The following is a 115,343-nucleotide window of genomic DNA, read 5'->3' as shown; positions in this document are numbered from 1 at the left end:
GCCACATTACGTTACCCTGCGCGGCAAAGGCCGCGAGGTCGAGATTGGCAGTTTTTTAAGTGAAGACGAGCGGATCGAGCTGTTTGACGAATTGAACCGCTCGTTGTTGCGCGCTTAGCTTAGACGGTCTTTGACCTTGGGGCCGACAGCGCCGAAATCCATCTGGCCGGTGTATTTACCCTTAAGCAAACCAATCACCTTGCCCATGTCGCGGATCGATGTTGCACCGACTTCTGCAATGGCATCATCCACAGCCTTGGCGCTTTCTTCCTCGGTCAACTGACGGGGCAGGAATTCCTCGATGATCAGGATTTCTTCGCGCTCGCGGTCGGCAAGGTCCAGACGACCGCCTTCTTCGTAGGCACGCACCGATTCCATCCGCTGCTTGGCCATCTTGCCCAAGATCGCCAGAACCTCTGGGTCGCCAACACCGTCATCCCCACCATCTGCACGCGCAGCGATGTCTTTGTCCTTGATGGCAGCGTTGATCAAACGCAACGTAGACAGCCGGTCGGCGGCCTTGTCTTTCATCGCCTGTTTCATCGCGTCTGTGATGCGTGTGCGCAGTTCCATTGCTATCGTCCTTCGACCAATGCGGTGTAAGCTGCCGAACATAGACAATTCCCCCAAAACAGGCAATGGTTCATACCTTAGGTAAGTACCTGTTTATAAATGATATATCATTTTTCACATGGTATTGACCCGGCCCGCCCCCGGCTTTAGATTGCACCCGTTTATCCCCACCTATCTGCCCTTGGAGGCCCCTCCCATGACTGCGCCCGCATCCACACGCCCGACCGCCTGCCTAGCACTTGCGGACGGATCGATTTTTTACGGCATGGGATTTGGGGCAACAGGGCAAACCGTCGCCGAGCTGTGTTTCAACACCGCGATGACCGGCTATCAGGAAATCATGACCGATCCGTCCTATGCGGGCCAGATCGTCACCTTTACCTTTCCCCATATCGGCAACACCGGCACCACGCCCGAAGACGACGAAACGGGCGATCCTGTTGCCGCGGGCATGGTTGTCAAATGGATGCCCACCGACCCCAGCAGCTGGCGTTCGGTTCAACCGCTGTCGGAATGGCTGGCAGCACGCGGTCGCATCGCGATCGGCGGCATTGATACCCGCCGCCTGACCCGCGCCATCCGTCAGCAAGGGGCACCCCACGCGGCCCTCGCCCATGATCCCGCTGGCAATTTCGACATCGAAGCATTGGTTGCAGCAGCCCGCGGGTTTGCCGGCCTGACAGGTGCCGATCTGGCCAAGGACGTGACCTGCGCGCAATCGTACCGCTGGAACGAGATGCGGTGGGCCTGGCCCGAGGGCTATGCCCCGCAGACCGATGCAAAATACAAAGTCGTCGCCGTTGACTATGGTGCCAAACGCAACATTCTGCGCTGCCTTGCCTCGGCGGGTTGCGATGTGACGGTGCTGCCAGCATCCGCCACATTCGAAGACGTCATGTCGCATAACCCTGATGGGGTTTTCCTGTCGAATGGCCCCGGCGATCCGGCAGCGACAGGCGTTTACGCCGTCCCCATGATCAAAGAGATCATCGCCAAAACCGATCTGCCTGTGTTCGGGATTTGCCTTGGTCATCAGATGCTTGCCCTCGCCCTTGGCGGTGAAACTATCAAGATGAGCCACGGCCATCACGGTGCCAACCACCCCGTCAAAGACATGGAAACCGGCAAGGTCGAGATTACATCGATGAACCACGGCTTTGCGGTTGATGCGCAATCCCTGCCCAACGGTGTCGTTGAAACGCATCAGTCGCTGTTTGACGGATCGAACTGTGGTATCCGCATGCAAGGCCGCCCGGTCTGGTCCGTTCAGCACCACCCCGAGGCAAGCCCCGGCCCGCAAGACAGCTTTTACCTGTTTGAACGTTTTGCTGCTGCGATGGCCGAACGCGAGCTTCAGTCCGCCTAGTTTATCGGCTGTTAAGACCTGATTAAGCCAACCCGCTGCATCCTGTCCCCTTGTATCTAAGGGGATTCGCGGGTTGAGCGATCTACGTCTGCAATTCACCACGCCCGAACCGGCGGCACCTGCCCAAGCGCACCTGCCGCTGGGCCGGATACTTGTGAATTCAGGCGCGATTGATCAGGCAGACCTTGTGCGCGCGCTGCAAGATCAGGAACGACTTAACGTGCCGTTGGGTGAGTGCCTGATCGCCAGCGGCGCTGTCTCGTCTGCGCAACTGTGCGCCGCGCTGGCGGCACAGTATAATCTGCAACATATCGATCTTGCGGTTGATCCGCCGAAAGCTGCCATGGCGCAGCATCTTGATGCGCTGGATTGTCTGAAATACGGCATCGTTCCGTGGCGGTCTTTGGGCGACACGATCATGGTTGCCATCAGCACCCCCGATCAATTTAATCAGATCGCCCTTCAAGTTGCCCGGTCTGGTGTTAGCTTGCTGCCGGTAGTCGCCGATAAGAAACAAATTTCTGAAAGCATAACAGCGCTTTACGGTGCCGAGCTTGCCCAGCGTGCTGCCATTCGCGTGCCGCCCATTGAAAGCTGTCGCACCTGGCGTGCAGATGCCAAAAGCCGGCGCGCGTGGTCCATGGGCATCTTGGCGTTGATGGCAATCGTGTTGGTGCTGGAGCCCGCATGGGGTTTCACCATTATCCTTTTGTGGGCGCTGTGCAGCAGTGTCATGATCGTATCGCTGCGCACGGTCGCCCTTTTCACGCATGTTTTTCTGCGCAAGGTGCCGCCCAGCCCCCCGCCACAGCAAGAGCCGGAGCACCCGTTCCAACCCCATGTTTCCGTACTGGTGCCCCTCTTTCGCGAAAAGGAAATCGCCGGGGCCTTGATCGCGCGGCTGGCGAAACTGACCTATCCGAAATCGCTGCTTCAGATCGTGCTGGTGCTTGAGGAAGGCGACGATATGACCCGCGATACCATTGCGCGCACCAAGTTGCCTGCGTGGTTTGACGTGATCGAAGTGCCGCAAGCGAATAGTTTGCGCACGAAACCCCGTGCGATGAACTATGCTTTGGACTTTTGCAAAGGCAGTATTATCGGCGTTTGGGATGCCGAGGACGCACCCGAAGTAGATCAAATTGATCGCGTTATTCGGCATTTCGCCAATGCGCCCAAAAATGTCGTCTGCGTTCAGGGGATGCTGGACTATTATAACGCGCGCACCAACTGGATTTCGCGCTGCTTCACCATCGAATATGCCGCATGGTGGCGGGTTGTTTTGCCGGGCATTGCACGGCTTGGGTTCATCGTGCCTTTGGGCGGAACAACTCTATTTTTCCGCCGCACCGCTCTTGAGGAATTGCGCGGCTGGGACGCTCACAACGTGACCGAAGATGCCGATTTGGGCGTCAGGCTCGCGCGGCACGGCTATAAAACCGACCTTTTGCCCACAGTCACGTATGAAGAGGCGAATTTTCGCGCCTGGCCATGGGTCAAACAACGTTCCCGCTGGCTCAAGGGTTTTTTGACGACATGGTGCGTGCACATGCGACAACCGCTCAAGTTGATAAAACAAGTGGGTTTTTTGCGTTTTCTCGGGCTTCAAATCCTGTTTCTGGCAACCGTCAGCCAATTCCTCTGTGCGCCACTGCTCTGGACGCTTTGCATAACATTGGTTGGCCTGTCCCATCCGGTCGAAACAGTGCTTGGCATCCAAATGCTTAAGGGATTGTTCTTCTACTTTATTTTTGCCGAATTAGTGAACATTTCCATCGCGCTTCGGGCGGTTCGCGGCAAGGAACACAGACATCTGATACCTTGGGCGTTCAGCTTGCCGTTTTATTTTATCCTGGGCACATTCGCGGCGTATAAGGCCCTATATGAATTCATCTTTCACCCGTTTTACTGGGACAAGACCGAACATGGCGTCCCGCATAAAACGGACGAGAAAACCGACAACCCTACGCCCGTCCCCACCGGCTAACCTTCTTCTTCGCGCCGCGCGGCCTCTTGCTTGAGACGGGTGGTGAACGCCACCGAGATATGCAAACGCAGCGCTTCGTCAGCGCCATCTTCATCGCGTTGCTCAATCATGCGCACGATCTTGTCATGCTCTGCTTGCGCGATATGACCGCGCCCCTCGACCGCAAGGGATGATGTCGCCATCAATGCCATCGACCGATGCACCAGATCCAGCTGCTGCACCAAATATCTGTTGTGCGACGCCAGATGAATTTGTTTGTGAAACCGCCGGTTTGCCCGCGCCAAAGCAACGGGATCATCGCGCAGGTCATTATCAGCTTCGACCATATCGCGCAGCACACGCACCTCTTCCACGGTGGCATGACGCGCAGCAAGCCGCGCGGCCAGCCCCTCCAGCTCTCCGCGCACGACATACAGTTCTGCCGTCTGGTTGTGATCCAACGACGCCACGATCAGGCTGCGGCCATCCCGCGCCAGCAAAGATTGCGTCTCAAGCCGTTGTAATGCCTCGCGAACAGGGGTGCGCGAGACGCCAAACCGTTCCGCAAGCTCGCTTTCTACCAAACGATCGCCCGGCCGGTAGGTACCCAAATCGATCGCCTCCAGGATCATGGCATAGGCATCTGTCGGTCCGGGTCTGGGCGCAGTCATTGGGTCACTTTCATTTAGGTTGCGGGCACTCTATCCCCCGCGTCCATTTGCGCAAGCCCGTGATCTTGCGCATGCCTGCGGCGAAGCGTAGCTAGGGCGTATGCCAAAGCACGCTTTTTCTCACGTGGATACTTGGGTCTTTGACCTTGATAACACGCTTTACCCGCCCTCGGCGCGTCTGTTCGACCAGATCGAGCAGCGGATGACCAGTTGGGTGATGAACGCCCTTGATGTGGATCACGCCCGGGCCAATTACCTGCGCAAACATTACTGGCACAGCTACGGCACGACGCTGGCCGGGTTGATGCGCGAACATTCGGTGGATCCGGGCCCCTATCTGCACGACGTGCACGATATTTCCTTTGATGCGCTGACACCTGACCCCATGTTGGCTGATCGCATCCGCGCCCTGCCCGGTCGGCGCATTATCTACACCAATGGCACCGCCCCCTATGCGGAACGTGTGGTGTCTGCGCGCGGGTTAGACGGCCTGTTTGATGCAATCTATGGTGTTGAACACGCACAGTTTTTGCCCAAACCCGAACGCGCGGCATTCGAACATGTTTTCACCACCGACAAACTGGACACCACCAAAGCCGTGATGTTCGAGGATGATCCCCGCAATCTGGCGGCACCACACGCCATGGGCATGGGCACGGTGCATGTCGCCCCCGAAGCGCAAGCGGGCGATCACATTCATTTCCACACCGATGATCTTAGCGCTTTTCTTGGGCGGATCACGGGCTAGCTTTCGGGGATGACCATGGATTGTGATATTCTGATTTCGGGCGGCGGCATTGCCGGTCTGACGGCGGCAGCGGCCTTTGGCAGCGCCGGTTTCAAGGTGATCTGCGTTGATCCCACCCCGCCGATCACCGATGGCGATGCCGATGGGGCCGATCTGCGGTCCACCGCGATGCTGCAACCGGCCCGTCGCGTGCTTGAGGCCGCTGGCATCTGGACCCATCTTGCGGACCACGCCGCCCCCTTGCAAATCATGCGCATCGTCGATGCGGGCGGGGCTGACCCCGAACCGCGCGTCACCCGCGAATTCAACGCAGCCGAGATTTCGGACCAGCCTTTCGGGTGGAATTTCCCCAACTGGCTGCTGCGCCGCGCCCTGTTGGAACGGCTGGCCGATCTGCCAAACGTCGATTTTCGCCCTGGCACCGGCACCACATCGCTGTTCACCCGCACAGCCGAGGCCCGCGTAGGCCTAAGTGACGGCAGCAGAATTACCACGCCTTTGGTGATCGCCGCAGATGGCCGCAACAGCCCCATGCGCGAGGCCGCAGGCATCGACATCACCACGTCAGGCTATGGCCAAAGTGCTGTGGTCTTCGCGGTCACGCACCCTGTCCCTCACGAAAATGTATCGACTGAAATTCACCGCACCGGCGGGCCGTTCACCTTGGTGCCCCTGCCCGACCGTGACGGGATGCCCTGTTCTGCCGTGGTCTGGATGGACAGCACCGCAGAATGCACACGGCGCATGGCGCTGGATGCGAAAACGTTTTCCGAGGAAGCCACCCTACGCAGCTGTCATTTGTTTGGCCCGCTGACACTGGCCACCGCGCGCAACGTCTGGCCGATCATCACCCAGCATGCCGCGCGTCTGTCCGGCGAACGCATCGCCCTGATCGCCGAGGCCGCCCATGTCATGCCCCCGATTGGCGCGCAGGGGCTGAACATGTCGCTACAAGACGTGGCCACGTTACTGGAATTGGCCCAAGCCAACCCCGCCGATCTGGGCAGTCAAAAGATGCTGGATGCCTATCAAAAAGCGCGGTTTGGCGACATCATGCTGCGGGTACGGGGCATTGATCTGCTCAACCGTGCCAGCCAGGCGACCACACCAATCGCCCGTGATGCCCGTGCAACCGGCCTGAACGCGCTATACGCGATGGCCCCGGTGCGCAGAATGTTGATGGAGATGGGGCTGGGCATGCGGCAAGGTTAAGACGCTGCCGCAATACCCTGATCTTACAATACTTTGTCAACCACACGCGCCAAACGCGCCAGCGTTGCGTCAACATCATACAGCTTGTCCAAGCCGAACAGCCCCAAGCGGAATGTCTGGAAATTATCCGGCTCGTCACACATCAACGGCACGCCTGCGGCGATCTGCATCCCTTCCGCCGCGAAAGCCTTGCCGTTTTGCACTGACGGATCCGTGGTATAGCTGACCACAACGCCCGGTGCGCCGAACCCTTCGGCCGCGACCGACACCACACCACGGTCGGCCAGCATCTTGCGAACCCCGTCGCCCAAGCGCCACTGCGCCTCTTTGAGCCGTGCAAACCCATAGGCTTGGGTTTCCTTCATGGTATCGCGGAAACCGCGCAGCGCATCGGTGGGCATTGTCGAATGATAGGCATGGCCGCCGTCTTCATAGGCTTTCATGATGCTGTGCCATTTGCCCAGATCGATGGAAAAGCTGTCCGATTTGGTCTCGGCCAGCCGCGCCACGGCATGGTCCGACATCATCACCAACCCGGCAGAGGGCGACGCGCTCCAACCCTTTTGCGGGGCAGAGATCAACACATCAACGCCAAGGGCCTTCATATCAACCCATGCGCAACCTGACGCGATACAATCAAGCACCATCAACGCGCCAACCTCGTGCGCCGCATCCGCCATCTGTTTGATATAGTTATCCGGCAGGATCACCCCGGCGCTCGTTTCCACATGCGGCGCGAACACCACCTGCGGCTTTTGGCTGCGGATCGTGTCGACCACTTCTTCGATTGGGCATGGGGCAAAGGGCGCGGGCGTGCTGTTGCCCTGCATCCGCGCCTTGAGAACAGTGGTGTTACCGGTCAGATCGCCATTCTCGATGATCTGGCTCCAGCGGTAGGAAAACCAGCCGTTGCGCACCACAACAACCTCGGCATCGCGGGCAAACTGGCGGGCCACTGCCTCCATCCCGAAAGTACCACCGCCGGGCACGATGGCGACGGCATCGGCGTTATACACCTCTTTCAACATGGCGCTGATATCGCGCATCACTGCTTGAAATGCCGCAGACATGTGGTTCAACGACCGGTCGGTGAACACGACCGAGAATTCTTCAAGCCCTTGCGGGTCAACAGTATTCAGCAAAGCTGGCATGGGAACATCCTCTATATTTGTCACCAAGATACAGCGCCGCCCGTCAAAGTTATAGACCCAAAGGCCCCGCAAGACGTTCTTCGCTCAGCAGCACATTGGCTTCCACCGCCCCGGCCCCCGGCAATGTCATAATACGCCGCCGCAAGACCCGTTCAAAATCGGCCAGATCCCGCGCCACGACCCGCAGACGGTAATCATATAGCCCCAAGACATGCTCGACCGTTTGCACTTCGGGGATCGCACTGACCGCACGCTCAAAGTCCTCAAGGCTGACGCGGCCCTTGGTGGCCAGCTTGACGCCCAGAAAAACCGTCACGCCAAAGCCCAATGCCTCGCGGTTCAGCCGTAACCGTTTGCCGCGCAAGACGCCCGCCTCCTCCAGCCGCCGGATACGCCGCCATGTGGCGGGTTGCGACAAACCCAGATGCCGCCCCAAAGCACCGGCACTTTGCGTGGCATCCCGCGCAAGCGACCGGATCAAACGATGGTCTATTTCGTCCAGCTGGATCATAGCGGCAACGCCTCGTCCGATTTGATCCGCGCCACATGCATCAATGCCTCGATGTCGGCGATATGCGGCAGGGTCAGGATTTTGCCTCGGTAAATCGCCTGATAATGGGCCATATCACGGGCAATGATCGACAACCGCACGTCAACGCGCCCCAGAAACGTCTGTATTTCGATCACTTCCTCCACCTTGCGCGCCGCGACCAGAAACGCATCAAACGCATTGCCTTGCGTCTTATCCAGCGTGATCCGCAACGACACTTCGACGGCATAGCCAAGGGCTGCCCAATCCACGATCATGCCAACACCCTCGACAATGCCCGCCTCTTGCATGCGCACAATGCGCCGCGCGACCTTGCCGGGACTTAGCCCAACCCGATCTGCCAGCTCGCCCGGGCTCAACCCCGCATCCGCCTGCCAATGACGCAAAATGCGCCGATCCTCATCATCAAGCATGATTTTTCCATATTTCCACAAAACTACGCATTACCATCTTCATTTTGCCAAATAAACTCATAATCCGACAATGGTGTCGCCCGATCCATCAGTTATAACACGTTCAGATTTCAACGAACCCGAAAGGACGCCCCAATGCGCGTTTATTACGACCGTGACTGCGACGTTAACCTGATCAAGGATAAAAAAGTCGCCATCCTCGGCTACGGCTCCCAAGGCCACGCCCACGCCCTGAACCTGCGTGATTCCGGTGCGAAAAACCTCGTCGTTGCTCTGCGCGAAGGCTCTGCATCGATCGCCAAAGCCGAAGGCGAAGGCCTGAAAACAATGGGCATCGCCGAAGCCGCCGCTTGGGCCGACGTCATCATGTTCACCATGCCCGACGAATTGCAGGCTGAAACCTACAAAAAATACGTCCACGACAACATCCGCGAAGGCTCCGCCATCGCATTCGCTCACGGCCTGAACGTGCACTTCGGCCTGATCGAACCCAAGCCCGGCGTTGACGTGATCATGATGGCCCCCAAAGGCCCAGGTCACACCGTACGCGGCGAATACTCCAAAGGTGGCGGCGTGCCGTGCCTTGTGGCCGTTGACAAAGACGCTTCCGGCAAAGCGCTGGAAATCGGCCTGTCCTATTGCTCCGCCATCGGTGGCGGTCGTTCCGGCATCATCGAAACCAACTTCCGCGAAGAATGCGAAACCGACCTGTTCGGCGAACAAGCAGTTCTGTGTGGCGGTATCGTTGAACTGATCCGCATGGGCTTTGAAACACTGGTCGAAGCCGGCTACGAGCCCGAAATGGCCTATTTCGAATGCCTGCACGAAACCAAACTGATCGTTGACCTGATCTATGAAGGCGGCATCGCCAACATGGATTACTCCATCTCGAACACAGCCGAATACGGCCAGTATGTTTCCGGCCCGCGCATCCTGCCCTACGCCGAAACCAAAGCCCGCATGAAGGACGTCCTCAGCGACATCCAGTCCGGCAAATTCGTGCGCGACTTCATGCTCGAGAACACAGTGGGCCAGCCCACCCTCAAAGCATCGCGTCGCTCCAACGACGAACACCAGATCGAAATCGTCGGCGGCAAGCTGCGCGATATGATGCCGTGGATCTCCGCAGGCAAAATGGTCGACAAAGCCAAGAACTAAGCACCGACAGGGCCGGAGGTTCAGACCTCCGGCCCTTTTTTTCCCCTTCGGCCCGCAGCGATAAAATCCAACGCCACATCCTGTTGCAGGCCCCAAGGGACTGCCATAGGCAAGGGCTTCGCTCTACAAAGGCCAGCCCATGCAAGATGCCCCCAAAATCACCGCCAGCAGCTGGCTGATGATCGCCCTTCTGGCCTTCATCTGGGGTGGCACTTTTCTGGTCACTGAAATCGCACTTACCGAAATGCCCCCGTTCTGGATCGCAGCCAGTCGCGTCAGCCTCGCAGCACTCGTGATGACCGCCATCTGGTCTCTGCGCGGTTTCCATCTCTTCGCCGCACCGCCAACCAAAACAGATCTCACCGCACTGTTTTTTGTCGGTGCCACCAGCTCTGCCGTCCCCTTCAGCCTGCTTGCTTGGGGGCAGCAATACGTGACATCCGGCTTTGCGGGCGTCTCGATGGCCGCCGTTGCCCTGATCATTTTGCCGCTGGCACATTTCTTTGTCCAAGGCGAACGGATGACACCGCGCAAAACACTCGGCTTTGTCATCGGGTTCATCGGTGTAACGATCCTCATCGGCTCCCAAGCGTTCGAGAGCACAGGCGCTGCCTTTGAAACCGCAGGCCGGCTCGCCTGTATCGGTGCCGCCAGTTGCTACGCGCTCAGTTCCATCGTCATGCGACGGCTACCCCAGATCGACGCCATCGGCCTCGCCACGATCCTGCTCATCATCGCCAGCGCCATGACCATCCCCGCTGCAGTCCTGATCGAAGGCATCCCCCCGCTCCCTTCCGCCAAAATCCTAGGCGTGCTGGCATTTCTCGGCCTCATCCCGACAGCCGCCGCAAATTTCCTGCGTGTATTGGTGGTGCGCAGCGCGGGGCCGGTGTTCATGTCCTTGGTCAACTACCAAGTCCCCGTCTGGTCTGTCTGCTTGGGGGCGCTGATCCTAGGCGAAGCTTTGCCCGCCTCGCTCATCGGGTCGCTCGCACTGATCCTAGCGGGTGTTGCCCTTAGCCAATATGGCGCGCTCCGGCGGTTATTTTTAAGGTAAAATATGGGGACTTTGCCCCCATACACCCACAGTATTTATGACGAAAATAAGGGGTTAATAGCGCCCAAGTTCCATTTTGGTGGTGGCAATAACCTTGCCCGCCGCGTTGACCGCTTTGACGTCGGCCTGATATTTATTGCCTTTGCCGCCGGAACATGGCGGCATATATCCTGCTGAGGCATAGTCACCTGTGCCGCGCGCCTTTTTGATCACGCGAATGCCGCCGGGCAATTTGGAGGACAGGCCGGGAACCGCAGGAAATGCCCCGCTGCTGCCTTTGACCGGATATCCAATGGTGCCGTGCCCACCTTTGGATGACAGTTTTGAATAACTTTTGTCGTTATATTCCACGACCAGCATGACAGTGCCATCGGGGATACCCGTGACTTGGAATGGTGGCGTTTTACCTTTGCCCCCGTCCAATGTGCATTGCTGCCCAGCGGGCACTTTTTTACCGTCCCATGGGGCGGTTACGTTGGCATTCATTCCCGCAAGCGCGGGCATGGCGGTGGCGAACAATAATGGAAGAACAAAAGCGAAGGGCTTCATCGGGCAATACCTCTTTAGGAAAATACCCCCTCAGTCTTCCTTATTTGTCGCCCCCGTTCAAGATGCGACAGCAGTTTCGACGGCAGCAACGATGCTGTCGACCGACGCGTTCAGGATGGATTCATCCTCGCTTTCGGCCATCACGCGCACCAAAGGCTCGGTGCCGGACTTACGGATCAGCAGCCGCCCGTTGCCGGCCAGATCGGCCTCTGCCTGCGCGATCGCTGCCTTGACCTGCGTGTCGTCCAATGGCGTCTGGCCTGCGGCAAAGCGCACGTTCTTCAGCAATTGTGGCACCGGATCAAAGTTGTGCAGCAACTCAGACGAAGGTTTGCCCGACCGGATCATTTCGGCAAGGAACTGCAAACCTGCCATAAGCCCGTCACCCGTGGTCGCATGGTCGGTCATGACGATATGACCCGACTGTTCTCCGCCCAAGTTGAACCCGCCTTCGCGCATCCGTTCCACAACATAGCGGTCACCGACCGCCGTGCGTTCCAATTGCACGCCCTGACCTTGCAAAAACCGCTCAAGCCCGAGGTTGCTCATGACCGTGGCCACCAGTGCATTGTTGGTTAACCGCTCTTCGGCAGCCCAACGCGACGCCATAAGCGCCATAAACTGATCACCATCGCCAACTTTGCCGGTTTCATCGATCAGGATAACCCGGTCCGCATCGCCATCCAGACAAATGCCGACATCGGCCTTGTGCTCAAGCACCGCCGCCGCTGCCCGTTCAGGGTGCGTCGATCCGCAGTTTTCGTTGATGTTGAACCCGTTCGGCTCAACACCAATACGCACCACTTCGGCACCCAGTTCCCACAGGGCTTCGGGGGCCACACGGTGCGCGGCACCATTAGCGCAGTCGATAACCACCTTTAGACCGTCCAGCCGCATGCTGCGCGGGAACGACGATTTCACCCGCTCGACATAGCGGAACCGCCCGTCATCAATCCGCTTCGCGCGGCCGATCTGGTCAGACGGGGTCAATTCCACGCCATTGGCGATCAGGCTCTCGATCTCGGCCTCGACGGTATCGCTTAGTTTAAACCCGTCGGGGCCGAAAAACTTGATCCCGTTATCCGTAGCCGGGTTGTGGCTGGCCGAAATCATCACGCCCAGATCCGCCCGCATCGACCGCGTTAACAGACCGACCGCCGGGGTTGGCACAGGGCCCAACAGCAAAACATTCATGCCCGAGGATGTCAGTCCCGCCGTCAGCGCGCTCTCGAACATATAGCCCGACAACCGGGTGTCTTTGCCGATCACCACCCGATGCGCCCCGCCACGGCTGCTGCTGAAGTACCGGCCCACAGCGGCCCCAATACGCAGCGCGACCTCGGCGGTCATAGGATATACATTGGCCTTGCCGCGAATACCGTCGGTTCCAAAAAGTTTCGTCATAAAATGCTCCCCGAATATGCGGCATGCCACAGCGAAACCGCCTGAAGGGTTTCAGCCACATCATGTACCCGCACCAATTGCACACCTTGCGCCAGACCTGCAAGGGCAACGCCAATAGACCCTGCGGCACGGTCTTTTGCCTGAGGCGCATTGCCCAGCGTGCCAATAAATTTTTTCCGCGACACCCCCAGCAAGATCGGCGTGCCAAGCGTGTGAAACAGGCTGATCCGCGCCAGCAACGCCAGATTGTGATCCAGATTTTTACCAAACCCGATCCCGGGATCGGCAAGGATCGCACTGCGCGCAATTCCGCTGACCTCAAGCTTGCTGATTTGGCGTTCAAGCGCATCATAGACGTCCAGCACAACGTTTGAATAGGTGGGGTTCAAATGCATCGTCTCGGGATCACCCTGCACATGCATCACACAGACGGGCAAATGATGCTTTTGGCAAAACGGCCCAAGCGCAGGATCAAAGGTGAAACCGGAGACATCATTAACCAGATTGGCCCCCATCGCCACGGCAGCTTCGGCTACTGCGGCTTTGCGCGTATCAATCGAAATCGGCTGGGTTAGCCCGGCCGCGCGCAGGGCGCTGATGGTGGGGGCGGTGCGGTTGATCTCGACCTCAATCGGAACAGTCTGCGCACCCGGGCGTGTGGATTCACCGCCAATGTCGATAATATCTGCGCCCGATTGCGCCATCGCCAGCCCTGCCGCCACGGCATCCGCGAGGCCCTCGTGCTGCCCCCCGTCCGAAAAGCTATCAGGCGTCGTGTTCAATATGCCCATGATGCGTGGCCGGTCCAAGGACATGCCTGCCATTGGGGGCCGTGGTGCCGTTAGCCGCTGCATCACATCTGCGGGCAGTTCATTTGCCGGGATCACCTGCGCAGGCGCATCGCGCGACATGACCTCGACATGGGTAAACCAGCCCCACCCACCAGCCAGTTGCACAGCCGTATCGGGCCGCACGGGGCCGATCTGGACAAGCGGTCTGTAATAGTCGGTCATGGCGCTAAATCTGATCCTGATCGATGGCCACCATGCGCAGGGGGACCGATGCCTGTTTGGGCAGATCCGTGCCAAACACCAGCATCTCGGTCGCGTCAAACGTTGCGGCAAACCACGCGGCCAAGGCAACCGCATCGCGGGGTTGCGCCGACGGCGTATCCACACTGTCCAAAACAATTTTCGACGGGGCCCAAACGCTTGTCTGGCCGTTCTTCATCGCCCAGTCCAATTCCGTCCGGGTCGACACCACAACGCAGCGGTTGTCCTTGGAGGCCAAGACCCATGCGTTCTGTTCAATCGCGAGCAAATCGATCCGCCGCTGCGCCATCTTATGCGCGACCTGCGGGGCCGGCGTATCAGACGCACCAACACACAAGATCAACGGACGGCCCAACTGTTCAAGCTGGTCCAGCCAGCCCGTAAGATGCGGCGACATGATCGCGGCATTGCACAGATACGCCAACTCGGGGTGCGGCACCTCGGCGGCCTGCGACCGCGTGTCGGGGGCGTCATCACGGGCGCGGACGATTTCAACGCCCAAGGCACCGGGCCCCCGGTCCAGCTTTTCGATGCGCACGAACACACGCATCGCCTGACGTTCCAGCAAAATCCGGTCGGCCACACGTTCGGCAAGGGTCTCAAGCAGGTTCAGCCGCTCGTCCGACAATTCATGGGCGATGGCCTCGGTCACGCGGTCATAGGACAGGATGCGATCAACGTCGTCATCCACAGGGCCGGTCAACGGCTGCACCTCGACAACGATGTTAAAGCATATGCGCTGTGTCACACCGCGTTCCGCCTGAAACGCGCCGATTTCAACCTCGACAATATGGTCGCGCAGTGAAATGCGGTCTAACGGCTCGGGCCCGGCAGTGGCGGCAGCGCGCTCGGACGGGTGCGCAAAGGCGAGCCTTGTTTCGGTGGTCATCATGCGGGCCTTTACGTTTCCACGGTCAAAACGATCCTAGACCGCTTGTCCGGATGTAACAAAGCCAGTTGCGGCTGGCCAGACATCAAAGGCGACGGCCGATGACGCTTAGTTAGACGCGGTCTGCACCCCATCGCGGTAAAACAGGTGAACGCCGATTTTCGCAGTGCGCGTAAAGACACGCGACCAACGCGGGCTTACGGCTGTGGTGTGGTAATATGTGGCCCCGTCCGTCAACGACGGCACTTTGCCATCCAACACGGCGCGCGCGATCTTGCTGACGCGGTCGTAGGCGCGCGGTTCTGCAATCACTTCGGCATAACCGTCACATGTGTAGGTGAACTGGCATTGGTATTTTTTGCCGGTGCCCTGATGGATCACATTGCACAATGATCCGGGGAAATCCTCTGACTTGACGCGGTTCAGGATCACTTCGGCGACCGCGAACTGGCCCTTGACGGTCTCGCCGCGCGCCTCAAAGTAAAGCGCCTCGGACAGGCATTTCCACTGTTCACCACCCGATGCTTTCGGCTGCTCTGCCAACCAGCCGCGGGTAAACTCGATATCATTTGCCGATCTGCTTTCCGCGATCATACGCTCCAGCCGGTCTGATCCGACGGCTTGCAGCCCTTTCAACTCGATCTCGGCCAATGTTTCGGCTTGTTGAGAATTGGCCAAAGCAGCCAAAGGGGTCAAAAAGGACAGCGCAGCAGCGGCGCAGACAGACAGGAATGTAGAACAACGCATCGAGCGCCTCGCAGGTAATTTCAGAGACGCCGATTAGACAATGATGCCCCTTACGTAAACCCTATGCACGGCAATTGCGCGGCTTACCGCCCAAAGATACCACATGTAGGCTAAAAATAATACAAAGCTACCCTATCTTGTGTTCAATTGCCAGTTGAGCTGCCGCAAGTCGAGCGACAGGAACCCGGAAAGGCGAGCAGGAAACGTAGTCGAATCCTGCTTCTCGGCAGAATGCAATCGATTCGGGGTTGCCGCCGTGCTCTCCGCAGATCGACAGGGTGATGCCCGGTTGAGCCGCCCGCCCGCGCGATGCCCCCAGCTGCAACAGCTCGCCCACGCCGTCTTGGTCCAGCATATGAAACGGGTCTTCGGGGAACACCCCTTGCTGCACATAGGCCGACATGAACCGCCCCGCGTCATCGCGGCTAAGGCCGTATGTCATTTGCGTCAGATCGTTTGTCCCAAAGCTGAGGAACGAACAATGTGGTGCGATTTCACCGGCCCGCAGGGCGGCGCGTGGCGTTTCAACCATGACCCCCAACCGATAGGTAAAACTGGCCCCGCGTTCGTTGCGCACATCAGTAGCGATCTTGTCGATGCTGGCCTTGACCAGTTCAACCTCGCGCTTGGCGGATACCAGCGGGATCATGATCTCGGGCACCACAGGGTCGCCATCACGGCTGGCCTCGATCGTGGCTTCAAAAATCGCACGCGCCTGCATTTCGTATATCTCGGGCACGGTCACCCCAAGACGCACGCCGCGCAAACCCAACATCGGGTTATATTCCGACATCGCCTCGATCCGGCGGATCACGTCAGACAAGGGCAAATCCAACGCTTCGGCCAGATCGCGTTGCCCTGACCGGTTGGCGGGCAGGAATTCGTGCAAGGGCGGATCGAACAACCGTATGCACACGGGCTGACCCTGCATAATGCGGAAAAGTTGAATAAAGTCATCTCGTTGCATCGGCAACAGACGTTCCAACACCGCGCGGCGTTCTTCGCTGCTATCGGCAAAGATCATCTCGCGCATCACGGTCAACCGGCTGGGATCAAAGAACATGTGTTCGGTCCGGCACAACCCGATGCCATGGGCGTTGAAATTGCGGGCCGTCTGCGCATCGGCAGGTGTGTCGGCGTTGGCACGAATGCCAATATCCGCCGCCTCTTCCGCCCAATCCATCAGCTTCTGGAACGTCGCATCCAGCAACGCCTCAAGCATTTGCGCGGCCCCCGCCAGAACTTCGCCCTTGGTCCCGTCAATCGTGATCTCGTCACCGGCTTTGAACACGCGGCCATCCGGCGCGATGATCTGCCCCTTGACCAGATCAAATGTCATCGACGACGCGCCCACAACACAAGGCAGGCCCATGCCCCTCCCGATCACGGCGGCGTGGCTGGTGATCCCGCCGCGTTCCGTCAGCACCGCTTGGGCTGCGTGCATGCCGCGAATATCCTCGGGCGATGTTTCGCGCCGTACCAAAATGCACTTTTCGCCGCGCGCCGCACTGGCCTGCGCATCATTTGCGTTAAACACGATCTTGCCCGTCGCGGCACCGGGGCTGGCAGCGATGCCGCGCCCGATCAGGTCACGCTTGGTGCGCGGATCGACCTGCCGGTGCAGCAATTCCGTCAACGTGCGCGGCTGCACCCTCATCAATGCCTCTTCGCGCGAAATAATGCCTTCCTCGGCCAACGCCACCGCGATCCTGACCGACGCCCGCGACGACCGCGACACGCGCACACCATCAAGGATAAACAGCTCTCCATCCGAGATCACAAATTCCAGCTGCATTTCGGCACGCAACCGCACCCGCATCAGTTCCGCATTTTGCTTAAGCGTTTCAAAGGCTTCCGGCGCATGTTCCTCAAGCGAAGGACCACGGGGATCGCGTGTCAGATACATCGCATCTGCATCGCTTTGCAGGGCGTCACGCCCCTGGGACTGGCTTAGGTAGCGGCCCGTGATCTGCGGCAATCCGGTTTCGCTGTCGACCAGTTGCAGCACGCCCGACCCACACAGACCGGTGCCAACACCAAAGGCCATTTCCTGTACGATCAGACCCAGACCCGCATCAGCAGGCGCGCCTTTTGCCTGCCGCAACAGACGTGCCGAGGTGCCCTCCCATGCGCGGGCCATTGAACTCAGCACCGCCGTTAACTGCGTTACGCGGTCTTGGGGGAATACTTCTTCGGTCTCCAGTTCATAGGCGCTCAGGGATTGTTCCAACGCGTCGCGCCCGTCACCGATAATGTCGTCGAACATATCGGGGTCAAGCCGCGCAATGTTGACCGCATAGGATTGCACGAACCGCGTATAGAGCGCCGAGGCAGGCCCCTCGCCCATACGGTCGCAATAATCTTTGAACCGCGCATCGTTCATGCCGATGTTCAAAACAGCCCCCGGCCCGCCCCAATCAGGGTCCTGGCTGGATGGCCGTACACAAAGCAGCGCACCACGGGGAAATTCATTGGCCACGGCCTGCAAGTCGGGCATCCGGCCATGTGCGATCTCGCGCACCACATTGAACGGCAACGTGACCGTGCGCGGCACCGGCAAATCCAGACGCACCAGACGTTGCAAACATTTTGCCCGACCGCCATGGGTTTCCGTGGCGATCGGGGCGGTCTGGGTTACCAGCGTTGTCATGGGCGTTTTCTGCACTGCGGCACCTTTAGGTTTCTGCGCAGCATAGGCTTTCGGCGTTGTCTGGCAAGACTTGATGCATCCTGCCAGACCAAAGAAGCTGCGTGTTAGCCGTCGATTTTGGTCAGGTCCGCGACCGAGCTACAGATGGTGCGGATGCGACTAAGCAGGTTCAACCGGTTGCGCCGCACGGTGCTGTTGTCGGAATTCACCTGAACCGCATCAAAGAACGCATCAATCGGCCCGCGCAAAGACGCCATCGCGGACATGGCATCGGTAAAGTCTTGCGCCGCCATCGCCGGATTGATCTTCGCCTCTGCCGCGTCAAGGGCAGCGAACAGAGCGCGTTCCTCGTCCGTTTCGGCAAATTTGATGTCTGCACCATAGGAGTATTCGACCCCATCCGCCTCTTCCGCCTGTGACAGAATGTTGTTGGCGCGCTTGAAGCCCTGGATCAGGTTTTCCCCGTCATCGGTTTTCAGCGTTTCGCTTAGCGCTTTGGCGCGTTTGACCAGCAGCGTCAGGTCGTCATTCCCCTCCATCGCAATACAGGCGTCGATGATATCATGACGGACGCCTTGGTCCTTGAGGTAGACCTTGAGGCGGTCGTGAAGGAAGGAAAGGAGATCGTCTTCTTCCAAAATTAGAGTTTCATCGGATATTGTTTCACCAGTCTTTGTATCCACCAACTTTCCCATACCGTCGTCGGTATTTACGAAACGAAAACCATCTAGATAGGCCTTGGCTTTTTCCCTGTGGTCATCAGATATCCTACGGCGAATATTTTGCTCTGTCTTGGGTGACAGATTTAAGGCCTTTATCGCCTTATCAAACACCTCATCAGAATCTGCAATCTTCATGCTTTGATCTCGTGTGAAATGCTCGTGAAACCCCGAGTTCAACCTACCCCAAAGTAGAAGCTTCAAATCATTCTCAACCAAAATCCGAATAACCCCCAACGCCGCACGACGCAGCGCGAACGGGTCTTTCGACCCTGTCGGCTTTTCATCAATCGCCCAGAACCCTGTCAGCTTGTCGATCTTCTCGGCCAAGGCCACCGCGACGGAAACCGGCGCGGTTGGCACGTCGTCGGATGGGCCAAGCGGCGCGTAGTGGTCTTGGGCGGCGGCGGCAATCGCTTCGGACTTCCCAGCTGCTTGGGCATAATAACTGCCCATAAGCCCTTGAAGTTCGGGGAATTCATAGACCATTTCAGACGACAGATCGGCCTTGGCAAACCGCGCGGCCTCGCGGGCTTCGTCGGCATCGGCACCGACCATCGGGGCCAACTCGCCCGCCAACGCTTCCATGCGCGAGATCAGTTCGGCCTGTGTGCCCAGCTTGTTGTGGAAGGTGACGTTGGACAGACGATCGACCCAAGTCTGCATGCCCGCGTCAGACTTCGCGATGCGCAGGTCGTTTTCCCAAAAGAATTTCGCATCGGACAGACGTGCGGAAAGTACCTTTTCATTGCCCGCCAGAATGGTCGCGCCATCGTCAGCGGTGGTGCGGTTGGCGACGGTGACAAACCGTTCAATGCGGCCCGTCTTGGGGTTGCGCACGGAAAAGAACTTTTGATGCTCTTTCATCGAGGTCTGCAAAACCTCGGGCGGCAGATCAAGGAAGGCATCCCCGATCCGGCCCATCAACACGACGGGCCATTCGACCAGCCCTGCGACCTCGGCCAGCAGACCTGCGTCCTCGACCACTTCGAAGCCATTTGCAAAGGCCATATTGGTCGCGTCATGCCAGATCGCATCGCGCCGCTCGGCCGGGTCCAGCACCACAAAGGCGCGTTTCAGCTTGGCGGCGTAGTCGTCGAAATTGCTGACCGTAATAGTGTCAGGCGCAAGGAAACGGTGGCCGCGCGTGGTGGCCCCTGCTTCGATCCCGTCAACGTTCATCGGCACAACCTGCGCGCCATCTTCGGCAGACAAGATGCACAGAATGGAATGCAGCGGGCGCACCCAGCGCAAGGAACCGGTGCCCCAGCGCATGGATTTCGGCCATGGGAAGTTGCGGATCGTGGTTTCAAGCACCTCGGCCACGATCTCGGCTGCGGGGCGGCCCGGTTTTTTGATCATCGCGAACAGGATGTTGCCCTTGGGCGTTTCGCGTTTTTCCAACTGGTCGCGGGTCAGACCGGCACCGCGCAAGAACCCTTCGATGGCTTTTTCGGGCGCGTCAGCCTTGGGGCCTTTGCGTTCTTCGGTGATGGACGGGCTGGCGTCCAGCATCCCCTCGATGGTCAGGGTCAGACGGCGCGGCGTCGAAAACGCAGCGGCTGAGGCATAGGTCAGCCCCGCCTCGACCAAGCCATTGGTCACCAGTTTTTTCAAATCATCAGCGGCCCGCGCCTGCATCCGGGCGGGAATTTCTTCTGAGAACAGCTCAATCAGCAGGTCGGGCATCGGTGGTACCTTTCGGTTGCCGCGTTATATAGCACGGCTAAGATTTTTTGCGCTTCGCGCGAGGATATTTAAGAGCCAGAGAAGGCCCCTTATTGGCTGGGCTTCTCGGGGCAGGTTTCGCCCACAACGGTGCCGTCATAAGATTTTTCGCCACAATCGTTCAGCTCGTGCCAGATATAGCCGTGCCCGTCAGATGTAATCGCCACGACCCGGTCCACGCCGAAATGAACGTTCTTTTGGCCTAGGAACGTCTGGGCCGTGCCAGCATCAAGTGCGGCACCAATCGCCTTGGCGTCGAAACAGTCAAACCAGCCGGGCGCATTGCGCGGCTCGATCTTGTCTGTGGCCACGTAGGTTTCTGACAGCGTCGCAAGGCCAAGCGTGGTGTCAAAACAGGCCCGGTACCGGATCGGAGAGCTGTCCGCGTCAATGGCACGGAAGTTTTCTGTCGCGATGGGTTCAGGCAAGCCTGTTGCGAGCGACACCAGTTCGACGCCGTTTGGCGGTGTTGGGGCCTCGTGATAGTAGCCGTAGATCTGGAGGTAGTAGAGTGTCATGCCCGCAATCGCAGCTGCGGCCAGGATAACGCCCCCGACGAATTTACCATTCATGCTGCGTCCTCGGTCCAGCCGCCAGCGCGGGTTTGAACAAAAGCATCAGCGCAAGCTTTGGCCAAGGTCCGGACGCGCCCGATATAGGCCTGACGTTCGGTGACCGAGATAACACCGCGTGCGTCGAGCAGGTTGAAGATGTGGCTGGCCTTGATGCATTGATCATAGGCGGGATGCGCCATGATGATGCGCTTGCCGGTTTTGGGGTCAAGGGCGTCTTGGGACAGGATCGCGTTACATTCGTTTTCTGCTTCGACAAAGTGATCCAGCAGCACTTCGGTATTGGCCACGTCAAAGTTCCAGCGCGCGAATTCTTCCTCGGTCTGTTTGAAGATGTCGCCATAGGTCAGCGGGATCGGTGCGTCGGGGCTGTTGAACGGCATGTCCATGACGTGATCGACGCCCAGAACATACATCGCCAGACGTTCCAACCCATAGGTCAATTCGCCCGACACCGGATGGCAATCATGGCCGCCGACCTGTTGGAAATAGGTGAATTGCGACACTTCCATGCCATCGCACCAGACTTCCCAGCCCAAGCCCCATGCGCCCAAGGTCGGGCTTTCCCAGTCGTCTTCGACAAAACGGATATCGTGCAGTGCCATATCGATGCCAATCGCCTGAAGCGACCCCAGATACAGCTCCTGAAGGTTGGGCGGGCTTGGTTTGATCAAGACCTGATACTGGTAATAGTGCTGCAAACGGTTCGGGTTTTCACCATAGCGCCCATCGGTCGGGCGGCGCGATGGCTGCACATAGGCGGCAGCCCACGGGTTGGTGCCCAAGGACCGCAATGTGGTGGCCGGATGGAATGTACCTGCGCCCACTTCCATGTCGTAGGGCTGCAAAATTGCACAGCCCTGCCGCGCCCAATAGGTTTGGAGGGCAAGGATGATTTCCTGAAAGGAACGGGGGCGCTGAACCGGATCGGACATGGGATAAAAGCCTTTACTGCTGCGCGCCTTTCCTACGGCGCGCTCGGCCAAGGGTCAATTGGCAGCTTTATGATGATTTCATACGTAACCACCATGGCATTCCACCCTCGTTCCTGTTTATCTGCTTTGAACTTAAACGCACGAGAGCAATTCCACCATGAAGCGATTGATCGCGGCCCTGTTTGCCACACTACTTCTGACACCTTATTCTTTGATGGCCCAATCCGCGAGCGATGTGGTTTGGCTTCAGGTCGAAGCGCAGCCCACTCTGGCGGGCGCAACCCAGCGGGCCCAAGCCTATAGTGCCACCATCGAGGATGTGAACGGGTTTTCGCTGGGCGGCGGCTGGTATGCGATTGTGGTAGGCCCCTATCGCCGCGATGATGCAGAACTGCTCCTGCGCGGTTACCGCCGCGAGGGTTTGGTGCCTGGTGACAGTTTCGTGCAGATCTCTAGCCGGTTTAAACAGCAATATTGGCCAGTCGGCGCGAATGTGCTGAACATCCCGCTGATTGCCCCGATCGAACCCGATGTGGCCGCTGAAGACCCAGCCAACCCCATTATTGAAACCACACTGCCCCCCGTTGACGCAGACACGCAGGCCGAGGCCGAGCCATCCGAGACCGCAACAACGGCAATCCTGCCTGAACCACCCATCGATGAAACGGTATCCGAAGCCCGCAGCAGCGAGCGTGCGCTAACCCGTGAAGAGCGGCAGCAGTTGCAAATCGCCCTGCAATGGGCGGGTTACTACGACAGCGCCATCGACGGCGCATTCGGGCGCGGCACACGGCAGTCGATGGCAGATTGGCAAGCCGCCAATAGATATGACGCCACAGGCGTGCTGACCACTTTGCAACGTGCAGCCCTGAACAAGCAATATAATGCGGTGCTTGAGGGGCTTGGCCTGCAACGGGTCCTCAACACGGACGCGGGCATTGAAATGCTCTTGCCCACCGAAGTTGTGGCTTTCGAAAAGCTGGAACCGCCGTTTGTGCAATACAATGCCACAGGCGATATCAATGCGCGCGTTTTGCTGATCAGCCAAGCGGGAGACCAAGACACGCTGCTTGGCCTATACGAGATCATGCAAACCCTTGAAATCGTCCCCCAGAACGGGCCGCGTGAACGCAAATCCAACAGCTTTGAGCTGATCGGGGAAAATGGCAGCTTTATCAGCCAGACCCAAGCATCGCTGGAAAATGGCGAAATCAAAGGCTTTACCCTTGTCTGGCCCGCCGGTGACGAAGACCGCCGCCGCCGTGTGATGTCAGAGCTGTCCCAAAGCTTTACCCGTATTCCCGGCGTGTTGGATGCAGCGGCCGGGGGCGGTGACGATCAGGCGATTGATCTGGTGTCAGGGCTTCAGGTGCGCCTGCCCAAGCTGTCAAGCTCGGGCTTTTTCATCGATGGTGCCGGGACGATCGCAACCACATCGCAAGCAGTGCAAAACTGCGGCCGTATGACGCTGGACGATGAATCGGAGCTGAGCGTGATTGCGGATGACCGCGCCAACGGCATTGCCCTGCTCAAGCCCAGTGACCGGTTGGCCCCGATGAACGTCGCGACCTTCAACACCATCCTGCCACCGCTGCAATCGGAAATCGCGGTTGCCGGTTTTCCGTATCAAGGCGTGCTGGGGGCTGCGACCGTGACATATGGCGCGTTGGCCGATGTGCGCGGATTACAGGGCGAGAACAATGTCGTCAGGCTTGAACTTGTCTCGCAACCCGGTGACGCGGGCGGACCTGTTTTTGACAGTAATGGTCAGGTCTTGGGTATGCTGCTGCCGCGCAACGATGGCGCGCAACAACTGCCCGAAGACGTGAACTTTGCCCTTGATGCCGCGCAGATCAGCGATGTGGCACAAATGGCGGGCATTGCCGTTCAAACAACCCAAGGGACAGGCCCCCTGCACCCCGAAGATTTGCGCGCCAAAGCCAAGGCCATGACCGTGTTGGTCAGCTGTTGGGAATAACACAAGCGACCGGGCGCGGAATTTTCAAAAATTCCGGCCCGTTTTTTTTTCGAAAAAAACGTCTTAGCCTGTGATGTCAGGTGTTAAGTAAATCAGCGTCGGGCGACCGGCGTTGAATGCCTGTTTCAGCACCTCGGGCAGCTCGCTCAGCGTTTTGGGGGCTGCGGACAAGGCACCAAACGCTTCGGCCAGTTTGCAAAAATCCGGATTATGCGCGACCACTGCATTGGGTGCGATCTGGGCGCGGACCATACTGTCTTCGATTTCACCCAGCTTGCCGTTGTCCCATAGGATGATGGGCAGTGACAGACCCAGTTCCACAGCAGCACCGAGTTCCTGCATGGTATAGTGAAAGCCGTAATCCCCGATGATCGCCAGCGTGGGCGCATCAGGCCGCCCGATCGCGCCACCGATGGCCGCAGGGGTCGCATAGCCCAATGTGCCAAACCCGTAAGGGTGATGCCAATGGCCGGGTGCGTCCATATCCCACACCTCTTTGGCGGCATAGGCGAATTGCGTCATGTCGGAATAGATCATGGCATCCTTGGGCACCGCCGCTTGCAGGGCGTCGATGACCGGAAGCAACCCGGGGCGCTCGGCTTCAATCTCTGACCGCCAGCGCGCGCGTGCAGCCACGACTTCTTGCGCGGTCCAGCCCGACTGGGGCCGGTCAATGTCCATCTCGCACAAGCGCGACACAAACGCTGCGGCATCGCCTTGGACCTGAACCTGCGCCTGTTGCGCGTCGGTCAGCACGGTTGGGTCCACATCGACCCGCACCAATGGCGCGGTGTGCCCCAGATGCGCACGCCAGATGTCCACCTCGGCCAGTTCGGTGCCGACGGCGATGACCAGATCGGCACTGGCGATCACATCGGCGCTGCCGGGCCGTGCCAAGGTTGATCCAAAGTGCAAGGGCGCATCGGGTGCGACCACCCCGCGACCGGCATAGGTGGTGAACGACGCAGCGCCTGTGCGGCGCATTAGGGTATTCACGTCACCTGCCCCCTTTGCCCCGCCACCGAAAACGAACAACGGGCGTTTGGATGCCATCAACAGATCACAGACCTTTTCTATATCCTGCGGCGTTGGCCCCAAGGGACGCGTTGTTTTATCCCCTGATGGGGCATGGCCTTGTGCTGCTGCCTCGAGCACCACAATCGGCACCTGAATATGCTTTGCGCCGGGGCGCTGCGTGGTAAATTCGCTCAGCGCGCGGTCGATCAATGTATAGGCGGCACCGGCTGTGCGCGCTTCCTCTGACCAGTCACAAACAGTGGCGGCGGCGGCTTGTTGGTCTTTCATCTGATGCAGTTGGCCTTTGCGGGCCGCGGTTTCATCCAGACAAGACGACAACACCAGCAAGGGCACAGAATCGCTGGTGGCCTGGCCCATGGGCGTCATGATATTGCACAGCCCCGGACCGGTGATCACATAGGCCACACCCGGTTTCCCCGTCGCCCGCGCATAGCCATCGGCCATAAAGCCGGCACCTTGCTCATGGCGGGCCAGCACATGGGTCAGGCCGGATTCTTCGATCCCGCGGTACATTTCCTGATTGTGCACGCCGGGGATGCCAAAAATCACCTCGACCCCGCGATCCTTTAGCATATGCGAGATTTGCGCGCCCAAGGGGCGGGTTTGCACGGTCTTTGTCTTGGCCATCAGGCTCTCCAGAATTTAAAGGTGAGGATGACATACACCGCCATCAGTTCGAGCCGCCCGAACAACATTGCAGCTGTCAGGATCCATTTTGCCGGATCATTTAGCGTGCTGAAATTGCCCGCAGGTCCGATGATATCGCCCAGACCCGGCCCGATATTTGCCAGCGCGGCCCCTGCCCCCGATACCGAGGTCACGAAATCCAGACCCGTCATGCTAAGGGCAACCGCAACAAGGCCCAGCGTCAGGGTGAAGAACATGAAAAACGACATGACGGATATCATGACATCGCCGCTGATCGGGCGGCCGTCATAGCGCGGGGTGAACACGCCGTGGGGCGACCTGATGCGCTGCAACTGCGCGCGGATCGACGCAAAAAGCAATTGATAGCGGAAAATCTTGATCGAACAGGCCGTTGATCCCGCGCAGCCGCCGATCAACCCGGTGAAAAAGAACAGCGCAATGGGAAACGATCCCCATTGCATATAATCCACCGACGCATAGCCCGTGCCCGATATGATCGAGGTGATGTTGAACAGTGACTCGCGCAGGGATTGTTCCCAATGCTGCGGGAACACCCCTTGGATCGAGATAAAGATCAAGATCACCAGCACGAATACCACCATGATAAACCCGCGCACCTGCGGGTCACGGTGCAGCGCCATGGGATGTCCGTTCAGCAGCTGCACATACCGCACAAAGGGCAGCGCCGCGAGGATCATAAAGAACGACGCCGCATATTCGGCCGTCCCCGAAAACGCCCCAAAAGACGCGTCATAATTCGAGAAGCCCCCCGTCGAAACCGTCGTGAGCGCATGCACAGTCGCATCGAACAAATTCATCCCAAGCGCCAGATAGGTCAGCGTGCAGGCAAAGGTCAGCCAGACATAGATAACCGAGATCTGGCTGGCGATCTGACCCGCACGCGGCAGGATTTTCCCAAAGGTATCAAATGCTTCGGATTTGAAGATCTGCATACCACCGACCCGCAATTCGGGCAGGAACACCATCGCGACCACGATGATACCGATTCCACCCAGCCATTGCAGGATACCGCGCCACAACAACAGCCCTTTGGGCAACCCATCCAGCCCGGTGAAAACGGTCGATCCCGTGGTGGTCAGACCCGACATCGCCTCGAACACTGCATCAACGAACCGTGCTTCTGTCGCGCCCAGCATAAAGGGCAATGCCCCAAACAACGGCAGCATCACCCAAACGCCCGTGGTCAGCAAAAATGTCTGTTGGATTGTCAGGCCTTCTTTGACGCCGTTGGCGCAGGCCAGGGCAATCATGCTGCCCCCCAAAAAGGTGATCAGCCCTGACTCGACAAAGACGGGCCAATGCCCGCGTCCTTCGGCGATATCGACAAGCATCGGCACAATCATCGCAATGCCCAGCACGGCAAGCAAAAGCCCGATCACATATCCAACTGGTCGCATATCTAACATAGGGGCAGCGTTGGCGTGGCAAAGCGGCGGTGTCAAGGATCAGGCGACCCGAAAACGAAAACGGCCCGCGCTGATGTCAGCGGGGCCGCATATTCTAACCGGGTGGACCTGCTTAGATGTAGTACAGGTCGCGGAATACGTGGTGAACGATATCGTCGCGTTTGATGCCCATTTTGGCCAGCTCTGCGTCGGATTTTGCGTTCAGCATTTCGACCTTGTTCAAGCGGCTCGAATTGCTGCTCGCGGCGATCATTGCATTGCCAATGGCGGCAAAGAATGCCCCGATTGCTGCAAATGGTGATTTCAAGGAGACGCCACCGGTGTTGGAAACTGTGCTGGTATAAGCCATGATAGACCTTTCTTTGCTAGGCGTTCCGCCTGTTACGCTCTGTTGACTTCAATATATAGCGCCCGAACAGGATGAGAACTGTCCATTCTGCATAGCAGCATCCCGATTACGCTGCATCGCAGCATAAACAGCGCCAAAAAATCACCAGACGTGTAAAAACACCGCATAAAATTCATGCAGTGTAAAAACTCGGGCTATTTTTGCAGTGTCAGATCAGCCGACGTGAAACAGCGTGGTGAACAGCTTGGGATCGATGCTTTGCGCGGCAAACGTGTCGCCTTGGGTCAAAATGCTGATCGCATCATGACTGTGCAGGCTTTCTTGGTGGCTTGCTACGACACGGAAATCACCGATGCGGGGGTCCGCTTGCAACTGCTCGCAGAACAGACGCGCGGCATCTTCGACAAAGATCGGGTTGGCGGCGTTCAGCTCGGCAAAGGCCTGTTCATCTTCGCGTTTGACCATCACTTGGGTCTCGGTCGGCACCGCACGGCGGGCCGCCTCGATCAGGTCTTCGAACCACAGGCAATCCTGATCGCAATTCACATCCACCGATATACGCGCCACGGAGCGTTGCGAATGCGGCGTGGCCAATTGCCCGCGTGTGGCGCGGGCATGTTCGGACAGTTCCAGCGAACAGGGGCAGGTCGACGAATAGACATAGTCCAGATGCATGATCTTTTTGCGCACGCCGGCGACTTCAACCAGCTCCAGCGCGATATCGTAATACTGGTAGCCCGACAGGCCAGACCGCAGGCTTTCGATCTTCATCGGAAAGGAAAACCGCATTTGAATGCGCGCATCCAAGCTTTCCAGATCGGTCTTATAGTCATCAAGCGCGGCTTCCATGACCTCAAAGCTGAACGTCCGGTCGCCATGCTTGTAAAAGCTGCGCATGATGCGGGACATGTTGATGCCCTTTTTATCCGCCTCAAGGCTGACCGACCCGGTCACCGAAGTTTCAAGCGTCAGATCGCCATCATCACGGGTGTGAAACCGCAGCGGCAAACGGAAATTCGATATCCCCACATGCTGGATCTGTTGCTTGGCCCCGCGGATCAGGCTGGACGGGCCGTTTTGCAGGTCAGGCAAAGTCGCCTTGTAGTTATCGCCCACGGCAAAATCATCGGGGTAGATTCGGTTGAATTCGGGGTAGTCTTCACCCTTGCTTAACAGCCGTGCCAAAGCTGGGTCCAATGCGTCGATATCCGACGGGCTGGCCTTGGACGCCCACGCGCGCAAGGTATCCAGCGCTGCGGTAGCGGCGTCACGGTCGGGTCTTGTGGAACCAGGTACGATAACATTCATTATAAAAGCCCCCCTTAGTAGCTGTACTGTACATAAGGCAATTTCCGCACAATTTCCATCAAACTACTGACAATAGTGGAAAACCGCCCCCGAATCTTAGGCGGACTGCTCTAGCGCCTGTTTGATATCCGCGATCAGATCGTCCACATCCTCAAGCCCTGCTGACATGCGCACCATCCCATCGGTGATGCCCAAGATGTCTTTTTGCTCCTGTGGCAACCGCTGATGCGTCGTTGTGGCCGGATGGGTGGCAATGGATTTCGCGTCGGCAAAGTTGTTGGAAATGGTCACCAACTGCAATGCGTTCAGGAACTTGAAACAAGCCTCTTTGCCGCCCTTCACCTCGATCGCGAAAACAGTGCCGCCTGACGGGGCCTGCGCCAGGGCCAGATCGTGCTGAGGGTGCGACGGGTGCGTGGGATAGCGCACCGCATGCAGGCGGGGATGGCCGTCCAGTGCGTGCGCCAATTTCAACGCGGCATCGGATTGCGCCCGCACGCGCAGATCAATGGTTTCAAGCGCTTTCAGGTGGGTCCATGCGGTGAACGGGTTCATCGCGCCGCCTGTGTGCTTCATATAGGCCTCGATCGGGCCGCGGATCAGTTCTTTGGTGCCGCAGATGGCACCGCCCAGCAGACGCCCCTGCCCGTCCACATGTTTCGTGGTCGAAATGATCGCGATGTCTGCGCCACATTCGCGAGCATAGGAATAGACCGGCGTGGCCATGGCATCATCGGCCAGCACCAACGCGCCAACGGAATGGGCCTTGGCCACCACGTGACGCATGTCCACGATTTCCAATGTCGGGTTCGATATGCTCTCGAAGAACACCAGCCGCGTGTCGGGACGGATTGCCGCATCCCATGCCGCATTATCAGTGCCGTCAACCAATGTGATCTCGACGCCAAAGCGCGCAAGGATGTCTTCGAGCACATAAAGGCATGACCCGAACAGCGCGCGTGCAGCAACCACATGATCGCCAGCTTTCAGCAACGCCGTCAGCGCCCCGCTTACCGCTGCCATACCCGATGTACAGGCAAAGCAGTCCTCGTATCCCAGCATGCCCGCGATACGGTCTTCGAACATGCGCACGGTAGGGTTGCCATAACGCGCATAGATGAATTCATCATCGCCCAGCGATTGGAAACGTCCCTCGGCCTGTTCGGCAGTCTCGTAGACGAACCCTTGGGTCATGAACATCGCCTCGGACAGCTCGTTATATTGGCTGCGGCGGGTGCCCATGTGAATGGCCTTGGTGCGTGGCTTCCAATCGTTGCTCATCTTTATCATCCTTCTGACCCGACGGTTCGGGCATAAAAAAACCCCAGACGCGGTCAAGCGAAAGGGGGCTTTCATCCTGACCTTTTAGCGGTATTTCAGCAGGTCGCCCTGCCCGTGGCCCGCAATCCGGTAACAAATCGCCACGCCACATCTGCTACGCCTGTGCGGCGCTTACGTCAACAGCCAGCAGTTGCGCGTACTGCGCTTTCCCTTGTGGTCGCCCAAGAAACGCGCAGTATGCGAACAACATGTGTTTCCAAAAGGTAGCTTTTTCATGACCGCCCCCATCGATCTGTATTACTGGCCCACGCCAAACGGCTGGAAAATTTCCATCGCGCTCGAGGAAATGGCCCTGCCCTATGAGACGCATCTGATCAACATCGGTGCAGGTGATCAGTTCGCCCCTGAATTTCTAAAGATTGCGCCCAACAACCGGATGCCCGCGATTGTTGATCCGGACGGGCCAGATGGTGCGCCGGTGTCGATTTTTGAATCCGGTGCGATCCTGCAATATCTTGCCCGCAAAACTGGCCAGTTCGGAGGAACGACTGACCGTGAAAAGATCGCCGTTGAGGAATGGCTGATGTGGCAGATGGGCGGGCTTGGTCCGATGGCGGGGCAAGCACATCACTTTTTGAAATACGCCCCTCACATGGATCCACCCAATGATCTGCCCTATGCCAAAGACCGCTATCGCAGTGAAACGGCGCGGCTATATGGTGTGCTGGACCGTCAACTGGCCAAATATGAATTCGTCGCAGGTGATTTCGTGTCGATTGCCGATTTCGCGGTATGGGGCTGGGCGTCGCTGTGGGAAGGCCAACAGCAAACGCTGGACGACAAACCCCACATGGCCCGCTGGCTGGATCTGATGGGCGCGCGCAAGGGCGTGCAAGCAGGCCGGGCACTTTATGCGGAAAAGCGTGGTGATTTTCGCGCCGACAAAGATGCGCAATCGACGTTGTTCAAAACCAAATAACACGGGTCGTGGCGCAGAGGTATCAGGTTTCGTCTTGGTCGATGCTATAGGTTTGAAACAACTTGCCCTGCGCCATGAAAAACGCAAACACCGCCGCCGTCAGGCCGAAGGTTTTGAAATAGACCCATGTTTCGGTACTGGCAAAACGCCAGATCAATTCATTCGCCAGCGCCAGCCCGAAAAAGCAGAACATCAACCGCTTGGTTAAAATCATCCACCCCGCGTCTTGCAGGGGCATCATTTCTTCCATCACGTATTTCAGATAGGACTGCCCACGCGCCAGACCGATGGCCAGCAAACCGCCAAACAGCAGGTAAATCGCGGTTGGCTTCATCTTAAAGAACCGCTCGTCATTCAGCCACACGGACAGCCCACCGAACAAGGTGACCAAAATCACCGTCGCCACCTGCATCCGACTTAACTTGCCGGTCAGCGCCCAAAGCGCGCCCGTAGCCAAGATCAACAGCGGGACAAAAGCTGCCGTAACAAGAATAAATCCGCTGTATTCCGTGCCCCAGACTGTGAACACATCATCCTTATAGCGCAGATAGGCGGCAAAAAAGATCAGCACCGGGCCGAACTCTAGGGCCGATTTCAGCAGCGGGTTGATCTGGCGTTGTTCGGTCATCTTATTCTCCAATTATCCGCCCATTTCGACGATCACAGCACCTGCCGCGATCAGCGCCATCAGCGCCACGCGGCGCGGGCCTACGGTTTCTTTCAGGACCAACCAGCCGATAACGGCCGCAAATACGGTCGAGGTCTCGCGCAGCACTGCGGCCTCGCCTACCTTGTCCAGCCTTGTGGCCAGCATGATCGACCCAAAGCTAAAGAACGCCACAAATCCGCCAGCCACCCCGCGTGTCATCAACGGGCCAAGGGCGGGCGGGTTGGGCATGGTCACATAGCGCCGCCATGCAATAACGGGCATCACCAGCCCGTCGATCATGAAAAACCACGCCAAAAAGGTGAACGGGCTTTGCGTTGCGCGAATGCCGTAGGCGTCAAAGGTGGTGTAAAGCGCCACAAACAGCCCCGTCATGACCGCCAGTGCAAGCGCCACATTCAATGTGTCCCGCTCGGATACCAGATAGACCATATTATACAGCGCCAGCCCAAAGATGCCCGCCATCAGCACCCCGACGCCCATCCACTGGATCAGGGTAAAGCTCTCGTTAAAGATCAGATAGGCACCGATCACCGTGAACAGCGGCCCGGTGCCGCGCACCACAGGATAGACGACCGTATAGGCCCCCTTGGTATAGGCCCAAGCCTGCAACACTTTGTAGACGACATGGATCGCGAACGCGCCTGCAAAGATCACCCACATATGCGGTTCGGGCCAAGGCACGACAAACAGTGCAAAGGGGGCCGCCATCACGCCATATGAAAAATCGATCGCTCCACGGGTCAGCCACGGATCATGCCGCCCCTTTTGCAACGCCCCGAACACCGCATGCAAAAATGCGGCCAGCAACGCCAGATATAGGGCCATCTGATGCCCCATAGCCGTGCCTTCGATCTGAGCAAGCCATTCGGTCACGGGCATATGCCCCGCTTTATCGTATTCACTGAGGGTCCAATCCCATCAAGGCATCCGCGAATTCCTGCGGATCAAATGGCTGTAAATCATCAATCTGTTCGCCCACGCCAATGGCATGGATCGGCAGGCCGAATTTATCGGCCAGCGCCACCAGAACACCGCCCTTGGCCGTGCCATCCAGCTTGGTCATCACAAGGCCGGATACATCCGAAATCTCTTGGAACACCTTGACCTGGTTTAGAGCGTTCTGGCCCGTCGTCGCGTCCAGCACCAACAGCGTGTTATGCGGGGCTGAGGGGTCTTTCTTGCGGATCACGCGCACTATCTTGGCCAGTTCTTCCATCAGATCGCCACGGTTTTGCAGCCGTCCTGCCGTGTCGATCAGCAACAAATCAGCGCCATCGCGTTCGGCCTGCCCCATCGCATCAAAGGCAAGGCTGGCCGGGTCCGACCCTTGCGCGGCGGTCAACACAGGCACGCCTGCGCGTTCGCCCCAGACCTGCAATTGTTCCACAGCAGCGGCGCGGAATGTATCGCCTGCCGCAATCACAACGTTCTTGCCTGCCGCCTTGAACTGGCTTGCCAGTTTGCCAATCGTCGTCGTCTTGCCAGACCCGTTCACACCCACAACCAACACCACCTGCGGTGTCTTGGCGTATAGCGGCAAGGGCTTGGCAATCGGGTCCATGATCCGTGCGACCTCGGCCGCCAACAGACGTTTGATTTCCTCGACCGACAAACGTTTGCCAAAGCGCCCTTCGGCCATGTTTGCCGTGACGCGCAGCGCGGTATCAACACCCATATCCGTCGAGATCAGCAGCTCTTCGAGTTGCTCCAGCATCTCGTCGTCCAACACCCGGCGCACCACAGGCGCGGCGGTGCTGCGCCCCATCAAGCGGCCCATCAAACCGGGCTTTGGGGCCTCGGGCTTGGCTGGTTCTGGCGTCGTGTCCAATTCCGACACTGCGGGCTGGATGGTTTCACGCATCGGGGCGGGCTCAGGCGCAGCTGGCACTTCGGCCGGTACATCAGCGGGCAGCGGCGCGGGCTCATCATCGACGGCTTCGGGTAATTCCTCGACCGCGATATCGGGCGTATCCATTACCTGATCTACGGGCAGTTCCTCGACCGTCTCGGGCGTGTCGACAGCGCCACCTTCCTCAACGATCGCCTCAAGACCTTCGTCGATTTTTGACGATGATTTGAACAGTTTGCTTTTCAGTTTCTTGAAAAAGGCCAAGCGTCGTCTCCGCAAAAAGTGTCAGGCGTTTGCTATGATCTATAGTCTCGTATGGCCAGAGGGAAGAGCACCCGCCCGAATTGGCCAATTCTACGTCACACCCCACCAAAGGGACACGTCCCGCGAGGGGGGATTTACGCGCTTAAAGAGGAAAATCGGGGCTTGCTATTTACGTGGTTTGAGCGGGAAAACATGTGCCGAAATAATCGCGGCCACCAGTTCATCTCCGCCAAAAGGTTTTTGCAACAAGGTGACCTCGGGATCCAATCGCCCGTTGTGAATGATCGAATTTTCGCTGAAGCCAGACATGAATATCACGGCCGCCTCCGGGAAAAGCGGGGTCAGGCGGTTCACCACCTCGTTGCCATTCATGCCGCGCGGCAAAATGACATCGCTCAGGATCACATCAACCTGAGAAATCGTTTCTGCCATTTTTAACGCTTTCGGCCCGTCCTCGGCATCACGCACAACGCAGCCCATGGAAACGAGCATGGTTTTGAACATGGCGCGCAAGTCCGTGTTGTCTTCGATCAACAACACCACCATCCCGGTGAAATCAGGGCGCTGCTTGCCGCGATTCCGGTTGACAGGCGGCACGTCTTCTTCGGTCGAACGCGGCAGATACAGCTTGACCGAGGTGCCGATCCCCAGCTCCGAATACACCTCGAGATGGCCATCCGATTGTTTCGCAAATCCAAAGGCCATAGGCAGCCCCAGACCGGTGCCCTTGCCGACGCCTTTGGTGGTAAAAAACGGCTCGATCGCATGTTGGATGGTCTCTTGGGACATGCCATAGCCGGTGTCGTTCACTGAAATGCGAACATATTCTCCGGGCGACACATCGACATGGCTGGCCGCATATTCCTCGCTTAATCTGCAATTGGAGATTTCAATCGTCAGCAATCCCCCGTCCGGCATCGCATCGCGGCTGTTGACCACCAAATTCAACAGTGTCGTCTTGAGCTTTTCCGGGTCAGCAAAGGTGCGCCACAGATCGTCATCTGCGACGATTTCCAGATCAATGGCTTCGCCCACCGACGTATCAAACAACGCACTGGAGTCCCGCATCAATTCAGCCGCATCAAAATGCGTTGGCGACAGCGGTTGCTTACGCGCAAAAGAAAGCAATTGCTGGGTCAAGGTCGCGCCACTGCCCACCGCTGACAGCGCCACCTCTAGAAATGCGCGTTCTTGCGGGCTTTCGAGTGACAAAAGCGTCAGTTCGATATTGCCTGAGATAATGGCCAGCAAGTTATTGAAATCATGCGCGACCCCGCCGGTAAGCATGCCAATCGCATCCAGCTTTTGCGCCTGCAACAACTGCTCTTCGACAATCTTTTGCTCGGTCACGTCCAAGATAATAATCTCAAGCGCGGAATGGCCCATCACCTTATCAATAAAGGGACGTATAATATGCCGGAAATACCTTATTTCATCGTTGTTCAACGTAAATTTAAGCACCCCTTCGGACATTTGCCCTTTGTGAAGACGCGCCCGAATGGAGTTCAGCCTATCGGGGTTTTCATCACGTAGAAATCTGCCCAAAAATTCACCCCGGACATCAACATCAAGAACCTCTTGGACCGACATATTAAAGGAGCTGGCAAAGGCTGGATCACAGTCCACAAACCGGTCTAGCGTGGAATCAAGCGTCGCATAGCCAAGCCGCGCAAAACGCGCCACATGGGTTAACTTGCTCATCGAAGCGTTAAGCACCGCCTGCGACGATAGAATTTGATCACGCATCCCGTGGATCGCATCCACAAGCCCCGTCAGTTCATCCCGCGGCCGCGGCGCGGGCCCGTCGTCCAGGTCGATATTAAGCGATCCCAGATCCCCAGAATGCTCTTTGAGCGTGTCGGAAATAGTTAACACCGGCTGCAAAAGCGTTCTGTCCAGCAATCGTAACGCCAGAAAAGCCGTGAAAAATACAAAGACGGCCGACGTCACAATGGTGGCGATGATCCGGACCAATATGAATTCCCAAATCCCGGATTTAGACGCCTCAAGGCGCAATGTACCGATTTCAACATCGCTTGATTGTCCGCCACCATACAGCGGCAGCTCAAGGGAATATCCTGTCACATAGTCGCCCGGCGTCCCCGCCGTCAGATCAATAAACTTGCCATCTGAAACTCTGGCACCTGTGACAGCCCCAATTTCCACATAGCTGTCCAGCAATTGCTGCGCGTCCTCAAGATCATACTGCCAGATGTGGTCTTGCATTGTCGCCAAGGTGGCATTGGCAAGGTTATCAACCCTTTCTTTCAACCGTGCCTCAGCGATGCTAAAATAAATCATCGATGGGATAAGACAGGCCGCGACAAGCAAGCCCAGCATCGGACCAGATATTGCTCTCCAGATTTCGCGGCGAATTCCAGTTGAAAAGCTGCGCAATCTCATTTTGCGCCCCATTTCATCATTGCCGGTGCCATAATATCTTCCAGCGTTCCGTCCGCTTTCATCGATCGGATCGCCGCAGCCAAATCGTCGGCCAGATCAGCATGTTCGGGACTGAGATGGATAAACAGTTCCGTAACAAAGGTATGATCCGAAAACTTGAGGCCGCTGACCTCCTGTCGCTGTGCCTGATATCTTGCCTGCAGAAAAAACATATAGGCCACATCAACGCGGTCTCGTACCAACATTTCCAATAGGTGGCTTGAACTTTCAGCCGCATAAAGGTCGGGCACGTCTTTCAACATATCCTTGACTTGCTTCCAGCCTTTTACATAGCCAACGCGGTATGGCTTCAGATATTCCTTATCCATCATTGTGATGTCTTCGCGTAAATATACGCCGCCAGATTTCCCCGCATGGATCACCTCGGGCACACGAACCAGCGCCGCCAGTGCAGTCCCTTGCAGATCTGGCGTGGCAAAATATCCGTCAAATTCTCCGGTAAGGCTTCCATATAATCCGCGTCCGGGTGACGTGGCCTGATAGGTCAGTTCAATATCGGCACGGGCGAACGCTTCTTGTACGATCCGGTCAAGATACCCGTCTTTTGCAACCGTGGTCAGCGGTGGGTATGGTGCGGCGGCAAGACCTAGCTGTCGGTCTGATGCCTGCGCGGGCGATGCCCCGAACCCGACCATACAACACAGCGCAAAAACGACGACGCGCATCCAGAATGCCCCCGCAGCAACGGGCCCTGCCCCTATGTCAGCGCGCAGGTTTAAAAAGGCCAAGCGCAAGGGGGTCACCATTATTACGCCATCTCCGCAAAGTAACTGTCGCCGAGGATGCGTCTTCAAGGCGAGTTTCCGCGTCAAACTGCCTCAAAGACGAGCAAAAAGCAACTTTCTGCTACTTAGAATTGTCACTCAACAATGAAGATACGGCTTATGTGCAACTGTCCAATCGATGGCACGCCGCAGGTGCGCCATCGCCATTCGCACAGCCCCCCGCAAATTGGCATCCCTGCGCTAACTGCCGCAGGGATGCTGGCGTATTGTGGGATCGCTACACCTCGTCGGGGAAATGCTTCATCACCAGCCGGATCGGGTTTGGCGCGGCCTGCCCCAACCCGCAGATCGACGCATCGACCATCGCTTGCGACAGTTCCTCAAGCAGCGGTTGATCCCAGCGATCCTCTTGCATCAGCTTGACCGCTTTTTCACAGCCAACGCGGCAGGGCGTACACTGGCCACAGCTTTCATCCTCAAAGAACCGCAACATATTCAGCGCCGCAGCTTTGGCGCTGTCATGTTCGGACAGCACAACAACCGCCGCCGAACCGATAAACGACCCGTGTTCTTGCAAGACATCAAAATCCATCGCGATATCGGCCATCGATGCGGGCAACAGACCCGATGACGGCCCGCCCGGTTGATACGCCTTGAACACGTGGCCAACGTCCATGCCGCCAGCAACCCGGATGATATCCGTGATGGTTGATCCGGCGGGCATGACATACATGCCCGGCTTGGCCACGCGCCCCGAAACCGAGAAACTGCGCAGCCCCTTGCGGCCATTCTTGACCGTACTGTTCATCACCTGCGGCCCCTCGCGGCAGACCCGCGTGACCCAGTGCAGTGTTTCCACGTTATGAACCAACGTCGGGCAGCCAAAGATGCCAACCTGCGCCACATAAGGCGGGCGATGGCGGGGCAAACCGCGCTTGCCTTCGATGCTTTCGATCATCGCGGATTCTTCGCCGCAGATATAGGCCCCGGCCCCGCGCCGCAGATCGATATAGCCCGGTTCAACCAGCCCTGCGTCTTCCAGTGCCGCAATTTCGATCCGCAAAAGCGCCAGCACCTGCGGATATTCATCCCGCATGTACAAAAATACTTTCTCAGCCTCGACCGCCCATGCGGCGATCAACAGCCCCTCAAGGAACTGATGTGGCACGCGTTCCAGATACCAGCGGTCCTTGAACGTGCCCGGCTCGCCCTCGTCGCCGTTCACGGCCATATAACGCGGGCCCGGATTTGCCCGCACAAAGCCCCATTTCTTGCCAGACGGGAAACCCGCCCCGCCCAGACCGCGCACCCCGGCCTCAAGCAGCTGATCCTGTACAGCTTCCCAATCTCCGGTGCTGCGCAGTGTCTTGAGGGTTTCATATCCGCCAGCCTGCGCATAATCGGAAAACACTTCGTAATCAGGCAGATGCACGTGGGTGTCACCCGCATCAATCACGGCTTCGACTTTTTCCAAGGTCGCGTTATCGACAAAGTTATGGCCGATCTCAAGGGCGGGCGCAGTATCGCAGCGCCCCATGCAAGGCGCACGCACGACACGCACCTCGGCCGCATCCAAGCCATTCTCAAGCGCCGACTTCAACGCTTGCGCGCCCGCCATTTCGCAGGCCAGTGAATCGCAAATACGGATGGTCAACGCAGGCGGCGGCGTCGCGCCTTCTTTCACCACATCGAAATGCGCGTAAAAGGTCGCGACCTCGTACACCTCGGCCATGCTCATGCGCATTTCTTCGGCCAGCGCACGCAGGTGGGCGGCAGACAGATGGCCGTATTCGTCTTGGATCAGGTGCAGATGTTCGATCAGCAAATCGGCGCGACGGGGTTTGTCGCCCAGCAATGCCCGCACTTCGTCCCATGCTGTATCGTCCAGCTGGCGGCCTTTGGTGTGGGTACGCCCCTTGCCTTTGCCGGATTTCCACACGCCTTTTTCGGGGCCTTTGCCTCCGGATTTTTTGTGTTCATCCAATGCCATATCGGCCCCCTCACATTGATGTTCCGGCCACGCTAGCAAACTTGCACCGCCCCTCATAATCAAAAAGCGACCCTTCCCTCGTACTTTGCGCGGTGGTTGTAATAGGTTGCACCCTTTTGTGCGCCGCATTTCGCCTATAAGAAACTTGTAACCCCCGAAGGGAGCCATGCCGATGATCTGGTACGCCATTGCCAGCCTCACCCCCGCCTTGCTTTTGGCGCTGGCCTGCCTTTTTGGCGGGGTCTGGCCGCTGACGGCTTTGCTGTCGATCACGCTGCTGGTGTTTACCCTGGACCGCATCACACGGCGCATTCCTGCACGTGATAAAACCGGGCGCGGCCTAAGCCTGACCTTGGCCGCCGCGCATTTTGTGCTGTTGCCCTTGGGCGTGTGGGCGCTGGCGGGCGATGATTTAGGTACCACGGATAAGGTGCTGATTTTCCTGGGCTTGGGGATGTTCTTTGGACAGGTATCAAACTCCAACGCGCATGAGCTGATCCACACAAGCAACCGCTGGACCCGGCGTATCGGCACGGCGATCTATTGCTCGCTGCTATACGGGCATCACGTCTCTGCGCATCTGCGGGTGCATCACATTCACGTCGCCACCGATGCCGACCCGAACTCGGCCCGTTTGGGCGAAGGGTTCTATGCCTTTGCCCTGCGCGCCCTGCGGGGTGAATTCATGACCGGCCTGCATGCCGAAACCAAGCATCGCGCGCGCGGCGCACCCCTTCCGATCTGGTCGCATCCCTATGTTGCGTATGTTGCAGGTGGCGCGCTAACGCTGGGCGTTGCCGCGATTATTGGTGGATGGGGCGGTGTGTTTCACCTGCTGGCCATCGCGCTCTATGCGCAGATGCAACTGCTGCTGTCCGACTATGTGCAGCATTACGGTCTGCGCCGAAAACCGCGCGCTGATGGCCGCATCGAACCCGTTGGCCCGCAACACAGCTGGAACGCGCCACAATGGTATTCATCGGCGATGATGCTGAACGCGCCGCGCCATTCAGACCACCACATGCGCCCCGCCCGCGCCTTTCCCGCGCTTGAGGTCGCCCCCGACACGATGCCCATTCTACCGCGATCCCTGCCGGTGATGGCCGCGCTGGCGCTGGTGCCCCCGATCTGGCGGCGCGTCATGGATCACCGCGTCGCCCGCTGGCAACAAACCGCGTAAACGCAGCGCAACACTGCTGGATCAGCCCCGTCGTTTCTGCCAAGCTTGTCCTATGAAACATGCCCTGACGTTCATTGCCTTGCTCATCACCACCCCGCTGGCGGCACAAACCGCTATGACGGCCCAGGAATTTGATGATTACACCCGTGGTAAAACATTGTTTTATAACAGCGAGGGTCAGGCCTATGGCGCGGAACGCTATCTTAGCAACCGCCGCGTTGAATGGTCGTTTCTGGATGGCGAATGCAAGCCTGGATCATGGTACGAGGACAATGGCCAGATTTGTTTTACCTACGACGATAACCCAGATCCGCAATGCTGGACCTTTGAGAAATCCAGCCAAGGCTTGATCGCACGGTTTGAAAATGACCCCGCCACGACCGAGCTATACGAGGCGGAAGACATCGACGAAAAGCTGCTGTGCCTCGGGCCAAAGATCGGCGTTTAAGACCAGCGTTTAAAACAGGTTACCTTGCTCGGGCGGCTTTTTCGCCGCCTTACGCGGCCCCGCCTTGCCGCCGATCTGCATGCGGCCATCAGCGAATTCGATCTCAAGCGATGTGGCGTCTTGGGCGGCCTTTTTAGTGGTGACCAAACCGCCATCGCCGCGCACCACGGCATAGCCGCGCGCAAGCGTCGATTTATAACTTAGCATTTCATGCAAGCGATCAAGCCCCGCAATCTGCTTGCGCCAGCCTTGGGTTTGACGTTGACCCGCATCTGAAAGACGCAGCGCAAGCGCTCGAAACGCATCGGTTTTGCGTTTGTGATCTTGCACCAGCGCCTCGGGCCGGAACCGCGATGACAGTGCTGCCAAGCGTCGCTGTTCGGATTGCAGGGCGCGGGTCAGCGTACCGGGGCGCAGCACGCCTGATATATCCGCCAGCCGCACCTTGCGTTTCTGCACGCCCGAGGTCAGCGCCGGCCCCAGCCGCCCGCCCAGAACGTCCAGCTTTTGCCGTGGCCCATCCAGCAGACTGTCGGCCCGCGGCAAGGCCCGCGCCATATCGCGCAAACGCTGATCGCGCCGCGCCAACCCTTGGCTTAGCGCCCGTGTCATCCGCGCCTCTTGCCCGTCCAGCCACGCAACCAGCTCGTGACGCACAGGCACTGCCAATTCGGCCGCAGCGGTGGGCGTCGGCGCGCGTTTGTCCGACACATAGTCGATCAAGGTCGTGTCCGTCTCGTGCCCCACGGCCGAGATCAGCGGAATGTCGGATGCGGCAGCGGCCCGCGCCACGATTTCCTCGTTAAAGCCCCAGAGGTCTTCGACCGACCCGCCGCCCCGTGCCACGATCAGCAGATCAGGCCGGGGAACTGCCCCGCCGGGCGTCAGTTTGTTAAATCCTTCGATGGCACGGGCAACTTCGGGTGCGCATTTCGCCCCCTGCACGGCCACCGGCCAAATCAGCACCTTGCGCGGGAACCGGTCCCGCAAGCGGTGCAAAATATCGCGGATGACAGCGCCAGATGGCGAGGTGACGACCCCGATCACATCCGGCAAATACGGCAGTGCGCGTTTGCGTTCGGGCGCGAACAATCCCTCGGCCTGCAACGCCGCCTTGCGTTTTTCCAGCAACGCCATCAGCGCGCCCATGCCCGCCGGTTTGATGTCTTCGATGACGATCTGGTATTTCGACTGCCCGCCAAAGGTGGTGATGCGACCCGTTGCAATCACCTCCATCCCCTCTTCGGGTTGGGTTTCCAGACGGGCGGACACGCCTTTCCAGATCACGCCGGAAATCACCGAACTGTCATCCTTGAGGTCCAGATAGATATGCCCCGACCGCGGACGGCTGACGCGGCCCACTTCGCCGCGAATCCGCACATGGGCAAATTCCCCCTCGATCACCCGCTTGATCGCGCCAGACAGCTCGGTCACGGTGAATTCGGGGCTGTTTTCGCCCTCGCGAGGGTCGTCGATCAGGTCCATGCGGGCGTCCTTCAGGTCTGCGCTCGTGTCCGGCTTGTGTATTTCACGGCCCCAGCTTAGAACGCGCAGCAACCAAGGCCAAGGGAGCGCATTCATGAATATCCTCATTTTGGGCAGCGGCGGGCGTGAACACAGCCTTGCCTGGGCCGTTTTACAAAACCCCAAATGCGACAAGCTGATCGTAGCGCCGGGCAATGCAGGCATCGCGGCCATTGCGGAATGCGCGTCCTTCGACATCAACAATGGCGCGGCTGTGGTCGGGTTTGCGGATGAAAACAGCATTGATTTCGTCATCATCGGGCCAGAGGCACCGCTGGCCGCTGGGGTCGCTGATGATCTGCGCAATGCGGGTTTTCTGGTGTTTGGTCCGTCCAAAGCCGCCGCAGCACTTGAGGCATCAAAGGCCTTCACCAAAGAAATCTGCGATGCAGCGAATGCACCCACAGCGGCCTATGGCCACTTTACCGATGCCGCATCTGCCCGCGCATATCTGGCCGACCACCCTGCCCCCATCGTGATCAAGGCAGACGGTCTGGCCGCTGGCAAAGGCGTAATCATCGCCGAAACCGATGCCGAAGCGCTGGCTGCCGTTGATACCATGTTCGACGGCACCTTTGGCGATGCCGGTGCCGAGGTCGTGATCGAAGAATTCATGGATGGCGAAGAAGCGTCGTTCTTTGTGCTATGTGACGGCGACACTGTCCTGCCCATCGGCACCGCCCAAGATCACAAGCGCGTGGGCGATGGCGACACCGGCCCCAACACCGGTGGCATGGGGGCCTATTCCCCCGCGCCGGTTCTGACCGACGCAATCGCCGAACGTGCCCTAGCCGAGATCATCCGCCCCACGATGGCCGAGATGTCAAAACGCGGTATGCCCTATCAGGGTGTGTTGTACGCAGGCCTGATGATCAAGGACGGCGCACCCCGGCTGGTGGAATATAACGCGCGCTTTGGCGACCCTGAATGCCAGGTGCTGATGATGCGACTGGGCGCGCAGGTGTTGGATTTGCTTCACGCTGCCGCTGAAATCCGCCTGTCCGAGATGAAAGTGAACTGGGCCGAAGATCACGCGGTCACGGTCGTGATGGCCGCGTTGGGTTATCCCGGCGACTATGACAAGGGCAGCGTGATCGGCGGGCTGGATGCATTGCCCGAAGACAGCCGCAACATGGTTTTTCATGCGGGCACCGCAGAAAAAGACGGGCAGATCGTTGCCGTGGGTGGACGCGTGTTGAATGTGACGGCGCGGGGCGACAGTCTGGCGGAGGCGCAGGCCCGGGCCTATGCCATGGTTGACGCGGTCGATTGGCCGGGTGGCTTTTACCGGCGTGATATTGGCTGGCGTGCGCTGACGTAATCAGGTGTCGGACCGGGGGCTAGCCCCCGGACCCCCAGGATTTTAGACCATTTGGAAGACAAGTCTGCGTCTAGCGCGGATGGATCCTACAGCTTTTGGCTTGTGCGATATTTTGTGCGGTAAACGGTTCTTTGAACGGCGCGACCTTGAGCGTTCCGTTTACAAGACTGACCGCCACCATTGTCGTATCGCCCGAGCTGCGCCACGGCATTTGCGCCAAGATCATCTGGGGGGCATTATCGCAGGTGCGGATACCCCCGGCGATGTCCGTGTCGCCAATGCGGTGATTGGTCAGGTTGGTGGTCGTGGCTACCGGAGACAGTTTCGCGCCATCAAATGCCAAGATCACCAGTTTCCCGGCAAGATGCGGCGTCACCACCATCGCGATTTCCAGCCGGCCGTCGCCGGTGAAATCAGCGGCCCCGACGGGGGCAAGCCAGCGGTTTTTGCGCCCGATGTGATCGGTCATGGCCAGACGGCCATTTGGGCCATAGACAGTCAGTCGCGCACCTGCCGTTAAGCTGCTTTCGACCACTATGATTTCAGGTGATCCGTCGCCATCAAGGTCGGCTAGCCTTGGGGCTGTGTCCTCGAACACCAGTGTTTCTGGCAGGATGAAACGCCGTTTGATGCCATCATCTAACGTGATTTCAAGCGTGCCCCATTCGATGGCGTCGCCTAGGATGCCATGATCGTAGCGCGTCGTGGGATCGGCGTAGTTTGCAGCAGTGATCGTTTGTGCCGCAGCCCATCCAGGTGCCAGCACCGTCAGCGCCACGCACAACAATTGCTGCGCGTGGCGCGTGAAACGTTTGGGCAGGTGCGCCAGCTGACGCCGCGCCCCCGCCACCATCAGATTTGCTTTTCTGGCATTTGGACGCGCAAACCATCTAGCGCGTCTGTCACTTTAATCTGGCAGGTCAGACGCGAGCGTTCTGGATCTGGCTCATAGGCGAAATCCAGCATGTCTTCTTCCATGTCGTCCTTGGCCGGTACTTTGTCGACCCATGCAGGGTCCACATAGACGTGACAGGTCGAGCAGGCACAGGCCCCGCCGCAATCTGCTTCGATACCGGGAATGTTGTTGTCGCGCGCACCTTCCATGACGGTCATGCCATTGGCCACATCCACCACATGCTCTGTGCCGTTGTGTTCTACGTAGGTGATTTTGGCCATCTTGACCCCCTGTGCAATAAATATCGCTCCATGTGTAGCCAGCCCTGCCCCCTTTCGCCAGCCCCTTTTGCGCGGCTTTTGTTGCGCATATTCGCCACGCAGACCGCGTTTGGGCATTGCGCTAGGCAGCGCCCGAAAAACGGGCTAGATTGCCGCAAAGCTCAAGACCAACAAAGGCGTGGCAGACAGGTGATTTCACGATCGTACGTGTTAATAGGATGCTTGATCGCACTGTGCAGTGTGGCGGTTTCTGGCTGCGATACCTCGCCCGCCGACATCGAGACACCAGAGCCGGGCGTGATCGAGGCAACCACCCAAGGCCCCGCGGGCGCGCATCCCGGGTCGTGCTGGGGGCGCACCGTGTCCCCCGCTGTGATTGAAACCGTGACCGAGCAGGTGCAGGTCCAGCCTGCGCAGATCAGTTCAACCGGAGAGGTTCAGGCCTTTCCCATCTATCGCACCGAAACCCGGCAGCAGATCGTCAAGCCCCGCATAGACAACTGGTTCGAGACCCCATGCGCTGTGCAAATGACCCCGCAATTCGTTGAGACCTTGCAGCGCGCGCTTGAGGCGCGTGGCATATATACCGGACCGATTTCGGGCAGCTACGATGCGCCCACCCGCGCAGCCATGCGCAACTACCAGATCAGTGCAGGCGGGCCAGACAGCCCTATTTTGGCTTTGACGACCGCCCGCCAATTGGGCTTGATCGCGGTAGATCGCGCCACACTGGAGTGATTGTTTTTTAGGTCGTGCCGTTCAGGCAGGTTAGCCGTGAAAGGCCGCGACGGTCTTCAATGTCGAAAAACCGTACAGTGCCTCGACCCCCTTTTCACGGCCATGGCCAGACAACCCCACACCGCCAAAGGGCAGTTCAACCCCGCCGCCAGCACCGTAGTTGTTCAGAAACACCTGTCCCGCACGCAACTGTTTGGCCAGCCGCATCTGGCGCGCACCGTTTTGCGACCAAACCGCAGCGACAAGGCCGAATTCAGTGCCGTTGGCGATGCGCAGGGCCTCTTCCTCGGTATCGAAGGGGATTATCACCTGAACGGGGCCGAATATTTCCTGCTGGGCCAGCACATGATCGGGTGCAACGCCCGCAAACAACGTGGGCGCGACATAGGCACCGCTTTCGGGGGCATCGGGCACGATCTGCCCACGGCCAACAACCTCGAGCGCGTCCCCTTGGGCCAGAAACCCACCCACGATGGATTTTTGGCGGGCAGAGATCAGCGGCCCGACGTCCAGATCGGCCAAGGCTGGCCCGACGCGCAGCGCGTTATACCGTTCACCCATCTGCGCCACGACGCGGTCATAGACACCACGTTGCACCAAAATCCGCGAAGCCGCTGAACAGGTCTGGCCGGCATTCTGGATGCCCGCGTTGACCAAAAACGGCAGCGCCGCATCAATGTCGGCATCGTCAAACACCAGTTGCGGCGACTTGCCCCCCAGTTCCAGCGTGACAGGCACCACGTTGCGGGCGGTGGTTTCCTGGATCAATTTGCCCACACCCACCGATCCGGTAAATGACACATGATGCACCCCCGGGTGGCGGGTAAGCGCGGCACCCGCCTCAGCCCCTAATCCCGGTACCACGTTCAGCGCACCGGCTGGCAATCCTGCCGCATGGGCGATCTGCGCAAAGGCAATCGCCGTCAGGCAGGCCTCCTCGGCGGGTTTCAGGACGGTGGCATTGCCCATCGCCAACGCGGCCCCGACCGAGCGCCCGATGATCTGCATCGGATAGTTCCAAGGGATGATATGCCCCGTCACCCCATGTGGTTCGCGCAAGGTATAGACGGTGTAGCCGTCCAGATAAGGGATCGTCTCGCCATGCAATTTATCGCAAGCGCCTGCGTAAAATTCCATATAGCGGGCCAGCGCCAAAACATCGGCCCGCGCCTGTTTCAGCGGCTTGCCCACATCCAACGCCTCAAGCTGGGTCAGCTCTTCGACGTGATCCAGAACGCCCTGCCCGATCCTGGCCAGAACCCGGCCCCGTTCGGCAGCCGTTGCGCGGCCCCAATCCCCGGCCAGCGCGGCCCCCGCTGCCTGAACGGCACGGTCGATATCGGCGTCAGATCCGCGCGCAATGTCGCACAGATGCGATGCATCCGACGGGTTAAGCAACGACACACGCCCGGCCTCTAGCGATGGCACCCATGCGCCCCCGATAAAACAAAGGGTCGGGTCCAGACCTAGGGGTGTGATGGGCATTGTGACTTCTCCGTATTCAGACATTCACGCGCACATCAGCACAGATCGGCAGGCTTCGCGAGGGGGGAATATGGCGCGCGGGCAAAATCACTCACGATGGCGTGAACCTTTTGCCCGGTTCGCGCGTTTGCTCGGTAATCCTCTATGCATTGGAAAACCTTGTGGAACACCTGCCCTCGATCCGGCGCTCTTTGCAAATGCTGGTCCTGATCTCGCTATTTGTGACGGCCTATTTTGCCAAAGACCTTATACTGCCGATTTTGCTGGGTTTTTTGCTGGCCCTGACCCTTAGCCCTGTATCCCGTGGGCTGTACCGCATTGGCGTGCCCCATGTGGTTTCGGCATTTGTGCTGGTGCTGGCAACTGCGTTGGTGATCATGTCGATCGTGGTTCTATCCGCCGGCACAGTCGCCTTGTGGAGCGACGAAATTCCGCAAATGGGCACCGAAATCAAACAAAAACTCAGCGGTGTGAGCGAAGCGGTCGAAAACATGCGGTCTGCCAGCGAAGAGGTGGAAAAGATCAGCAATGGCGGTGTTGAGGACCCCAAAGAGGTTGTTGTCCGCCAGCCCGGCCTGTTGGACACTGCCATGGATACCGTCAGTACCACGGGCGCATCGCTGGCGGTAATCTTGATCCTTGCGCTGTTCCTGCTGTCGTCGGGAGAGCTGTTTTACCTCAAGCTGGTTCAATCCATGCCCACGATGACGGGCAAAAAACGTGCCCTGCAAACGGTGTATGACGTGGAAAAACGGGTGTCGCGGTATCTGCTGACCATCGCGTCGATCAACGCTGGTCTTGGCATATGCGTGGGGCTGTATCTGACCGCTTTGGGCCTGCCTTCTGCTTATATCTGGGGGATTGCCGCGTTCATGTTGAACTTTTTGCCGTATATTGGCGGCTTTGGCGGTGTGTTACTGGTCGCAGGGTTTTCGATTGTCACCTTTGACAGCCTTGGCTACGCGCTGCTCGCCCCTTTGGGGTACCTCGTCTTGACCATGGTCGAGGGTCAGCTTGTCACCCCATGGCTGGTTGGCAGACGGCTTGAGATGAACACGGTCGCCGTATTTCTGACGGTCGTGTTCTGGGGCTGGCTATGGGGGATTGCAGGTGCCTTGGTTGCGGTGCCGTTTTTGGTGGTTTTCAAAGTCGTCTGCGAAAACTTTGAGCCCCTGCATACCATCGGGAATTTCCTGTCCGCAGAACAGGTCAAACCCGAGGATAGCAGGGAACAACAACGCGCCGGTTTAGCCAGCGAGTGACGGCAACCAAAGCACGATTGACGGGAACGCCACGAGCAAGGCAATCGTCACAGCGTCCGCAACAAAGAACGGCATGACGCCTTTGAACACGTCCTGAACGCTTAGATCAGGGCGTACGCCCGCCACCACAAAGCAGTTCAACCCGATGGGCGGGGTGATCAGACAGAACTCGGCCATTTTGACGACCAGAATGCCGAACCAGATCGCGCACATCGGGCCTGACATGCCAAACGCACTGTCCGCGGCCGATACGAATTCGCCCCCGTTCAACGCCATGACCGCAGGGTAAACCACCGGCAAGGTCAGCAGCAGCATGCCGATGGCATCCATGAACATCCCCAAAACGGCATAGGCCAACAAGATACAGACCAAGATCAGTATCGGTGACGCCTCAAGCGCGGAAATCCAATCGGAAAAAGCACCGGGAAGATCCGCAAACCCAAGGAAGCGCACATAGATCAGAACGCCCCAGATGATCGTGAAGATCATCACTGTCAGCTTGGCGGTTTCCAGCAGTGCGTCCTTGAGTTCGGACCAGCGCATGCCACGATAAAGCGCCATCAGGAACACGATGAACGCGCCCACTGCACCACCTTCGGTCGGGGTGCCCCACGCGTCGCCAAACGGGTTGTAGACGAAGAAGATAATGATGATGACCACGGCAAAGATCGGCAAGGCCGCAGGCAGGGATTCAAACCGTTGCCGCCATGTAAAGCCGCCTACGGGGGGGCCAACGTTCTTCCAGATGGTCGCAATACCAACGATCAGGATCGCATAGATAACAGCGGAAAACGCACCCGGAATAAAGCCCGCCAGCAACAGCTTGCCAACGTCCTGTTCAACGATAATCGCGTAGATCACCAAAATAGCCGAGGGCGGGATCAGTGACGCCAATGTACCGCCAGCCGCAACCACACCCGCTGCAAATTTCTTGTTATAGCCGATGGCCAACATCTCGGGGATTGCGATCCGTGCAAACACCGCAGCCGTCGCCACCGATGCCCCGGACACGGCGGCAAAACCGGCGGTCGCAAACACGGTTGAGACAGCCAAGCCGCCCGGCAACCATGCGATCCAGCGTTTAGCGGCCTCGAACAGGGCGCGGGTCAGACCCGCATAATAGGCCAGAAACCCGATCAGAATGAATGTCGGGATCAGGCTTAGGGTTTGGCTGGACACTTTGGAATGGGGCACCTGCCCCGCGGTTTTGATCGCGACGGTCAACGCCCAGTCTAATTCAGACCATTGCATGCCCTTTTTGGCCCAGAATATCCAAACGAGGCCGATCAGACCTGCCAATGCGGCGGCAAAGGCCACGCGCATGCCAAGAACGACCATCAACAGCATACCGCCCGAGACCCATAGGCCGATTTCAATAGAATCCATGATCAGTCCCGCCCATCCAAATGTTCAGCCTCGGCCATCGCCTGTTCGGCGGCCGATTGTACCAGCGGTACAGCAACGGGGTGTTCCAGCCCCAAAATAAACGCACGCCCGTAGCCCCAGATTTGCAGCAGCAATCGCAACGCAAGGACGCCGAACGCCAGCGGGACAATCAGCTTGGCAGGCCAGATCGGCAACCCGATATCAATCGAACTGTCCCGGCTCCAAAACGGTGCCGCGAAATCAAAGCTGCGCTGAAAATGCGCCCATGATCCCCAGATCAACGCCAGCATCAGGATAAAGATCAGCAGGACGGAAAACATTTCAGCGGCCCAAAGCGCGCGGCCCTTAAGCTGGCCAATCAGAATATCCATCCGCACATGGCCGCCGTTCCGCTGAGTGTACGAAATCCCCATGATCGCGATCAGCGGCATGACAAATTCGATCCAATCCACATAACCGGCCAATGGGGTTGCAAAAAACTTGCGCCCCCCCACAGACCAAACGGCCAGCACCATCAGCATGAAAACCGCGATGCCCGACGCAAGGGCAAAGGCAGTTTCAAGTCGCAAAAGACCTTTGTCGAGACGGCTTAGCAAGCTGCCATCTTCGAGCACGGCAGAGGATCCGGCCATGACGCTTTCCTTTCAAAAAGGGGAATAAAACGTAAAAAGGGGCCGCGCCCACGCGCAGCCCCCATGACACACCTTAGTTAGAGGCGCGTTCTTTTTCCAATGTGGTCATCACAAGATCATACAGTTCCTGACCCGGGATACCTTGGGCTTCCATATCCTTGATCCACTCTTCGCGGGCAGGATCGGCAGCCTTGGCTTTGAACTCGGCGATGACTTCGGGTGCGTACATCACCTTTTCAACGCCTTTTTCCTCAAGAACGGAATCCCAACGCGCCAGCAGCTCACCATAGTTGGCAAGATAGTGATCCAGCGCCTCGTCTACCGAGCTGTCGAGCGCGGTTTTTTCGGCATCAGACAGCGCATCATAGGCGTCGATGTTCACAACAACCGGGCAGTTCACGGTGCCTGGGTTCAGGTTCGCAGTCCACCAGTCAGCCTTGTTGATCGTGCCAAAGCTAAGGTGCGCGTGCGGGGCAAATGCGACCGTGTCGACAACACCCGATTCCATCGCATTATATGCCTCGGAGGACGTCACGGATGTTGGCACAGCACCAACGGCTTCGAACGCTTTGCCCAAACCGCCTGTTGCGCGGACCCGCATGCCGTCAAACTCGGCCAGCGTGTCGCGCGGCTCGCCTGTGCCCACAAGGTTATATTGCGGCATTGGCGATGTCATCAGCATGCGTGCGTTCCACTGCGCCATCTCTTTGGTCACGGCAGGGTGCGCATAAACAGCGCGGGATACCGCGACTTCTTCTTTCAGGTTGGTTACACCCAAAAATGGCAGCTCAAGCACGGTGATCGCGCGGTTTTTGTCGGCGTGGTAGCCGGCACAGAATTGGGCCATCTCGAAGGCACCGATGGAAATACCATCCAGGTTGTCGCGGTTTTTGGACAGGCCGCCATAGCTGACGTTGATGGTGAATTCGCCGCCGGTTTTCTCGGATACCAGCTCTGCGATTTTCTCAACATGCTCGGTAAAGGCACGGCGCTTGCCCCAAACGGAAGCGTTCCATTCGGTTGCGGCAGCTTGCGATGCAAATGCAAACGTCAGGGCGCAGACAGCTGCGCCGTTCAAAAGGTTATTCATGTGGTTTCTCCCTTGATGCGGACCTATGGGTTCCGCTTGTCGAAACATTAACTCCCCATGGCAAGTCTGCCAACCCCAGAACACCCTGTATCCCTTGTGGGTTTACACGGTTTACACAAATCCGATTTTCGCCGCTACTTGCGCGTGTAAAATGGCGGAGCATTGTTAACATGTAATCAGCGGCAAAATCGGAAGATTTTCGCACGCGACTGACAATAATTTACAAAACACCACCCCTATAGGGAAAAAACTTTACAGACAAACCCCGCCATTACAGATACTTATTCCCTTCTTTTCAGTTGCCGCTATGATCCGACACGGGAGGACCGGCCAACCAACAGGTTGATACGGTCATTTGAAGGTTAAGATCCTTGAGGGAGGAAACAATGTCCAACGCAGCCAAAACCTATCCGCCATCCACCGAAATGGCTGAGGGTGCCCATGTAAACGCGGCAAAATACGACGCGATGTACAAAGCCTCGATCGAGGATGCAGACGGGTTCTGGCGCGAGCAGGCACAGCGCGTTGACTGGATGACGCCCTTTACCACCGTCAAGGATGTGGATTTCACCTTTGGTCAGGTGAAAATCAACTGGTTCGCCGATGGAGAGCTGAACGTCAGTGCCAACTGCATTGACCGCCATCTTGAAACCCGCGGCGATCAAACCGCGATCATTTGGGAACCCGACAGCCCCGAAGAAGACGCGCAACACATCACCTATAAAGAATTGCACGCACAGACCTGCAAAATGGCCAATATCCTGCGCGATTTGGGCGTGGGTAAAGGCGACCGGGTTGTCATCTATCTGCCGATGATCCCCGAAGCGGCCTATGCCATGCTGGCCTGCGCACGGATCGGTGCCATTCATTCGATCGTGTTTGCAGGATTTTCGCCTGATGCTTTGGCATCGCGTGTGAACGGGTCCGAAGCCAAAGTCGTCATTACCGCCGATTACGCCCCACGCGGGGGCAAGGCCACGCCGCTGAAAACCAATGCTGATCAGGCGCTGCTGCATTGCAAGGACAGCGTCAAATGTCTGGTTGTGAAGCGCACAGGTGGTCAGACCACATGGACCGAAGGGCGCGATTTCGACTATAAAGCGCTCGCCAAAGACGCCGCCGACACCTGCGCCCCCGAGGCCATGAATGCCGAAGATCCGCTGTTCATCCTTTACACCTCAGGCTCGACCGGCCAGCCCAAAGGCGTGGTGCATTCCACAGGTGGCTATCTGGTTTATGCGGCACTGACCCACGAGGTCACATTCGATTACCACGATGGCGATGTCTATTGGTGCACCGCCGATGTGGGCTGGGTCACGGGCCACAGCTATATCGTCTATGGCCCGCTGGCCAACGGCGCGACCACACTGATGTTTGAGGGCGTGCCGACCTATCCAGACGCCAGCCGGTTCTGGCAAATCTGCGAAAAGCACAAGGTTAACCAGTTCTACACCGCCCCCACCGCGATCCGTGCCTTGATGGGCAAAGGCGCCGAATTTGTCGAAGGCTGCGACCTTAGCAGCCTGAAACTGCTGGGCACCGTGGGCGAGCCGATCAACCCCGAAGCGTGGAACTGGTACAATGATGTCGTGGGCAAAGGTAAATGCCCCATCGTTGACACCTGGTGGCAAACCGAAACCGGTGGCCACCTGATGACCCCCCTGCCCGGTGCCCATGCCACCAAACCCGGTGCCGCGATGAAGCCGTTCTTTGGCATCAAACCGGTCGTGCTGGAACCGACCACCGGCGAGATTGTCGAGGGTAACGGCGTCGAAGGTGTCCTGTGTATCGCGGACAGCTGGCCGGGCCAGATGCGCACCGTTTGGGGCGATCACGAGCGGTTCGAACAGACCTATTTCAGCGACTACAAGGGCTATTACTTTACCGGTGATGGCTGCCGCCGCGATGAAGATGGCGATTACTGGATCACTGGCCGCGTCGATGACGTGATCAACGTTTCCGGTCACCGCATGGGCACAGCCGAAGTCGAAAGCGCGCTGGTCGCCCACCCAAAAGTAGCCGAGGCGGCAGTGGTTGGGTACCCGCATGATATCAAAGGCCAAGGTATCTATTGCTATGTGTCATTGATGGCGGACGAAGAGCCTACGGAAGAGCTGCGCACCGAATTGCGCAACTGGGTACGCACCGAAATCGGCCCCATCGCGTCGCCAGACCTTATCCAGTGGGCACCCGGCTTGCCGAAAACACGGTCCGGCAAAATCATGCGCCGCATCCTGCGCAAGATCGCCGAAAACGACTTTGGCGCGCTTGGCGATATTTCGACGTTGGCAGAACCAGAGGTTGTCGATGAACTGATCGAAAACCGGATGAACCGCTAACGTCTGTTTCCGAACTGAGTTCAAAACATCCATCAAACGCAGGGGGCATCTTATCAGGTGCCCCTTTGCACATCTGCAATGATCAGGCGACGCAACTGCATTGGATCAGCCCTGTCGTTGATGCGCACAGTAGTCACCGATAAAGTGCGTGAATTTTATGGACCCCTTCATCATCTATGGGCTTAAAAACATAGCCGTTGATCGACGCCAACTGCTCGGCCTGTTCCATGTCACGCGGGTTGCTAGAGGACGTCAGCATCATCACAACCATGCTCGGTTGCTGGGTACCGGCCTCGATCAAGCTCTCAAGCTCTGCAATCGTCTCAAAACCGGTCTTGCGCGGCATATTGACGTCCATCAAGATCAGCAGAGGCTTGTCTGTAGTCGCGCTTTGGAAGTCGCCATTCTTAAGTTGCCGTAAGAAATCATCCCCGTTATCGGCTTCAAATATCTTGCCAAAACCGCCGGCCTTGGCCAGACGCCTGCGGACGATGTAGCGGTCCGTTACGTTATCATCGACAATGGCAACAGGAATTTCAGTCACACGCTGTCTCCATTATTGGAAGGGTAAAGGAAATCGTCGTGCCCTCCCCTTCGATGCTCGAAATACTTATCGTTCCGCCCAGCCGCTCGACCTGTTTTTGAACCAAGGACAGGCCCAACCCATCACCGCTGCGCTCATCCAGCCTTTTGAACATGTGAAACACCTTGGGCAAACTCTGCTCAGAAATGCCAATACCGTTGTCCGAAATAGAAATCTTGATACCGCAATCATGCGGTTCACTTTTCACACAAATCACATGTTTCGGTTTTGCCGCATCGACATAGCGCAGCGCATTGGACAGCATGTTTTCGACGATCACCTTTAGCGTTGGCAATTCAGTCACGAGGGGCGCTTGGTCGCTAAAATCAAGCGTAAGTTCTGCCGTGCTGTTGCCGCCTGTCAGATCGACCCAAATTTCCTGGATCGTGGTGCCAAGAGATATCTCGGTGGCTGGCATCCCATCCCGCCCTGCGCGCGCAATTTGCAACACGCCTTCGACCTTGCTGGCGCTGCGGCGGCTGATTTCAATGACCTTGCAAAGGTTCTCGCGCACGTCATCAATGCAGCCGTCGTCCAGATCCTCAATACACAGCGTCAAAAGCCCTGTGATAGATGACAATGGTGCCTTGAGATCGTGGCTCGCACTATACGCGAAATGGGACAGCTCGACGTTCAAGGCCGCCAGTTCCGCGCTTTTCTCGGCAACTTCCTCGGCTGCGGCGACACGTTCTGACAAATCCACGATGGTGCTCATGACCAAGGTGCCAGTAGGCGCTTCGACGGGGGTCAGCGAGATTTCAACGGGGAAGCGGGTACCGTCACTGCGCCGCGCGAATAGATCCCGGCCCAGCCCCATAAACCGCTCCGTACTGTTTTTCATAAAGCTTTCGATATAAACCGGATGGGCGCGCCGGAATTCTTCTGGGATCAGCATTTCGACGGCGTGGCCCAACAGATCGTTTTCTTCGTACCCGAACAGCATCGACGCGGCTTTGTTGACGAAAACGATCGTGCCACGCCCGTCAACCATCACCATGGCACAGGCGGCAGCATCCATTGCGCGGTGCATGCGTTCTTCGTGGATTTTGCGGTGCCGGATGTCGATTGCAGCAACCAGCGCCATGGTTTCGACCCCGTCAGTGACCGGTTCAAGCCCCAGTTCCAGCGGGATCACCTTTTTGGATTTGGTCACCCCGTACAGATCGCGCCCCGCGCCCATGCTGCGTTTAGTCGATGCGCGGCCATATGCATTTCGCAGTTCGGGATGGTGGGCACGGATAGATTCAGGCACCAACGCCTCTACGCTCAAATCCTGAATTTCATCGATCGTATATTCGAAAAGCTCCAAAAAATCGTCATTTGCCAACAGTAATCTGCCATCACTGGCAACCAAAAGCATGGGCACAGGGGAAATATCAAACGCCAGACGATACTTTTCTATAATCGACACATAATTCCCTTCATGCGCAAGATCGCCGTTCTACCGATCTTTCGCCATTCAGCTAAGCCCTAGCAGTTAATATTTCGTTGGCGGCAGCTGCCCCCAAACCGCCCCGACTTTGGTGCTTTGCCGTCTGGACAATCGCGCCCACCCATGGCACCGCTGCGTGATGACTGATCGCTTGCACCATTTTGACCCCGCCACGAACGATACGGCTGACCTGCGCCGCGCATTTGGACGGTTTGCGACAGGTGTGACGGTCGTGACGGTGCAAACCCCGCATGGCCCGCTGGGGATGACCGCAAATTCATTTTCGTCGGTGTCGCTGGATCCCCCGTTGGTGCTGTGGTCGCCCGGAAAATCGTCGAAACGCCATGACGCGTTTGCTGCGGCACCGCATTTCGCGGTCCATGTATTGGGCGCAGACCAGCAACCCTTGGCAGATCATTTCGCAGCAAATGGCGACGGATTTGACCTGTTTAACTGGTCAGCAGGACCAAATGGCGCGCCAACACTAGACGGATGTCTGACCACATTTCACTGCGATACATTTGCGGTACATCCCGCAGGGGATCATTCGGTGATCTTGGGGCAGGTCACGCATGGGGCCTATAATGTCGACCTGAACGCGCCCGCCCTGCTGTTCGAACAAAGCAGATTTGGCACGTTCAGCGCCGACAAACGCTTGGTTTAATAGTCTTTCTCAAAGAATATCCCGATACCGGTATTACCATCTGACCCGACCGTGCCTTTGGCCGTCAGGCTTTTGCTGATGTCGAGGTTGATCGAAATATCCGCGGTGCCATCCGATGCGGCTGTCACATCAGTATAGACATTGTCCGAGATATACTTGCCCGCGCGCACAGCCGTTGCGCCGTCGTCGGTGGTCGTCACGTCCAGATCATCCAGACCAAAACCGGCCCGCAAGTTTGAAATCACGCCCGCCCCGCCACGACCGGCTAGGGTCGCGACAGCATTGGCCAGTTGCAGCGCCTGAAACGCGGAAATCTCGGATATATTGCGCCCGAACAACAGCTGCGCCAATACCTCGTCTTGAGGGGATGCCGGGGTGGATTCAAACGATACCTCGGGCGATGTTGCGGGCCCTTCAATGATGATCCGCACCTCGCCGGCTTCAGTGCTTGTCGCGGTGGCAAAGCGCAAATAAGGCACCAGATCGCCCTGAAACTGCACCGCGCCCTCGGTCAGATCAAACCGCTTGCCCAAGATATCCAGCCGCCCACGGATCAGATCAAACCGGCCCGCCGAAATCATGCGGTTGGTGGTACCGGTCAGCAAAAGGCTTCCGCCCAGTTCAGCGTCCAAGCCACGTCCGCGTACGAAAATCCGGTTCGGCGCGTTGATCCGAACGTTCATGTCATAGCCCGGCCCACTGCCGGTTTCGGTCACATCGGTGCCCGCGTCACCACCGTTAAGACCCGCCTTATGTCTGGTTGCGATCACGTCAGCAGATGCGCCGATAAAGTCGATCTGCGGGATATCACCAATGCTGGTCAGCCCCGTCGAGGGGACCGTCACGCTGGTTTCTCCAACGTCGATCTGGCCTTCTATGCGCGCGCCGCCGGTCACGGGGCCCGCAAAACGCAACGCTCCGTTCAGCGACGTGCGATAAAGCGACGGATCAATCAGCACCAGATTGTTCAACGCAATCTGCAAGTCTGCCGTCATGGCCCCCGTCAAGATCACCGATCCGCCAACCTTGATCTGACCGCCATCGACGCTGTCAGCCGACAGGTCAAGCTGTGCCCGGTTGTTGCCGATGTCGATATTGGCAGCGATGTTTTGCAACGCGATCCGCAGATTGGGTGCAGACAGCGACGCGTTCGAGGTACGGATCGTGCCCGTCACCGACCCCAGTTGCGGTGGGCCGTTCACGCTAAGATCAAACGCCGCCTGCCCTTGCAAAATGCGGGGCGCGGTAAAGGGTGCGGACAGGCCCAACGGGGCATTCCCGTTGATATCAAGGCTCAAGGTGCCATCAGTTCCCACCAGTCCGGCGATTTTGGCCTGCGTTCCGGCAGGGCCATCGGCGTTGGTGTTCAACCGCCAGCCTGCGGCCTCTTGTCGGGCGGTGCCGGTGACATTCAGCGGCCCGTTCAACTGCGGCACCACAGCGGCCAAGTTGGGGATCGTGACATCATAGCTAAGCGCGGGGGCAGAACCCGTTACCACACCTTGCACCGATGCCCGTGCCGCATATGGCCCGGTTGCATTGGTATCAACGGCAATACCTTCGGGTGTTTGCCGGATCGATCCCGTGGCCGCCAGCGGGCCAGATACACCCGGCACCACAGGCTGCACATCGGGCAGCGACACATCAAAGGTCAGCGACATATCAGGGCCCGTTGCCAGCCCCTCAACCAAGGCCCGCGCCCCGTAAGGGCCAGTGGCAGAGGTATCGATAAAGAACCCTTTTTCGGTTTGGCGCAGCCTTCCCGTGGCTGTCAACGGGCCGTTGACCTGTGGCACGACGCGGTTCACCTCGGGCAGTGTCGCGTCAAATGATATGTCGATCGATGGCGTCAACGCGCCCTGTACAGCGACCTGCGCGGCATAGGGGCCGGACGCCTGTGCATCGATGGCAAAACCATCATCCGATTGCTTCAGATTGCCTGTCGCGGTCAGTGGCCCTGTGACCTGCGGCGCAAATGCCTCTACGCGCGGGATGTTTGCCTCGAAATCTATATCAAGCGGTGTCAGCAACCCCTTGACCGTGGCCGATACATCCTGCGGTGCGGCGGCATTGGCATCGACCTGCCAACCCGCAGGTGTCTGGCGCAATACACCATCTAGGGCGACCCGGCCCGCAACCGGCGCATCCGGCACGAAGTCTTTTATCTCAGGCACTTCGGCGGCAAAGTTAAGTGTCGCATTTGGCCCTGTCGCCAACCCCTTGGCCGTCAATGTCGTATTGTAGGGACCGTCGCCGCTGGCATCTACAGTCCAGCCACGGGTGTCCTGATCCGCGGTGGCGGTCAGCGTTACGGGGCCGGAATATTGCGGCGCAATCAACGCAATGTCGGTGAGCTTTGCCGTAAAGCGCGCCTGCGAATTATTGCTGCGCAGCTCTGCACCGCCCGTGGCCGTCAGTGCCGCGTTCTCAAGCGACAAATCCCGCACGAATGTGCCCGTCTCATCGCGCAAGGCCGCTACGTTCAGGGTCGTGTCACCGGCAAGCACTGCATCGGCCTGCGCAATTCCAACCTTCAGATCGCGCGTCAGGCCATTGATGTTTATATCAAACATACCATCCAGCGGCTTTATCTGACCGGTCAGATCGACATGGGCCGCGCCGCCCAGATCGCGCCCGGACAGGGCGGAAAAACGCGTGATGTCATCGGCTTCTAGCCGCATCTTAAGCTGCGTCAAAAACTTCTCGGCGGTGCCATATATCGTGGCGTCCCCCGACAGCCCGTAATCGGCACCCGACAGGTCAAGCCCGCTGATCTGCACCGGCTGACCTGTTGTATAGCCAATGTTGGCGCGGCCACTTAATGCTTGGCCCAATGCTTCTGAGATCGCAGCGTTGGTCAGGGTCAGCCCCTCGGTGGTAAAGGCCAGATCGCCGTTAAACGCGCCCACTGAACCGGATTTTTCCGCTAGCGTTCCGGTCAGATCCAACCGGCTGAGATCGATGGCCAGCGCGTCTGTTGCCAAACCATCCACGTCAATGGCCGCCGTAATCGCATCGCTGTCATCGGCATTATACTTAACGTCGATATCCATACGCCGGACATAGGTGCTGGCCCCTGCGACAGGTAGCAACACACGTTCATCTTCGGTCGATGCCACAGTCCCGGTGATATCAATCACGCTAGGCCATTTATCACTGTTCAAGGTGACCTTGCCCCGCAGCTGTGCCGCATGGGCGTTCAGGGTAAAATCGCTGACATCAACGCCGCCATCTGCCTGTATCAAGGCATCAAGGCTTAGCCCCACATCCGTGCCGAAAAACGTACGGTACTGCGAAAGGATCAACGCCGTGACATCCCCACGCAGATCGGCCTGAATGCGGCGATCGGGGTCGTCAGCGGCACCTTGTTCGGCCACGTTAACCCGGCCCGCCAGACGCTCTGCCCCATCGGTGGACAGATTGATATCGGCGTTGAAATCCGACAGCGGCCCCTGACCTGCGACAGTCAGTGCAACGGACGGCTCATCGGGAATGTTCAGCGCCCGCGACAGAATGCCCTTTTGCTCTTCCGACAGGTTAACCAGCAGATCCAGCAGCTTGTCACTGCGGTTCAGGTTTGCCGAAATCTTGAACGCGCCTTGTTTGCCGTCGGTGCGCGCGGCGTCGATATCAACGGTCGCCACATCATCGTTCAGTTTTGCCGTCGCCGTCAGTTTCAACTGCGCGGCTTCACCCAAAATAGGCGCACCAAGCAAAATTTCCTCGACCTCGAAATTCGCCACGTCAACGGCGACTGGCAGATCGGGAAGCGTTGGAAAGCTGAACGGCGTGGCCTCGGGGTCGGGCAGCGCGTCGTCTTGGGCGGCGGGCAAACGCGGCACCGACAGACGTTTGGCGGTCAAGGCCTGCACCTCAAGACGCCCGCGCAGCAACGCAGACCTGTTCCAATCCAGCTCGACACCCTCCAGCGTCAGCCACACCCCTTGATCGTCCGAGATTGTCATTTGATCGAATGACGCGCGCGAGCTAAGCGCGCCTGCAAAACCATCAATGCTGACCGTGCGACCCGCCCCGCTAAGCGCGTTCTGGATGGTACGGGTCAAAAAGCCTTTGTCGTCCTCTTGGGCAACAGCCCCCGAGGACAAAAGCATCATACATGTGACGACTAAGCTGCGCAGAAAGTGGATCAAAACGATTGTCCAATGCCAATATAAACCTGAAAGTTTTCGTCGGTTTCCGGCCCGGAGGTGGGCACGGCGAAATCGACGCGGATCGGCCCGATGCCTGTGGCATAGCGCAGACCAAGGCCCGCCCCCGAATGCCACCGGCCAGAGCCGTCAAAGAATTGTTCAGACCCGATATAGCCCGCATCGATAAAGGCGACGAGGCCGATTTTATCGCGCACGGCCACGCGTGCCTCGGCTGACAGGCCCGCGAAACTGCGCCCGCCAACGGTTTCGCCGCCCCCCAGATCAACGCCAAGCGTTTGATAAGGTTGCCCGCGAACGCTGCCGCCCCCGCCCGAGTAGAACAGGTAATCCGCCGGTGACTGCGACAGCGTTGGTCCGTAGACCGACCCAAGCTGCCCACGCAGGGCGAATGTCACGGGGCGTGTGGTGCCAAAGGTTTTATAGCCGCGCAGATCGACATAGCTGCGCACACCGTTGGCCGACCCGGATATCGCCAGAAAGGGGGTTACGCTGGCCTTGGCGTAAAAACCATCTTTGGCATCCAGCCGGTTGTCACGGTAATCATGTTCGGCGGTCAGCGGCAGGGTCAAAAGCGTATAGTTTTGGGTGCCGAACGCATCGCGGGTTTCTGCAGTGCGCAGACCCACACCCGAGGTATAAGTCCGCTCGGCGCTGGCGATCCGTTCGATCCCTGCTTCGATATCAAACTGGCGCGAAAAGTAGAATTCCTCGTCCAGTTGTTCGATTTCCGCGAATGCATAGAAATTCGTATCCGCGTTAAAGGTCGCGGGGCGCTCAAACCGTGTCGATAACCGGTAATCCGTGCCGCCGGAACTGCCGCCGATGCCAGATATTTCGCCTTCGACACGCAGGTTTTCTGCGCCGCCCAACAGGTTGCGGTGCATCCAATAGCTACTGACGCTCAGCCCCTCAAGCGAGGAAAGCTCGGCCCCGAAGCCGAAACGCCGTTGTGGAGCATCGGCGATTTGGGCGGTGATCGGCAAAATATCAGGCGCTGTGATTTGATCCGCCTCAATCATTGCGACCGAACTAAACGCACCGGTGCGGCGCAGACGAGTGGCAGCCAGATCAAGCTGTTCTTGGGAATAGACCTGGCCCGTGGGCAGCCCGGCGATCTTGTTGATGCGGTTACGACGCACGGCGCTTTCGCCCTTCACCGTAAGTTCGCCAAAGCGCAGGCGTGGGCCGGGGTCCAATCGCAACGCGGCGCTGATCGTGCTGTCAGGTACCCGCGCCGTTAGCTGTTGTTCTGTCAAAGCCGCTTTTGCATGGCCTTGGTCGCGCCAGCCTGTGATCGCTTTTGCCACCGTATCTTTCAGGATGCCAAGGCGGGCGGGCTGGCCCATGGCGAACCCTTCGGGCAGTTCGGTGCCCGGGGCAACGGGTGTGATTTCGGCCTTGGCAAAGCTGAACTTTTTGCCCGGTTGGATGTTGATCACAGCCGTGTTGATCTGTTTCGGCGGGGATACCGGCGCGATGGACGACACGTCGACGCCGTCAACGGTGATCTTGATCACAGGGGCGAAATAGCCCTGATCGTATAATACGGCCAGCAACCTCGCATAGTCGGCTTGCGCTGCGGCCAACAGTTCCTGGGTCGATGGGGTTGCGTCTTCTGCCGTTTGTTCACGCAGCAATGATCCGCCCAGCACCGCATCGTAAAGGTCAGACCCTGCTTCGATGCCGGTGACGTCCAGCGACGCAGCGTGCCCGACCGAACTGCCCCAGACAATTGCCGCGGCTGTGCTGGCAGCCCGCAGGCCCCGGAAAAAACTGTCTGTTGTCGAACGCGCCATGCGCCCTCCTCATTTGCGAAGACCGAAACCTGATCAGTAACACCTAGCCCGGTTCATCGGCGCGTCACCATCTCGCTCAATAATACTTGCTTCATAGCGGAAATGATCCCGTAGCAGCAAACACTCTGCTGGGCTAAATCACATTTGTGAACGGGCATTCGGATATATCTTCGCCGATGGGCAGAATCCCGCAGGGCAAGCGCCGGTTTCGACTGCTGTAGAATGCAAAACGCCCGCCAAGACGATGCTTGGCGGGCGTTCTTTACGTTAGTTTGGTTGGATCAGGCAGATTTAGCCAAATCACGCAGAACATAGTGCAAAACGCCACCGTGCTCGATGTATTCAATCTCGATCGCTGTATCGATGCGGCACTTGATCATGATCTCTTTGACCGAACCGTCAGCCATTGTGATCGTGCACGGCACTTCTTGCAGCGGCTTGATCGTATCCAGACCCGAGATCGACACGGTTTCGTCGCCGGTCAGGCCCAAGCTTTTGCGCGTGTCACCATTGGTGAACTCGAACGGGATAACGCCCATGCCAACAAGGTTGGAGCGGTGAATACGCTCAAAGCTCTCGGCGATGACAGCCTTGACGCCCAGCAGCGCTGTGCCTTTGGCGGCCCAGTCACGCGAAGACCCCGCACCGTATTGTTCACCACCAAAGATAACCAGCGGTGTGCCAGCATCCTGATAGGCCATCGCGGCATCAAAGATCGACGTCTGTTCGCCATCGGGGCCTTTGGTATAGCCGCCCTCGACGCCGTCCAGCATCTCGTTCTTGATGCGGATGTTGGCGAATGTGCCGCGCATCATGACTTCGTGGTTACCACGACGCGAACCGTAAGAGTTGAATTCGCGCACGGGTACCTGATGCTCTATCAGGTACTGACCGGCAGGCGTGTTTTCCTTGAAGGAACCCGCAGGGCTGATGTGGTCGGTTGTGATCATGTCACCCAAAACGGCCAGTACTTTAGCCCCTTCGATGTTGGTGATCACGCCCGGCTCTGCCGACATATTCTGGAAATATGGCGGGTTTTGCACATAGGTCGACGCGGGTGGCCAGTTGTAGGTCTTGGCGTCTGTTGTCTCGACGGCCTGCCACTTTTCGTCGCCCTTGAATACGTCGGCGTATTTTTCTTGGAAGGCTTCGCGCGTCACGGTCTTTTCAACCAATTCAGCTACTTCCTGTGTGGTTGGCCAGATGTCGCGCAGATAAACATCATTGCCTTCCTGATCCTGACCCAAAGGTGCATGCGCCAGATCGACGTTCATGTCACCCACCAGTGCATAGGCCACAACCAGTGGCGGTGACGCCAGATAGTTGGCGCGCACATCAGGCGAAATCCGGCCTTCAAAGTTGCGGTTACCAGACAGGACCGAGGTACCGATCAGGTCGTAGTCGTTGATTGCCTTGCTGATCGCAGGCTCTAGCGGGCCAGAGTTACCGATACAGGTCGTGCAACCGTAACCAACAAGGTTAAAGCCGATGGCGTCCAGATCTTCTTGCAGGTTTGCGGCCTCAAGATAGGCAGAAACAACTTGCGAACCGGGGGCCAGCGACGTCTTGACCCAAGGCTTGCGCGTCAAACCAAGCGCGCGCGCTTTGCGTGCAACCAGACCTGCACCGATCATCACATAGGGGTTCGATGTGTTGGTGCAAGATGTGATCGACGCGATCACGATGGACCCGTCATGCAACTGGTAATGACCATCGTCGGTCATCACATAGCCGCGCTTGTGGTTGCCTTCGTCGCCGGGAATATCCTGTGGCTCTGGCTGACCGCCCTCGCCTTCCCAACGTACTTCGGCTGCGTGTGACGCATCTTTGCCCTCGCGGACACCTTTGACATAGTCAGCAAATGCAGTGTGCGCAGAGGTCAGCGCGATGTAATCCTGCGGGCGCTTGGGGCCGGAAATCGCAGGTACGATTGTGCCCATATCAAGCGTCAGCGTGTCGGTGTAGATCGGCGCGTAATCCGCGTCGCGCCACATGCCGTTTTCCTTGGCATAGGCTTCGACCAGCGCAATGCGGTCTTCTTCGCGGCCCGTGGTGCGCAAGTAACGCAGGGTTTCGCCGTCAATCGGGAAGAAACCACAGGTCGCGCCATATTCAGGTGCCATGTTGGCGATGGTCGCGCGGTCTGCCAGTGGCAGGTGATCCAGACCTTCGCCGTAGAATTCGACGAATTTGGAAACAACGCCTTTTGCGCGCAGCATTTCGACGACTTTCAACACAAGGTCGGTACCGGTCGTGCCTTCCATCATGCGGCCTGTCAGCTCGAAACCCACAACTTCGGGGATCAGCATGGAAATCGGCTGACCCAGCATCGCGGCCTCGGCCTCGATCCCGCCAACGCCCCAACCCAGAACGGCCATGCCGTTAACCATGGTGGTGTGGCTGTCCGTACCGACAAGCGTATCAGGATAAGCAACTTCGACGCCGTTTTGGTCTTTGTCAGTCCAAACGGTTTGCGCCAGGTATTCAAGGTTCACCTGGTGACAGATGCCGGTGCCGGGGGGCACAACGCGGAAGTTGTTAAACGCCTTTTGGCCCCACTTGAGGAACGTGTAACGTTCGATGTTACGCTCGTATTCACGGTCAACGTTCATCTGGAACGCGCGCGGGTTGCCGAATTCGTCAATCATAACCGAGTGGTCGATGACCAGATCAACTGGGTTCAGCGGGTTAATCTTGTTAGCGTCGCCGCCCAATGCAACCAGACCGTCACGCATCGCGGCCAAGTCAACAACCGCCGGAACACCAGTGAAATCCTGCATCAAAACGCGGGCCGGACGATAGGCGATCTCGCGCGGATTCTGGCCGCCCTTGGCACCCCATTCAGCGAATGCTTTGATGTCGTCGACGGTGACAGTTTTGCCATCCTCGAAACGCAACATGTTTTCCAACACCACTTTCAGCGCGGCAGGCAATTTCGAGAAATCACCAAGCCCGGCTTCCTGCGCGGCAGGAATCGAATAATAGGCGATAGATTGGTCGCCTGACGTCAGCGTCTTGCGTGTCTTGGCGGTGTCCTGCCCAACAATAATGGTCATGGAAGCTCCCTTCGGTGGGTTGATAAAGATTGGTGGCTTGGCGTCTAAATGCAGTATTGCGCGGCGCGTTTCAACAGTTATCCATCAGGTAATTCGCTTTTGTATACCATTGTGTACCGATATTGACGCAAATTGGAGAAATCCAGACGTTACAGCGCTTCAACAAAGCTTGAGTGGTAATTAATCCAAGCCCGGTCTACAAAAAACCACCTTGTGAAAGTGGCCTGATCGATGAAATTCCTGTTTTCCTCCCTCCTCGTTTTGGGCGTAGCTTGCACGGCCCCTTTGCAGGCCCAAGACCGCCCCGTGGTGGTCGAGCTGTTTACCTCGCAAGGCTGTTCCTCCTGCCCGCCAGCAGATGAAATATTAGCCGAGCTTGCCCAGCGTAACGATGTGATCGCGCTAGCGCTTCATGTTGATTACTGGGACTACATCGGCTGGAAGGACCAATTTGGCGACCCAGATCATGCCACGCGCCAGCGGGCCTATGCAGTGGCTGGTGGCAGGAAATCGATTTATACGCCCGAAATGATTATCAATGGCATAACGGATATCGTCGGCGCGAAACCGATGGCCGTAGCCCAGGCGATCACCGACCATAAAAATGATCCGGCACTCGTTGATCTGACGCTAACGCGCAGCGGCGATATCTTGCAGATCAACGCCAAGAGGTTGCCGGGGGCCAAGGGGCCGTTCACCGTGAATTTGTTGCAATACGTCCCGTCGCGAAAGGCCAATATCAAACGCGGCGAAAATGCAGGCCATGCCTTTTCATACCATAATATCGTGCAAAATTGGTCGGTGCTGGGCGACTGGTCGGCCCAAGAACCACTGGCCCTCACGGCCCCGATCAAGGGGGACCTGCCTGCGGTTGTGATAATCCAGCAAAGCGGCGCAGGACCTATCGTCGCAGCCGCCCGCGTAAAATAATCTAGTCTTCGTTCGGCCGCCAACGCCGGTGCACCCAAAACCATTGTTCCGGATGCGCCTTTACCCGCGCCGCCAGACTGTCGTTTAGCGCCTGTGTCATGGTTGTTGCATCCGAATGCGGGATAGGTGCCTCAAGAACCGCATCAAAAGATACGCCATCTGCCTGCCTGATTCCATAAAACGGGATCAAAAGCGCGTCATACCGCAGGGCAAGTTCCGCCGCCGACAGCGCCGTGTTTGCGGGCTTGCCAAGGAAATCCAGCTTTGGCGCGCCAAAGACATGTTGATCGAACAGCAAAACCAGCTGGCCACCATCCTTGAGATGGCGCACGAAACCGGCCGTGCCGCGCCGCCCCTGAGGAAAGACCGGCCCGCCGAATGCTTCCATTGTTTTTACATAATGCGCGTTGAAATAGGGGTTTTTCATATCGCGGTACAAACCGCCAATGTCATAGCCCCGTGCGACCAGACAAGCGCGGGTCGCCTCGTAATTGCCGAAATGTCCCGTGACCAGAATAACCGCCTGCCCTTTTTTGGCAGCACTTTCCAAGGCATCAAAACCAGGCCCCTGGGGGGTGTTTAGCGCCATGCGCGCGGGAAAATCGTCGGTAGAGTAATTTTCGATAAAGGTCCGGCCAACGTTGTTCAGGCAGCCTGCAACAATTTCGTTCCGGCGTTCTTCAGGGAGTTCCGGCCAGATCATCGCCACGTTCTGCACTGCACGGCGGCGGTACCCGGCGGCGGGACCGATGATGTATTGTACAACCCACCCCACAAACCCAAGGCGCGCGCGAAAGGGGATCAGCAAGGCAAACTTGATAATCCCGACAATGAGCGCATTGGTCAGATAATGACCTGCGCGGCGCACCAATGGATCTTTGGGGGGAAGCTTGGGATCGGCCATATACCTCTGCCAGATGACTGCATCGCGTGGGGCTGTTTACAGCGGGCGGGCGCAAGCAACAAGCTTGATCAGGTGCCTTCCTCCTCCTCTTCTACGACCAGTTGCAGCTCGCCCTCCGCCTCCATCTCGCGGATGACTAATACAAAACCCGCCATCGCCTCCTCTGCGTCTGCAGGTTTTACAGTGCCGGCATCGGTAACGTCCTCGCGCAGCTGGTCCGCCATCCGGCCCGACATATTCTCAAGGATAAAGTCAAACACGTTTTGCATACCGGCGGCCTCTGCTCCGGCAAGAGCGATCACAAGCTGCGGCTGTTCGGCGCGGCGCAGAATAGCGGGAATGTCGCGGGGCATGATACGGCCGGGAATATTCGCGAAGGTAAAGATCGCCTTGCGCACAGCGGTCGCAAACCCCTCGTCCGTTTCTTGCAATCCGCTCAACATGTCATCGCGCGTCAGCGTCGTTGACGAGTTCAGGATCGCACCTACCCTTTCCACCGCCCCGGTCTCAAATGCCATCACCGGCACGAAATCAAGCTGGCTGGCCAGCGAAAGACCAATGCGTTCGACGGCAGCTGGGGTCACCGTACTGGTAAGGGAAACAGCATAGGTGATCTGGCGCGCTTTGGGTCCGGGCAGTAAACCCAGCAATTCAGCCGCCAATCCAACCTTTAACTTGGACAAGACGACGGCCGCGACTTCGATGCTTTCGTTTTCGATCATCGGCAAAAGCCTATCAGCCTCTAACCCGCGCAAACGATCCCAAGGGTCGCCCATCTCAAGCACGCCTGCCTCTTTGCGCAGGCGTTCGGCGGTTTGCTTGCTGATTTTACCATCAAGCGCCGAGATCGCACCCGCGATCCCACCCGGAAAAGAAAGCCCGATGCTATCCAGCTCTTGCGCGAATTCGTCGACAACCGCGGCAAGCGTGTGGCGATCAACCGTCCGCATTGCCCCCATTTGTTGGGTCAGACTGGCCTGAAGTTCCTCGGGCAATTCCTCAAGCGGGATATCGGCCCCTTCGTTCAGCAGCAACCGAACCACAATCGCAGCTTTTGCGCGCCGGGTAAGCCCGGGCGCAACCATCATCCCAGATGCAGCCATCTGAACAGGTTGAATTTGCCCTAACGTTGCGAGTTCATTCATAAAATTTCATCTCTGACTGTCACTATGCCTGTCAGCGTTGTGGCATTCAGAGATAAACAAAGAGCAAAGAAATCTCAGCTCAATAGTTAAAAGTCTGTCCAGTTGCGATGGCCGTGCGCAAGGACGTTTCCGCCCATGTTCCGGTGCCACCATACGACCGGATCGCACGCAACTGGGCCAATGCGTCCGCGATGTTTCCCTGCTCGACCATGCCCTGCCCCATGTAGGATCGCGCAAGTATATTGGCGGGATTAACCACTAACGCGCGGGTGTAGAATGACATGCCAGCGTCAGCATTGCCCATCTTGCGGTTGGTAAACCCCATATAGGTCAGGGTGCGATCGTCATCTTGCGGCATAGCGGCCAAGATCATCTGCGCGCCGACATAATCCCCCGCATAGGCCAGTTCGCGCACAGTTTGAAATAAATCCTCCGGAGTTAAACGGCTGTCCTGCGCCGGAACGCATTTCTTGGTCTTCTTGTCGTAAACCATACCCTGTTCACAGGTGACCGTGGGCTTGGGTGCCACCGGTTCGGGGCCGTTGGCAAAAAGACTGGCAGGGAAAACCACTGCAAGGGCCGATATCAAAAGGACACGCATAACACTCTCCGGATCAGATTAGCGTCTGATGTTAAGACCCGCGCAGACCAAGTAAAGCGGCGCAGGGTCAAGTTTGCGTGTTATTCAGGACGTCGCGGCGATCACGCAGGTCGCCGTTTGCGCGTCATAAACGCTGCCTTCGGCGCAAGACATCGCATGTTGTTGCGACCCGCACTCGGCAAAACCAACCGCAGGAATTGCCGCAAGGGCCAATGCAGAAAGTGCAATTCTAAGTTTCATCATACTACTCCTTTGAGATGCATCAAAATCGTACAACGACTTTGTGCATTCTCAAAGGAATATCGCAGATCACGGTAGCCGGTCCATTAACCGGCTAAAGTTTCAATCTTTAAAGACGCGGGCAAAGATCGTGTCGACGTGTTTGGTGTGGTAGCCAAGGTCGAACTTCTCTTCGATTTCCTCGACGCTCAGCGCCTTTAGAACTTCGGGGTCGGCAAGCAATTCGGTTTTGAAATCCTTGCCCTCTTCCCAGACCTTCATCGCATTGCGCTGCACCAGCTTATAGCTGTCTTCGCGGCTGACGCCTGCCTGTGTCAATGCCAGCAAAACCCGCTGAGACATCACCAAACCACTGAATTTATTCATGTTGGCCAACATGTTGTCAGGATAGATCAACATCTTGTCGATCACACCGGTCAAACGGTGAAGCGCGAAATCAAGGGTAATAGTCGTGTCAGGACCGATCGCACGCTCGACCGAGGAGTGCGAGATATCACGCTCGTGCCACAGGGTGACGTTTTCCATCGCAGGGATCACAGCCATACGGATAGTGCGCGCCAGACCGGTTAGGTTTTCGGTCAACACAGGGTTCTTTTTATGCGGCATCGCCGAGGAGCCCTTTTGACCCGCCGAGAAGAATTCAGCACCCTCAAGGACTTCAGTGCGCTGCATGTGGCGGACTTCGGTGGCGACGTTTTCGATGGAGCTGGCAACAACACCAAGGGCGGCAAAGAACGCCGCATGACGGTCGCGCGGGATCACTTGGGTGCTGATCGGCTCGGGTGTCAGGCCCAGCTGTTCGCAGACGTGCTCTTCTACGCGGGGATCGATGTTGGCGAATGTACCGACAGCGCCCGAAATCGCACCGGTGGCGATTTCTTCACGGGCGGTTTTCAGGCGAGTCAGGTTGCGGTCCATCTCGGCATAGAAACGCGCAAAGGTCAGACCCATTGTGGTCGGTTCAGCGTGGATGCCGTGGCTACGACCCACACGCAACGTGTCTTTATGTTCAATCGCGCGACGCTTGAGCGCGGCCAACAGCAGCCCCATATCCGCGATCAGGATGTCGGCAGCCCGGGTCAGCTGAACGTTAAAACAAGTGTCGAGCACATCCGAGGATGTCATGCCCTGATGCACAAAACGTGCCTCGTCGCTGCCAACATGTTCGGCCAGGTGGGTCAGGAACGCGATGACGTCATGCTTGGTGACCGCTTCGATTTCGTCGATACGGGCCACGTCGAATTCAACATCTTTGGCTTTCCAGACCGCATCGGCATTCGCCTGAGGGATCACGCCCAGCTTGGCCATCGCATCACAGGCATGTGCCTCGATCTCGAACCAGATGCGGAACTTGGTTTCGGGGGACCAGATTGCGACCATCTCGGGGCGGGAATAACGGGGAATCATGTGGTGATACCTTTATCTAGGGGCGTGAGGGTTCGGGCGCGGCATAGACCGCAAAGGGCTAAAGAACAAGGCTCAACAGGGGTTTGAGGGTAGCAGGTGCTGCGTGTGGCGCGAGGGCGGGATGCCTCCGGCGGGAGTTTATTGGGCAAAATGAAAGGGAACGCCGCGTTCCTTCATTTACGGGCTGGCAGTTTCGCAAGGGTCCGGTTTAGGTGTAGGGGATTGAAAACAGGTCATCTTTGAGGAGCGGCGCGCGCCATGTCTGATACGTCTCGATTGAACCAAGCCACCATTGCTGCACAGGCTGCCGGTGCCGTTGATCCACAAAGCGGCGGCGTTGTGCCCCCGTTGCAAATGGCCACCACTTATTTACGCGACGCGCAGTATCAGCCGTTGCGCCCCGATAATATCTACCTGCGCGATCAAAGTGACATCGTGCGCGTTGCCGAGACTGTTTTGGCGCAGCTTGAGGGGGCGGCGGAGACGTTGCTGTTTCCATCTGGCATGGCGGCGATTGCGGCGGCGTTTCGCACGGTGCCAAATGGTGGCTGCGTTTTGGTCCAATCCCAGATTTATTGGGGCACTACCAAGTGGCTGCGCGATTTCTGCACGCGGCGCGGGATTGAACTGCACGAGGTTGAGGCATCGGATGCAGCCGCGTTTGAAGCCGCCTGTGCCGTACATAAGCCGTCGCTGGTGTTGATCGAGACACCGTCGAATCCATGGCTGCGCATCACCGATCTAGAAGCCGCAGCCAAGGCTGTTCATGCCGTTGGCGGGCTGCTGATGGTCGACAGTACCGCCGCCACGCCTGTGCTGCAAAAGCCGCTGGCCGCGGGGGCCGACATTGTGATGCATTCTGCCACCAAGGGCATTAACGGCCATTCGGATGTTTTGGCGGGCGTGCTGGCGACCAACGACACAGAGGCGCAAATCTGGACCGACATCAAAGCCGACCGTCACGATGCTGGCGCGGTCATCGGGCCGTTCGAGGCCTGGTTGTTGGTGCGCGGTATGCGGACCCTGCCCTTGCGCATGCGTGAAATGTCGCGCAACGCCCAAGCGCTGGCGGAATTTCTGGACCAACATGATCAGGTCGAAGCCGTGCTGTATCCCGGCCTGCCCGCCCACCCCGGGCATGACATCGCCACACGCCAGATGAACGGTGGTTTTGGGCCGCTGCTGTCGTTCATCGTAAAAGGCGGGGCCGACGCCGCGTTGGCCGTCGCCGGAAAGCTGGCGCTGTTTCACCGTGCGACTTCGCTTGGTGGGGTAGAAAGCCTGGTCGAGCATCGCCACACGATCGAGCCGCATACAGGCATTCCCGAAGGCCTACTGCGTGTCTCGGTCGGGATCGAGGATGTGGAGGATTTGAAGGCGGATCTTATTCAGGCCTTGGCCGTCTAGGACGCGTAGTTAGGTGCAACCCGGTGAGAGCGCGGGGGTATTTGGTCAATCGCCAATACCCTCGCCGCGTGCATCACCGGACCATTGATTGCAAATTTCCGCCCGCTGCCTTTAAAGTGGCCGCGCAGGCAGAGGTCACCGCTTTTGCAGGCAGCTTTGCGCAGACAGAACCATAGGGCCAACAATGAACACGACGAGCGAAATGCCCAGTTTTCTGGGGCGGCGGCGACTTTTGGCGGGGTTCGGCGCAACAGCGGCCTTGGGGGCCTGCGCCGGCACAGCGCAACATAGCCCGACCAAGCGGCCCCCCGTTGACCACGATCCATTGGCGCGGTTTCGATTGTTCGCGGATGCCAGCCAGCAAAAATGGCGCGGCCATCTGGCAGCCCCCACGACAGGACGCAAGCTGCGCGTTTTGGCGCTGTCCAGCGGCGGCGAGGAAGGGGCATTCGGAGCCGGTGCGCTGGTCGGTTGGTCGGCCACTGGGACGCGGCCCGAATTTGATATCGTAACCGGTATTTCGATTGGTGCCCTTATCGCGCCCTTTGCGTTTATTGGCAGTGCGGTCGACGATAATCTGCAACGCATATTTACAGATTTCGGCACCGAGGACATCGTAAAGTTCAGCCCTTTTAACGGGCTTTTCCGTCAGGCGCTTTTTGACACGACGAAACTTGACCAGTTGATCACACGGTCCACCCCGTCCGAATTCATCGATCGCATTGCGGCGCGGCACGCAGCGGGCGCGCGGCTGTTCATTGTCACCTCGGAGCTGGAGACCGCGCGCGCGTCGGTTTGGGATATGGGCGAAATCGCACATGCGCGCGAATATGATCTGTTTCGCGCGATCATGCGGGCCTCGGCGGCGCTGCCGGGGTTGTTTTCGCCGGTCGATCTGAAATTCACGGCAAATGGTGTGACCTATAGCGAAACCCATGTGGATGGCGGCGTTCACATGCAGTTCCTTGCCATTCCCGCATTTGCCTTTACCGCGCGCCATCGTGAATTCCCCGATGGAGAGATCTATCTGCTGATTAACAACACACTTGATCCCGTCCCCGTCGCTGTTGCGCGCAATCCTCTGGCGATCTCGCAGCAGGCGCTAACGACATTTGCACGGGCCAGCGCCCTGTCATTGATGAACGCTACCAGCCTGTTTGCCCGCGCCAACGGGTTGGATTTGTACGTCACATCAATTGATCCGAAATCCGGGCTCGTCTTTGACCCTTCCGACCGGTTTTCGCTGCCTTACATGACAGAGCTCTTTGAATACGGGCTTGGGCGCGGGAAAAGTGGTACGCTTTGGTCGCCCGGGTGATCCCGCGCAGGGCAATTCCTGAATAAAACCAGATGCCCTACCCCAGCGCCGACACAACTGCCCTTAGGTAAAGTTACGGTGCGTCAATTGGAGATCGTAGCGCTTTAATCGGCGTTGCGGCTGTTGCCAGCCTTAAATCCCCCCTCCTAACCTGATGATGCCCGCATAACGGGCAATAACATCTGGGAGGAGTTATTATGAAACGATTGAAATCAAGCCTGTCGGTCGGGGCAATTGCGATTGCTGCGGCATTGGCCAGTGTCACGGGGTCTTGGGCCCAGGATTTGCCACGCGGCGACGCCAAGGAACTGGGGTTTGACCCCGCGCGGCTGGCACGGATGGACGCGACATTCGGGGCATTGATCAACAAAGGCATGACGCCCGGTGCCGTGATTATGGTGATCCGTGACGGTCAGGTCGCACATTTATCGGCTATGGGCAAACGCACCCCCGATGGTGAACCGATGACCGAAGACAGTATTTTTCGTATCTATTCGATGACCAAACCCATCACATCGGTCGCCGCGATGATGCTGGTCGAGGAAGGTCGGTTGATCCTGAACGCGCCGGTGGCGACCTATCTGCCCGCGTTTAAAAACATGACCGTGGTGACCGGCGAAAAAGACGCCGACGGCAACGCGGTGACGCGCCCCGCCAAGGGAGCGATGACGGTACAGGATTTGATGCGCCACACATCGGGCCTGACCTATGGTTTTTTCGGGGCCGGCCCCGCCCGCGAGGCATATAAAGCCGCCGAAGTTGCCAGCCCGGAAAACACCGGCATCGAGCAGGCGAACCTGCTGGCCAGCCTGCCCTTGGAACATGATCCCGGCACCGTTTGGGAATATTCCCGCGCCACGGATGTTTTGGGCGCGGTGGTCGAAGTGGTTTCAGGTCAAACCCTTGAGGCCTTTATGACAGACCGGATTTTCGATCCGTTGGGCATGACCGATACAGCGTTCTATGTGGATGACGCGGCTGACTTTGACCGCATCGCAGAGCCCTTTGCCGATCAGGGGATGCTGGGCGGGAGCCCCCTGTTCGATCCGCGTGTGCGCAAACCCAACCAATCGGGCGGCGGCGGGCTGATGTCCACCGCGCAGGACTATGCCAAGTTCGCGCAGATGATGCTGAACGGAGGCGAGCTTAACGGCACGCGGCTTTTATCGCCGAAAACGGTGCAGCTAATGACCTCGGACCATTTGAAAGGGATCAAACCGGGCAAATACTATCTGCCCGGTGCGGGATATGGGTTCGGCCTTGGCTATGCGGTACGTCTTGAGGATGGCAATGCACCGTCCTTTGGCACAGCGGGTGAATTCAACTGGGGCGGCGCGGCAGGCACGGGCTATTATACCGACCCAAAGGAAGACATGATCGCGCTTTTGATGATCCAGTCCCCTGCCAACCGCGGACCGCTCCGGTTGATTTTCCGCAACTTGCTTTATCCGACGATCGCAGACAGTCGCGCCGACGATTGAACCAAACAACGCAAATGCCCCGGTCCGCGATGATCGGGGCATTCCCCCACTGTGCCGCAATGCCGGATGCGTTGCGTCTATGGTGCAGATCAATCGCCCCCAAACCGTCATGAAACATTCACATTCAAACATCATAAATCGGTTGACTCGCCTCTCATATTTTAAATATTCATGAAATATGGAAACAGTACTCACCAACCGTCTCTCGACGCTTAGTCATCCGCAACGGATGGCGGTTTTTCGTTTGCTCATGCGGCGCTATCCCGACGCGCTGCCAGCAGGTGAAATCGCCCAAGCATTGACCCTTAAATCCAGCACGGCTTCCGTATATCTCGCCGCACTGACGCAAGCGGGCATGATTTCTCAGCGGCGCGATGGAACGCGGCTGCTGTATACCGTGAACCTTGATGCAACCCGCGATGTCGTCTCGGACCTGTTTCTTGATTGCTGCCGTGGTCGGGCCGATCTGTGCCCGCCCCAATTTTCTGACCTCCTCAGGAGCATCTCTCCCATGTCTGATCAAAAGTATAACGTCTTGTTCGTGTGCACCGGCAACTCTGCCCGGTCGATCTTTGCCGAGACCATTCTGCGCGACCTGGCCGGTGACAAATTCACCGCTTTTTCCGCAGGCACGACACACCGGTCCGAACTGAACCCGTTTGCGGTAGAAATGCTGGAATCCAAGGGGCATGATGTTTCGCTGCTTAGATCCAAGAACGTGAGCGAATTCCAAGGGGCGGATGCGCCGAAAATGGATTTCGTCTTTACCGTTTGTGACCGTGCGGCGAACGAGGAATGCCCGACATGGCCCGGCCAGCCCGTGTCAGGCCACTGGGGTTTGCCCGACCCGGTCAAAGCCCAAGGGACGGACGCCGAAAAGCGCCTTGCCTTTCACCAGACCTATGGCGCGCTGCGCAACCGGATCAGCGCGTTTACCTCGCTGTCGTTCGAAGCGTTGGACCGCGCGGCCTTGCAAACACATGTCGACGCGATCGGCAAACACACATCCACACAGGAATAAATCATGACAACTTATGCACTTAACGGCCTAGGCCGGATGGGTAAACTTGCCCTGCGCCCCCTGCTGGAACGCGGTGCCAAGATCGCTTTTATCAACGACGCGGTGGGCGACCCGGCCATGCACGCCCATCTGCTGGAATTTGATTCCGTCCACGGGCGCTGGCCCGCCAAGTTCGAGGCCGATGACACTTCGATCAGCATCGACGGCACGCGCATTCCCGTGACCAGCACCCGCAATCTGGAAGATCTGCCATTGAACGGCGTTGATGTGGTGATCGACTGCACCGGCGCGTTCAAGACCGAGGCCAAGCTGGCCCCGTACTTTGCCGCTGGCGTGAAAAAGGTCATCGTATCGGCCCCGGTCAAGGATGGCCCTACGGCCAATATCGTTTATGGCGTCAATGACGATATCTATGACGCAGACGCACATCACATCGTAACCGCAGCCAGCTGTACAACGAACTGTCTGGCCCCAGTGGTCAAGGTTCTGCTTGAGGGGATCGGCATCAAACACGGGTCGATCACGACCATCCATGATGTGACCAACACCCAGACAATCGTGGACCGGCCGGCCAAGGACATGCGCCGCGCGCGGTCGGCCTTGACCAATCTGATCCCCACCACGACCGGATCGGCGACGGCCATCACATTGATCTATCCTGAACTGACCGGAAAGCTGAACGGCCACGCTGTGCGCGTGCCGCTGTTGAACGCATCCATCACCGATTGCGTATTCGAGATGGCCCGCGAAACCACCGTCGAGGAGGTCAACGCCCTGTTCGAGGCCGCAGCCAGTGGCCCACTCAAAGGCATCTTGGGCTATGAAACACGGCCTTTGGTGTCGTCGGATTACACCAATGACACCCGTAGCAGCATCATCGATGCGCCATCAACCATGGTGGTGAACGGCACGCAGGTGAAAATCTATGCGTGGTATGACAATGAATATGGCTATGCTTACCGGCTGGTCGATGTGGCCTTGATGGTGGGTGACAAGCTGTGACACGTCCGGCGGGTTTTGCAGCCTATATGACGGTGACGGCGGCCTATTGGGCGTTCATGCTGACCGATGGTGCCCTGCGCATGTTGGTGTTGCTGCATTTTCACACGCTGGGCTTTTCGCCGGTGCAACTCGCCTATCTGTTTGTTCTCTACGAGATAGCAGGCGTGGTGACCAACCTGTCGGCGGGGTGGATTGCCGCGCGGTTCGGGCTGCCCTCGACGCTTTATGCGGGGCTTGCCTTGCAGGTCGTCGCATTGCTGGCACTGGCGCAGCTTGATCCTGCGTGGGGCATCACGGCCTCTGTGGTTTTTGTCATGCTGGTCCAAGGTTTGTCCGGCGTCGCAAAAGACCTGGCCAAGATGAGCTCCAAAAGTGCTGTGAAAATTCTGGCACCGACGGACGGTGGCGGATTGTTTCGCTGGGTGGCGCTGCTGACCGGATCAAAGAACGCCGTAAAGGGCTGCGGGTTTTTGTTGGGTGCGGCACTGTTGGCGGTCCTTGGGTTTGTGCCATCGGTCCTGACAATGGCCGCGATCCTGTTCATCATCCTGATCGGGGTGGTGATTGGCATGCCAACGGGCCTTCCCGTCGGGCGCAAAGACGCAAAATTCTCCGAGGTTTTCTCAAAGAACCGCAACATCAACTGGCTCAGCGCTGCACGGCTGTTTCTGTTCGGCGCACGCGATGTGTGGTTTGTGGTGGGCATCCCGATCTATTTCTACGCAGTGTTGTCTGACGGATCAGAGGCCGGAAACCGCGCCGCGTTCTTTATGATCGGATCGTTCATGGCGGTTTGGACCATCCTGTATGGCGTCGTGCAGGGCTGGGCCCCACGCATCCTTCGCGCCGCCTCCCGCAGTGATGCAGAAATTTTGACGCAGGCCAGAATATGGGTGGCTGTTTTGATGGTCGTCCCGGCCTTGCTCGCCACTGCGGTCTGGCTCGCACCTGCGCCGTCCACCCCGCTCACGGTGACGATCATCTTGGGGCTTTTGGTGTTTGGCGGGATATTCGCGGTCAATTCGGCGCTACATTCCTTTTTGATCCTCAGCTTTACGGATGCGAAACGGGTGACAATGGATGTCGGGTTTTACTATATGTCCAATGCGGCAGGCCGGTTGGTTGGTACCCTGCTTTCGGGGTTCACCTATCAGATAGGCGGGCTGCCCCTGTGCCTTGGCACGGCTGCCGGCATGATCTTTTTTAGCTGGCTCGCCACATCGCAGCTTAGCAACAAGACCGCGACAGCGGTTCCTTCATAACCCCGATACAAAAGAAAAAGCGAAGCCCACCGGCTCCGCTTTTCCCATTTAAGCTTCCAGAAAACTTAGCCGCTGATGCTCTTGGCCGAGGCCATACCGGGCGCTTTGGATACGCCGCCGATCTTTTCACGAACAGCTAATTCGATGCGGTCCCCGATCTCTTGATCCACATTGCGCCAGTATTCAAACGCGCGCAGCAGAACCTTTTCGCTGACCCCGTCGGCCAGATGGCCAGCGACGTTTCCGACAAAACGTGTCCGCGCGTCGTCGTCCATCACCTCGCGCACCAGAATACCCGCTTGGGTCCAGTCGTCGTCCTTGGGGCGCAAAGTGTACGCCTGACGCACCATGTCCCCGTCTGCGTGCCACAAGCCAGCCTCGCCGCCCGGCTCGGGTTGTGCAGCAGGGCCGCCATAGGAATTCGGCGCATAGACCGGATCGGACACAGGAACGGTCCGCCCTGCCCCGTCTTTGGAATAGCTGTGAACCGGCGATTTCGGCGTGTTCACCGGGATCTGTTTATAGTTCACACCCAAACGGGCGCGATGGGCATCCGCATAGGAAAATCCGCGCGCCAGCAGCATTTTGTCGGGCGATAGACCAACCCCCGGCACCATATTATTTGGCTCGAACGCCAGCTGTTCAATCTGCGTGTGGAAGTCAGTCGGGTTTTGGTTCAACGTCAGTGTACCGACCTCGATCAGCGGGTAATCATCATGCGGCCAAACCTTGGTCAGATCAAACGGGTTGATGTCATAGGTCTTGGCGTCTTCATACGGCATGATCTGCCATTTGAGCGTCCAGCTGGGATTATTCCCGTCGCTGATTGCATCGAAAAGATCGCGGCGGTGGTAATCACCATCCATACCCGCCAATTTGTCGGCCTCATCCTGACTTAGATACGCATTGCCGTCGCCTTGGTCTGTGTGAAAATGGAACTTCACCCAAAACTTTTCACCCTCGGCATTGATCAGCGAATAGGTGTGGCTGGAATAGCCGTTCATCTCGCGCCATGTTTTGGGAATACCACGATCCCCCATCAAATAGGTCACCTGATGGGCGCTTTCTGGGGACAAGGTCCAGAAATCCCACTGCATGTCATGGTCGCGCATGTTGTTATCCGCACGGCGCTTTTGGCTGCGGATAAAGTGCTGGAACTTCATCGGATCGCGAATAAAGAAGATCGGCGTGTTGTTCCCGACCATGTCGAAATTGCCGTCTTCGGTGTACATTTTTACGGAAAAACCACGGGGGTCACGCCATGTGTCGGGGCTGCCGCGTTCACCCGCAACGGTCGAAAAACGCATTGCCACGTCACATTTTGCGCCGGGCTGGAAAATCTTGGCTTTGGTATATTGCGACACATCCTGTGTCGTCTCAAAGGTGCCGAACGCGCCGGAGCCTTTGGCGTGGGGTTGCCGCTCGGGAATACGTTCGCGGTTGAAATTCGCCATCTGTTCAAGAAGATAGTGATCGTTCAGCACGATCGGGCCATCGGGGCCAACGGTCAGCGAATGCTCATCACTTTGCACTCTGATACCGGCGTCGGTTGTTGTGGGGGGAACATCTTTTTTCTGTGTCATCGTCACTCTCCAAAGCTTGCCTATTTGGAAAACCCGTTAGAGTGCGAAAAGTTCCTTGGCAGTATCCCACCAATGGTCCGGCATAGGTTGATCAGATCAGATAAATGCAAAGGCCAGAGGCAATCATACCTCTGGCCTTTTCGCACCGTTTTGATCGCTGGCGTTCATCGATGCAGCAATCGCAACGGCTCTGCTTTTTTCAGTCCGCGGGAAGAATACTGCCTACGTGCGGCCCTTCCATGGCACCAGCCAATCCTCTGCTTTGCGCATCAGAATGTCGATGCTAAAGCCGATTACGCCGATCAGGATAATCCCCATGAGAACGACATCGGTCAGCTGGAAACGGCTGGCGACCATGATCATCATGCCTGCCCCCTTTTCGGCGGCAACCAGTTCGGCCGCGACCACAGTTCCCCAACAGACACCCATAGCTACCCGCGCGCCGGTGAAAATTTCAGGCAGCGAATTCGGCACGATGACGTATCGCAGAACTTGCCAGCGGCTCGCGCCCAGCGAATAGGCCGCATGCACCTTGGAGATCGCCACCCCCGACACGCCTGCACGCGCCGAGATTGCCATGATCCACAGTGCCGCCAGAAACAGCAGGATAATCTTGCCGCTTTCCCCGATTCCGGCCCAGATGATGACCAGCGGGATCAGCGCAAGCGGAGGCACCGGACGCATGAATTCCACGATCGGGTCGAACCAGCCGCGGAACCAACCGCTGAGGCCCATGGCATAGCCAAGTGGAATGCCGACGATAGCGCCACAAAGAAAGCCCACGATGACACGGAACAGCGACCAATAAAGATGCTCCCAAAGGGTAAAGTTCTGATATCCCCGCACCGAGATTTCCTTGACCCGGGCCACCACGGCTTCGGGCGAAGGAAGCCAGATCGGTTCCATCTGCATACCCGGATCGGGCACAAAATTAAGCGAGCCTTTTGACGTGACCGCCACGGTACCGTTGGCAACCTCGATACGGCTGCCCGGCGATACGGGCTGGCCGTCGATCGCGACAACCTTGGCACCGTCTTTGCGGGTAAATTCGTCGTTCTTGTCCATCAACAACAGATCAGAACGCCACGCTGCAAGGGCGATGGAATCGTCTTTGGCGAAACCGTCTCCGGGTGCCACGTCCTGCGGGTCGCCCTTCTCTCCGGCGGGAAAGACACGGGCATGGACGGTGGCATCGTCGCGCGCGCCATCAGGTGCTTCCATTGTATAGGTAAACTGCGTGTCCCCGACGAACGGACCCGGCGCATGAAACGGCACCCAATCCGATCCGGTAAATGCCCCCCAGAGGCAGAACAGCGTGAGTACCGACAAGAAACTGGCCCATCTGTCGGGGCGCACGGCGCTCTCGTCTCCGAAGGTCACAGTCTTGAGCGAGGTGAAATCGCGGCGTACCCTGATCTTGCTTATTACGAAACGCACGACAATGAATGCCGCGCAGAAGATGGCGATATAGATGGCGAGAACAATCATGCTTTTGCCTCCTCGGTGCGGCCCATAATCTCTTCTTCCATGTCCCAGATCATAGACAGGATTTCTTCGCGTTTTTCACCAAATTCCGGGTCGCGTTTTACGACGCGCAGGTCCTTGCCCACGCCTGCCGCTGCAAAAGGAAGACGGTATTCTTTGTGGATGCGCCCCGGTCGCGGTGCCATCACCAAAAGCCGCTGCCCCAAGAGCAAGGCTTCCTCGACCGAGTGGGTAATCAGGATAATTGTCTTGCCGGTTTCTTTCCACAACTTCAGGACCAGCCCCTGCATTTTTTCGCGGGTCAGCGCATCAAGCGCGCCCAGCGGTTCATCCATGAGGATCACGTCCGGATCGTTCGCAAGGCAGCGGGCCAAGGCCACACGCTGCTGCATACCGCCCGAAAGCTCGTACACCGACTTGTCCTTGAAATCTTGAAGACCCACGACATCAAGCAGGTGATTTACATTGTCCATGTAGTCTTTTTTCTTGCGGCCTGCCATGCGGGGGCCAAAACTGACGTTGTCCCGCACGCTCATCCACTCGAAAAGAGCACCTTGTTGAAAGACCATTCCGCGCTCGGCGCTCGGGCCGGTCACCGCATGACCATTAAGCGTCACGGTCCCCTCGGTCGGGGAAAGAAAACCGGCAAGGATATTGAGAAACGTGGTCTTGCCACAGCCCGAAGGCCCCAAGACGCTCATCAACTCACCGCTTTCTATCTCCAACGAGACGTCCTTGAGCGCCTGCACAAAGCTCCCGTTCGGAAGATCGAACCGCATGGAAAGATTATTGATCGAAAGTTTCGACATACGGCACCACGCACCCTTTAATGTATCAGTGTTTGGAAAACGCGGGCCCGCATCCGTGCGCGCCCGCGTGGTACTTGTCGTTACATTGCGCCGGCTTGTGCCAGCGGGCCTGCGTTGACGTTTTCGGAGTAGTCATCCTTGGCTTCGTCAAAGCTGCCCGCAGCGACGAACACATCCGCGACACCCTTCATGAAGGCCTGCGCACCACCGCCAAGCCATTTCTGGCTAAGCTGATCGTCGACGCTGGGGAATTCAAAGGTCGCCATTGTGGCAGCTGCGGCCTCTTCGTCCATACCCGCATCCTTGGCGATGACGGGCAGCATCTTGTCGGTGTTTTCACCGCTGTTCCACATCTTGTTCGCCTCAGCCGTCACGGCAAGAAATCCAGCCACGACATCAGGGTTTTCAGCGATATAATCGCTAGGCCCCGAGGTCACATCGAAAACGAGGATGCCCAGATCTTCCTTTTCCGCGCCGGTCAACAAGATGTTGCCATGCTCCATCATACGCCGCAAGCTTCCGCCCCAGCCGCAAGCCATGTCAATGGAACCCTGCGCGATCGCCGCGGCACTTTCGGGTGGGGCCATGTTGACGACCTGCATCGATCCGATGTCCACGCCGAAATGGTTCATCTGCACGATAAAGTTGTAATGCGCGGCGGTACCCAGAGGCACGGCGACCTTTTTACCGGCCAGCTCGCTTGCGTTGCTTTTGTCGATCTCAAGCTCTTCGCGCACAACGCAGTTGTCGTTTTCCGAATAGCTGACCGCCACGTCGAGAATTTGCAAATCCTGGCCCGCGCTCGTTGCGACCACGAAAGGCGGCACGCCCTGGCTGACCGACAGTTGCACGTCGCCCGACGCCATTGCCGCGCTCATTGCGGTGCCGGTATCGAAGGCGCGCCATTGGACCTCCATGCCCAGCGCGGCATCGTACATGCCTTCTACTTTAGCGTATTGAAATGGCATCGGCCATTCTTGAAAATAGCCGACAGTAAGCTGTCCTTCTGCGGCCGCACCCTGCGCCGAAATTGCGGCAATAACGCCCGCCAAGATCGACATCCGTTTGATTCCGTTTTTCACTGTTGTGTTACTCCTTGTTGGATTTTGTTTTCTTGCTGTCGAACCCGAAATTATCGGGTTTGGCAAAGCTGCCTTAAAAGCCAGCCGGTGCCTCCTCGATCTTTGCCGAGGTTTGTTGCCGTAAAGCGTGCCGCGTGACGACGGTAGATTTCTGTCGCAGTCGAACCTCCGATAGCCCGATGGGCGCATGGATTCAAAAGTCAGCCATCCAGTGTTTTGCGCGTGTACCCGGCAAAATCGCACTGCGCAGTGGCAGCCGCTTTCGATATCCGAGGCTTCCACGGTTTACAAAAATATCCGACGACAATTTGTTTTGTGGAAGAAATTGAGATTTATATTTCGTATATTTAGAAATAAGGCACCTTCCTCAAACTGGTACAGGAGATCTAGTAATGACTCGTAACTCTACATCTAAAGATCTCAACCTCAAGTGGTTAGAACTGTTTCAGATCTGCGCGCAGAAGGGAACGCTTCAGGCGGCAGCACAGGAATCCGGCCTGACAATCAGCACCGTCTCCTATCATCTTCGCAGCCTAGAGGATCATCTAGGCGTCGCGCTTTTCAACCATTCGCGAAGACCGATGGTGCTAACGCCGAAAGGCACGGCGTTTCTGCGCAACATCGATCAAGCGCTCCATTCGATCCGCAAAGCCAAGGCCGAAGCCTCGGCCGGGACCCTGTCGGACGCCAGTTTCCTGAGGATCGGCACGATCGAGGACTTTGACAGTGATATCACCCCCGAGCTGGCCGTTTTTCTGTCGGCGAGAATGCCCGCTTGCGATTTCATGTATCATACCGATTCCAGCCATTCGGTCATAAAGATGTTGCGCGACCGCCAGCTGGATCTGGGCGTCACGACCGTGCCAAGCGAAAGCATGCGCGACCTGCAAGACCGCCCCTTGCTGCGCGACCCCTTTGTTATTGTTCTTCCGCAGGTCGATGACCGGTCACTGACCGAGATCGTCGAGGGGCGCACGAAACTGCCGTTCCTGCGCTTTTCCAGCAACTTGATGATCGCGCAACAGATTGAATCGCAACTGCGGCGCATCGGCGTGACGCCCGCCAAAAGGTTCGAATGCAGCAGCCATCAAACGCTTATGGCCATGGTCGCCGCAGGTGCCGGATGGACCATCACCACCCCGTTGCATTTCTCGCGCGCGAAGCGGTTTCATTCGAAACTTCGGATGCATCGTTTTCCCGGGAAGACATTTTCGCGCACCTTGGCGATCGTCATCACACCGGATTGCACAAGCTCGCTTGTTGATCTGGTCGACGGCAAGCTGCGCAGCTTGATTCTCGAACACGCCATCGCGCCGCTTCATCAAAGCAATCCGTGGTTGGAGGACAGCTTTACGCTCGTCACCTGAGTACGCGACAGGGTTACGGGCATCTTTAGCTCCGACCTGCACGACCTGCACGACCACGCAGAGCGTCTTCCTAATATCATTACGTCACAAGTATATTTCGATATTTTGACAACTCGAAACTGAATGTTGCGAGAAGGCGGCGATGCGCGCCTTACTTCACACAACAGCTTCGGAGGCGTCTCATGAAATCGCGAACTAAAGTAGTTGTCATCGGCGGCGGTATCGCCGGATGTTCGACACTCTATCATCTCACCCAAGAAGGCTGGAGCGACGTCGTCCTGATCGAGCGCGACGAGTTGACCTCTGGCACGACATGGCATTCCGCCGCACAGGTAACCAACTTTGGCGCGAACCAGACCATGGTGGGCCTCAAGAGCCATTCTATCGCATTATACAAAAAGCTGCGCGACGATCCCGAGTATCCGGTGGGCTATCACCACGGCGATGGCGGCATCCGGCTGGCCAATACCGAGGCGCAGATGCAAGGCTATCGGCATTTCGCCTCCATGGCGCGGGGTATGGGCGTCACCTACGAGGTCATCGACGCCGAGGAATGCGCACGCCGTCACCCTCTCATTTCCACCGATAACCTGTTGGGCGGTCTTTGGGATGGCGAGGACGGCGATATCGACCCTGCACAGCTGTGTCAGGCCTTGGCCTTTCACGCCCGCAAGGCCGGAGCCGAAGTTTACCGGCAGACCAACGTTACCGCCCTGACCCAGAAGGCCGATGACACGTGGACCGTCGAGACCGACAAAGGCACAATCGACGCCGATATCGTCGTGAACGCCTGCGGCTACCGTGTGAATGAAGTGGGCGCAATGATGGGCGTACACCATCCTGTTGCCTCAATGGAGCATCAGTATTTCGTCACCGAAGACATCCCGGCCATCGTAGAGGCGGGCCACCGGATGCCGCTGCTGCGCTGCCCGATCTCGGACTATTATTCACGGCAGGAAAAGAACGGCCTGTTGGTTGGCTTTTACGAACAGGATTGCCGCACTTGGGGAATGGACGGGATCAGCCCGGGCTTCTCGAATGATCTGTGCCCCGACGATCTGGACCGTGTGATGGACGTGCTGGAAGGCGCGTTCGCGCGGATGCCGGTGCTGGCCGAGGCGGGCATCAAGCGTGTCGTCAACGGCCCGATCACCTATACCATCGACGGCGCGCCGCTGGTCGGCCCGATCCCCGGCAAACGCAACGCATTCTGCATCATCGGTCTGCGCGCGGGCCTTGGCGAAGGCGGCGGGCATGGCTGGCTATTGGCGCAGCAGATCGTACATGGCGAGGCGTGCTATGACACGTGGGTTATCGACCCTCGCCGCTTTACCGGACACGCAAATGTTGAACTGACGGCGCTGAAGGCGATCGAGGATTACCAAAACGAATTCCGCTTCCACTTCCCGCACGAGCATCGCCCCGCAGGAAGGCCCGCAAAAACCACGCCGCTTACGCCGATCTTTGCCGCCGAAGGTGCAGAATTCACCGTCGTGAACGGCTGGGAACGCGTCGATTACATCAAGCCAAGCCCCGATTTCCACCCCACGCTCAGCTTCAATTTCGACGAGGCATTTGACGTGATCGGTGCCGAAATCAAAAACGTGCAAGAGAATGTCGGCCTGTGCGAGGTCAACGGTTTCAACCGGTTCGAAATCACCGGCGCGGATCGCCACGCCTTCCTGGATCGTATGTTCTGCGGCACAGTAACCAAACGCCCGGGCCGCGTCGGCCTTGGGTATTTGCTGAACGATCACGGCATGATCAAGGGCGAAGCAACAATCGCCAACCTGCCCGCCAGTGACCGTGGCCCTGACCGCGTCTGGTACGGCTCCGCCGCGGCAAGCGAATTCCATGACATGGATTGGCTACAGGCGCATCTAACTGATGACGAAGACGTCACTATCCGCAGTTTGACCAATGACCAGACGATCCTTGTCTTGGCAGGGCCCAAGGCGCGTGACGTCCTGTCAGCCTGTTCACGGGGCGATTGGTCCAAGGAAGCCTTCCCTTGGCTTAGTGCGCGCGAATGCTTTATCGGGTTTGCCCCGGCCACCGTGCTTGGCGTCAGTTTCTCGGGCGAGTTAGCCTATGAAATCCACGTCCCGAACGCGTCGCTTTATGCCGCCTATCTGGCATTGCGTAAAGCGGGCGAAGCATACGGGCTCAAGCTGTTCGGTGCGCGTGCGGTCGATTCAATGCGGCTTGAGAAAGGCTTCCTGCACTGGAAAGCCGATCTTTTGACCGAGTTCGATCCGTTCGAGACCGTGCTTGACCGCTTTGTCAAACTTGAGAAGGGCGATTTCACCGGCAAGGACGCATTGCAGCGCCGCAAGGCCGAGGGGCCGCGTAAAAAGCTGGTAACCCTCAAGGTCGAGGCAGACCACGCCCCGGCGCATGGCGGCGCGTCACTGATGCGCGACGGCAAGGTCGTGGGTACCGTGACCTCGGGCGATTGGGGCCACCGGGTGCAGATGAACTTGGCCTATGCCTTTGTCGAACCGGATCTAAGCGCCGAAGGCAGCACCATGCAGATCGACCTTTACGGTGATCTTGTGAATGCCACCGTCATCGCGCCGTCGCCCTATGACCCCGATTACACGCTGATGCGAGGGTGATGTAGCATGACGCGGGTTCAGGTCACTGTTCTGGTCGAAAAGGGGTTCGTTGCGACCGAACTGGCGCTGGTTCAGGATGTCCTGCGCATCGCCACGCGATTGGGTCAGGGTATCGGCTTTGACCTGCGGATCTGCACCACAGCGGAAACCGACCTGATCGAGGCAATGGGCGGGATGATGGTGCGCGCGGCCCCCCTGCCGCTGCACGATACAACACCGTCAGATCACCTGGTCGTGTTGGGCGGTGCCGGCATTCGCGCGCGCTTTCATAAGCTGTTGCCCCGGCTGCGCTGGTCCGAGCGTATGGGTCAGGAAATTCTGTTGATGTCGGATGCCGCATCCGAGTGGCAAAGGCTGAATCCCGATATCGAACAGATCACCACCCATTGGCAGGATCATCAGGTCTGGTCGATGGCGAATTACGAAACGGGCGGCAGTCTGCCGCTTTATACTCGGACGGGCCGCATCACGACGGCTGCGGGTATGGCATCTACCGCCGACGTGATCCTGAGCGAGGTTATCGCGCCGCGTTCCACGTGGCTGGCGCAGTCGGTCGGTAATGTCCTTTTGATGGACCGTATCCGCGATGGTGGGGCCCAACAGCCGCGCAGTGAAAACGATGTCAACGCCCTGCGGCTGGTCAAACTTGAGACGGCAATCGCCGCGATGGAAGAACATCTGGATGATCCGCTGCCCATGGCCGAACTGGCCGTAATCGCGGGCGTGTCGATCCGCCAGTTCGAACGCAAGTTCAAGCTGTTCCTGGGTCAAAGCCCGGCGGCATTCTACCGCCTGCTGCGCCTACGCCGCGCCAGAACCCTGATCGAGCAAACCGCACTGCCGGTCTCTGAAATCTCGGTGGCCTGCGGGTTTGGCACCCCGTCGAACTTCTCCAAACTTTACGCCAGCGTCTTTGGCGTATCCCCGTCACAGCGCCGTGCTCAACTGTCGGCCAAGGCCGCGCCGCGCGGCTCAACCTCGAAATCACAAGGATATCAAAATGCACCTGTCACGCTTTCCCCGCGTTCGCCTCGCCCATCTGTCCACACCGCTGGAGCCGATGAAACGCTTGTCCAAGGAACTGGGCGTTGATCTTTGGATCAAGCGCGATGACTGCACCGGCTTGTCGACAGGTGGCAACAAGACCCGCAAACTAGAATTCCTGATGGCCGAGGCGCTGGAACAAGGTGCCGACATGGTGATGACCCAAGGGGCCACCCAGACCAATCACGGACGCCAGACCGCCGCCGCCGCCGCCAAGCTTGGGCTTGCATGTCATATCCTGTTGGAGGATCGCACCGGCTATGACGACGCGAATTACAACACCAATGGTAACGTCCTGCTGGACCACCTGCACGGTGCGACAACGCAGAAATTCCCCGGTGGCCATGACATGCCCGCCGAAATGGAAAGTGCCGCGGAAAAAATGCGCGCAAAAGGGCACAAGGTCTATGTCATCCCCGGTGGCGGGTCCAACCCGACTGGGGCGCTTGGCTATGTGAACTGCGCCTTCGAGCTGTTGACCCAGTTCAACGATACCGGCCTCAAGGTTGACCGCGTCGTTCATGCGACGGGATCGTCGGGCACACAGGCGGGTCTGGTCACCGGCATGTGCGCAATGAATGCGCAGATCCCTGTGCTGGGCATCGGCACCCGCGCGCCGCAACCCAAGCAGGAACAGATGGTCTATGATCTGGCCTGCAAGACCGCCGAGAAACTGGGTTGCCCCGGCGTTGTCAAACGCGAGGATGTGATGGCCAACACCGATTACGTTGGCGAAGGTTATGGCCTGCCGACCGAAAGCGGCATCGAAGCGATCCGGATGTTCGCCGAGTTTGAGGGCATCCTTTTGGACCCCTGCTATTCCGCCAAGGGGGCGGCTGGCCTGATTGATCTGGCACGCAAGGGTCAGTTCAAAGACGAGCGGGTTGTGTTCCTGCACACTGGTGGCGCTGCGGCCCTTGGCGGATATGATTTCGCCTTTGACAGCAGCGACCGCTGGGTCACGCTCTAACGATGGGTGCCGCCGTGGGACGCAGATTTACAGGGTCTTTCACCCAGCAAGAGCCGATCCCCGCGGTTGCCATTGATGCCGCGGTGGCGGTCCTGCAATCGGGGCGGCTGCACCGCTATAACCTTGCCGCCGACGAGGCAGGTGAGGTCGCCCAGCTTGAGGCCGAGTATCGCGATTGGCAAGGCAGCCGCTATTGCCTTGCGGTGACGTCGGGTGGTCAGGCGCTGCAAATCGCCTTGCGCGCCTGCGGTCTGCGCCCCGGCGATGCTGTGCTGACCAATGGGTTTACGCTGGCTCCGGTACCGGGTGCCATCAGCGCCGTCGGCGGCACCGCGGTTCTGGTCGAGATCGACACAGACCTGCGGCTGGATTTGCAAGACCTCGAGGCCAAGATCGCAAGCTCGGGCGCGCGTTTCGTGTTGCTGTCGCATATGCGCGGTCACCTGTGTGACATGGACGCGCTGATGCGCATCTGTGATGCCGCAAACGTCACCGTGATCGAGGATTGCGCCCACACGATGGGGGCGCGCTGGAACGGCACGCGTTCTGGTAATTTCGGCAAGATGGCCTGCTTTTCGACGCAAACCTACAAGCACATGAATTCGGGCGAAGGTGGTTTTTTGACCACCGACGACGCGGACCTTGCCGCGCGGGCGACGATCCTGTCGGGCAGCTATATGCTCTATGCGCGGCATGGTGCGGGCCCGGCCAGAGCGGCCTTTGCCGACGCACGTTACGAGATGCCCAATTGCTCGGCCCGGATGGACGCGTTGCGCGCTGCCATCCTGCGCCCGCAACTGGCGCAACTGGATGCCAACGTCACGCGCTGGAACGACAGGTATCGCGCCGTCGAGGCCGGTCTAAGCCAGCATCCGCGGATCACCACCATTGCGCTGCCCGCGAACGAGCTTCATGTCGGATCGTCTATCCAGTTCCGGATGCCGGAACTGAGCGCCACCCAATGCCGTGCCGTTGTCGATGCCGCACTGGCACGCGGGGTTGAGCTGAAATGGTTCGGCGCGGGTGAACCGGTCGGATTTACCTCCGCGCATCCAAGCTGGCACTACGTCGCGGCGCAGGAATTGCCCCAAACCGATCGCATCCTTGCCACGCTTTTCGACATGCGCCTGCCGCTCAGTTTCTCTCAGGCGGACTGCGCCCTGATTGCCGACCTGATCTGCGACGCCGCAAACGAGGTGGCACCATGATGCGCAATCTTGTTGGCGTATTGGGCGGCATGGGCCCCGAGGCAACCATCCTGTTGCAGCAGCGTCTACTGGCCACCGTCGTGGCGTATGATGATGCCGATCATATTCCGCTTCTGATCGACATGAACCCGCAGGTGCCGTCGCGCATCGCCCATCTGATCGAAGGCACAGGTATCGACCCCGCCCCTACCCTCGCCCGTATGGCGCAACGGCTTGAGGCCGCGGGCGCGACCGCGCTGGCCATGCCCTGCAATACCGCCCACCATTATGCACCTCAGATTGCGGCAGCCGTGTCTGTGCCGCTGCTCAATATGGTTGATCTGTCGGTCGTCCATGCCGTTCGCTGCGCCCCCGACGCTGCCACTATCGGCATGCTCGCCTCTCCTGCCGTGCAGCGGGCCGGGGTATTCGATGCGGCGTTTCGCGGGGCGAACCTATCGGCCCTTTGGCCCGAGGATGCCGACCGCATGCTGCACGCAATCCGCAGCATCAAGGCCCACGGCCCCACGTCCGAGGCCCGTCAAATCCTCCAAGATGCAGCGCACGAACTGGTGGGCAACGGTGCCGATCTTCTCTTCGTTGCCTGCTCAGAATTTTCGCTGCTTGCCCCAGATTTGCACGCCGCGGTTCCCGTCATCGACACCATCGATGTGCTGGCACGCGCGATACGTGACCACACCCAGATGGAATCGAGTTAACCCCATGGCCATTACCTATCTCAAAACCGCCGATCCCCGCCCTTTGGTCGAAAACAAAGACATCCGCGATATCGTGCACATCATGCTTGCCAATATCGACCGCGAAGGCGAGGCAGCGGTGCGCGACTATGCCCACAAACTGGATGGCTGGACCGGTGACATCGTTCTGTCCGACGAGGCCCGCCGCGCCGCCTGCGCCCGCGTGCCCGAAGACCTCAAGAACGACATCCGTTTTGCACATGCCAACATCCAACGGTTTGCCGAGGCACAGAAAGCCACAATGGGCGAATGCGAGATCGAGGTGATGCCCGGCCTGATCGCCGGTCAAAAGCAAATTCCGGTTTCAAGTGCGGGCTGCTATGTGCCCGGTGGCCGCTATAGCCATATTGCCAGCGCGCTGATGACGATCACAACGGCCAAGGTTGCTGGCGTGCCGCATATTACCGCCGTTTCACCCACGCGCCCCGGCATCGGCATTCCGGATGCCATCGTGTTTGCGATGGATCTGTGCGGCGCTGACCTGATCCTGAACCTTGGCGGCGTGCAGGGGATCGCCGCGATGGCCAAGGGACTTTTCGGCGGCAGGCCCACCGATATCCTTGTCGGGCCCGGCAACAGCTATGTCGCCGAAGCCAAGCGGATGTTGTTCGGCGAAGTCGGGATCGACATGTTCGCAGGGCCGACGGATTCGCTGGTCGTTGCCGATCACACGGCCTCTGCCGTAACAGTCGTGTGGGATCTGATTAGCCAGGCCGAACATGGCATGGACAGCCCCGTCTGGCTGGTAACCACCGACCGTACATTGGCGATGGAGGTGCTTGCCCGTGCCCCTTCGGTGATCGACAGCCTGCCCGAACCGAATGCCACGGCAGCCCGTACCGCGTGGAATGAACGCGCCGAGGTAATCCTGTGTGACACCCGCGAAGAGGCCGCAGTGGTGGCAGACCGCTACGCGCCCGAACATCTGCAAGTGCAAGCTGATGATCTGGACTGGTGGCTGGACCGGCTTTCGGCCTATGGCTCGCTTTTTCTGGGCAAGGAAACCACCGTCGCCTTCGGGGATAAAACCTCAGGGCCGAACCATGTGCTGCCGACCAGCGGTGCCGCGCGCTATACCGGCGGGCTGTCGGTGCATAAGTTCACCAAGACGGTGACATGGCAGCGCTGCAATGCAGCCGCCTCGCACGAGCTGGCCTTGCGGACAGCACGGATCAGCCGGGTCGAGGGCATGGAAGGGCATGCGCGGTCCGCCGAATTGCGGTTGCGGCCCCAGCCCGTCTAAGCCCCCTACCGATCCAATGCACAGGACGATCTGGAAATTCCCAACATCCCCTTAACCGCCGGAGCCTCGTTATCGTTACCTTCATCAAATCCCGGGTCGAGCCGTATTTCGGCGGTCTGCTGCTGGCCACGGTCATCGCGGCCTCTGCTACCTTTATGTCCGAACATTACGGTGCCCCCGTCATGTTGTTCGCACTGCTGATCGGCATCGCCTTTCACTTTCTGTCCGAAGAAGAAAGCTGTGCCAAAGGCATTGATTTTGCAGCGAAAGCGCTGCTGCGCATTGGGGTCGGCCTTTTGGGGCTGCGGTTGGGACTGGCCGAGGTGACGGGCCTCGGGTTTGGCCCCGTCGCGGCGATCATCGGCTTTGTTTTGGCGACGCTCGCGTGTGGGGCGCTGATGTCATACCTGTTCGGGCGGCGACTGGCTTTTGGTATGCTTGCCGGTGGGGCGGTCGCGATTTGCGGTGCCTCTGCCGCACTGGCCATTGCGTCGGTTCTGCCACCGCACAAGGACCGCGAACAGGACACGCTCTTTGTTGTGATCGGCGTCACGGCGCTGTCGACCATCGCGATGATTACATATCCCCTTTTGTTTCAATCACTGGGTTTTAGCGATGTGCAAAGCGGTTTTCTGGTTGGGGCGACGATCCATGATGTCGCGCAGGTCGTCGGCGCGGGCTATTCGATTAGCGACGAGGCCGGCGTCATCGCGACCTACGTCAAAATCCTGCGCGTGGCGCTGTTGCCCGTTGTTATGCTGGTCGTCATGCTAAGCTTCCGCGGCGCACAACAACAACGCCTAAGCGTGCCATGGTTTCTGGTGATGTTCTTGGGCTGCGCTATCGCAGCGAATACAGGCGTCGTGCCTGCCCCGGCTCTGGCGCTGCTTAACGAGGTGTCGCGCTGGTGCCTGGTCATCGCGATCTCGGCGCTTGGGGTGAAAACCAGCCTTGGCCGGATCATCAAGGTAAAGGCAAGTTACAGCCTCATTTTGATCGTCGAAACGCTGTTCCTGCTGACGATCGCGATATTGTATACCATGTATGTCGGCCCCTAGGCGGCCGCGGATGACCAGGGCGGCGGGCGTGACCGTCGATCCGGTCACGCGGCACCTCTCATTCCGGCGACTTCGGTCGAAAGCCGTTTCGCGGCTGACCCCGGCGCGGCCCCCCAAACAGCGATCCACCGATAGAATATGGGCGTCAGAAACAGCGTGAACACTGTCGCAAAGCCCAAGCCGCCCACGATCACCCACCCCACGGCGATGCGCGCCTCGGCCCCGGCACCCGACGTAAGGATCAGGGGCAAGCCGCCAAAGACCGTCGAGACCATCGTCATCATTACGGGCCGGATGCGCAGACGCAAAGCGTTGCGGATGGCGCTATCGATGTCCTCGCCTTCTTCGCGCAGCTGGTTCGCGAACTCGACAATCAGGATACCGTTTTTGGCCATTACCCCGATCAGCATCACCAGCCCGATCTGGCTATAATAGTTAAGCGACCCGCCTGTAATCGAAATCGCCAACACCGCAGCGGCAAGCCCGAAAGGTACGGTCAGCATGATCACAACCGCACTGACGAAGCTTTCAAACTGCGCCGACAGCACCAACAGGACGACGATCAAGGCAACAGCAAAGACGGCGTACATACCAGCCGCAGAGTCGTCCAGCGTTGCGGCTTCTCCGGTAAAGATGATGCCCATACCATCGGGCAGAACCTCTTCCGCAATCACCAAAAGCTGATCCATTGCCGTGGACAGATCGACCCCCTCGCCCAAATTCGCTTGTAGGGAAACGGCCAATGCACCGCCAAGACGCGCGATCTGTGCATCGCTGACAACCGTTTTCAAAGACGCAACAGCCGAGAGTGGGACGTAGGCACCACTATCGAGCCGAATGGACATCGACGCGATGTCGGATGGGTCGTCGATAGGCGGCCCGCCCGGAACGACATTCACATCTATCTCCACGTCATCGGAAAATACACTAACGGCGACGTCGCCCTGCACCAAAGCCCCCACAAGGCTTGTGACATCCGAGCTGTCCAAGCCCATGATGCTGGCAGCACTGGTGTCTACGGTTACTTCGAGTTGGGCATTCACGCTGTCGTTTGACAGTTGCGGGTTCACGAACGCGTCGTTCTGGGACATCGCCGCGATAAGGCGCTCGACCTCTTCGGTCATTTTTGCAAGATTGATGCCCGTCACGGCAAAGCCCAACCCGCTACCTGCCCCGCGAATATTCAGGCTGTTGGTGGATCGCGCACTGACCTGCACACCGGGAACCGATGACAGCTGGCCGTTGATTTGTGCGATCAGCTCTTGCTGGGTGAAATCGCGCTCGGCCCAGTCGGGCAAGCGCACAACGATAAAGGCGCTGGTGCCACCGCCGACACCGATAATGCTTTGCACCGCTGCGATCTGTCCGTTCTCCACATAGGGTGCGAGGATATCCTCGATCAACAAGACTTGCGTATCTAGGTATTCAACCGTGGTGTCCGACGCGCCCCGCGCTTGCACAAGAAAGAAACCGCGGTCTTCGTCCGGCGTTACCGTCGACGGCAGCGTCATTGCCGCGCCCACAGCGATCAAGGCAAAGCCGACGGCGACTGCCAGAACGATGATTGGGGTGCGAATGCCGAAATCCATCACCCTGTCAAAGCCCCGCGCAAGCGCGCTCGGCTGGCTGGTTTCGGTTTCGATCTGTGATTTCCCCGGGTCCAGCAATGCCGCCAGCACCGGCGCAAGCGTAAGGGCCGTGATCGACGACAACGTGACTGCAAATGCCAACACAAACCCGAATTCCGAAAACACGCCGCCCGCTTGACCGGGCAGGAACGAAATCGGGATGAACACAGCGGCAAGTGTCGCAGTCGTCGAAATAACGGCAAAGAAAACTTCGTTTGTCCCAGCGGCCGCAGCGGCAAATGCCCCCATCCCAGACTTGCGTTTACGCACGATGTTTTCGATCACAACAATTGCGTCATCCACCACCATCCCGGTCGCCAGGACCAACGCCAGCAGGCTGATGGTATTGACCGAAAATCCGGTCAGCCAAATCGCGGCAAGCGTACCGATCAGCGCCACGGGAATCGTAATCGCGGGAATTAGCGTCGCCCGTGGAGAGCGCAGAAACAGGAAAATCACGGCGACCACAATCGCCGTGGCCATCAGAATGGATTTCACGACCTCGTTGATAGACCCTTCGATAAAGATGCCGTCGTTTGACGTGATCAGCAGTTGCACCCCCTCCGGCAGCTGGCTGCGCAGTTCCTCGACCGCGACGGTCACATCACGGGAAATCTCGAGCGTGTTACCGACGGATTGCCGCGTAATATCAAGACTGACGGCGGTTTCGCCATTCACTCGCGTGTACACGCTCGCATCCTCGGGGATCAGTTGAACGAATGCAATATCAGCCACTTGCGTGGTGTCGTTGACAGGCAGCTGGTTGATGGCCTCGACCGTAACTTCGTCATTTCCCACCCGCAAAGCGAGGGTTTGGGATTCAGCCGAAAGCGAGCCCAGGGCAGTGTCATCGCGCAGTTGCTTTAGCGCGGTTGAGACATCAAATATGGTCAACCCACGGCTTAGCAAGGACGGCATGTTCAACGCCACGCGGAATTCATTCGCGCGGTTGCCGCGCACCGTGACTTCGGCGATGCCATCAATCAGCGACAGTCTTTCATAAACCACGCCTTCGGCAAGCTTGGTAAGCGCGTCAAAGCTGGCGTTGCCCAACAGTGCAAGGCGGATAATCGCGTCCGCGTTGCTGTCGCTTTTGGTGACGGTCGGCGTGTCTATGTCGTCGGGAAGCGATCGCACCGTGCTGGAAATGATTTCACGCGCCTCGTTGGCGGCGACGTCCACATCAGTGCCGTCGGACAGATCAACCGTGATCCTGCTTGATCCGGTGCTGGACGTCGATTCAATGTTGGACATGCCCTCAAGGGCGCTCAATGCATCCTCAAGAACCTGTGTGATCTCAGTATCCACCGTGCTTGAGACAGCGCCTTCGTAGGTTGTCCGTACCGACAGGACGGGCTGATCCACATCGGGCATTTCGCGGATATCAACGCTGCTTAGCGCCGCAAGACCCGCGATAATGATCAGCAGGTTCAGAACAATTCCGAAAATCGGCCGCGCGACGAATATGTCTGCAAAGCCCGCTTTATGCGCTCTCTTTTCGAAGCTCATCCTGTTTGACCTTCTTTGGATTGCGCGGTTCCTACTTTTGAGCCTTCGCGCAGCTTGGCCGCCCCTTCGGTTACGATTTGCGACCCGTCGGGGGCGTCCGTTTCAACCCAGACCTGATTACCGTCCCGATACCTGATGGTGACAGAAACACGACTGACCTGCCCGTTGTCCTCGATCCAAATGCCCGCGCCGCTGCGGTCCCATGTGATCGCGGTGGCGGGCACCACGGGCAAAGGATCGGTTTCTTCGGTCATGCGGGTCGTAAATGTCATGCCGGACAACAGCAAACCCTCGGAATTGTCGATCTCGGCTTCGACGGTCGCGCTGCGGGTCACGCTATCAAGGCGGCTGTCAAAGGCGGTGACGCTACCCTCGAAGATGCGCCCGACATAGGTCGGCGTTGATACGAAAACCGGCTTGCCTTCGGCCAGCAACCCGATGGATCGTTCCGGCACCTCGAATGTCGCCAACAGGGTGGTGGAATCGTCAATCGTCACGATTGCATCGCCGCTGGAAAGACGGTCACCGACATGAATATCACTTAGGCCAAGGCGTCCCGAAATCGGTGCCAAGATCTTCCGGTCTTCCAATGCAACCTCGGCCAAGCCTACATTGGCCTCGGCCAGCCTAAGCGCGACTTCAGCCTCTGACAGGGCAACGTCGGTGACAACAGCATTGCCGTTGTTGCGAAGCCCGCGATACCGCGACACAGTGGCCTGCGCCTGATCACGGTTCGCCTGTGCAATTTCAAGATCCAGACGTTCGGTCCGATCATCAAGGCGCAAGATCACATCGCCCTTTTCGACCAGTTTATTCGCATGCGGTGCGGCTTGGACGACCTCGCCCGCTTCGGTCGCAATCACATTGGCGCGGCGCAAAGAAACGGCACTGCCCACGGTGCGCAGAACCAGCGTGTATGCCCGTTTCTCCAACGGAGCCAGAACGACGGTGGTTGACCTGCTTTGCCCACGTGGCCCCATGCTTGCCCCCTGCGGCGCGGCGGCACTCTCGACCTGCGCATTCCCCCACAACTGTGCGATCTGGTCTGGCACGCCGAACGCGACGCCGTAAGCACCCGCGAGGACGCCCAACGAAAGGATGGTAACAGTCAACTTATTCAAAGGTTTCTTAGCTCCTGTAGCCTCAGTGTCCTTGGGGACGTATTTGCGAATAATCTTTGGTCCGGCCCGATGTGCCACGCCATGTGCAACCGCTTTTCATCCCGTAAGATGAGGCGGTGCCACGCAATGTCCACAGCGATATGTCAACGCACTGACAGCCCGAGGGGCCCACGTTCCATCGGTCCAAGTTCCAATGAAACGCCCGGCCCAAGAGACCAAACCGGTCTGGACTGTCTGCTAGTTTGTTAATGAGAGATTACTTCCTGTTGTATGTGTCATTGCTGATACGGGGACCGGTGGGTTTTCCGTCGCCTTCGTTGCAATATTTTTGAAATGGACGCGAAATGGACGGCGGTCCCATTATGGGTCGCTGGCGATTTCGCCCAAGACCGGAGGAGTGGTAAAAACGGCCTCTGCCTGCGGGAACTCAAGCCACTTCACGTAGCCGCCCCCTGATACCCGCCACCGCGCGCATTATCACTCACCGTCACGTTGTCGTCAGTCCCGACCGTTTGCAGCAACATCTTTGTTTCAGGCTAAACGTTGAAGGGCGTTGACGCCCTTTCGCGCGACGTCTCAGCCTTTGACCAGCCCTTGCGCGCGCCAATCGTCAAAGATGGCAAGCGCCTTTGTCGCAAAAACCGCGTCGTTGATGTGGGCATCAACAGTATGCCTTTCCACATTTGCAGGTAATGTGTCGCGAAGTTCAGCCATAAAGGCATCAAGACCGTCCTGATCGTGGAGGTCTGCGCCTTCGCGATCCCATTCACCACATCCATGTTCTGGAAATATAAACGCCACCGGCCCGTTGGCCGCCGCGAGTTGCCGGGAATGCGCACGTGCAACCGCGCGCCGTTCGTCGTTGTTAAGGACAACCGATGTGATCAGTCGGTTATGTGCATGGGTCGGGTGATCTGCCCATTTGTCTGGAACGCCCTGCCAGCCAACAATATCGACCAAATCGTAACAACCGCCGGACACAATCTGCGGGGTCCCATTCTGTCCTGCATTGGTCAACCGGTCCTCGCCCGCCGAAATATTCGAGCCGTGAATGTGGTTGCCAAGCTCTTGGGTGCAAAAGTCGAACACACAGGCAAACGCGCCTTGCGATGCGAGACTTTCAAAGGCGCGGCCACCCATACCTGTCGCATGAAAAACAGCGACCTCGTATCCGCGTTCTTCAAGGGCTGGTTTTAAGAAAACCATGTACCGAAGTGCCGTTTTGCCCAGAGACGTCATGCCGATCATCGGTTTGGCCGGGTCCGGTTTTTCAACCGCATTGGCCGCGCCCAAAACAGCTCCGGCCGCTTGGCTTAGCGATGCTTTGCAAATTCCGTTCAATCCGTACAGCCCGCCGGCCCAAAGGATCATTTGCACATCCGCCGCAAGGCGTTCGGGCGGAATGAGGGGCGAGAATGAAACCGTCGACACGATGTATTTCGGGACCCCCAGCGGCAACGCGGCCGTCACATCCAGCGCCAGATCGGTTCCCATCGATCCACCCAAGACCAACATCCCGTCAAAGCGCGCCTCGGCACAAAGTCGCGCGGTCAAAAGCGCCGCACCCTCGGCCATGATCTGCATCGCCCGGTTTTCGTTTTTCGTCGCGATGGCTGCAGCAATACTACTGCCGCCCTCTTCGGCGACCACATGTTTCGAATAATTGGCAGGCGTCGTCGGGTCGCCCAGCACCGACACGTCCATCGTGACAACTTGACCGCCTTGCTTGCGAATTACATCCGCCAAGTAGCCCAGTTCATCGTCTTTTGTGTCGTAGGTTCCGATAATGAGGATCGTTTTACCAGACATAAGGCGTACTCCTTAAAGCTTGATCCAGGCGGTCTTGAGGTTGGTGTATTTCTCAATCGCATGAAGCGATTTGTCATGTCCGTTACCTGATTGACCGACCCCGCCAAGCGGAACAGTCACGTCCGGACCACCATAAGTATTGACGTGAACAACCCCTGTCCGGATCGCCTTTATCATGCGGTGCGCACGGCTAAGGTTGCTGGTCCAGACGCCGCCAGCCAAACCATACACCGTCGCATTGGCAAGCTGCACGGCCTCTGCTTCACCTTCAAACGAGGTCACGCCCAATACCGGTCCAAAGACTTCCTTTTGGGTGAGTGTCGCATCCCGAGTGACCCCTGTCACAATCGTCGGAGCCATATAGTAACCGCCCGTGTCCTGCAGAATACGTCCACCGCCTGTCACGACGTTACCGCCTTCGGACTTGGCCGTTTCAACAAAACCTAGGTTCGCTGCCAGCTGGGTTTCGGAATTCACCGCCCCTATCGTTGTGTTCATGTCCAGCGGATCCCCAACACGCATGGCTTCTGCGGCTTTCACAACGGCAGCAACAAAATCATCGTGGATCGGTGCCTCGACCAGCAAACGCGACCCTGCGACACAAACCTGCCCTGCATTGCGGAAAATACCGGCGGCAGCCACGGTCGCCGCTTCGTCCAAATTCGGAGCATCCGCAAAGATGATGTTGGGAGATTTGCCGCCCAATTCGAGGTAAACGCGCTTCATATTCGACCGCGCCGCGTATTCCATCAGCCGTCGCCCCGTGCCGCCCGAGCCCGTGAAGACCAGAACATCGACGTCCATGGACAGGCCCATCGCCTCGCCGACAACCGCGCCTTCGCCGGTCACCGCGTTCAGCACACCCGAAGGTAGCCCCGCTTCAAGCGCCAGTTCAGCCATCCGCATCAATGACAACGAGGCTGTTTCTGCCGGTTTCAAGACGACCGAATTGCCCATGGCCAACGCCGGACCAAGCTTCCAAGCGCCAATCATGAGGGGGAAGTTCCAAGGGATGATTGCGCCCACGACGCCAACGGGTTCTTTGTGGATCAGCCCCAGAATATCGGAGGTCGTCGGCGCAATCTCTCCGTAGATTTTATCCAGCGCTTCCGCGTAATAGCGAATGGTAGCCGCCGCAGACCCCGGTTCAGCCTTGATCGCCATGCTGATTTCGGTGCCATTGTCGCGCACGCCCAGAACCGCCAGCTCAAGCGCGTTTGCGTCGATCAGATCTGCCCATTTCAAAAGCACCTTCTTGCGCGCAGCAGGCGGCTGGCCGGACCAACGCCCATCCTCAAAACTTGCCCGCGCTGATGCAATTGCGGCTTCCATATCGGCTGCGGTCCCGCGTGCAATCTGTGTCAGAACACTGCCATCAATCGGAGACAGCACATCCAGTGTCGCCCCGTCTGACGCAGCCACGGATTTGCCATCGATAAGATGCCCGCGTGGTGCGACCGGCATGCGACGCAGCGCGTTGATTTGATCCTGATTCATTATGCTTTACCGTGATTGTGTGTCGTGAAGATCGTGATCCTCATCCGGCTGATAAGCGCGGTATTCTTTGACCAACGTGCGAATATGCAGGCCAATCACAAGAAGGATCAGAACAAAGATAATGAAGGCGATCGGACGGTCGATCATATCCATTGGTGATTTGAGGCGCGGCAAGGCTGACCGCAGCTTGGTTTCCATAATACCGCCAAGAACCATGCCAAGGATGATCGGAACAATCGGCAGGTTCAATCGTTTCAGGACCAGCCCAAAGACACCGAATACCGCCGAAATAATCACGTCGGTCAGTGAATTGCGCAGTGAATAGACCCCGACGAATGACAAGATCAGGATCATTACGCCCAAGAAACGGGTGGGAATGCGAATGATCTTGGTCAGCAAGTTCGTAGAGAACAGCAGAAAAATCATCACGATCACATTCAACGCAATCAGTGAGAAATACAGGCCGTAAACGAGATCGATGTTGTTCTGGAACAACTGCGGGCCGGGAATGACGTTATGCACATAGAAGACTGACAGCATCATGGCCGTTAACGCTTCTCCCGGAATGCCCAATGCCAAAAGCGGTATCATCGCGGCGGCGGGCACAGCGTTGTTTGCCGCTTCGGATGCGATCAACCCTTCGGGCGAACCCTTGCCGAACATTTCAGGCTCTTTCGAGGTTTTCTGAGCATAGGTATAGCTCATGAACTGGGCGGTGAATTCACCGGTTCCAGGGATCATGCCAAGGATGACACCAAAGCTCGACGCGACGGTCGCGACGCGCTTGTGCTTCATCAGTTCTTTGAAACCTACGCCCAGCTTGCCGGTTACGGGCTTTGCGTCCGGGCTGCTATCCGGTGCCGTCAGCAGGAAAAATGCCTGACTTAGTGCAAATAATCCCAGCACAACAACGATCAGGTTAATCCCCGAAGACAAGAACGACTGACTAAAGGTATAGCGCTGCGTGTAGGTCACAGCATCAAGCCCGATGGTTTGCAGGAATACCCCAAACATCGCCAGCATACCCGCTGCCATGATCTGCCCTCGGTGCGCCAAGACGACAAGTATGATGCCCAAAAGCGCCGCCAAGAATATTTCGCGGCTGCCGAACATCGGTGCCACGATGGCAAGTACGGGCGACAGCAAAATCAAGCACACAATGCCGAAAATGCCCCCAAAAAAGGACGCGCTATAGGACAAGGATACGGCGCGGTGGGCCTCGCCGTTTTTCGTCATCGGGTATCCGTCGTAAGACGTCAGCGCATTTACCGCTGTGCCGGGTGTATTGATAAGAACAGCAGGTATCGCCCCCCCGTACATCGACGATCCGTAAATCCCCAAGAGCATCGTAAGGCCAACAATCGGGTCCAAACCAAATGTCGCGGGCAGCAAGATCGCAATTGCAACTGCGGGGCCAACGCCCGGAATTGCGCCAATGATCACGCCGCCAATCGACCCGATCAACAAGGCAACAATGACATCCCACCGCGCCAGCATTTCGGCACCTGCTAAAATATTCTCCATTGTGTGGTCCTACTAAAAATATGTCAGCATGAATTGGCGCAGGCCATCGGGCAGTTGCTCGTAAATAAGGCCCGACGGTAAGTTCACTTTCAGCAAGGTCTTGAACAGTAAAACGGTGAACAGAGCGCTGCCAGCAGCGGCAAGCAACATCTTGGCGCTGCGATATCCGGCCCGCAGCGCAAGCAGGACGGCAAACAGAATTGTGGTGGGCAAATACCCCGCATAGGGCACAGCACAGGCGTACGCCATGAACCAACCCGCATATTCAAGCGATGAGACCCAAAGCCAAACCTCGCGCCAGCGACCTTCGATGCGCTGTGAGAAAGCGGACCCCAGAAGATGCAGGACTGCAAAGCCAGCCATGAGGCACAGCGAGACCGCGGGCCAAAAGCGTGACTGCGCAAACAGCTTGGCCCCTGCCTTATAGGCCGTCTGATCGTAGATTTGGCTCAACAGAAAAACCGAGCAAATCAGACAGAACCACGCGAACACAATATCACCTGGTCTGCGGTACCTTTTAAACAGAGACTTGAGTGTCTTTGAGTTGGTCAATGTCGTGCTCCGCTTTGGTGTTCGAGCCAAAGACCGGGCAGCAGCGCTGCCCGGTCCATTTTCCAGTGGATAGCCCTACTCGGAGAGAAGCGTATCGATGGTGCCAAGCGTCTGAATGTCTTGTTCGATTTGGGCATTCACAGCATCAGCATCTTGCCAGTAAACAAGCGCACCTGTTTCAGCGGCAAGGGTCTGGGCGCGCTCGGACATGACCGTTCTTTCGGCGACCGCGATAATTTTGTCGCGCACGTCCTGTGGCGTATCTTTGTGAACGAAAAGACCGTTCCACAACGCGACATCAAGGTTCGGTGCAAGTTCAGTGACTGTTGGCGTGTCCGGAGTTAGGGAAATACGCTCGGACCCGATGGAGGCTAGTACTTTGACGTCGTCCAGACATGGCAGGATCAGCTGCAAAGTCGTGTTGATGACGTCAACATCGCCGGACGCAAGCGTATTGCAATCAAGCGCGTCAAAGGCCGCATCAGATGCGTATGCGAAACCCAGTTCTTTTGCCAAACCAAGCGTCACTTGTGTCGGTACAAGCGGCGCACCGAAGTGGCCCAGAACGACGTCATTGCTTTGCGCGTATTCGGCAAGACCCGCCATATCATCATAAGGCGCATCACCACCCGCTGCGATCACAAATGGGTACGTCAGAAAGTTCCCAAGTGGCACAAACGGGTTCGGGTTCAGCTCTGGAATGCCGAGTTGAGGACCAACGACCGGAATAGCGATAATGAAGGACCCGACAGTATATCCATCGGCTGGCGCGTTAGCGACTTCGATTGCACCGGGGAACGGGCCCCCGCCGCCGCCTGGTTTGTTAACCACCGCAGCAGCGACCCCATAGGTTTTGGTAAAATCCTCGGCGATCATGCGCGTCAGCACGTCTTCCAGATCACCCGGAGGCCAAGGCACAACAAACTCAACCGGCTTTTCTGGATATTCAGCCTGAGCGCTTCCCGCAACCGCGACAAAGGCAAGCGCGACCGCCGTCGCCGTCTTTGTAAATTTCAGCATTTCCATTCTCCCTGCTTATCGGTTCATATTGTGAACCATTGGTTTAAAAAAAGGTTGCCTTGTGAAAATGAGTCTGTCAAACTTTTTTCTGAAATCAGATGAATTGGTGGTTCGAAAAATGTCATCAGCGCTAAAAACCCTTCAACTACTGTCGCACTTTTCGGCAACCAGTCCGGAAATTGGGCTGTCGGCGCTATGCAGGCTTGCTAAACGGGACAAGGCGACGACCCACCGTCACCTGCAAGCGCTTGAAGAGGTGGGTTTTGTCGAACAGAACCCCCTCACCCGCCAGTACCGCCTTGGGCCTGCCCTTTTGCAGCTTGCCCAAACACGTGAAATGACGGTCCCGCGCAAAGAAATCGCGCTTCCAATCCTGAAAAGGCTGGCCGATCAAACGGGCGAAACGACGCACGCGTCGATATTGTCAGGAACGACTGTCTTTGCGCTCGCATCGTGCGAATCTACGCAGCATAGCACCCGTGTTGTTATCGACCTGGACAGGTTTCCACTTCATGCGACGGCGTCGGGGCTGTCGACACTGGCCTTCGGCCCGGATGAACTGATGGCCGTTGCGGCGAAAAACCTGGAAGCATTCACCGACCATACAATCAACTCGGTAGAGTCCCTTGAGGAGATGGTTCAGTCGGTAAGGGAAACCGGTTTCGGGCGCACAATCCGGAGCTTTGAGCACGAAGTATCCAGCCTCGCCGCGCCGGTCTTTGACGAAACCGGAAATTTAGCTGGCGCGGTCTCGGTGGCCTGTGTCGCGACGCGGTTCTCGCCGGATCTTGAACGCAATTGCCAAGAACACCTGATCACCGCCAGCCGCGACCTAACGCGCGGATGGGGTGGCACCACGCCCCAACGCATCGAGGCCATATGGGCCGCGACACTCTCAAAATCACATGAACTGGAAACGAAATCATGAAAGATTCAAACTTCCTGAAAGAGAACAACGGACGTCACATGTGGCACCCGATGACATCACCGAAAGACAGTCATGACAATCCGCCCAAAATCATCACAGGTGCAGCCGGTGTCAGCGTAACGGATATCGACGGGCATTCTGTCGTGGATGCTGTGGGCGGGCTTTGGAACGTAAACCTGGGCTACTCTTGCCAACCGGTAAAAGATGCCATTGCAAATCAATTGGACGCTCTGCCCTACTATTCAACCTTTCGCGGCACCACCAACGATGCGGCGATTGAACTGTCTTACGAGCTGGCGAACTTCTTTGAGCCGGATGGGCTAAGCCGTTCATTCTTTACTTCTGGCGGATCGGATTCTGTTGAAACCGCCCTGCGTTTGGCGCGCCAGTATCACAAGCTCCGTGGAGAAGCCGGCCGCACCAAATTCTTGAGCCTGAAAAAGGGCTACCATGGCACGCATATCGGCGGTGCTTCTGTGAACGGGAACTCCAATTTCCGGACAGCGTATGAACCGCTATTGCCGGGCTGTTACCACATTCCTGCACCTTATACCTACCGGAACCCGTTTAATGAAACGGACCCGGAACGGTTGGCACACCTGTGTGTTCAGGCCCTTGAAGACGAAATTGCATTTCAAGGTGCAGGTACAATCGCGGCTATGATCATGGAGCCGATTTTGGGCGCTGGCGGCGTTATCCCGCCGCACAAATCCTTTGCGCCAATGGTACAAGAGATTTGCAACAAAAACGGCATACTCCTGATCACGGACGAAGTGATCACGGCTTATGGTCGTACAGGTGCATGGTCGGGTGCGCGTCTGTGGGGCATCAAGCCGGATATGATGGCCACCGCGAAAGCGATTTCGAACGGGTACTTCCCGTTCGGTGCTGTGATGCTGGGGGATCGTATGGTTGAGGTGTTCGAAAACAATCCATCAGCCAAGATTGCGCATGGATATACCTATTCCGGTCATCCGGTCGGGGCTGCGGCGGCACTGGCGTGTCTGGCAGAAACCAAACGCCTGAATGTGGTGGAAAACGCAGCTGCACGTGGCACGCAGCTTTTCGAGGGGTGCAAATCTCTCATGGAGAAATACGACATCATTGGTGATGTACGCGGCGGCCATGGCCTTATGACTGCTATCGAAATGGTCAGTGACCGGGCCACAAAAAAGCCGATTGACGCAGACACAACGGCGATCGTTTTCGAAGGCACATATGCAGCGGGTGCGATGGTTCGGGTATCAGGTCCAAACCTCATTTTGTCACCACCGCTTGTCTTGACCGAGCAGGACACAAACACGATCTTGACCGCGCTCGACGCCGGTTTTGCGCAAGTCTAAAGGAAAAACAATGTCAGACAACTATGTGGTCTTGCTAGGAACGAAAGGCGGCCCTGCCATCCGCCCCGGATCTTCGATGCCGACATCGAACCTTTATGTTCTGAGCGGCGAACAGATCGTTGTGGATTGCGGGCTGGGCGTCACCAAAGGGCTGGTGGATCAAGGCATGGAATTAAAGAACCTGTCCCTGATTTTCATCACGCATTTGCATTCCGATCATTATCTCGAACTCGGAGCGCTGATACATACTGCTTGGACAGCGGGGCTGAAAACACCGGTCGACGTTTACGGGCCGCCCGGCATTGATGCCTATTGGCGCGCCTTCCTGACCTCAATGAAAGCAGACATTGAGCTGCGGATCGAAGACGAAGGCCGCCCCGATTTGAGCGCGCTTGTGACGTTCCACGAGTTCGATGAAGGCGTCGTTCTAAAGCGCGATCAACTGACCGTTTCGGCCATTCGTAGCAAGCACCCGCCTTTGGTCGATTGTTTTGCGCTCTCGTTTAAAACCGACGATGTCCACGTCGTTTGCTCGGGCGACACCGCGCCATTTGCAGGCCTGGAAGATTTCGCGAAGAATGCCGATCTCTTGGTGCATGAGGCAATGCTCGAAAGCGCGCTGCCCGCATTGATGGCTCGGGTCGGAAACGGCAGCGAAAAATTGATGGAACACTGGCTGCAATCACATTCGTTTGCCCATGATGCTGCAAAAACGGCGACCCGTGCGGGCGTCAAACGCCTTGCGCTGTCGCACCTCATCCCATCGGATGATCCGAATTATGGCGAGAGCGACTGGAAAAACGCCGTGGAAGGGCATTGGGATGGCCCGCTGATCATTGGCACGGATGGGCTGAAGATCGCCCTATGAGTTGACCCCCCTACGAAATACGTTTAATCCCAACAAACTTGGCCTATTTCTTAGTCTTTAGTCACCATAAGAAACAGCCGCCCAAGAAGGGAACGGCTGTCTCTTAACATCACCGTCTGCATCTTTCTCCGCGCAGGAAATCTTTACAATCGCAGCTTACATCCGCTTTCAGCGGGCCCTCGGTGGTTTGTGCTGCGAATGACAGATGCGGGCCCAAATTGACCAATGCTGCCCTGCACTCATCTGTAAACGACCTGCGAAAAGTGGCCTTAGGGGTCGCCCTGCCATTTCCCATCGAAGATCATCTCTTCTAACGGCGTACGCCGGTTCCAACCTTTGACCTCAAGTTCGGGACGTTCATAAAGCTGCTCGACGTAGCCAAGACACAGGTAACCGACGATCTCGATCCGGTCTGGGATCGCGAGAATATCCCTGAGATCAGCGTCATGGAAAATGCTCACCCAACCCATACCGATCCCTTCTGCGCGGGCGGCAAGCCAGAGATTCTGTATTGCGCAGACGGTGCTGTAAAGATCCATGCTTGAGTTGTGGGTGCGGCCCAGCACGACCTCACCGCCGCGCGTACGGTCGCAGGTCACGCAGATGTTCACCGGTGCCTTCCGGATTCCTTCCAGCTTCAGTGACCGATACGTGGACTGACGTTCACCGCTAAACATGGCGGCGGCTTCTTCATTCGCGGCACTGAAGGCCTGCCAGATCCGTTCGCGGTCTTCCGGGGCGCGGATGACGATGAAATTCCAAGGCTGCATGAAGCCCACCGACGGCGCATGGTGCGCCGCATCAAGCAATCTGAGCAACACCTCGTCCGGCACCGGATCGGGCAGGAACTGATCGCGCACATCGCGGCGGGTATAGATGGCTTTGTAAACGGCTTTGCGTTCGGATTCAGAAAACGGCGCGGCCTGCGCCAGCGCGGATGTGTTTGTCATTGTTTGGTCCCCAACAATACGAGCAAGCGCCCGCCCCACCGTCCTCGTGGAACAGACTGTAATGTCTGGCCGGTCTTCTGACTGAGGTTCTTCTGATCCTAGCGCCTTCCCGGATTGCTCCAGTGGCATTCGCAAAGATCATCACCTTTACAGCGTTGGGCACGTGCTGGACTTTCACCAGCTTCCCGATTCTCCCGCGAGAGCAGGCACCAGACGGCTCCAATGGCACATGGAAAACGTTCGAGAACAAGGCTGAATTTATTCTCAACGGCGGGACCCGTTAAGGCGGCCCCCGATCCGCGCGCGAATACGGCGACACTCTGCCCCTGCTGAACACCGGAAAGAAACTTAGTCACAATCTATCAGGAGCAGTCATGCGTTGGGTCTCGCCGTATTCGCGCCCATCTTCTCCCAAACGAAAGGTTACTGGTTCGATGCCAATCAGGGACACCAAGATATCACCCTTCGACCTGCTTGCACTGGGCCGTATTGACCTGCGAACGATACGAAAACCACTTAAATGGCGCGCAAGAGCAAGCCGAGAGCGACGAGTGCGACGCATCCGCCAGCGGTAATCTCTACCAATGCGGACAGCGCAATCGCGCGGGGGGAGTTTGCTACGCCTGCCAGAACGCCATTTCGCAATGCGCCAGCGCCCATCCCAACGGCGACTGTAATAACTGCTGTGCCAAATGCCATCGCGAATGCACCGCAAATACCAAGTGCCGCAATCCCCATTTGCCACGTGATGATCAGAACGAACAATGCGCCCGTACATGGCCGCACTGCGATCGACCCGATCAGCAAAAGCGTTTCGCGCCAGGTCGTCGCGTTCTTGATCTCTGCAATCGTGGGGCCGTGCGCGTGACCGCAGGACGCGCATACCGTGTCATCGGTCCGATTTGACACCGCCCTGAAATGACGCAGGCCGCGCCAGACCAGCCAAAGCCCCACCAATGCAATCGCACCATAGCTGACGGGTGCCATAATTGCCTCGGTCATACCCACCATGGTTTCACGGCCCCATCCCAGCAGGGTTAATCCACCATAGACCAATGCCACCGCCGTCACGGCCTGCCCAAGCGACGATGCCAGAGCAATCATCGCCAGCCGCACCATGGATACACCTTGCGCCATGCCATAACCGCCGATCAGCACCTTGCCGTGACCCGGCCCCGCCGCGTGGACAACCCCGTAAGCAAAGCACGCTGCCAGCAAAGTCGCGATGGCACCCGCCTGCCCGCTGCGCACCGCCCGCAAGGCGCTGGCAATTGTGTTCTGGAATTCCCTTTGCTGCCCCGCCGCCCAATACGCGATTTGATCGAAGCCCCCCGTTACCCACAGCGCGGCAAGGCCGAGCACGATAGAGACTGCAATAACCGTTACGACGCGGCGCATGTGACAGTCACCTTGGTCGCCATCTGGGCCCCGATTTCGGGCAGCCCCGCGTCTTGCGGGTCCATCTGCGGGTCAAGCGTGGCCAGCTCTTGCTGCAACGCCATCAAGCCCGAACTCACTTCGGGCGCTTGCAGGCGGACCTCACAACCGCCAGCCCCGACCACGGTCACAGGGCGGGTTACCTCGTAGGCGGTATAATATGTGGGATCATAGGCCATGATTGCGGCAATTTCGCCCGCAGGAACAGGGGTATCAAGCGCACGCAGGTGAGTGGTGGTGATACGCCCGTCAGCAAAGCTGGCTGTGATCTCTTGGGGTTGCGAAAGTGAAACGCTGGTATTCGCGTTTTCTATGACAAGGTCGCCATTGAACCCGTCGATCCAGTTCATGTCAAAGCCGGTCAACTGGGTGATTTCGGCTTTGGTCAGAATGCCGTCTCCGTCTTGATCCAACGACATGTCTTCGGTGATTAACAGCGAATAAAGATCATCGTATTCCCAGATGACGCGTACATGGGTCAGTTGGCCCTTGTCGTCGACAACCAGTTCGAACCCCGTATCAATAAACACATGCGGATGTGCGGCGACCGACGTGGCGGCGACGCTGATTAGGATTGATGACAGAAGGGTTTTCATGGCCATTCATTAGCGTTCGACGCATGGCATCGCAATTGCCCTAGCGCATGATCGGCAGCACTTGGCCGGTTGTGCAACCAAGCCATCCCCGTGCAACACCCTATTAATTTTACTATTCCTGCATGAAGGTTTATGACCAACGCGCGGTCTGGCGAGTGACTTCCACCAACTTTAATGAAGGCTTCCCAATGGCCACCAAAAATATGCTGCACCCCCGTAATCAGCACCGGGATGGTTACGACTTTGTACGTTTGGTGGCAGACTCACCTGAACTTGAGGCGTTTACGATCAGCAACCCTGCTGGCCAGACCACGATTGATTTTCAAGACGTGGGGGCGGTCCGTATGCTTAATCGGGCGCTGCTAAAGACACACTACGGTATCGATTTTTGGGACATCCCTGCCAATTATCTATGCCCGCCAATTCCCGGTCGCGTCGATTACATCCATTATCTGGCGGACTTGCTTGCCTGCAGCAACGACCAAGAAATTCCGCGTGGGCCTAACATCAAAGCGTTGGACATCGGCACCGGTGCGAGCTTGGTGTATCCGCTCACTGGCCAAAGTGAATACGGCTGGCACTTTACTGGTACCGACATCGATCCCGCCGCTATCAAATCGGCCCAGCAGATTTGCCAGTTCAACAAGCTGGACATCACCCTCAGACAACAAAACATACGCGAGAATATCTTTCGAGGCGCGATCGAACCCCACGATGCGTTTCACGTCACCCTGTGCAACCCGCCTTTCCATGCCTCTGTCGAAAAAGCGACTAAAGGCACCCAGCGCAAGTGGAGCAACCTTGGCAAGGGGCAGTCCAAAAAGCTTAATTTTGGCGGTCAGAACGCTGAACTTTGGTGTCCGGGTGGCGAGATAAAGTTTATCGCCCGCATGGTCGAACAGAGCACAGAGTTCGCGGACCAATGCCTGTGGTTCAGCTCTTTGGTATCGAAAAAAGACAACCTAAATCCGCTCCATAGAATTTTACGAAAAGCTAAAGTTGCGGATTATAAAGTAGTCGAAATGGCACAAGGGCAGAAAACAAGTCGTTTTATTGCTTGGACTTACATCAAAAAAAGCCAGCGTTCTTTGTTTCTGAAGGGCGCTAACAAACACAACGGATAGCAAACGGTTGGACGCAGAAGCTGCGATTTCCCATGCAGAATATATAACTGCATGTGCCGCCAACTAGGATCGTCCGAAATCGAAGGTTTGTGGAACAGACCGCGAAAACCGGACATGGATATATGTGTCGAGACGGCCTATTCCGGCCATCTGGCAGATATAGCGATGCGATTAAACTGCATCCCCATAGCCGTCATTCAGACTGAATATCAGCGGCATAGATTGAGGCCACTGCCAACGGTGACCTGACGGTCCCGGACAACTTGCGCACAGGCGCATCACTCTTGTTCTGCCTTAGCAGCACAACTTTTCTATTGGTTCTGAAAAGGGTTTGGCGTCAGAATGAGCTAGATTATCACGTGAGGCGAGAAAACCTATGCTCCAGACACTCGGACTTCTCTTGGGCTGCCAGTTGCTGGGCGAAATAACTGTGCGGGGTTTTGGCCTCGCAATACCCGGCCCGGTTCTGGGTCTGTCCCTGCTGGTGCTGATGCTCGGCGTGATACCCACACTCGCCGACCGGCTTAGGCCGACCACCACGGTCATCTTGGCGAACCTGTCGTTCCTGTTCGTGCCTGCGGGTGTCGGTGTGATTGGCAACTTCGAGGTTTTGTCGGAAGACGGCATTACACTGCTGGCTATCCTGACAATTTCGACCGTGCTGTCCATGTTGGCGGCTGTTGGAACGTTTATTGGCGTTCGGCACGCAACCGAACGCTGGGCCTCATGACAGACGTCGCAACCCTCTGGAGCTATCTCGCGACCACACCGCTGATTTGGCTCACCACAACGATCCTCGCCTATCTGGTTGCAGATGGGATGGCGCGGCATTTGGGCAATCCGCCCTGGGCCAATCCTGTACTGGTTTCGGTCCTTCTGATTGCGCCGGTGCTCTGGCTCACACGGACGACCTACGCCACCTATTTCGAGGGGGCCCAATTCATTCACTTCCTGCTCGGCCCCGCGACGGTGGCCTTGGCGTTACCGCTTTGGGATCATCGGGACACAATCCGGACCTCGGTCGCTCCGATCGCGCTCGCCTTGCTTGCAGGCTCGATCGTCGCGGCAGGCTCGGCCATTCTGCTGGCGCGCGCCTTTGGTCTGCCGATGGAAGTCCTGCTCTCTTTGGCCCCCAAATCCACGACCGCGCCGGTGGCTCTTGGCATCTCTGAAGCAATTGGAGGTATTCCGGCGCTGACAGCTGTTCTGGTGATTTTGACGGGGATCATCGGGGCAGTGACGGTAACGCCTTTGATGAATGTGCTGCGGATCACCGACTGGCGCGCGCGCGGCTTTGCCGTCGGTGTCGCTGCGCATGGCATTGGGACGGCCCGCGCGTTTCAGGTAAACCCTGTGGCCGGGGCCTATGCCGGCATCGCCATGGCACTAAACGCTCTTCTGACAAGCCTGATCGTACCGCTGCTGGTCCGCTGGCTGGTTTGAAAGCGCTACAGTGCAGTACTCGGGAGGAGTGCGGCTTCGCGTCAGGTGCTTGGCAAACGGCTGATACTTGAAGAGCCGCTTTTATTAGGTACGCTTCCGGCCCTTAGCAGGCCCTTCCGACTACTTTAAATTCCTGCGGTGCGACCCGTCGAAGCAGACATTGGTGTTGCCCGCATTGTCGATTAAGACATCCAGCCCGTTTTTCGAGCGGCGCGCGTTTTCCAAGGGCAACTCCGATACGATAGTGTAACGACCACGCCCCACAAAGCCGCTTTGCTAGAACAACTGCGCCCGAAATCCCGCGCCTTGATGGCCGCGATAGACCAAGTGAACGACCGCTTCGGAAAGAAGACGATGGATCTGGCCAGCGAAGGGGTAAAGCAATCGTGGCAACACCGCGCAGACCATCGCAGCCCACGGAATAATACGCGCGTGGAGTGTCGTACGGTGAAGGTGTGGCGGTAGTTCTGAACCGCCCCTTGTCTGCCGGAGATACAGAAACAAGGATACGGCGTGATGCACGCACGGCTCGGCCGGTGAAACAGCACCACAGCATCGCATCAGCCAGCAAAGGTTGGCTGCGGGCGCTGTTCGTTATGCCGCAGACATTGGCGCATGCGCGCTTTACGCGTACTTCGCCAATGAAAAGCCGGTCCCATGGGACCACCACGAACATCTTGTCAGGTCGAGAGAAATACGTTGCGCCTGCCACATCGCGCAGCACGTAAGTACAGGTAAATGAACAATACATTTACAGCGGGGGGAAAGTGTGCTTTTTGTCGCCTCGCTTGAAGACCTGTGGCGATCAGACCGACGTCACTAAAATGCTCCTGCCATTATTTCTGGTATCGGAGTCCGGGCAACACGGTCGAAATCTGCGGCACCCCTGACTGGGGGTCGTATTTCGAATGCTGTAAAGAACTTGGACAAAATGAATATGAAACATCTCAATGCCTGTCTTGGGTATTTTGCCCTTATCTGCGCTACCCTGCTTGCCCTCACATCATCCGCAGCGGCCTTTGATGCACCAACGCGTCTCACCGATCGTTTAACCCTGAATACCAAATGCGAGTTGTTGGCCTTCGTCGACAATACCGGTGGGGGTTTGGCGTCTGTACGCGTTAGCCCTTTGAATAGTGGTTCTGCGCAACTCCAAGCGGCAGGGGGGGCCAGTTATTTTAATGGAGGTATATCCACCGTTTTTCCGCCAGTATCTGCTGCGAATCTAGAAACCCACTGCAGTCTTGCTGATGTCACCAACCTTGTTCAGCAAGGTGCCGCAGGGGGCTATTCCGCCCAGAGCCTCATGCAACTTTCATTTCAAGCGACCCAGCTCCCCGGCGGCGATGCCACCGACGGCAACCGCTACGCTTACCTCGCCGAAATCACGGGGGACGGGGGGGCAACGGCAACGACCGTTGCGGTTAACCAAACCCTTGTCAATACGGCACCAACGGTAACGCTCGGCAGCCCCAGCGGGCCAGACGCCAGCGGAAAATACACCGTGATCGCCACCTTGTCAGAAAACAGCACGGATTTCACCGTCGGTGATCTGACCCTGACGAACGCCACCGCGACGCTCAGCGGATCGGGCAGCAGTTACACCATTGTGCTGACCCAGACCGCGGTTGGGTCGGTCAAACTGTCAGTCCCAAAGGGGGCCTTTACTGACAGTGAAGGGCTTGAAATTTGGGTCCCCTCAAATGAAGTGGAATTTGACGGTGACACCACCGCGCCGACGGTCAGCATCGGGGCCTTCACGGGGGCTGTGAATAGCAACAAAACGGCAGTGATCACCCTGTCCGAGGCCAGCAGCAATTTCGCCGTTGGCGATCTGACGTTAACCAACGCCACCGCGACCCTGACGGGTTCCGGTACCAGCTATACCGCCGTGCTAACGCCGTCGTCGGATGGCGAGGTCAAGCTGTCCGTGGGTGCTGGTACCTTTACCGATGCGGTGGGCAACGGCAACACGGTCTCGAACGAGGTGACGACCACCTATGACACCACCGCGCCAACGGTCAGCATCGCGGCGTTTACGGGTGCGGCGAACGGCAACAAGACCGCAGTGATCACCCTGTCCGAGGTCAGCAGCAATTTCGCCGTTGGCGATCTGACGTTAACCAATGCGACGGCGACGCTCAGCGGGTCCGGTGCCAGTTACACTGCCGTGCTGACCCCGTCGTCGGATGGTGAGGTCAAGCTGTCGGTCGCTGCGAACACCTTTACCGATGCAGCGGGCTATGACAATTCGGCCTCAAACGAGGTGAGCAGCACCTATGACAGTACGGCCCCGACGGTAACGATCGCGGCCTTTACCGGTTCTGCGAATGGCAATCAGACGGCGGTCATCACCCTGTCCGAGGCGAGTACCGATTTCGTCGTTGGCGATCTGACGTTAACCAATGCGACCGCCACCCTCAGCGGTTCCGGCACCAGCTACACCGCCGTACTGACGCCGTCATCGGATGGCGAGGTCAAGCTGTCGGTCGCCGCAGGCACCTTCACGGATGGGGCGGGCAATGCCAATGCTGTCTCGAACGAGGTGACCATCGGCTATGACAGCACCGCGCCGACGGTCAGCATCGGGGCGTTCACCGGTGCTGCAAACGGTACCAAAACGGCGGTGATCACCCTGTCCGAGGCCAGCACCGATTTCGCTGTTGGCGATCTGACGTTAACCAATGCGACGGCAACCCTGACGGGGTC

General features: G+C 57.8%; 95 protein-coding genes and 1 riboswitch (1 of these 96 running past the window's edge). Of the genes, 39 read left to right on the top strand and 56 right to left on the bottom strand.

The features are described 5' to 3' along the window. Positions 1-118, top strand: the 3' portion of a protein-coding gene (locus KZZ06_RS00475; protein WP_219578072.1) for a DUF2244 domain-containing protein. It extends 368 nt beyond the left edge of the window; the window shows 118 of its 486 coding nt (coding positions 369-486); its start codon lies off the left edge, out of view; it ends in the stop codon at positions 116-118. Here KZZ06_RS00475 and KZZ06_RS00470 read toward each other — a convergent pair. Continuing rightward, positions 115-573 carry a GatB/YqeY domain-containing protein gene (locus KZZ06_RS00470; protein ID WP_219578071.1) on the bottom strand — a complete coding sequence of 153 codons (459 nt, stop codon included), beginning with the start codon at positions 571-573 and terminating at the stop codon, positions 115-117. The genes KZZ06_RS00475 and KZZ06_RS00470 overlap by 4 nt on opposite strands. 196 nt (positions 574-769) lie before the next feature. Between KZZ06_RS00470 and carA the strand changes: the two genes are divergently transcribed. Then, positions 770-1,939 (top strand): glutamine-hydrolyzing carbamoyl-phosphate synthase small subunit, encoded by a 1,170-nt coding sequence (carA, locus tag KZZ06_RS00465; RefSeq protein WP_219578070.1) that lies wholly within the window; start codon positions 770-772, stop codon positions 1,937-1,939. Positions 1,940-2,012: 73 nt separating this feature from the next. Next, positions 2,013-3,926: a glycosyltransferase family 2 protein gene (locus tag KZZ06_RS00460; RefSeq protein WP_257884137.1), complete on the top strand. Its 1,914-nt coding sequence runs from the start codon at positions 2,013-2,015 to the stop codon at positions 3,924-3,926. Here KZZ06_RS00460 and KZZ06_RS00455 read toward each other — a convergent pair. Further along, on the bottom strand, positions 3,923-4,576 hold the full coding sequence (locus KZZ06_RS00455; protein ID WP_219578069.1) for a GntR family transcriptional regulator: 654 nt from the start codon (positions 4,574-4,576) through the stop codon (positions 3,923-3,925). The two genes, KZZ06_RS00460 and KZZ06_RS00455, sit on opposite strands and share 4 nt — an antisense overlap. A gap of 100 nt (positions 4,577-4,676) precedes the next feature. Here KZZ06_RS00455 and KZZ06_RS00450 point away from each other — a divergent pair, with 100 nt between their 5' ends. Further along, positions 4,677-5,324 carry a pyrimidine 5'-nucleotidase gene (locus KZZ06_RS00450; RefSeq protein ID WP_219578068.1) on the top strand — a complete coding sequence of 216 codons (648 nt, stop codon included), beginning with the start codon at positions 4,677-4,679 and terminating at the stop codon, positions 5,322-5,324. Between the two features lie 9 nt (positions 5,325-5,333). After that, positions 5,334-6,536, top strand: coding sequence for a UbiH/UbiF family hydroxylase (locus KZZ06_RS00445; protein WP_219578067.1), 1,203 nt, complete (start codon positions 5,334-5,336; stop codon positions 6,534-6,536). Positions 6,537-6,559: 23 nt separating this feature from the next. Here the strand turns inward: KZZ06_RS00445 and KZZ06_RS00440 are convergent, their stop codons facing one another. From KZZ06_RS00440 to KZZ06_RS00430, 3 genes are read right to left on the bottom strand one after another with little or no spacing between them, the layout of a single operon-like run. Next, positions 6,560-7,687 carry an aminotransferase class V-fold PLP-dependent enzyme gene (locus KZZ06_RS00440; protein WP_219578066.1) on the bottom strand — a complete coding sequence of 376 codons (1,128 nt, stop codon included), beginning with the start codon at positions 7,685-7,687 and terminating at the stop codon, positions 6,560-6,562. 49 nt (positions 7,688-7,736) lie between these two features. Then, the gene (locus KZZ06_RS00435; RefSeq protein WP_219578065.1) at positions 7,737-8,198 is read right to left on the bottom strand and encodes an Lrp/AsnC family transcriptional regulator; all 462 of its coding nucleotides are present in this window, start codon (positions 8,196-8,198) and stop codon (positions 7,737-7,739) included. After that, positions 8,195-8,650 (bottom strand): Lrp/AsnC family transcriptional regulator, encoded by a 456-nt coding sequence (locus tag KZZ06_RS00430; protein ID WP_219578064.1) that lies wholly within the window; start codon positions 8,648-8,650, stop codon positions 8,195-8,197. Before KZZ06_RS00430 ends, KZZ06_RS00435 begins: the two co-directional genes overlap by 4 nt. Before the next feature lie 135 nt (positions 8,651-8,785). On the opposite strand from KZZ06_RS00430, the gene ilvC reads away from it, so the two are divergent. Continuing rightward, entirely contained in the window at positions 8,786-9,808 is a 1,023-nt protein-coding gene (gene ilvC / locus KZZ06_RS00425; RefSeq protein ID WP_219578063.1) for a ketol-acid reductoisomerase, read from the top strand. Between the two features lie 139 nt (positions 9,809-9,947). Beyond that, entirely contained in the window at positions 9,948-10,865 is a 918-nt protein-coding gene (locus KZZ06_RS00420; RefSeq protein ID WP_219578062.1) for a DMT family transporter, read from the top strand. 54 nt (positions 10,866-10,919) lie between these two features. Here KZZ06_RS00420 and KZZ06_RS00415 read toward each other — a convergent pair whose 3' ends face one another. The 9 genes from KZZ06_RS00415 to KZZ06_RS00375 form a co-directional block, all read right to left on the bottom strand. Further along, positions 10,920-11,414, bottom strand: coding sequence for a hypothetical protein (locus tag KZZ06_RS00415; RefSeq protein ID WP_219578061.1), 495 nt, complete (start codon positions 11,412-11,414; stop codon positions 10,920-10,922). A gap of 57 nt (positions 11,415-11,471) precedes the next feature. Continuing rightward, positions 11,472-12,818, bottom strand: coding sequence for a phosphoglucosamine mutase (glmM, locus tag KZZ06_RS00410; RefSeq protein ID WP_219578060.1), 1,347 nt, complete (start codon positions 12,816-12,818; stop codon positions 11,472-11,474). Beyond that, on the bottom strand, positions 12,815-13,831 hold the full coding sequence (gene folP / locus KZZ06_RS00405) for a dihydropteroate synthase (RefSeq protein ID WP_219578059.1): 1,017 nt from the start codon (positions 13,829-13,831) through the stop codon (positions 12,815-12,817). The genes glmM and folP overlap by 4 nt, the downstream gene beginning before the upstream one ends. A 4-nt stretch (positions 13,832-13,835) precedes the next feature. Beyond that, on the bottom strand, positions 13,836-14,759 hold the full coding sequence (locus KZZ06_RS00400) for a dihydroneopterin aldolase (protein ID WP_219578058.1): 924 nt from the start codon (positions 14,757-14,759) through the stop codon (positions 13,836-13,838). A 108-nt stretch (positions 14,760-14,867) separates the two neighbouring features. Continuing rightward, the gene (locus tag KZZ06_RS00395) at positions 14,868-15,506 is read right to left on the bottom strand and encodes a cell wall hydrolase (protein ID WP_219578057.1); all 639 of its coding nucleotides are present in this window, start codon (positions 15,504-15,506) and stop codon (positions 14,868-14,870) included. Positions 15,507-15,633: 127 nt separating this feature from the next. Further along, on the bottom strand, positions 15,634-18,156 hold the full coding sequence (locus tag KZZ06_RS00390) for a putative PEP-binding protein (RefSeq protein ID WP_219578056.1): 2,523 nt from the start codon (positions 18,154-18,156) through the stop codon (positions 15,634-15,636). A gap of 104 nt (positions 18,157-18,260) precedes the next feature. Then, entirely contained in the window at positions 18,261-20,564 is a 2,304-nt protein-coding gene (glyS, locus tag KZZ06_RS00385; RefSeq protein WP_219578055.1) for a glycine--tRNA ligase subunit beta, read from the bottom strand. Positions 20,565-20,653: 89 nt separating this feature from the next. Further along, entirely contained in the window at positions 20,654-21,175 is a 522-nt protein-coding gene (locus KZZ06_RS00380; protein ID WP_219578054.1) for a DUF6446 family protein, read from the bottom strand. Further along, a complete protein-coding gene (locus KZZ06_RS00375) occupies positions 21,172-22,110 on the bottom strand; it encodes a glycine--tRNA ligase subunit alpha (protein ID WP_219578053.1) in 939 nt (312 codons plus the stop codon). The genes KZZ06_RS00380 and KZZ06_RS00375 overlap by 4 nt, the downstream gene beginning before the upstream one ends. Before the next feature lie 157 nt (positions 22,111-22,267). Here KZZ06_RS00375 and KZZ06_RS00370 point away from each other — a divergent pair, with 157 nt between their 5' ends. Beyond that, positions 22,268-24,088 (top strand): serine protease, encoded by a 1,821-nt coding sequence (locus tag KZZ06_RS00370; protein ID WP_219578052.1) that lies wholly within the window; start codon positions 22,268-22,270, stop codon positions 24,086-24,088. A gap of 63 nt (positions 24,089-24,151) precedes the next feature. Here KZZ06_RS00370 and KZZ06_RS00365 read toward each other — a convergent pair whose 3' ends face one another. The 5 genes from KZZ06_RS00365 to KZZ06_RS00345 form a co-directional block, all read right to left on the bottom strand. Then, the gene (locus tag KZZ06_RS00365) at positions 24,152-25,753 is read right to left on the bottom strand and encodes a 5-guanidino-2-oxopentanoate decarboxylase (protein ID WP_219578051.1); all 1,602 of its coding nucleotides are present in this window, start codon (positions 25,751-25,753) and stop codon (positions 24,152-24,154) included. Beyond that, the gene (locus KZZ06_RS00360) at positions 25,753-27,201 is read right to left on the bottom strand and encodes a TrkH family potassium uptake protein (RefSeq protein ID WP_219578050.1); all 1,449 of its coding nucleotides are present in this window, start codon (positions 27,199-27,201) and stop codon (positions 25,753-25,755) included. The genes KZZ06_RS00365 and KZZ06_RS00360 overlap by 1 nt, the downstream gene beginning before the upstream one ends. Before the next feature lie 112 nt (positions 27,202-27,313). Then, entirely contained in the window at positions 27,314-27,550 is a 237-nt protein-coding gene (locus KZZ06_RS00355) for a hypothetical protein (RefSeq protein ID WP_219578049.1), read from the bottom strand. 213 nt (positions 27,551-27,763) lie between these two features. Beyond that, positions 27,764-28,858 (bottom strand): GTP cyclohydrolase FolE2, encoded by a 1,095-nt coding sequence (gene folE2 / locus KZZ06_RS00350; protein ID WP_219578048.1) that lies wholly within the window; start codon positions 28,856-28,858, stop codon positions 27,764-27,766. Positions 28,859-28,954: 96 nt separating this feature from the next. Beyond that, positions 28,955-30,139, bottom strand: coding sequence for an aminotransferase class V-fold PLP-dependent enzyme (locus tag KZZ06_RS00345; protein ID WP_219578047.1), 1,185 nt, complete (start codon positions 30,137-30,139; stop codon positions 28,955-28,957). A gap of 274 nt (positions 30,140-30,413) precedes the next feature. Here KZZ06_RS00345 and KZZ06_RS00340 point away from each other — a divergent pair, with 274 nt between their 5' ends. Continuing rightward, positions 30,414-31,118, top strand: coding sequence for a glutathione S-transferase N-terminal domain-containing protein (locus KZZ06_RS00340; protein ID WP_219578046.1), 705 nt, complete (start codon positions 30,414-30,416; stop codon positions 31,116-31,118). A 22-nt stretch (positions 31,119-31,140) separates the two neighbouring features. Here KZZ06_RS00340 and KZZ06_RS00335 read toward each other — a convergent pair whose 3' ends face one another. The 6 genes from KZZ06_RS00335 to KZZ06_RS00310 form a co-directional block, all read right to left on the bottom strand. Further along, the gene (locus KZZ06_RS00335; protein WP_219578045.1) at positions 31,141-31,746 is read right to left on the bottom strand and encodes an inner membrane-spanning protein YciB; all 606 of its coding nucleotides are present in this window, start codon (positions 31,744-31,746) and stop codon (positions 31,141-31,143) included. Positions 31,747-31,758: 12 nt separating this feature from the next. Beyond that, positions 31,759-32,661: a DMT family transporter gene (locus KZZ06_RS00330; RefSeq protein WP_219578616.1), complete on the bottom strand. Its 903-nt coding sequence runs from the start codon at positions 32,659-32,661 to the stop codon at positions 31,759-31,761. A gap of 25 nt (positions 32,662-32,686) precedes the next feature. Further along, a complete protein-coding gene (ftsY, locus tag KZZ06_RS00325) occupies positions 32,687-33,901 on the bottom strand; it encodes a signal recognition particle-docking protein FtsY (protein ID WP_219578044.1) in 1,215 nt (404 codons plus the stop codon). A 165-nt stretch (positions 33,902-34,066) separates the two neighbouring features. Continuing rightward, positions 34,067-36,304 carry an ATP-binding protein gene (locus KZZ06_RS00320; protein WP_219578043.1) on the bottom strand — a complete coding sequence of 746 codons (2,238 nt, stop codon included), beginning with the start codon at positions 36,302-36,304 and terminating at the stop codon, positions 34,067-34,069. Further along, positions 36,301-37,110 carry an ABC transporter substrate-binding protein gene (locus KZZ06_RS00315; protein ID WP_219578042.1) on the bottom strand — a complete coding sequence of 270 codons (810 nt, stop codon included), beginning with the start codon at positions 37,108-37,110 and terminating at the stop codon, positions 36,301-36,303. The genes KZZ06_RS00320 and KZZ06_RS00315 overlap by 4 nt, the downstream gene beginning before the upstream one ends. A 256-nt stretch (positions 37,111-37,366) precedes the next feature. Beyond that, a complete protein-coding gene (locus tag KZZ06_RS00310; protein ID WP_219578041.1) occupies positions 37,367-39,079 on the bottom strand; it encodes an NAD(P)H-dependent oxidoreductase subunit E in 1,713 nt (570 codons plus the stop codon). A gap of 172 nt (positions 39,080-39,251) precedes the next feature. Here KZZ06_RS00310 and KZZ06_RS00305 point away from each other — a divergent pair, with 172 nt between their 5' ends. Together KZZ06_RS00305 and KZZ06_RS00300 are read left to right on the top strand one after the other, a co-directional pair. Beyond that, the gene (locus KZZ06_RS00305) at positions 39,252-40,259 is read left to right on the top strand and encodes an alkane 1-monooxygenase (RefSeq protein WP_219578040.1); all 1,008 of its coding nucleotides are present in this window, start codon (positions 39,252-39,254) and stop codon (positions 40,257-40,259) included. A 52-nt stretch (positions 40,260-40,311) separates the two neighbouring features. Further along, positions 40,312-40,707 carry a hypothetical protein gene (locus tag KZZ06_RS00300; protein ID WP_219578039.1) on the top strand — a complete coding sequence of 132 codons (396 nt, stop codon included), beginning with the start codon at positions 40,312-40,314 and terminating at the stop codon, positions 40,705-40,707. A 9-nt stretch (positions 40,708-40,716) separates the two neighbouring features. Here the strand turns inward: KZZ06_RS00300 and xseA are convergent, their stop codons facing one another. Continuing rightward, positions 40,717-42,192, bottom strand: coding sequence for an exodeoxyribonuclease VII large subunit (gene xseA / locus KZZ06_RS00295; protein ID WP_219578615.1), 1,476 nt, complete (start codon positions 42,190-42,192; stop codon positions 40,717-40,719). A 94-nt stretch (positions 42,193-42,286) separates the two neighbouring features. On the opposite strand from xseA, the gene purD reads away from it, so the two are divergent. Continuing rightward, positions 42,287-43,552, top strand: coding sequence for a phosphoribosylamine--glycine ligase (gene purD / locus KZZ06_RS00290; RefSeq protein ID WP_219578038.1), 1,266 nt, complete (start codon positions 42,287-42,289; stop codon positions 43,550-43,552). Between the two features lie 70 nt (positions 43,553-43,622). Here the strand turns inward: purD and KZZ06_RS00285 are convergent, their stop codons facing one another. Next, on the bottom strand, positions 43,623-44,405 hold the full coding sequence (locus KZZ06_RS00285) for a VCBS repeat-containing protein (protein WP_219578037.1): 783 nt from the start codon (positions 44,403-44,405) through the stop codon (positions 43,623-43,625). After that, complete coding sequence (locus tag KZZ06_RS00280) at positions 44,405-44,728, bottom strand: 2Fe-2S iron-sulfur cluster-binding protein (RefSeq protein ID WP_219578036.1); 324 nt, start codon at positions 44,726-44,728, stop codon at positions 44,405-44,407. Before KZZ06_RS00280 ends, KZZ06_RS00285 begins: the two co-directional genes overlap by 1 nt. A 207-nt stretch (positions 44,729-44,935) precedes the next feature. Between KZZ06_RS00280 and KZZ06_RS00275 the strand changes: the two genes are divergently transcribed. After that, entirely contained in the window at positions 44,936-45,466 is a 531-nt protein-coding gene (locus KZZ06_RS00275; RefSeq protein WP_308339985.1) for a peptidoglycan-binding protein, read from the top strand. 30 nt (positions 45,467-45,496) lie between these two features. On the opposite strand, the gene KZZ06_RS00270 is transcribed toward KZZ06_RS00275, so the two are convergent. Further along, the gene (locus tag KZZ06_RS00270; RefSeq protein ID WP_219578035.1) at positions 45,497-46,951 is read right to left on the bottom strand and encodes an aldehyde dehydrogenase family protein; all 1,455 of its coding nucleotides are present in this window, start codon (positions 46,949-46,951) and stop codon (positions 45,497-45,499) included. 161 nt (positions 46,952-47,112) lie between these two features. On the opposite strand from KZZ06_RS00270, the gene KZZ06_RS00265 reads away from it, so the two are divergent. Continuing rightward, positions 47,113-48,213 carry an AI-2E family transporter gene (locus KZZ06_RS00265; protein WP_308339984.1) on the top strand — a complete coding sequence of 367 codons (1,101 nt, stop codon included), beginning with the start codon at positions 47,113-47,115 and terminating at the stop codon, positions 48,211-48,213. Here KZZ06_RS00265 and KZZ06_RS00260 read toward each other — a convergent pair. The 3 genes from KZZ06_RS00260 to dctP all read right to left on the bottom strand — a co-directional run bounded on the left by KZZ06_RS00260 (position 48,199) and on the right by dctP (position 51,321). Beyond that, positions 48,199-49,599, bottom strand: a complete 1,401-nt coding sequence (locus KZZ06_RS00260; protein ID WP_219578034.1) for a TRAP transporter large permease — start codon at positions 49,597-49,599, stop codon at positions 48,199-48,201. The genes KZZ06_RS00265 and KZZ06_RS00260 overlap by 15 nt on opposite strands. A gap of 2 nt (positions 49,600-49,601) precedes the next feature. Beyond that, positions 49,602-50,231, bottom strand: coding sequence for a TRAP transporter small permease subunit (locus KZZ06_RS00255; RefSeq protein WP_219578033.1), 630 nt, complete (start codon positions 50,229-50,231; stop codon positions 49,602-49,604). A 73-nt stretch (positions 50,232-50,304) separates the two neighbouring features. Next, positions 50,305-51,321, bottom strand: a complete 1,017-nt coding sequence (gene dctP, locus KZZ06_RS00250) for a TRAP transporter substrate-binding protein DctP (RefSeq protein WP_219578032.1) — start codon at positions 51,319-51,321, stop codon at positions 50,305-50,307. 386 nt (positions 51,322-51,707) lie between these two features. Between dctP and acs the strand changes: the two genes are divergently transcribed. Then, the gene (acs, locus tag KZZ06_RS00245) at positions 51,708-53,660 is read left to right on the top strand and encodes an acetate--CoA ligase (RefSeq protein ID WP_219578031.1); all 1,953 of its coding nucleotides are present in this window, start codon (positions 51,708-51,710) and stop codon (positions 53,658-53,660) included. 133 nt (positions 53,661-53,793) lie between these two features. Here acs and KZZ06_RS00240 read toward each other — a convergent pair whose 3' ends face one another. After that, complete coding sequence (locus tag KZZ06_RS00240) at positions 53,794-54,204, bottom strand: response regulator (protein ID WP_219578030.1); 411 nt, start codon at positions 54,202-54,204, stop codon at positions 53,794-53,796. After that, the gene (locus tag KZZ06_RS00235; protein WP_219578029.1) at positions 54,197-55,654 is read right to left on the bottom strand and encodes a PAS domain S-box protein; all 1,458 of its coding nucleotides are present in this window, start codon (positions 55,652-55,654) and stop codon (positions 54,197-54,199) included. Before KZZ06_RS00235 ends, KZZ06_RS00240 begins: the two co-directional genes overlap by 8 nt. 160 nt (positions 55,655-55,814) lie before the next feature. Between KZZ06_RS00235 and KZZ06_RS00230 the strand changes: the two genes are divergently transcribed. Then, complete coding sequence (locus tag KZZ06_RS00230; protein WP_219578028.1) at positions 55,815-56,339, top strand: flavin reductase family protein; 525 nt, start codon at positions 55,815-55,817, stop codon at positions 56,337-56,339. Here the strand turns inward: KZZ06_RS00230 and KZZ06_RS00225 are convergent. From KZZ06_RS00225 to acnA, 3 genes are all read right to left on the bottom strand, one after another. Next, positions 56,336-60,490, bottom strand: a complete 4,155-nt coding sequence (locus KZZ06_RS00225; RefSeq protein ID WP_219578027.1) for a translocation/assembly module TamB domain-containing protein — start codon at positions 60,488-60,490, stop codon at positions 56,336-56,338. The two genes, KZZ06_RS00230 and KZZ06_RS00225, sit on opposite strands and share 4 nt — an antisense overlap. After that, complete coding sequence (locus KZZ06_RS00220) at positions 60,487-62,307, bottom strand: autotransporter assembly complex family protein (RefSeq protein ID WP_219578026.1); 1,821 nt, start codon at positions 62,305-62,307, stop codon at positions 60,487-60,489. The genes KZZ06_RS00225 and KZZ06_RS00220 overlap by 4 nt, the downstream gene beginning before the upstream one ends. A gap of 281 nt (positions 62,308-62,588) precedes the next feature. Next, positions 62,589-65,363: an aconitate hydratase AcnA gene (gene acnA, locus KZZ06_RS00215; RefSeq protein WP_219578025.1), complete on the bottom strand. Its 2,775-nt coding sequence runs from the start codon at positions 65,361-65,363 to the stop codon at positions 62,589-62,591. A 231-nt stretch (positions 65,364-65,594) separates the two neighbouring features. On the opposite strand from acnA, the gene KZZ06_RS00210 reads away from it, so the two are divergent. Further along, positions 65,595-66,293, top strand: a complete 699-nt coding sequence (locus tag KZZ06_RS00210) for a thioredoxin family protein (protein ID WP_219578024.1) — start codon at positions 65,595-65,597, stop codon at positions 66,291-66,293. A 1-nt stretch (position 66,294) separates the two neighbouring features. On the opposite strand, the gene KZZ06_RS00205 is transcribed toward KZZ06_RS00210, so the two are convergent. From KZZ06_RS00205 to purB, 5 genes are all read right to left on the bottom strand, one after another. Further along, positions 66,295-67,197: a lysophospholipid acyltransferase family protein gene (locus KZZ06_RS00205; protein WP_219578023.1), complete on the bottom strand. Its 903-nt coding sequence runs from the start codon at positions 67,195-67,197 to the stop codon at positions 66,295-66,297. 68 nt (positions 67,198-67,265) lie between these two features. Next, positions 67,266-68,300 (bottom strand): flagellar motor switch protein FliG, encoded by a 1,035-nt coding sequence (locus tag KZZ06_RS00200; RefSeq protein ID WP_219578612.1) that lies wholly within the window; start codon positions 68,298-68,300, stop codon positions 67,266-67,268. Between the two features lie 121 nt (positions 68,301-68,421). Continuing rightward, complete coding sequence (locus tag KZZ06_RS00195; protein WP_219578022.1) at positions 68,422-68,943, bottom strand: hypothetical protein; 522 nt, start codon at positions 68,941-68,943, stop codon at positions 68,422-68,424. 84 nt (positions 68,944-69,027) lie between these two features. After that, positions 69,028-69,183, bottom strand: coding sequence for a hypothetical protein (locus KZZ06_RS00190; protein WP_219578021.1), 156 nt, complete (start codon positions 69,181-69,183; stop codon positions 69,028-69,030). Between the two features lie 102 nt (positions 69,184-69,285). Next, entirely contained in the window at positions 69,286-70,590 is a 1,305-nt protein-coding gene (gene purB / locus KZZ06_RS00185; protein WP_219578020.1) for an adenylosuccinate lyase, read from the bottom strand. A 258-nt stretch (positions 70,591-70,848) separates the two neighbouring features. On the opposite strand from purB, the gene KZZ06_RS00180 reads away from it, so the two are divergent. The 6 genes from KZZ06_RS00180 (at position 70,849) to arsJ (ending at position 78,081) form a co-directional block, all read left to right on the top strand. Then, positions 70,849-71,997, top strand: a complete 1,149-nt coding sequence (locus KZZ06_RS00180; RefSeq protein WP_219578019.1) for a PLP-dependent aspartate aminotransferase family protein — start codon at positions 70,849-70,851, stop codon at positions 71,995-71,997. 184 nt (positions 71,998-72,181) lie between these two features. After that, positions 72,182-73,315 carry a patatin-like phospholipase family protein gene (locus KZZ06_RS00175; protein WP_219578018.1) on the top strand — a complete coding sequence of 378 codons (1,134 nt, stop codon included), beginning with the start codon at positions 72,182-72,184 and terminating at the stop codon, positions 73,313-73,315. A 197-nt stretch (positions 73,316-73,512) separates the two neighbouring features. Continuing rightward, positions 73,513-74,796 carry a serine hydrolase gene (locus KZZ06_RS00170; RefSeq protein WP_219578017.1) on the top strand — a complete coding sequence of 428 codons (1,284 nt, stop codon included), beginning with the start codon at positions 73,513-73,515 and terminating at the stop codon, positions 74,794-74,796. Between the two features lie 178 nt (positions 74,797-74,974). After that, the gene (locus KZZ06_RS00165) at positions 74,975-75,817 is read left to right on the top strand and encodes a helix-turn-helix domain-containing protein (protein WP_219578016.1); all 843 of its coding nucleotides are present in this window, start codon (positions 74,975-74,977) and stop codon (positions 75,815-75,817) included. Between the two features lie 3 nt (positions 75,818-75,820). Then, the gene (locus tag KZZ06_RS00160) at positions 75,821-76,819 is read left to right on the top strand and encodes an ArsJ-associated glyceraldehyde-3-phosphate dehydrogenase (protein ID WP_219578015.1); all 999 of its coding nucleotides are present in this window, start codon (positions 75,821-75,823) and stop codon (positions 76,817-76,819) included. Further along, entirely contained in the window at positions 76,816-78,081 is a 1,266-nt protein-coding gene (gene arsJ / locus KZZ06_RS00155; RefSeq protein ID WP_308339983.1) for an organoarsenical effux MFS transporter ArsJ, read from the top strand. Before KZZ06_RS00160 ends, arsJ begins: the two co-directional genes overlap by 4 nt. Positions 78,082-78,146: 65 nt before the next feature. On the opposite strand, the gene KZZ06_RS00150 is transcribed toward arsJ, so the two are convergent. The 4 genes from KZZ06_RS00150 to KZZ06_RS00135 all read right to left on the bottom strand — a co-directional run bounded on the left by KZZ06_RS00150 (position 78,147) and on the right by KZZ06_RS00135 (position 83,019). Further along, entirely contained in the window at positions 78,147-79,664 is a 1,518-nt protein-coding gene (locus tag KZZ06_RS00150; protein ID WP_219578014.1) for a catalase, read from the bottom strand. A gap of 222 nt (positions 79,665-79,886) precedes the next feature. Further along, positions 79,887-81,152: an ABC transporter permease gene (locus KZZ06_RS00145; RefSeq protein WP_219578013.1), complete on the bottom strand. Its 1,266-nt coding sequence runs from the start codon at positions 81,150-81,152 to the stop codon at positions 79,887-79,889. Then, positions 81,149-81,958: a taurine ABC transporter ATP-binding protein gene (locus KZZ06_RS00140; protein ID WP_219578012.1), complete on the bottom strand. Its 810-nt coding sequence runs from the start codon at positions 81,956-81,958 to the stop codon at positions 81,149-81,151. The genes KZZ06_RS00145 and KZZ06_RS00140 overlap by 4 nt, the downstream gene beginning before the upstream one ends. A gap of 80 nt (positions 81,959-82,038) precedes the next feature. After that, positions 82,039-83,019, bottom strand: coding sequence for an ABC transporter substrate-binding protein (locus tag KZZ06_RS00135; protein ID WP_219578610.1), 981 nt, complete (start codon positions 83,017-83,019; stop codon positions 82,039-82,041). A gap of 413 nt (positions 83,020-83,432) precedes the next feature. Between KZZ06_RS00135 and KZZ06_RS00130 the strand changes: the two genes are divergently transcribed. The 8 genes from KZZ06_RS00130 (at position 83,433) to KZZ06_RS00095 (ending at position 93,285) form a co-directional block, all read left to right on the top strand. Next, entirely contained in the window at positions 83,433-84,407 is a 975-nt protein-coding gene (locus tag KZZ06_RS00130; RefSeq protein ID WP_219578011.1) for a LysR family transcriptional regulator, read from the top strand. A 182-nt stretch (positions 84,408-84,589) separates the two neighbouring features. Beyond that, on the top strand, positions 84,590-87,025 hold the full coding sequence (locus KZZ06_RS00125) for an FAD-dependent oxidoreductase (RefSeq protein WP_219578010.1): 2,436 nt from the start codon (positions 84,590-84,592) through the stop codon (positions 87,023-87,025). A 6-nt stretch (positions 87,026-87,031) separates the two neighbouring features. Continuing rightward, a complete protein-coding gene (locus KZZ06_RS00120) occupies positions 87,032-88,117 on the top strand; it encodes a GlxA family transcriptional regulator (RefSeq protein ID WP_219578009.1) in 1,086 nt (361 codons plus the stop codon). Beyond that, a complete protein-coding gene (locus tag KZZ06_RS00115) occupies positions 88,026-89,039 on the top strand; it encodes a D-cysteine desulfhydrase (protein WP_219578008.1) in 1,014 nt (337 codons plus the stop codon). The genes KZZ06_RS00120 and KZZ06_RS00115 overlap by 92 nt, the downstream gene beginning before the upstream one ends. 14 nt (positions 89,040-89,053) lie before the next feature. Beyond that, complete coding sequence (locus KZZ06_RS00110; protein ID WP_308339982.1) at positions 89,054-90,247, top strand: aminotransferase class I/II-fold pyridoxal phosphate-dependent enzyme; 1,194 nt, start codon at positions 89,054-89,056, stop codon at positions 90,245-90,247. Further along, positions 90,244-90,945 (top strand): aspartate/glutamate racemase family protein, encoded by a 702-nt coding sequence (locus tag KZZ06_RS00105; protein WP_219578006.1) that lies wholly within the window; start codon positions 90,244-90,246, stop codon positions 90,943-90,945. The genes KZZ06_RS00110 and KZZ06_RS00105 overlap by 4 nt, the downstream gene beginning before the upstream one ends. A 4-nt stretch (positions 90,946-90,949) precedes the next feature. Further along, positions 90,950-92,227: a histidinol dehydrogenase gene (hisD, locus tag KZZ06_RS00100; RefSeq protein ID WP_219578005.1), complete on the top strand. Its 1,278-nt coding sequence runs from the start codon at positions 90,950-90,952 to the stop codon at positions 92,225-92,227. 11 nt (positions 92,228-92,238) lie between these two features. After that, positions 92,239-93,285, top strand: a complete 1,047-nt coding sequence (locus KZZ06_RS00095) for a putative sulfate exporter family transporter (RefSeq protein WP_308339994.1) — start codon at positions 92,239-92,241, stop codon at positions 93,283-93,285. A 44-nt stretch (positions 93,286-93,329) separates the two neighbouring features. Here the strand turns inward: KZZ06_RS00095 and KZZ06_RS00090 are convergent, their stop codons facing one another. The 7 genes from KZZ06_RS00090 to KZZ06_RS00060 form a co-directional block, all read right to left on the bottom strand. Next, on the bottom strand, positions 93,330-96,422 hold the full coding sequence (locus tag KZZ06_RS00090; protein WP_219578004.1) for an efflux RND transporter permease subunit: 3,093 nt from the start codon (positions 96,420-96,422) through the stop codon (positions 93,330-93,332). Beyond that, positions 96,419-97,543 (bottom strand): efflux RND transporter periplasmic adaptor subunit, encoded by a 1,125-nt coding sequence (locus tag KZZ06_RS00085; protein WP_219578003.1) that lies wholly within the window; start codon positions 97,541-97,543, stop codon positions 96,419-96,421. Before KZZ06_RS00085 ends, KZZ06_RS00090 begins: the two co-directional genes overlap by 4 nt. Positions 97,544-98,119: 576 nt before the next feature. Then, complete coding sequence (locus tag KZZ06_RS00080) at positions 98,120-99,352, bottom strand: Tm-1-like ATP-binding domain-containing protein (RefSeq protein WP_219578002.1); 1,233 nt, start codon at positions 99,350-99,352, stop codon at positions 98,120-98,122. A 12-nt stretch (positions 99,353-99,364) separates the two neighbouring features. Beyond that, positions 99,365-100,849 (bottom strand): aldehyde dehydrogenase, encoded by a 1,485-nt coding sequence (locus KZZ06_RS00075; protein WP_219578001.1) that lies wholly within the window; start codon positions 100,847-100,849, stop codon positions 99,365-99,367. Positions 100,850-100,855: 6 nt separating this feature from the next. After that, a complete protein-coding gene (locus tag KZZ06_RS00070) occupies positions 100,856-102,373 on the bottom strand; it encodes a tripartite tricarboxylate transporter permease (protein WP_219578000.1) in 1,518 nt (505 codons plus the stop codon). A gap of 12 nt (positions 102,374-102,385) precedes the next feature. Continuing rightward, positions 102,386-102,865 carry a tripartite tricarboxylate transporter TctB family protein gene (locus KZZ06_RS00065; RefSeq protein ID WP_308339981.1) on the bottom strand — a complete coding sequence of 160 codons (480 nt, stop codon included), beginning with the start codon at positions 102,863-102,865 and terminating at the stop codon, positions 102,386-102,388. Positions 102,866-103,000: 135 nt separating this feature from the next. Further along, the gene (locus tag KZZ06_RS00060) at positions 103,001-103,945 is read right to left on the bottom strand and encodes a tripartite tricarboxylate transporter substrate-binding protein (protein ID WP_219577998.1); all 945 of its coding nucleotides are present in this window, start codon (positions 103,943-103,945) and stop codon (positions 103,001-103,003) included. Between the two features lie 118 nt (positions 103,946-104,063). On the opposite strand from KZZ06_RS00060, the gene KZZ06_RS00055 reads away from it, so the two are divergent. Genes KZZ06_RS00055 through KZZ06_RS00045 form a run of 3 tightly spaced genes read left to right on the top strand, consistent with a single transcriptional unit; the run spans position 104,064 to position 107,084 of the window. Continuing rightward, complete coding sequence (locus KZZ06_RS00055; RefSeq protein WP_219577997.1) at positions 104,064-104,873, top strand: IclR family transcriptional regulator; 810 nt, start codon at positions 104,064-104,066, stop codon at positions 104,871-104,873. Continuing rightward, positions 104,870-106,216, top strand: a complete 1,347-nt coding sequence (locus KZZ06_RS00050; RefSeq protein WP_219577996.1) for an aspartate aminotransferase family protein — start codon at positions 104,870-104,872, stop codon at positions 106,214-106,216. The genes KZZ06_RS00055 and KZZ06_RS00050 overlap by 4 nt, the downstream gene beginning before the upstream one ends. Positions 106,217-106,226: 10 nt before the next feature. After that, positions 106,227-107,084: an MBL fold metallo-hydrolase gene (locus tag KZZ06_RS00045; protein WP_219577995.1), complete on the top strand. Its 858-nt coding sequence runs from the start codon at positions 106,227-106,229 to the stop codon at positions 107,082-107,084. Positions 107,085-107,353: 269 nt separating this feature from the next. Here KZZ06_RS00045 and bluB read toward each other — a convergent pair whose 3' ends face one another. The 3 genes from bluB to KZZ06_RS00030 all read right to left on the bottom strand — a co-directional run bounded on the left by bluB (position 107,354) and on the right by KZZ06_RS00030 (position 110,067). After that, entirely contained in the window at positions 107,354-108,034 is a 681-nt protein-coding gene (bluB, locus tag KZZ06_RS00040; protein ID WP_219577994.1) for a 5,6-dimethylbenzimidazole synthase, read from the bottom strand. Between the two features lie 49 nt (positions 108,035-108,083). Next, positions 108,084-108,263, bottom strand: a riboswitch (cobalamin riboswitch). Positions 108,264-108,550: 287 nt separating this feature from the next. Continuing rightward, the gene (locus tag KZZ06_RS00035) at positions 108,551-109,432 is read right to left on the bottom strand and encodes a nickel/cobalt transporter (protein WP_219577993.1); all 882 of its coding nucleotides are present in this window, start codon (positions 109,430-109,432) and stop codon (positions 108,551-108,553) included. Further along, complete coding sequence (locus tag KZZ06_RS00030; protein ID WP_219577992.1) at positions 109,417-110,067, bottom strand: DUF1007 family protein; 651 nt, start codon at positions 110,065-110,067, stop codon at positions 109,417-109,419. The genes KZZ06_RS00035 and KZZ06_RS00030 overlap by 16 nt, the downstream gene beginning before the upstream one ends. Positions 110,068-110,255: 188 nt before the next feature. On the opposite strand from KZZ06_RS00030, the gene rlmF reads away from it, so the two are divergent. The 5 genes from rlmF to KZZ06_RS00005 form a co-directional block, all read left to right on the top strand. Next, positions 110,256-111,191, top strand: coding sequence for a 23S rRNA (adenine(1618)-N(6))-methyltransferase RlmF (gene rlmF / locus KZZ06_RS00025; protein ID WP_219577991.1), 936 nt, complete (start codon positions 110,256-110,258; stop codon positions 111,189-111,191). Between the two features lie 376 nt (positions 111,192-111,567). After that, entirely contained in the window at positions 111,568-111,921 is a 354-nt protein-coding gene (locus KZZ06_RS00020; protein ID WP_219577990.1) for a CidA/LrgA family protein, read from the top strand. Next, complete coding sequence (locus tag KZZ06_RS00015) at positions 111,918-112,634, top strand: LrgB family protein (RefSeq protein ID WP_219577989.1); 717 nt, start codon at positions 111,918-111,920, stop codon at positions 112,632-112,634. The genes KZZ06_RS00020 and KZZ06_RS00015 overlap by 4 nt, the downstream gene beginning before the upstream one ends. 309 nt (positions 112,635-112,943) lie before the next feature. Then, the gene (locus tag KZZ06_RS00010; protein ID WP_219578608.1) at positions 112,944-113,099 is read left to right on the top strand and encodes a DUF4113 domain-containing protein; all 156 of its coding nucleotides are present in this window, start codon (positions 112,944-112,946) and stop codon (positions 113,097-113,099) included. 841 nt (positions 113,100-113,940) lie between these two features. Further along, on the top strand, positions 113,941-115,343 hold a 1,403-nt coding region (locus tag KZZ06_RS00005; RefSeq protein ID WP_257884135.1), incomplete at its 3' end, for an Ig-like domain-containing protein.

The organism is Sulfitobacter sp. CW3, assembly GCF_019392245.1.
Classification (GTDB): domain Bacteria; phylum Pseudomonadota; class Alphaproteobacteria; order Rhodobacterales; family Rhodobacteraceae; genus Sulfitobacter.
The sequence above is the reverse complement of the archived record's forward strand: the minus strand, read 5'-3'. Positions and strand labels throughout refer to the sequence as shown.

Bases quoted from the DNA above. Each gene is read 5' to 3' on its own strand.
- KZZ06_RS00470 (WP_219578071.1), bottom strand. From the start codon at position 573: ATGGAACTGCGCACACGCATCACAGACGCGATGAAACAGGCGATGAAA.
- carA (WP_219578070.1), top strand. From the start codon at position 770: ATGACTGCGCCCGCATCCACACGCCCGACCGCCTGCCTAGCACTTGCG.
- KZZ06_RS00455 (WP_219578069.1), bottom strand. From the start codon at position 4,576: ATGACTGCGCCCAGACCCGGACCGACAGATGCCTATGCCATGATCCTG.
- KZZ06_RS00450 (WP_219578068.1), top strand. From the start codon at position 4,677: ATGCCAAAGCACGCTTTTTCTCACGTGGATACTTGGGTCTTTGACCTT.
- KZZ06_RS00445 (WP_219578067.1), top strand. From the start codon at position 5,334: ATGACCATGGATTGTGATATTCTGATTTCGGGCGGCGGCATTGCCGGT.
- KZZ06_RS00440 (WP_219578066.1), bottom strand. From the start codon at position 7,687: ATGCCAGCTTTGCTGAATACTGTTGACCCGCAAGGGCTTGAAGAATTC.
- KZZ06_RS00435 (WP_219578065.1), bottom strand. From the start codon at position 8,198: ATGATCCAGCTGGACGAAATAGACCATCGTTTGATCCGGTCGCTTGCG.
- KZZ06_RS00430 (WP_219578064.1), bottom strand. From the start codon at position 8,650: ATGCTTGATGATGAGGATCGGCGCATTTTGCGTCATTGGCAGGCGGAT.
- ilvC (WP_219578063.1), top strand. From the start codon at position 8,786: ATGCGCGTTTATTACGACCGTGACTGCGACGTTAACCTGATCAAGGAT.
- KZZ06_RS00420 (WP_219578062.1), top strand. From the start codon at position 9,948: ATGCAAGATGCCCCCAAAATCACCGCCAGCAGCTGGCTGATGATCGCC.
- KZZ06_RS00415 (WP_219578061.1), bottom strand. From the start codon at position 11,414: ATGAAGCCCTTCGCTTTTGTTCTTCCATTATTGTTCGCCACCGCCATG.
- glmM (WP_219578060.1), bottom strand. From the start codon at position 12,818: ATGACGAAACTTTTTGGAACCGACGGTATTCGCGGCAAGGCCAATGTA.
- folP (WP_219578059.1), bottom strand. From the start codon at position 13,831: ATGACCGACTATTACAGACCGCTTGTCCAGATCGGCCCCGTGCGGCCC.
- KZZ06_RS00400 (WP_219578058.1), bottom strand. From the start codon at position 14,759: ATGACCACCGAAACAAGGCTCGCCTTTGCGCACCCGTCCGAGCGCGCT.
- KZZ06_RS00395 (WP_219578057.1), bottom strand. From the start codon at position 15,506: ATGCGTTGTTCTACATTCCTGTCTGTCTGCGCCGCTGCTGCGCTGTCC.
- KZZ06_RS00390 (WP_219578056.1), bottom strand. From the start codon at position 18,156: ATGACAACGCTGGTAACCCAGACCGCCCCGATCGCCACGGAAACCCAT.
- glyS (WP_219578055.1), bottom strand. From the start codon at position 20,564: ATGCCCGACCTGCTGATTGAGCTGTTCTCAGAAGAAATTCCCGCCCGG.
- KZZ06_RS00380 (WP_219578054.1), bottom strand. From the start codon at position 21,175: ATGAATGGTAAATTCGTCGGGGGCGTTATCCTGGCCGCAGCTGCGATT.
- KZZ06_RS00375 (WP_219578053.1), bottom strand. From the start codon at position 22,110: ATGTCCGATCCGGTTCAGCGCCCCCGTTCCTTTCAGGAAATCATCCTT.
- KZZ06_RS00370 (WP_219578052.1), top strand. From the start codon at position 22,268: ATGAAGCGATTGATCGCGGCCCTGTTTGCCACACTACTTCTGACACCT.
- KZZ06_RS00365 (WP_219578051.1), bottom strand. From the start codon at position 25,753: ATGGCCAAGACAAAGACCGTGCAAACCCGCCCCTTGGGCGCGCAAATC.
- KZZ06_RS00360 (WP_219578050.1), bottom strand. From the start codon at position 27,201: ATGTTAGATATGCGACCAGTTGGATATGTGATCGGGCTTTTGCTTGCC.
- KZZ06_RS00355 (WP_219578049.1), bottom strand. From the start codon at position 27,550: ATGGCTTATACCAGCACAGTTTCCAACACCGGTGGCGTCTCCTTGAAA.
- folE2 (WP_219578048.1), bottom strand. From the start codon at position 28,858: ATGAATGTTATCGTACCTGGTTCCACAAGACCCGACCGTGACGCCGCT.
- KZZ06_RS00345 (WP_219578047.1), bottom strand. From the start codon at position 30,139: ATGAGCAACGATTGGAAGCCACGCACCAAGGCCATTCACATGGGCACC.
- KZZ06_RS00340 (WP_219578046.1), top strand. From the start codon at position 30,414: ATGACCGCCCCCATCGATCTGTATTACTGGCCCACGCCAAACGGCTGG.
- KZZ06_RS00335 (WP_219578045.1), bottom strand. From the start codon at position 31,746: ATGACCGAACAACGCCAGATCAACCCGCTGCTGAAATCGGCCCTAGAG.
- KZZ06_RS00320 (WP_219578043.1), bottom strand. From the start codon at position 36,304: ATGAGATTGCGCAGCTTTTCAACTGGAATTCGCCGCGAAATCTGGAGA.
- KZZ06_RS00315 (WP_219578042.1), bottom strand. From the start codon at position 37,110: ATGGTGACCCCCTTGCGCTTGGCCTTTTTAAACCTGCGCGCTGACATA.
- KZZ06_RS00310 (WP_219578041.1), bottom strand. From the start codon at position 39,079: ATGGCATTGGATGAACACAAAAAATCCGGAGGCAAAGGCCCCGAAAAA.
- KZZ06_RS00305 (WP_219578040.1), top strand. From the start codon at position 39,252: ATGATCTGGTACGCCATTGCCAGCCTCACCCCCGCCTTGCTTTTGGCG.
- KZZ06_RS00300 (WP_219578039.1), top strand. From the start codon at position 40,312: ATGAAACATGCCCTGACGTTCATTGCCTTGCTCATCACCACCCCGCTG.
- xseA (WP_219578615.1), bottom strand. From the start codon at position 42,192: ATGGACCTGATCGACGACCCTCGCGAGGGCGAAAACAGCCCCGAATTC.
- purD (WP_219578038.1), top strand. From the start codon at position 42,287: ATGAATATCCTCATTTTGGGCAGCGGCGGGCGTGAACACAGCCTTGCC.
- KZZ06_RS00285 (WP_219578037.1), bottom strand. From the start codon at position 44,405: ATGGTGGCGGGGGCGCGGCGTCAGCTGGCGCACCTGCCCAAACGTTTC.
- KZZ06_RS00280 (WP_219578036.1), bottom strand. From the start codon at position 44,728: ATGGCCAAAATCACCTACGTAGAACACAACGGCACAGAGCATGTGGTG.
- KZZ06_RS00270 (WP_219578035.1), bottom strand. From the start codon at position 46,951: ATGCCCATCACACCCCTAGGTCTGGACCCGACCCTTTGTTTTATCGGG.
- KZZ06_RS00260 (WP_219578034.1), bottom strand. From the start codon at position 49,599: ATGGATTCTATTGAAATCGGCCTATGGGTCTCGGGCGGTATGCTGTTG.
- KZZ06_RS00255 (WP_219578033.1), bottom strand. From the start codon at position 50,231: ATGGCCGGATCCTCTGCCGTGCTCGAAGATGGCAGCTTGCTAAGCCGT.
- dctP (WP_219578032.1), bottom strand. From the start codon at position 51,321: ATGAATAACCTTTTGAACGGCGCAGCTGTCTGCGCCCTGACGTTTGCA.
- acs (WP_219578031.1), top strand. From the start codon at position 51,708: ATGTCCAACGCAGCCAAAACCTATCCGCCATCCACCGAAATGGCTGAG.
- KZZ06_RS00230 (WP_219578028.1), top strand. From the start codon at position 55,815: ATGACTGATCGCTTGCACCATTTTGACCCCGCCACGAACGATACGGCT.
- KZZ06_RS00220 (WP_219578026.1), bottom strand. From the start codon at position 62,307: ATGGCGCGTTCGACAACAGACAGTTTTTTCCGGGGCCTGCGGGCTGCC.
- acnA (WP_219578025.1), bottom strand. From the start codon at position 65,363: ATGACCATTATTGTTGGGCAGGACACCGCCAAGACACGCAAGACGCTG.
- KZZ06_RS00210 (WP_219578024.1), top strand. From the start codon at position 65,595: ATGAAATTCCTGTTTTCCTCCCTCCTCGTTTTGGGCGTAGCTTGCACG.
- KZZ06_RS00205 (WP_219578023.1), bottom strand. From the start codon at position 67,197: ATGGCCGATCCCAAGCTTCCCCCCAAAGATCCATTGGTGCGCCGCGCA.
- KZZ06_RS00200 (WP_219578612.1), bottom strand. From the start codon at position 68,300: ATGGCTGCATCTGGGATGATGGTTGCGCCCGGGCTTACCCGGCGCGCA.
- KZZ06_RS00195 (WP_219578022.1), bottom strand. From the start codon at position 68,943: ATGCGTGTCCTTTTGATATCGGCCCTTGCAGTGGTTTTCCCTGCCAGT.
- KZZ06_RS00190 (WP_219578021.1), bottom strand. From the start codon at position 69,183: ATGAAACTTAGAATTGCACTTTCTGCATTGGCCCTTGCGGCAATTCCT.
- purB (WP_219578020.1), bottom strand. From the start codon at position 70,590: ATGATTCCCCGTTATTCCCGCCCCGAGATGGTCGCAATCTGGTCCCCC.
- KZZ06_RS00180 (WP_219578019.1), top strand. From the start codon at position 70,849: ATGTCTGATACGTCTCGATTGAACCAAGCCACCATTGCTGCACAGGCT.
- KZZ06_RS00175 (WP_219578018.1), top strand. From the start codon at position 72,182: ATGAACACGACGAGCGAAATGCCCAGTTTTCTGGGGCGGCGGCGACTT.
- KZZ06_RS00170 (WP_219578017.1), top strand. From the start codon at position 73,513: ATGAAACGATTGAAATCAAGCCTGTCGGTCGGGGCAATTGCGATTGCT.
- KZZ06_RS00165 (WP_219578016.1), top strand. From the start codon at position 74,975: ATGGAAACAGTACTCACCAACCGTCTCTCGACGCTTAGTCATCCGCAA.
- KZZ06_RS00160 (WP_219578015.1), top strand. From the start codon at position 75,821: ATGACAACTTATGCACTTAACGGCCTAGGCCGGATGGGTAAACTTGCC.
- KZZ06_RS00150 (WP_219578014.1), bottom strand. From the start codon at position 79,664: ATGACACAGAAAAAAGATGTTCCCCCCACAACAACCGACGCCGGTATC.
- KZZ06_RS00145 (WP_219578013.1), bottom strand. From the start codon at position 81,152: ATGATTGTTCTCGCCATCTATATCGCCATCTTCTGCGCGGCATTCATT.
- KZZ06_RS00140 (WP_219578012.1), bottom strand. From the start codon at position 81,958: ATGTCGAAACTTTCGATCAATAATCTTTCCATGCGGTTCGATCTTCCG.
- KZZ06_RS00135 (WP_219578610.1), bottom strand. From the start codon at position 83,019: ATGTCGATCTTGGCGGGCGTTATTGCCGCAATTTCGGCGCAGGGTGCG.
- KZZ06_RS00130 (WP_219578011.1), top strand. From the start codon at position 83,433: ATGACTCGTAACTCTACATCTAAAGATCTCAACCTCAAGTGGTTAGAA.
- KZZ06_RS00125 (WP_219578010.1), top strand. From the start codon at position 84,590: ATGAAATCGCGAACTAAAGTAGTTGTCATCGGCGGCGGTATCGCCGGA.
- KZZ06_RS00120 (WP_219578009.1), top strand. From the start codon at position 87,032: ATGACGCGGGTTCAGGTCACTGTTCTGGTCGAAAAGGGGTTCGTTGCG.
- KZZ06_RS00115 (WP_219578008.1), top strand. From the start codon at position 88,026: ATGCACCTGTCACGCTTTCCCCGCGTTCGCCTCGCCCATCTGTCCACA.
- KZZ06_RS00105 (WP_219578006.1), top strand. From the start codon at position 90,244: ATGATGCGCAATCTTGTTGGCGTATTGGGCGGCATGGGCCCCGAGGCA.
- hisD (WP_219578005.1), top strand. From the start codon at position 90,950: ATGGCCATTACCTATCTCAAAACCGCCGATCCCCGCCCTTTGGTCGAA.
- KZZ06_RS00090 (WP_219578004.1), bottom strand. From the start codon at position 96,422: ATGAGCTTCGAAAAGAGAGCGCATAAAGCGGGCTTTGCAGACATATTC.
- KZZ06_RS00080 (WP_219578002.1), bottom strand. From the start codon at position 99,352: ATGTCTGGTAAAACGATCCTCATTATCGGAACCTACGACACAAAAGAC.
- KZZ06_RS00075 (WP_219578001.1), bottom strand. From the start codon at position 100,849: ATGAATCAGGATCAAATCAACGCGCTGCGTCGCATGCCGGTCGCACCA.
- KZZ06_RS00070 (WP_219578000.1), bottom strand. From the start codon at position 102,373: ATGGAGAATATTTTAGCAGGTGCCGAAATGCTGGCGCGGTGGGATGTC.
- KZZ06_RS00060 (WP_219577998.1), bottom strand. From the start codon at position 103,945: ATGCTGAAATTTACAAAGACGGCGACGGCGGTCGCGCTTGCCTTTGTC.
- KZZ06_RS00055 (WP_219577997.1), top strand. From the start codon at position 104,064: ATGTCATCAGCGCTAAAAACCCTTCAACTACTGTCGCACTTTTCGGCA.
- KZZ06_RS00050 (WP_219577996.1), top strand. From the start codon at position 104,870: ATGAAAGATTCAAACTTCCTGAAAGAGAACAACGGACGTCACATGTGG.
- KZZ06_RS00045 (WP_219577995.1), top strand. From the start codon at position 106,227: ATGTCAGACAACTATGTGGTCTTGCTAGGAACGAAAGGCGGCCCTGCC.
- bluB (WP_219577994.1), bottom strand. From the start codon at position 108,034: ATGACAAACACATCCGCGCTGGCGCAGGCCGCGCCGTTTTCTGAATCC.
- KZZ06_RS00035 (WP_219577993.1), bottom strand. From the start codon at position 109,432: ATGCGCCGCGTCGTAACGGTTATTGCAGTCTCTATCGTGCTCGGCCTT.
- KZZ06_RS00030 (WP_219577992.1), bottom strand. From the start codon at position 110,067: ATGAAAACCCTTCTGTCATCAATCCTAATCAGCGTCGCCGCCACGTCG.
- rlmF (WP_219577991.1), top strand. From the start codon at position 110,256: ATGGCCACCAAAAATATGCTGCACCCCCGTAATCAGCACCGGGATGGT.
- KZZ06_RS00020 (WP_219577990.1), top strand. From the start codon at position 111,568: ATGCTCCAGACACTCGGACTTCTCTTGGGCTGCCAGTTGCTGGGCGAA.
- KZZ06_RS00015 (WP_219577989.1), top strand. From the start codon at position 111,918: ATGACAGACGTCGCAACCCTCTGGAGCTATCTCGCGACCACACCGCTG.
- KZZ06_RS00010 (WP_219578608.1), top strand. From the start codon at position 112,944: ATGGCCGCGATAGACCAAGTGAACGACCGCTTCGGAAAGAAGACGATG.